The sequence below is a fragment of the Nocardioides sediminis genome, assembly GCF_003047295.1.
GTDB classification, from domain to species: Bacteria; Actinomycetota; Actinomycetes; order Propionibacteriales; family Nocardioidaceae; genus Nocardioides; species Nocardioides sediminis.
In genome coordinates this window covers 679,070-793,676 of sequence record NZ_PZYZ01000002.1, presented here as the reverse complement: position 1 = coordinate 793,676, position 114,607 = coordinate 679,070, and the positions used below count along the sequence as shown (strand labels likewise).

The window sequence follows — 114,607 nt, the reverse complement described above, 5'->3', positions numbered from 1 at the left end:
CCTGCCTCGACATGTTCGCGCCGGGCTCCAACATCACCTCGGCGTGGATCAGCAGCAACAGCTCCACCAACACCATCAGCGGCACGTCGATGGCCACCCCGCACGTCGCGGGCGCGGCGGCGCTCTACCTGCAGTCCAACCCGTCCGCCACCCCGTCCACGGTCAACAACGCGCTCATCTCGGCGGCCACGCCCAACAAGGTGACCAACCCCGGCACCGGCTCGCCCAACCGCCTGCTCTACATGGGCACCGGCACCACGCCCACGCCGGACCCGCAGCCCACCGGCTGCAGCTCCCTCCCGGAGACCGTGTCCGGCTCGCTCTCCTCGGGCGGCGTGACCTACCAGCCCGCCCCCAGCGGCTACTGGTACGCGCCGTCCGGCACGCACGTGGGCTGCCTGAGCGGCCCGACGGGCACCGACTTCGACCTCTACCTCGAGAAGTGGAACGGCTCGTCGTGGGTCGTCGTCGCCCAGAGCATCAGCGCGACGTCGTCCGAGCAGATCACCTACACCGGGACCGCGGGCAACTACTCCTGGCGGATCGAGTCCTACTCGGGCTCGGGCACCTACAGCTTCGGCTTCGACCGCCCGTGACGCTCCACCGCTGACAGACCCCCCGGCAACGCACCGGCCCCGTGGCACTCGCCACGGGGCCGGTGTCGCGCTTGCTTCGCAGGGGTTGGCGCGCACTCCAGTGGGTTCGCGCACACTGCAGCGCGCGCGAACCCGCGGATTCACCGGGCGCCCGGTGATTCCCCGTCCCTCGCGCGCTCGCGCGTCAGACGACGATGTTGACCAGCTTGGGCGCCCGCACGACCACCTTGCGGACCGTCCGCCCGTCGACCGCGCGCTGGACACCGGGGTCGGCCATCGCAGCCGCCTCCAGGTCGGCGTCGGAGATCTCGGGCGAGACCTCCAGCCGGGCCCGGACCTTGCCCTGGACCTGCACCACGGCAGTGACGGAGTCCTCGACCAGCAGCGCCTCGTCGACCACCGGCCAGCCGACGCGGGCCACGGTGGGGTGGTGGCCCAGCCGCTCCCACATCTCCTCGGCGGTGTACGGCGCGACCAACGACAGCAGGATCGCCACCGCCTCCACGGCCTCGCGGACGGCCGGGTCGGCGCCGCCCGGGCCGGAGTCGATCGCCTTGCGGGTGGCGTTGACCAGCTCCATGGTGCGGGCGACCATCACGTTGAAGCGGTGGCTCTCCACCAGCGCCTCGGCGTCGTGCAGGGTCTTGTGGGTGACCTTGCGCAGGGCGGTGTCGCCGGTGGCCGGGTCGGCCCCGGGCTCGCTGGTGACGTCGCCGCTCAGCCGCCAGGCCCGCTGCAGGAAGCGCGCCGAGCCACCGGGCGAGACGTCCGCCCAGTCGATGTTGTCCTCGGGCGGGCTGGCGAAGACCAGCGTCAGCCGGACCGCGTCGACCCCGAACTCCGCCAGCTGGTCCCCCAGGCTGACGCCGTTGCCCAGCGACTTGCTCATCTTGCGGCCGTTGTTGATGACCTTGCCCTGGGACAGGTACGCCGAGAAGGGCTCGTCCCAGCCCACCAGGCCCATGTCGCGCAGCGCCTTGGTGAAGAAGCGCGCGTACAGCAGGTGCAGCACGGCGTGCTCGTCGCCGCCGACGTACAGGTCGATCGGTCCCCAGGCGTCGGCCAGGGCCTTGTCGAACGCCTGGGTGTCGTCGTGCGGCGAGACGTAGCGGAAGAAGTACCAGGACGAGTCGACGAAGGTGTCCATGGTGTCGGTGTCGCGCGTGGCCGGACCGCCGCACGTGGGGCAGGACACGTTGACCCACTCGGTCGCGCCGCCCAGGGGCGAGGTGCCCTTGGGCTTCAGGTCGGAGCCCCGCAGCTCGGGCAGCTCGACGGGCAGCTGGTCCTCGGGGACGGGGACCTCGCCGTCGACCGGGCAGTGGATGATCGGGATCGGCGCGCCCCAGTAGCGCTGGCGCGACAGCAGCCAGTCGCGCAGCCGGAAGTTGACCGTGCCGCGCCCCAGGCCCTTGCCCTCCAGGTAGGCGATGGTCGTCGACTTGGCCTCGGCCACGCCCTTGCCGGACAGGTCGATCTCGTCGTTGGCCGAGTTGATGGCCGGGCCGTCGCCGGTGTAGGCCTCCCCCTCCCACCCGGCCGGCGGCTCGACGGTGCGCACGATCGGCAGGTCGAAGGCGGTGGCGAACTCCCAGTCGCGCTGGTCCTGGCCGGGCACCGCCATGATCGCGCCGGTGCCGTAGTCGGCCAGCACGTAGTCGGCGGCGTACACGGGGATCCGCGTCCCGGTCAGCGGGTTGGTGGCGTGCACGCCCAGGAAGACGCCGGTCTTGGGGCGGTCCGTCGACAGGCGGTTGATCTCGGTCTCCTTGCGGACCTCGACCAGGTAGTCGTCCAGCGCACCCCGCTGCTCGTCGGTCACCAGCTCGGAGGCCAGCGCCGCGTCGGCGGCCACCACCATGAACGTGGCGCCGAACAGCGTGTCGGGACGCGTCGTGTAGACGGTCAGCGGCTCCTCGCGCCCCTCGACGACGAAGTCGACGTGGGCACCCTCGGAGCGGCCGATCCAGTTGCGCTGGGAGTTGACGACCTTGTCCGACCAGGTCGGCTGCAGGTCGTCCAGGCAGTCCAGCAGCTCCTGGGCGTACGCCGTGGTGCGGAAGTACCACTGGGTCAGCTCGCGCTTGGTGACCTCGGCCCCGCAGCGCTCGCAGGCGCCGTCGACGACCTGCTCGTTGGCCAGCACGGTCTGGTCGTTGGGGCACCAGTTGACCGGCGAGTTCTTGCGGTAGGCCAGCCCCTTCTCGTGGAACTTCAGGAACAGCCACTGGGTCCACCGGTAGTACGACGGGTCCGAGGTGTTGAACCGGCGCGACCAGTCGAAGCTCACCCCGTACCGCTGGAAGGACTCCAGCTGGGTGGCGATGTTGCCGTAGGTGTAGTCGGCCGGGTGCGCGTCGTTGCGGATCGCGGCGTTCTCGGCGGGCAGGCCGAAGGAGTCCCAGCCCATCGGGTTCAGGACCTCGTAGCCCTTCTGCCACCAGTAGCGCGCGATGACGTCGTGCAGGGCCGTCACCTCGGCGTGGCCCATGTGCAGGTCACCGCTCGGGTAGGGAAACATCGTGAGCGCGTACTTCTTCTCGCGCGGGCTGTCGTCGTCCGCGCGGAAGGGCTGCAGGTCGTCCCACACCGCACGCCACTTGGTCTCGGTGGCCTCGATGTCGTAGGTCTCGCGCTCGTCGCTCATCGTGTGTTCCTTCGTCGGATCCGTCGGGCAGTCAGTCCGGGCATGAAAAAACCCCTCGCAGGGAGGGGTGGCCGCGCGACTCGTCGAGTCAGCGCGGCTGGCGAAGAAGCAGGGACTGCGTGCACATGTGGGACATGGTACCGCCGCCGGCCGACCGGCGGCGACCCGGTTGCGGGTCGCCGCCGGCGACGACGGTGGCGCCGGTGGCGGTGCAGATGGTGGTGACGGGCGTCAGCGGACGAAGCGGGGCGTCAACGGCGGGTTCCACCACTCTCCGTTGTTGGCCTTGATCGCGCCGAGCAGGTGCATCACGAACGCGTAGACCAGCGCGAGCGGGTAGGTGACGAAGCCGATCAGCACCAGCATCAGCGGGAACGAGACCAGCAGCACGATCCCGGTGATGATCTGCACGTTGAGGGAGTTGGCCGCGTGCTGGCGCACGAACGGGCCGCGGTCCCGGTACATGTAGTAGATGACCAGCGAGCCCACGAAGCCGAGCAGGCCGGCGGAGAGCACCATCGCGACCAGCGGGGCGCCGTGCGCGACCGCGCCCAGGGTCCGCTCCTGGGCGGGCGTGATCGCCTGCTGGGGCGCGCTGTAGTCGGGCTGCTGGTAGGCAGGCGGCTCGTAGGCGGGGCGGTCGCCGTACGGGTTGGACGGCTCCTGCGGTGTCTGGCTCATGGTGGACCTCCTTGGTCTCTGCTGACACCAACTCAACCACGCGATCGGGCGGAATCCACGCTGCTTCGGGGGTGGTTCGGGGTCGCCTCAGGGACGGACGCGGGTAGACCCTCCAAGAACCGTTTGACAGTCGTCGTCCGATCGGGTCACGATGACCCCCCAACGAGTGCTGGAGGGTCGCGTGGACGACAAGGACAAGGACGCCATCTCGGCGCTGCGCTCGGTGGCGCACCCGGTCCGGCTGCGTATCCTCTCGATGCTCACCGCCCAGCCGATGAGCGCGGCCGAGGTGGCCCGCGAGCTCGACCTGACGCACGCCAACGCGTCGTACCACCTGCGGGTGCTGCACGACGCCGGCGAGCTCGTCGTGGAGAGCGAGGAGAAGATCCGCGGCGGGACGGCCAAGCGCTACCGGTACGTCGTGGGAGGCGACGCCACGCGCCCGCCCCGGCCGCGTGGGGTCGAGGACGAGGTCGCCTGGCAGCAGGCCACGCACTCCGAGGTCGTCCGGCGCCTCGCCCGCCGGACGGCGGGGCCGAGCAGCTCCTCCGACATCGAGACCTGGGTGACCCCCGAGACCTGGCGCGAGGCCGTCGAGCTCGTCGCGCGTGCGATGGTGCTGCTACACGAGCAGGCGCAGCCTCCCCGGACCGAGGGCACGATCCACGTCAGCGCCTCGTCCCAGGCCTTCGTGATGGAGGACCCGTCGTGACCTGGGCCAACGCCCTCGCTCCCCTGCGACGGCGCAACTTCGCGTGGTACTTCGCCTCCCGCTTCGTCAACACGCTCGGCACCATGATGGCCACCATCGCGCTGACGTTCGCGGTGCTCGACATCACCGACTCGGCCGCGGCGCTCGGCCAGGTGCTGGCCGCGCACACGATCCCGATGATCGTGCTGCTCCTGTGGGGCGGGGTGATCTCCGACCGCTTCCCGCGCACCCTGGTTCTCCAGGTCTCCAACGTCGCCTCGGCGCTCACCCAGGGCCTCATCGCCCTCCTGGTGCTGACCGACCGCGCCGAGCTCTGGATGCTCATCTCGCTGTCGGTGGTCCACGGCGCCGTGTCCGCGATCTCGCTGCCGGCGATGGCGAGCGTGATGCCCCAGCTGGTGCCGCGGTCCCAGCTGCAGTCCGCCAACGCCCTGGTCGCCCTCACCCGCAACGGGCTCACCGTCGTCGGGCCGACGGTCGGCGCCCTGCTGGTCGTCACCGTCGGGTCCGGCTGGGCGCTCGCCGTCGACGCGGTCACCTGGCTGCTGTCGGCGCTGCTCCTGCTGCCGGTGAGGATCCCCGCGCCCGAGCGCACGGGCGAGCGCACCGGCACCCTCACCGAGCTGCGCGAGGGCTGGTCGTTCTTCCGCGCGACGACCTGGCTGTGGATCGTGGTGCTCGGCTTCGGGTTCCTCAACGCCATCCACCACGGCGCGATCTTCACCCTCGGTCCGGTCGTCGCGGAGGACACGATCGGCCGCCAGGGCTGGGGCTACGTGCTCTCCGCCGAGGCGCTCGGCCTGCTGGCCATGACCGTGGTGATGCTCCGCGTCCCACTCCAGCGCCCGCTGTTCTGGGGGATGATCGGGGTCTCCGCGATGTCGGTGCCGATGCTGGTGCTCGGCCTCGAGCCGCACCTGGTGGCGCTGGTGGTCGCCGCGTTCATCGGCGGCGCCGGGATCGAGGTCTTCGGCATCGGCTGGAACCTCGCCATGCAGGAGAACATCGACGAGCGCATGCTCTCCCGGGCGTTCTCCTACGACATGCTCGGCTCGTTCATCGCGATGCCGATCGGGCAGCTCACCTTCGGGCCGCTCGGCGAGGCGTTCGGCGTCTCCCGGGTGCTGGTCGTCTCCGGCCTCGCGTACGCCGCCATCTGCGCGCTCGTCCTCTGCTCCCGGTCCGTGCGGGACCTGCCCCGGCGTACGTCGGAGGTCGAGATCACCGCCTCCGTGACCCCCGCGGAGCGGTGAGCAGGCCACATTCCTGCGCGCCGGAAAGGTGGCTGGCGCACCTGTCTTCCGGCGAGCCCCGGGGACGCGCCGTACCGGAGGTGACGGAGCCACGTTCTCCCACCCGCGGAATGTGGGCTGCTCACCGCCGGACGGCACTCGAGCAGCGAGTCGGGGTCCCCACTAGGGTCGGCGCATGACGACTCCCGACATGTTCCGGCTCGACGACAAGGTCGCCATCGTGACCGGCGCCTCCAGCGGCCTGGGGGTCGCGTTCGCGAGGGGGCTGGCCGAGGCCGGCGCCGACGTGGTGCTCGGCGCCCGCCGCGCCGACCGCCTCGAGGAGACCGCCCGGCTGGTCCGCGACGCCGGGCGCCGAGTCCTCACGGTGCAGACCGATGTCGCCGACCCCGACCAGTGCCAGGCGCTGGTGGACGCCGCGATGGCCGAGTTCGGCCACGTCGACGTGCTCGTCAACAACGCCGGTGTCGGGACCGCCGTGCCGGCCACCCGCGAGACGCCCGAGGAGTTCCGCTCGGTCATCGACGTCAACCTCAACGGCTGCTACTGGATGGCCCAGGCCTGCGGCCGCGTGATGCAGCCGGGCTCGTCGATCATCAACGTGTCCTCGGTCCTCGGCCTCACCACCGGCGGCCTGCCGCAGGCGGCGTACTCCGCCTCCAAGGCCGGTCTCAACGGCCTCACCCGCGACCTCGCCCAGCAGTGGACCGAGCGCAAGGGCATCCGCGTCAACTCGATCGCACCGGGCTTCTTCACCTCCGAGATGACCGACACCTACCCCGACGGCTACCTCGACCGCGCGATGCAGCGGGTGCCCGCCCGGCGCAAGGGCGACCCCGCCGAGCTCGCCGCGACCGTGGTCTTCCTCGCCTCGCCTGCCGCCGGCTACATCACCGGCCAGACGCTCCCCGTCGACGGCGGGATGACGATCGCCTGACGGGGCCGTGGGCGGTCGCAGTCATCCTTGCCCCGCAACCGCCCACGGTCCTCATTCAGCGCCAGGGACGCCCGGCGACCCGGGCGAGCCGGCGCGCGCCGAGCCTAGGGATCGATCAGGCCGACCCGCACCGCATATCTGGTCAGCTCGGTGCGGTCGCGCATGCCGAGCTTCTGGAGCACGTTCTCCCGGTGCCGCTCGACCGTGCGGACGCTGATGGTCAGGGCACGAGCGATCTCGCGGCTGGAGTGCCCCTCGGCGATCAGCTTGACCACCTCGTCCTCGCGCGGCGTCAGCGGCGCCCGGGGCAGCCGCTCCCCCCGCCGCAGCCGCTCGAGGTAGTCGCGCACCAGCCGCCGCTCGGACCCCGGGTAGAGGAACGGCTCCCCGCGGAGCGCCGCCCGGCAGGCGTCGACGAGGTCGCGGTCGGCCACCGACTTGAGCACGTAGCCCGACGCCCCGACCTTGAGGCTCTCGAAGAAGTACTGCTCGTTGTCGTGCATCGTGAGCATCAGGATCCTCGGCGGCTCGCGCAGCCGTGAGATCTCGCGCGCCGCCTGGAGGCCGGTCAGCCGGGGCATCGCCACGTCGAGGATCGCCAGGTCGACCGCGAGGTCCGGGTCGCGCAGCAGCGCCACCGCCTCGGCCCCGTCCCCGGCCTCCGCGACCACCTCGAGGTCGGGCTCGGCGTCCAGGATGAGTCGTACGCCGCGGCGCACGAGTGCGTGGTCGTCGGCGAGGAGGATGCGCGCCGGGGTCGTCATCGCGGCACCACCGGGACGACCAGCGTCACGACGGTCCCGCCTCCCTCGCCGCGGGCGACGTCGACCGTGCCGCCCACCAGCCCGGCCCGCTCGCGCATCCCGCGGAGCCCGGTGCCGGCGGCGCCCCGCGGCACCCCGCGGCCGTCGTCGGCGACTTCCAGCACGACGTCCTCCCCGCGCGGGGTCAGCCGCAGCTCGACGGTCGACGCGCCCGCGTGCCGGGCGACGTTGGTCAGGGCCTCCTGCGCCACCCGGAAGACCACCAGCTCGACCGTCTCGTCCAGGTCGGGAAGGGCAGGGCTGACCGTCCGCCGGGCGTGGGTCCCGCTGTGCTCGAAGAGGTCGGTGGTCAGGGCCGACAGCGCGCTGCGCAGCCCGAGGTCCTCCAGGACGTGCGGCCGCAGCTGCCGGGCGACACGGCGTACCTCGTCGAGGCTGTCGCGCGCCACGTCCCGGATCCGGGCCACGTCGCCGGGCGCCACGTGCTCGGAGCCCGCGAGCCGGCCGGCCTCGAGGAGGATTGCGGTGAGCGACTGACCCACCCCGTCGTGGAGCTCCTGCGCGATCCGGGCGCGCTCCCCCTCCTGCCCGGCGAGGGCGGACGCCCCGGCCGCGCGCTGCTCGCGCTCGATGCGCCCGAGCAGGTCGTTGACCGCTCCGGCCACGCGGCCGGCGATCCCGTCGTCGTCCACGGGCAGGAGCTCGATCGGGTCGGCGGAGAGCTCGTGGTCGAGCCGGTGGACGAGCTGGTCGAAGGGCCGGACCATCGAGCGGACGACCAGCGCGTTGGCCACCGTCATCACCGAGAGCCCGAGGAGGAGGACCACCACCTCGGAGGCCAGCGGTCGCGCCGACACGGTGGCCGGCGAGAGCACGAGTGCCGCGGTGCCGACGGCGAAGATGACCAGGTTGACGGCCACGACCCGCCACCACAGCGGGCGCTGCACGGCGCGGAGCGAGGTCATCGCCCCAGTCTGGCAGTCGGGCGTCCCGCGACCGCCCGTCGCCGCGGGATGTGGGTGGCACTCCCCATGGGGTCCGGCCGCGGTCCGGACCACACTCGAGGTGCGGCGTCCCGGCCGTTCTCCCGAGGTGGCCGGGACGACCGCGCCAAGCCCCGGGAGACCCAGGAGATCCGATGGCCTACCTGCTGCTCGTCATCATCGTCCCGCTCGTCATCTACACCGTCTGGTCCGTACGACGCGTGAAGGAGCCGTGGTTCGACGACGCACCGCACCAGGCCTGGGCCAGCGCCCGGGCCAGCAGCGCGGACGGAGCCCTGGCACGGCTCCAGGCAGAGGTGACCTACCGGATCACCGAGGCCGGCGTGCGCTCGCCCGAGGACCAGGCGGCCCAGGTCGGCGAGGAGGCCCTGCGCCACGCCATCGTGACCGGCCGCGTGCTGTCGCTGCCGGGCATCGGGGACGAGGTGGCGATCGGCGATCCGCACCTGACCGGTGTGGTGGTGGACTCGGTGGTCGTCACCGCCGCCGACGTGGAGATCACCCGTGAGCTGCGACGGCTGGTCGGCGGGCCCTAGTGGACCTCGACCTCTTCATCCTCGGCGCGGCCCTGGTCCTGGTGACCGGGGTCGCCGCCGTGCGGGTGTCGCACCACGCGGGCCTGCCCAGCCTGCTGCTCTACCTCGCGATCGGCCTCGCGATCGGCGAGGCCGGCCTGGGACTGGAGTTCGAGGACACCGAGCTCACCGTGCTGCTCAGCACCCTGGCCCTGGCCGTCATCCTGAGCGAGGGCGGCTTCTCCACGCGCTGGTCGGTCATCCGCCCCGTGGTCGCGCTGTCCGGCGTGCTGGCCACCGTCGGCGTCCTGGTCAGCGTCTCGGTCACGGCCGGCATCGCCTACCTCGCGCTCGACGTCGACGTCCGTACGGCGCTCCTGCTCGGCGCCGTGGTCGGCTCCACGGACGCCGCGGCCACGTTCTCGGTCATGCGGCGGCTGCCCGTGCAACCGCGGCTGCGCGCCGCCCTGGAGGCCGAGTCGGGCTTCAACGACCCGCCCGTCATCATCCTGGTCACCGTCGTGGCCAGCGACGCCTGGCACACCGCGGACGGCTGGGAGATCGCCGGCGCGATCGTCTACCAGCTCGTGCTCGGCGTCGTCGTCGGGCTCGCGGTGGCGTGGCTCGGCCAGCAGGGGCTCTCCCGGACCGCGCTGCCCGCCGCGGGGCTCTACCCGTTGACGACGCTGGCGATCATGTTCGGCGCGTTCGCCGCCGCCGGCCTGCTCGGGGCCTCGGGGCTGATGGCCATCTACGTCGCGGGCCTGTGGCTCGGCAACGCCCGGCTCCCCCACCGGCAGGCCACCGCCGGGTTCGTCGAGGGTCTCGGGTGGCTGGCGCAGATCGGGCTGTTCGTCCTGCTCGGCCTGCTCGCCTCGCCCGGCCGCCTCGCGGACGCCGTCGTCCCCGCCCTCATCGTCGGGCTCGCCCTCACCCTGGTCGCGCGCCCGCTGTCCGTCCTGGTCTGCGCGTCCTGGTGGCGGATGCCGCTGCGCCACCAGGTGTTCGTGTCCTGGGCCGGGCTGCGCGGCGCGGTGCCCATCGTGCTGGCGACGATCCCGATCACCCAGGGTCTGCCCGCCGCCCACCGGATCTTCGACGTGGTCTTCCTCCTGGTCGTGGCCTTCACCCTGGTGCAGGCGCCCACGCTGCCGTGGCTCGCGCGGCGTACGGGCGTGGCCGTCGAGGCCGGGACGACCTCCGTCGACGTGGAGTCCGCGCCGCTGGAGGAGATCGGCGCGTCACTGCTGCAGGTGACCGTCCCGCCCGGCTCGCGGCTGGCCGGCGTCCACGTCATCGACCTGCGCCTTCCCGCCAACGCGGCACTGGCGCTCGTGCACCGGTCCGGGGAGATCTTCGTGCCGGACCGGCACACCTCCCTGCGTACCGGGGACCACCTGCTGCTGGCCGTCGGCGACTCGGTGCGCGAGGCGACCGAGGAGCGCCTGCGTGCGATCTCGCGCGACGGACGTCTGGCGATGTGGCGCGAGCAGGCGGGGGCGAAATGAGATCAGGCCGGATCCTGGTGGACCCGGCCTGTTCTTCGTCGGTGGAGGTGAGGGGACTCGAACCCCTGACCCTCTGCATGCCATGCAGATGCGCTACCAGCTGCGCCACACCCCCAACGGGTGCGTCCTCCGGAGCGGGCTCCGTCGGACAACTCGCAGAATATTAGCCAACCGACTGCCGCGGTGCGAAATCGGGGGTGCGGTTCCAGGCGACGAGCCGCATCGACTCCCCCGGACCGGCCTCGTCGAGCACCGCCACGCCGCAGTTGTCGAGCCCGCGCAGGCTCCGGCCGGCGTCCCGGTCGAAGCCGAGCAGCGCCACCGCGGCCATCTTGAGGGCGGCCCCGTGGCCGACGACGCAGGCGGTACCGCCCGGTGCGACCGAGGCGAGGGCCTCCCGCAGGGCGGGCAGGATCCGGCCCAGCACGTCGGCGGTGGACTCCGCGCCCGGTACGGCGTCCAGGTGCTCGAACGCGCCGCCCGCGGCGACCCACGCCGCGTGCTGCTCGGGGTGGGCCGCGGCGAACTCGGGGATCGTGAGCCCGGCGCGGTCCCCCACGTCGTACTCGCGCAGCCGTCGGTCGTGGCGCACGTCGAGCCCGCAGGCCCCGGCGACCACGGCGGCGGTCGACGCCGCCCGCGTGAGGTCCGAGCTCCACAGCACGTCCGGGCGGAGTGCCGCGACCGCGGGGGCGACGGCGGCCGCCTGTGCGTGCCCGACGTCGTCGAGGGCCACGTCGAGGTGGCCCTGGGCCCGCCCCTCGGCGTTCCAGGCGGTCTGCCCGTGCCGCAGGAGCACGAGGACGCGGGGCGCGCTCACTCCTCGTCGGCAGCGTCGGACGACTCGGGCGCCCGGGGCCCGTCGGGCGTCGCGGCCGGCGGGGTGGTGACGTCCACCGAGATGACCGGGCAGTCGCGCCACAGCCGCTCGAGGGCGTAGAACTGGCGCTCCTCCTCGTGCTGCACGTGGACGACGATCTCGCCGTAGTCCAGCAGCACCCAACGGCCCTCCCGGTGGCCCTCACGGCGGATCGGCTTGGCGCCGGCCTCGCGCAGCTTGTCCTCGACCTCGTCGACGATGGCCTTGACCTGGCGCTCGTTGCTGGCCGAGGCGAGCACGAAGGCGTCGGTGATCGCCAGCTGCTCGCTGACGTCGAAGGCGATGACCTGCTGGGCGAGCTTGTCGGCGGCCGCCGCGGCGGCGACCTGGACGAGCTCGATGGCGTGGTCGGTGGCAGTCATGCAGGCTCCTTGTCGGGAGTCTCTCCCGCGGTGGTGGTGTAGAGGTGGTGCTTGGCGATGTACTGCACGACGCCGTCGGGCACGAGGTACCAGACGGGCTCGCCGCGGCGCGTGCGCTGCCGGCAGTCGGTGGAGGAGATCGCCAGGGCCGGGATCTCGACCATGGTGACCTTGTCGGAGGGGATCTTGTCCAGCGTGGCGGCATCCATCTCGTAGCCCGGCCGGGTGCACCCGACGAACTGCGCCAGCGAGAACAGCTCGTCGGCGTCGCGCCAGGTGAAGATGTCGGCCAGCGCGTCGGCGCCGGTGATGAAGTAGAGCTCGGCGTCCGGCATCTCGGCGTGCAGGTCGCGCAGCGTGTCGATGGTGTACGTCGGTCCCTTGCGGTCGATGTCGACCCGCGAGACCCGGAAGCGGGGGTTGGAGGCCGTGGCGACCACGGTCATGAGGTAGCGGTCCTCGGCCGGCGACACGTCCCGGTCGGCCTTCTGCCACGGCGCACCGGTGGGCACGAACACGACCTCGTCGAGGTCGAACCAGGACTGCACCTCGGACGCCGCCACGAGGTGGCCGTGGTGGATGGGGTCGAAGGTACCGCCCATCACGCCCACGCGACGGGGCATCAGCTGTGCTCGCGCCCGCCGCCGAATGCGACCAGTGCCAGCAGCAGGCCGAGCAGGATCACCAGCGTGATGCCACCCACGAGGTAGGGGTGGACGGCGGGCGCCTCGTGGGACTCGGAGGCCAGGATCGTCAGGGCGTTCAGCGACATGCCGGGGATCCTATCGTCCGGAGGACGGGGGCCTCAGCGCACGTGCCCGTCTCCGGTGACGACGTACTTGGTGGACGTCATCTCGGGCAGCCCCATGGGTCCGCGGGCATGCAGCTTCTGGGTGCTGATGCCGATCTCGGCGCCGAAGCCGAACTCGCCACCGTCGGTGAACCGGGTCGACGCGTTGACCAGCACGGCCGCCGAGTCGACCGCGGCGACGAAGCGCCGGATGGTGCGCTGGTCCCGCGCCACGATGGCCTCGGAGTGCCCCGAGGAGTAGCGCCGGATGTGGGCCAGCGCGGCCTCGACGTCGGCCACCACGGCCGCCGAGATGTCGGAGGAGAGGTACTCGGCGGCGTGGTCCTCCTCGGTCGCCGGGACCACGTCGTCGTACTCGGCGAAGGCCTCGTCGCCGTGGATGGTGACGCCGTGGGCGTGCAGCGCGTCGATGACGGCGGGCAGGAAGTCGTCGGCGACGTCCTCGTGCACCAGCAGCGACTCGGCAGCGTTGCAGACGCTGGTGCGCTGGGTCTTGGCATTGACCACGATGGCGAGGGCCTGGTCGAGGTCGGCCGAGGCGTCGACGTAGACGTGGCAGTTGCCGACGCCGGTCTCGATGACCGGGACCGTCGACTCCTCGACGACGCTGCGGATCAGGCCGGCGCCCCCGCGCGGGATGAGCACGTCCACCAGCCCGCGGGCGCGCATCAGGGCCTTGACCGAGTCGTGGCTCTCCCCCGGCACCAGCTGGACGACGTCCTCGGGCAGCCCGGCGCGCGCGACCGCGCTGCGCAGCACGTCGACGATGGCCGCGTTGCTCGACCGGGCGCTCGAGGAGCCCCGCAGGAGCACGGCGTTCCCGGACTTGAGGCAGATGCCGGCGGCGTCGGCGGTCACGTTGGGCCGGGCCTCGTAGATCATCCCGACGACGCCGAAGGGCACCCGCACCTGACGCAGCTCGAGACCGTTGGCCAGTGTCGAGCCGCGCACCACCTCGCCCACCGGGTCGGCGAGGGCGGCGACCTCGCGCAGGCCCGCCGCCATCGCCGCGAGCCGCTCCTCGGTGAGGCGCAGCCGGTCGACGATGTGGGCCGGCGTGCCCCCCTGCTCGGCGCGCGCGACGTCCTCGGCGTTGGCGGCCAGGACCGTCGCCGATCCTTCGACGAGGGCGTCGGCCATCGCGTGCAGGGCGGCATCCTTGGTGGCGCGTGTGGCCAGGGCCAGGTCGTGGCTGGCGGTCCGCGCCCTGCTGGCGACCTCGCGGACCGCGGCCTCGTGGTCCGCCCGGTCCGCGGTGTGGTCCCCGGCAGCGGGGACAGTGGGGGCTCCGGTGCTCATGTGGCGAGCGTAGGTCGGCGGCGGCGTCCACGCACGGCCGTCTCACCGGGCACTTCGGGCGCGCTGGAACGTGCCGACCTCCCCCCTTCCGTCGCGCTGGAACGTGCCGACCGGGCGCTTCCTGACCGCGCGCCGTACGCCCATCACGTCGCGAGCGGTACGAGAGGGGGGAGGTCGGCGCCCGTGAGCGCGCACGAAGTGCCCGGTCCGTGGTCTTCAGCGGTACGAAAGGGGGGAGGTCGGCGCCCGTGAGCGCGCACGAAGTGCCCGGTCCGTGGTCTTCAGCGGTACGAAAGGGGGGAGGTCGGCGTTCGGGAACGCGCGAGCGCCCCCGACCGGGTCCGGTCGGGGGCGCTCGAGTGGTGCGGGGTACGGCGGGCGGGTCAGCCCTTGCGCTGCGTGACCTGCTCGGTCGCGGCGGGGAGGACGGTGTGGAGGTCGCCCACCACGCCGAAGTCCACGAGCTCGAAGATCGGGGCCTCCTCGTCCTTGTTGACCGCCACGATGGTCTTGGAGGTCTGCATGCCGGCGCGGTGCTGGATCGCGCCGGAGATGCCGTTGGCGACGTAGAGCTGCGGCGAGACGGTCTTGCCGGTCTGACCGACCTGGAACGCGTGCGGCATCCAGCCCGAGTCGACCGCGGCGCGCGAGGCGCCCACGGCCGCGCCGAGGGAGTCGGCGAACTTCTCGATGGGCTCGAAGTCACCGCCGGTGCCGCGGCCGCCCGAGACCACGATCGCGGCCTCGGTCAGCTCGGGACGGCCGGTGGACTGCCGCGGCTGGGAGGCGACGATCTGCGCGGTCTTCGCGCCGTCGGAGATGGTCGGCGCGAACGCCTCCACCGCGGCGGCACCCTCGGCCTCCTCCGGGGCGGCGGAGTTGGGCTTGACCGTGATGATCGGCGTGCCGTGGGTGACCTTGGCGGTCACGGTGTAGTTGCCCGCGAACACGCTCTGCGTGGTCACCGGGCCACCGTCGCCGGCCTGGACGTCGACGGCGTCGGTGATCAGGCCGGACTCCAGCTTGATCGCGAGCCGGGCGGCGACCTCCTTGCCCTCGAACGTGGAGGGCACCAGGATCGCCGCGGGACCGGTCTTCTCGGCGAGCTGCTGCAGGGCCTCGGCCTTGGGGGCCACCAGGTAGCCCTTCAGCTCGGCGTCGTCGATCACGTAGACCTTCTGCGCGCCGTACTTCTTGACCTTCTCGGCCACCGCATCGCCCTGCGAGGCGGCGCCGATGAACACCGCGGCCGGCTCGCCGAGGCGGGCGGCGATGGTGAGCAGCTCGTAGGTGGGCTTCTTGACCTCGCCGTCGGCGTGGTCGATCACAACCAGGACTTCAGACATCTCGCAGCGCTCCTCAGATGAACTTCTTGGAGGCGAGGAACTCGGTCAGCGCCACGGCGCCCGACCCGTCCTCGTCCTTGACGATCTCGCCGGCGGTACGCGGCGGGCGGGCGGTCGTGTCCTCGACCTGCGTCCACGCCACCGAGAGGCCGACCTGGCCGGCGTCGACGCCGATGTCGGCCAGCGACAGGGTCTCCAGCGGCTTCTTCTTGGCCGCCATGATCCCCTTGAACGACGGGTAGCGGGCCTCGCCGGACTGGTCGGTCACCGAAAGCACCAGCGGCATCGTCGCGCCGATCACCTCGGTCGAGCCCTCGTTGTCGCGCTTGATCCGGACCTGGTCGCCCTGGGTCTCGACCACCGAGGCCAGCGTGACCTGCGGCAGGCCCAGGCGCTCAGCCAGCATCGCCGGCACCACGCTGCCCGACGCGTCGGTCGAGGCCATGCCGCACATGACGAGGTCGGGCTTGCCGACCTTCTCGATCGCCTTGGCCAGCACCAGCGAGGTCGCGGCGTAGTCCGAGCCGGCGATCGCGTCGTCGACCACGTGGACACCGGAGTCGGCACCCATCTGCAGCGCCTTGCGCACCGCGTCCACGGCCTTCTCCGGACCCACGCACAGCGCGGTCACGGTGACCTCCTCGTCGGCGCGCTTCTCCTTGAGCTGCAGCGCCTGCTCCACGGCGTACTCGTCGAGCTCGGACAGCAGACCGTCGACGCCGACGCGGTCAACGGTGTTGTCCTCTTCGAAGTGCCGGTCGGCAGTCGCATCGGGCACGTACTTCACACAGACGACAATGTTCATGGTGTGTGGCCTTTGCGGCCCCTCCTGTGCTCTGGTCCCCGCGGGCCGGTGTGCCCTGCGGATCCGAGGATGTGTGCTGGCGAGGTTACAAGTCAGTAACCCCACCACGGAACCGGGTCCGCGGTGGGGTTACTCACAGTGGCGCTGTCAGGGTCAGGGACGGATGATCCGGTCGAGGACGCGGCCGATGACGAGCCACACCACGGCCGCCAGCCCCCAGTTGACGAGCGCGTTCTTGGTCGCGGCGTTCTCGCCCTCGAACACCAGGACGCCGTCGTTGCGGTCGAACACGCCCAGGTCGACCGTGTTGGCGGCGTCCTTGACGAAGACCACCAGGGCGTTGTCGGTGTTGGCCTTGAGGGCGACCATCAGGGCGCCGAGCGCCAGCGCCAGCGCGCACAGCACGCACGCGAGCCACACCAGCTGGGCGATGCGCGCTCGCAGTGCGGTCGCCGCGGAGGCGGCACTGCGCCTCCTCGACCTCGAGGTCGTGTCTTCCTTGGCCACGGGGGTCCTTCCGGTTCTCGGGTGGTGCGGTCTGGGTCGACGCGCGGGCTACCGTGCCACGAACGCGGCCTTGCCCGGCCCGTGCTCAACGAACGAACGCATGCCGATGGCACGGTCCTCGGTGGCGAAGAGTGCCGCGAACTGCTGGCGCTCGATCTCCAGGCCCGTCTCGAGGTCCACCTCGAGGCCCCGGTCGATGGACTCCTTGGCCGCGCGGACGGCGTACGAGGCGGCGGCGCTGAACTGGCTCGCCCACGCCACCGCGGCCTCGTGGACCTCCGCGGCCGGGACGACGCGGTCGACCAGTCCGATGGCCAGCGCCTCGTCGGCCTTGACGAAGCGCCCCGTGAAGATCAGGTCCTTGGCGCGGCTGGGACCGACGAGCCGGGTCAGCCGCTGCGTGCCGCCGGCGCCGGGGATGACGCCGAGCAGGATCTCGGGCTGGCCGAGCACGGCGTCGTCGGCGGCGATCCGCACGTCCGCGCACAGCGCGAGCTCGCAGCCGCCGCCCAGGGCGTAGCCGTTGACGGCCGCGACGACCGGCTTGGGGATGCGGGCGACGGCGGAGAACGCCGACTGGAGCCCGCCGGAGCGCTTGACCATGTCGGTGTAGGACATGTCGGCCATCTCCTTGACGTCCGCGCCGGCGGCGAAGACCCGCTCGCCGCCCCAGACGACCACTGCCTTCACGTCGTCCCGCTCGCTCGCCTCGTGCGCGGCGGCCCGGATCTCCTCCTGGACCTGCACGTTGAGGGCGTTCATCTTGGGGCGGTCGAGGCGCATCGTGGCCACGCCGTCGGCCACCTCGAGCCGGACGAACTCGGGCGCTGCGTCGGTCATGGGAGCTCCTTCGTGCTTGCTGGGCGGGTCGCCGTGCGGCGGTGTCCCCGCGTGGTCCCGCGTGCGGGCTTCGGGTCGGGGCATTCAATCAGGGACAATGCCGGGCGTGACACCGGGAATGTGGGAGCACCAGGGCGAGACGACCGAGGTGTGGCCCGGCCGCAACTGGCCGCTGGGCGCGTCGTGGACGCCCGAGTCGACCAACTTCGCGGTCTACGCCCCGCTCGCGCGCGCCGCCTGGCTGTGCCTGTACGACGACCGCGACGCCGAGCGACGCATCGAGCTCACCGAGAAGTCGCTGGGCATCTGGCACTGTGCGGTGCCCGACCTGCGCCCCGGCACCCGCTACGGCTACCGCGTCGACGGCGACTGGGACCCCGATCGCGGGCTGCGGTTCAACCCGGCCAAGCTCCTGCTCGACCCCTACGCCACGGCGATCTCCGGTGACCTGACGGTGCACCCGGCCCTCTACGGCTACGACGTCGACCACCCCGAGCTGCGCAGCGACCTCGACTCCGCGCCGTACACCGCCCGGAGCGTCGTGGTCGACCCGTCCTTCGACTGGGAGGGCGACGACACCCCGCAGCGGCGGCGCTGGCGCGACACGGTGATCTACGAGCTGCACGTCAAGGGGATGACGGCGCTGCACGACCGGGTCCCCGAGCACCTGCGGGGGACGTACGCCGGGCTGGCGACGCCGGCGGTCATCGACTACCTGCACGACCTCGGCGTCACCGCCGTCGAGCTGCTGCCGGTGCACCAGTTCTTCAGCGAGCCGAGCGTGGCCGCGCGCGGGATGGTGAACTACTGGGGCTACAACTCCCTCGGGTTCTTCGCCCCGCACAACGCCTACTCCGCCTCCGGCGACCGCGGCCAGCAGGTCCGGGAGTTCAAGGAGATGGTCAGGGCCTTCCACCGCGCGGGGATCGAGGTCATCCTCGACGTGGTCTACAACCACACCGCCGAGGCCGGTCCCGACGGGCCGACGCTGAGCTTCCGCGGCCTCGACGACCTCGGCTACTACCAGCGCGTCGTCGACCCCGACCCGATCGCCGACCCCTCCCCCGACACCTACTGGGACGTCACCGGCTGCGGCAACACCGTGGACGCCAGCCGCACCCAGAGCCTGCGGATGATCCTGGACTCGCTGCGCTACTGGGTGAGCGAGATGCACGTCGACGGCTTCCGCTTCGACCTGCTGAGCGCGCTGACCCGCACCGCCCAGGAGGTCGACCTCGGCAGCCACCTCATGACCGCGATCGGCCAGGACCCGCTCCTGCGGCACGTCAAGCTCATCGCCGAGCCGTGGGACGCCTCGATGGACGGCTACCGGGTCGGGGAGTTCCCGCCACCGTGGGTGGAGTGGAACGACCAGTACCGCGACACGGTCCGCGACTTCTGGCGACGCCACACCTCCGGGGTGCGGACCGTCGCGACCCGGCTCGCCGGGTCCAGCGACCTGTACGCCGACGACGGGCGCTCGCCCTACGCCTCGGTCAACTTCATCACCGCCCACGACGGTTTCACCCTGCGCGACCTCGTCTCCTACGAGCGCAAGCACAACGAGGCCAACGGCGAGGACAACCGCGACGGCACCGACAACAACCGGTCCTGGAACTGCGGGGTCGAGGGCGAGACCGACGACCCGGACGTCCTGGCGCTGCGGCGCCGGCAGGCCGCCAACCTGATGGTGACCCTGTGCCTGTCCAACGGGGTGCCGATGCTCACCGCGGGTGACGAGCGCGGTCGCACCCAGGGCGGCAACAACAACGCCTACGTCCAGGACAACGAGACGTCCTGGATCGACTGGCGTCCCGACGAGGCGTGGCTCGACGTCTACGAGGTCACCAAGACCGCCCTGCGGCTGCGCCGGGACCACCCCGCGCTGCGGCAGCGACACTGGTTCGAGGGACGGCCGGCGATCAAGGGCGGGCCCAAGGACCTGGCCTGGATGCACCCGGACGGGCGCGAGATGACCCCCGACGACTGGCACGACGACGGCCTCCACACCGTGGGGATGTTCGTCTCGGGCGACCCGCTGCGCTCCCCCGGCCCCCGGGGCGAGCAGCTGCGCGACTCCTCGTTCGTCATCTGGCTCAACGCGTCCGCCGACGACGTCGAGGTCCGGCTGCCGGAGAACGCGTGGGTCACCAAGGGCGAGGTCGTCCTCTCGACCTGCCTCAACAACCCGATCGGCACGCCGGTCGCCACGGGCGACACGCTGGTCCAGGAGGCCCGCTCGGTCGTGGTGCTCCGGGAGGTGAAGCCGTGAGGCTCCGCGACGTCCCGGTGCTCCGGCACCCCTGCGCCGACCTGCTCATCATCCAGCTCGTCGGGATCCTGCTCTACCCGTTCCTCAACGAGCAGCCGCTGGGCCGGGCGCTGTTCTCCATCTTCGCGCTGCTGGTCCTGGTGCTCGCCGTCTTCGCCGTCCGGATGACGCCCGCGCTGAGCTGGGTCTCGGGTGTCCTGGGCCTGCCCGTCGTCGTCCTCACCGTCTGGGAGGCGATCGAGCCGGGCGTGGAGTCCGTCGTGCTGTGGTCGGCGGTCTTCCACGCCGCGTTCTACTTCTACACGGCCTACGCGCTGCTCCGGTACATGTTCGACGACCGCGTCGTGACCACCGACGAGCTCTACGCCACCGGTGCGACCTTCACCGTGGTGGCGTGGGGCTTCGCCTACGTCTACCAGGCCGTCGACGTGGTGTGGCCGAACTCGTTCACCGCCGTCGGCAACCCCCTGGAGGCCCGGGCGTGGTTCGAGATGCTCTACCTGTCGGTGACCACGATGACCAGCCTGGGGCTCTCCGACATCGTGCCCGTCCGGCCGCACGCCAGGGCCTTCGTGATGATCGAGCAGATCGCCGGGATGCTCTACCTCGGCCTGGCCGTCGCGCGGATCATGGCGCTCACCGTCGCCCGCAGCACCGCGCGCGAGGAGCGCCGGCGCACGGCCGACTGACCGGCGGACGCGCCGTACGGGCGGTGCACGAGCCGTTGAACAAGGTGCCGCAGATGTGGCTCACCCACCGCCCGAGGAACGGACGGTGGGTGAGCGCGACGAGCGAGGATCAGGCCGGCGTGGACACCAGCCCGAGCTCGGCGACCGAGGCGAGCGACCGGTTGCGCGGCACGGCCCGCACCGTATAGCCGAACGGGCCCGAGCGGTCAAGCGGCACGTCGGCGTCGAAGCGGTGCCGGTTGCCCTCGTAGGACTCGACCACGTGCATGGTGGCGGTCCGCTGGTCGAGCAGGTCGTCGTCAGCGCCGGGGCGACCGTGCACGACCTGGACCTCGACGTCGTCCGCGGTCAGGTCGCCGAGCGCGACGTAGGCGTGGACGGCCAGCGTGGCGCCGACCTCGGCCGCGTCGCCGACGCCCTCGGACTCGACGTGCTCGACGCGCACCGAGTCCCAGGCGCCGCGGACGTGCTGCTTCCACTGCGCGAGCTCCCGCGCGCCGGTGTAGTCGGAGTTGAGCTCCCGCGAGGTGTGCGCGGCCGGGGCGTAGAGCTCGCGCACGTAGTCACGCACCTGGCGGGTCGCCAGCACCTTGGGCCCGAGCGACTTGAGCGTGTGGCGCACCATCTCCAGCCAGCGGGTCGGGACGCCCTGCTCGTCGACGTCGTAGAAGCGCGGGGCGACCTCGTTCTCGATCAGGTCGTAGAGCGCGGTGGCCTCGAGGTCGTCACGCCGGTCGGCGTCGTCCACGCCGTCGGCGGACGGGATCGCCCAGCCGTTGTTGCCGTCGTACCACTCGTCCCACCAGCCGTCGAGGATGGAGAGGTTGAGGCCGCCGTTGAGCGCGGCCTTCATGCCCGACGTGCCGCAGGCCTCGTAGGGGCGCAGCGGGTTGTTGAGCCACACGTCGCAGCCGGGGTAGAGCGGCTGCGCCATCGCGATGTCGTAGTTGGGCAGGAACACGATGCGGTGCCGGACCTCGGGGTCGTCGGCGAAGCGCACCATCTCCTGGATGAGCTTCTTGCCGCCGTCGTCGGCCGGGTGCGACTTGCCCGCGATGACCAGCTGCACCGGCCGCTCGGAATCGAGCAGCAGGCGCTTGAGGCGCGCAGGGTCGCGCAGCATGAGCGTGAGCCGCTTGTACGACGGCACGCGGCGCGCGAAGCCGATCGTCAGGACGTCGGGGTCCAGCGCCGTCTCGATCCAGCCGAGCTCGGCGGGCGCGAAGCCGCGCTTGGCCGACGACCTGGCCAGCCGCGCGCGGGCGTCGTCGACGAGGCGGCCGCGCAAGGTGCGCTTGAGGTCCCAGAGGCGTCGGCCGTCGATCTTGTCCACCAGCGGCCACAGCCCGTCGGTGTCGTCGGAGTCGACGTCGGCGCCGAGCTCGGCGGCGAGCTCGAAGACCTCCCGCGCGATCCAGGTCGGCCCGTGGACGCCGTTGGTGACCGAGCCGATCGGCACCTCGGCCTCGTCGAAGGCGGGCCAGAGGCCGTTGAACATGCCGCGCGAGACGTGGCCGTGGAGCTGGGAGACGCCGTTGGCGCGCTGGGCGAGCCGGAAGCCCATGACGGCCATGTTGAACACGGCGGCGTCGCCGCCGTCGTAGTCCTCGGCACCGAGGGCCAGCACGCGGTCGGCCGGCACGCCCGGGGTCGGGGACGCCTCGCCGCCGAAGTACTGGTGGACCAGCTCGCGCGGGAAGCGGTCGATGCCCGCGGGGACCGGGGTGTGCGTGGTGAACACCGTGCCGGCGCGGGACACCTCGAGCGCGGTGTCGAAGTCGAGCGCCGGGCCACCCTCGCCCACCGTGAGCTCGCGGATGCGCTCGATGCCGAGGAAGCCGGCGTGGCCCTCGTTGGTGTGGAACACCTCGGGCGCGGGGGCGCCGGTGATGCGGGAGTAGACGCGGAGCGCGCGCACGCCGCCGACGCCGAGGAGCAGCTCCTGGCGCAGCCGGTGCTCGGAGTTGCCGCCGTAGAGCCGGTCGGTGACGTCGCGGTAGTGCTGCGGGTTCTCCTCGATGTCGGAGTCGAGGAGCAGCAGCGGCACGCGCCCGACGTGGGCGACGAAGATCCGGGCCAGCAGCGGCTGGCCGTTGGGCAGGTCGATCGAGACCGTCGCCCGCGAGCCGTCGGCCTCGCGGAGCAGGGTCAGCGGCAGCTCGTCGGGGTCGAGGACCGGATAGGTCTCCTGCTGCCAGCCCTCGCGGGAGAGCGACTGCTTGAAGTAGCCGTGGCGGTAGAACAGGCCCACGCCGACCACCGGGATGCCGAGGTCGGAGGACGCCTTGAGGTGGTCGCCGGCCAGGATGCCGAGGCCACCGGAGTACTGCGGCAGCACCGCCGTGATGCCGTACTCGGGCGAGAAGTAGGCGATCGAGCGGGGCGCGTCCGGCCCGGCCTTGCGGGCGTACCAGCGCTCGCCGGTCAGGTACTGGTCGAGCGACTCGGTCGCGACCCGCAGCTGCTCGAGGAAGGCGTGGTCGCCGGCCAGCTCGTCGAGGCGCTCGCGGCCCACGGCGCCGAGGAGCCGCACCGGGTCGTGGTGGACGTCGGCCCACAGCCGCTCGTCGATGGCCCGGAAGACGTCCTGGGTCTCCGGGTGCCACGACCAGCGCAGGTTGCCGGCAAGGGTGGCCAGACCGGCCAGCGGCTCGGGCAGGACAGGACGGACGGTGAATCGTCGGATCGCTCGCACGGACCGACGGTAGGGCATTTCCTTTGATCGATCCAACAGTCGGGGTGGGCCGCGTCGTCGACGGTGGTGGACCAGTCCAGCCGTAACCCGGCCCCGACCTGCGCCGTTGAGGGCGCATGACCCGCACCCCCCTCGCGCGCCGCGTCACCGTCGCGGTCGCCGGCCTCCTCTCGGCCTCCTCCCTCACCGCCCTCGGCACCATCGCCGCCGAGGCCCAGCCCGGCAGCCGGCCCGGCGCGTCCGCCGGCTCCCGCGCCTCCGCCGACGACGTGCGCACCCTCGGCGACCCGGTCCACGGCCTCGTCGACGTCGACACGCGTGCCGCCGTCGCCCCCCTGGCCTCGCAGCGCGCGGCGGCGGAGGGCCTCGGCCCGGTCACGCTGCGCTGGAACGACCTCGGCTCCCCCGCCTCGGTCCTCCCCGCCGACGGCTCCCTCGGCGACGCCCCCGGCAGCCCGGCCGACGGTGCCCGCGCGTGGCTGGCGGAGCACGCCGCGGTGTTCGGCCTGACGGCGGCCGAGGTCGCCGACCTCGACCTGGTCGCGGCCCAGGAGCTCGCCGGCAGCGACGCCCGCGCCGTCCTGTTCCGCCAGCGGTACGGCGCGCTGGTGCCGGCCACCGGCGGCATGGTCACCGTCGGCGTCGCCGACGGACAGGTCGCCTACGCGTCCTCGTCGCTGACCCGCGCCGCCTCCGCTCCCCCCTCGGCGACCCTCACTCCGGTCGAGGGCTGGCTGGCCGCGGCCGCCGACGTCGGCCGTCCCGTCGACGCGGGCGTCGTGGACGTGGTCGAGGAGGCAGCGTCCCTCGGCGCCTGGACCCGGCTCGACGTACCGGGTCTGGCGCAGGAGCAGCAGGTCCGGCTCCGCGCCCTGGCCGTCGACGCGACCACCGTGCGGCCGGTCTTCGAGGCCAACGTCGTCGACGTCGCCGGCGGCGCCGCCCTGGCCCACACCGTCCTGGTCGACGCGATCTCCGGCGACGTGCTGGTGCGCCGCAACCAGGTCGACAACATGAACGACGCCCAGACGTTCCAGGGCGCGATCACCGCCGCGGGCTGCGGACCGCGGCACACCTTCGAGCTCACCGACGACCTGACCCGGTCGATCAACGTCGCTGCCCTGGCCCTGCCGGCCGACGACGTGACCTTCGACCTCTACGGCCCGGGCGGCGAGGTCCTGCTGTCCCAGGACCTGCTCACCAGCCCCGAGGTGGCGTCGTACTCCGCGGACAGCATCCTCGCGGGCACCTACGGCATCGAGGTCTGCCCGTTCGACGAGGCGTCGGTGGTGCTCGGCCAGTACGCCCTCACGGTGCTGGCCAGCGACCAGGCCGCCCCGTCCGCCGACACGCTCCAGACCAACCCGCGCTGGCGCTACTTCACCGCCAACCCGACGCTCGACGGCCCCGGCGAGATGCCGTCGAACTCCGTGGTCGGCTGCTGGAACCTCGAGGAGGGCTGCGACCTCTCCCTGGCCAACATCGCGGCCCCCGGTCCGTGGGACACCCTCGGCGGCGGCTCCCTGCCCACGTCGACCACCCTCGGCAACAACGCGTCCACCCGCGAGGCGTGGGCGAGCCCGCTGACGCCCGGCGGCCTCCTCCAGGCGCCGGTCTCGCCGACGCGCGAGTACACCGCGGAGTTCACGGACGCCTGGAACAACAGCAGGTGCGATCCCGCCCAGCTCGTCCCCGGCGGGAACGACATCGACGCATCCGTGGGCAACCTCTTCGCCGCCCACAACCGCATGCACGACTACAGCTACTACCTCGGCTTCACCGAGAAGAACTACAACATGCAGGTCGAGAACGGCGGTCGGGGCGGCGTCGGCGGCGACCCCGAGGTCGGCAACGCCCAGGCGGGCGCGCTCACCGGCGGCAACCCGTCGTACCTCGGCCGGGACAACGCCAACCAGATCACGCTGCAGGACGGCACGCCCGGCATCACCAACCAGTACCTCTTCCAGCCGATCGCCGGCGCCTTCTACGCGCCGTGCACCGACGGCGGCCTCGACATGGGGATCGTCGGCCACGAGTACACCCACGCCATCACCAACCGCATGGTCGGCGGCCCCGACGACGGCCTGACCTCCGAGCAGGGCGGCGCGATGGGTGAGTCGTGGGGCGACCTGGTCGCCGGGGAGTACCAGTTCAGCCACGGCTACAGCAACGGCGGCAACGTGTGGGCCGTCGGCGCCTACGCGACCGGCAACACCGAGACCGCGATCCGCGACTACGCCATCGACGACAACCCGCTCAACTTCTCCGACTACGGCTTCGACTCCACCGGACCCGAGGTGCACGCCGACGGCGAGATCTGGAACGGCACGATGTGGGAGGTCCGCCAGGCGCTCGTCGAGGAGTACGACGCGCAGTTCCCCGCCGACGACGCCGCCCTGCAGCTGCGGTGCGCGCAGGCCACGGCGGAGCGGACGCCCCACCCGGTCGAGCTGTGCCCGGGCAACCGCCGCTGGGTCCAGCTGATGTTCGACTCCTTCCTGCTCCAGCAGGGTGCCACCTCGATGCTCGACGCCCGGGACGCGATGATCGCGGCCGACCGGATGCGGTTCGGCGGCGCCCACCGCGACCTGCTCTGGCAGGCCTTCGCGCGTCGCGGCATGGGCGGTGGTGCGTCGGTGAGCGGCCCCGACGACCACGAGCCGGTCCCCAGCTTCGCCTCGCCCGTCTCCGGCAACGCCGAGGTCACCTTCGCCACCGGCAGCCCGTCACAGATCTACGTGGGCGACTACGAGGCCCGCGCCACGCCGGTCGCCGACACCGTCGGCAGCTCGCCCGTGGGCGCGACTGCGTCGTTCACACCGGGCACCTACGAGATGGTGGCCGTCTCCTCGGACCGCGGCTTCACCCGCTTCACCATGACCGTCGAGGGCACGGACGCCCGCACGGTCACCGTCGCCGACGAGCCCAACCTCGCCAGTGCCGCCGCCGGCGCGAGCGTCCTCGGCGCCACCGAGGGGTCGCTCAACGCCGAGCACCTCATCGACGGGACCGAGGCGACCAACTGGGGCGGCGTCACCGAGGGCAACGTCGACGAGACCACCCCCTCGGTCGCCGTGGACCTGGCCGGCGACGTGCAGACGGTCCGCCGGGTGCAGGTGAGCGCCATGCTCACCCCGGCACCGGCCGACCCGAACGCGCTCCCCCTGGCCCAGGAGGACCCGGACTCGGGCTCGCGCTTCACCGCGCTGCGCCAGTTCGCCCTCGAGGCGTGCACGGCCGACTGCGCCTCGGCGGACGCCTCCTGGTCGCGGTTCTACACCTCCCCGGCCGACGCGTTCCCGTCGGGCCTCCCGCGGCCGGTGGCGCCCGACCTGACCCTGCGCTCCTTCGACGTCCCGGACACCGAGGCGGCCGCCGTGCGGCTCGTCGCCCTGCACAACCAGTGCACGGGCCAGGAGCTGTACGCCGGGGAGCAGGACGCCGACCCGCTCAACGACACCGACTGCAAGACCGCCTCGGACCGCGGCACCATCGTCCACGCCGCCGAGCTGCAGGTCTTCGGCGGAGCGGACGCCGGCACGGGCGACACGGGCGACACGGGCGACACGGGCGACACGGGCGACACGGGCAGCCCGGACACCAGCGGCGCGACCGGCTCGACGGACGCCGGGACGACGACCGGGACCGCGACCGGGGCTGCGACCGGGACCGCGAGCGCCGCCGGCCGGACGGCCACGTCGGTGCGGCTCCGGGTCCGCCGCGCGGTGCAGACGCCGGCCAACGCGGCACCCCGCCTGCGGGCCCGCCTCGTCGTGGACGGCCCGCGCCCGGACCGACTCGGCCGGTGGGTGGTCGTCCTCGACGGCCGCCGGCTGGCCACGGCGCGGGCCGACCGCACGGTCCTGCGGATGCGGGTCGCCCGCCGGCTGGCCCCGGGCACCCACCGTCTGCGGGTGGCCTTCCGGCCGGCCGACCGACGGGCCCTCGCGCCGTCGCGCTCGGACGTGGTGCGGATCGTCGTACGACGCTGAGCACCGGCACGTGGTGGCGCGTCCCGCCCGACCCCAGGGGTGGGACGCGCGTCACCCGCCCGTCCGGCGGCTTGCGTGAGTCCCCGCGTTTCGCAAGTGTGGGCGCATGGTTGGACGAATCCCTGTCATGGACGTCTCCCCCGTCGTCGACCTCGGCCGTCAGTCGGCCAAGGCCACCGTCGGCGAGCCGCTGCCCGTCCGCGCCTCGGTCTTCCGCGAGGGGCACGACCAGCTCAGCGCCGAGGTCGTGCTGACCGACCCGACCGGCGCTCGCCGGGCGCCGGTGCGGATGGTCAAGCACGGCGAGGTGCCCGACCGGTACGACGCCTGGGTCACCCCGGACAGCGAGGGCGCCTGGACGTTCGAGGTCGTGGCGTGGTCCGACCCCCTCGCCACCTGGGAGCACGACGCCGGGATCAAGATCCCCGCCGGCGTCGACGTCGAGCTGATGTTCACCGAGGGCCGGCTGCTGCTCGAGCGCGTGATCGCCGCCGGCGACCTCGACGGCCACGAGTCCTCGATCGTCAGGGGCGCGGCCCAGGCCGCCGCCGACACCGACCGGCCGGTCCAGGCGCGTCTCGCGGCCATGCAGAGCCCCGAGCTGTGGTCCGTGCTGCGCGACCACCCCCTGCGGGAGCTCGTCTCCACCGAGGGCCCCTACCCGGTGTACGCCGACCGCACCCGCGCGCTCTACGGCAGCTGGTACGAGTTCTTCCCCCGCTCCGAGGGCGCGACGAAGGACGAGAGGACCGGCCGGGTCACGAGCGGCACCTTCCGCACCGCGGCGAAGCGGCTCGACGCCGTCGCGGCGATGGGCTTCGACGTGATCTACCTGCCGCCGATCCACCCGATCGGCGAGGTCAACCGCAAGGGCCCCAACAACACCCTCACGCCGGGCCCCGAGGACACCGGCTCGCCGTGGGCGATCGGCAGCAAGGACGGCGGCCACGACGCCATCCACCCGGACCTGGGCGACTTCGACGACTTCGACGCGTTCGTCGCACGGGCCGGCGAGCTGGGCCTCGAGGTCGCGCTCGACCTCGCGCTGCAGGCCGCGCCCGACCACCCGTGGGTGACCAGCCACCCGCAGTTCTTCACCACCCGTGCCGACGGGTCGATCGCCTACGCGGAGAACCCGCCGAAGAAGTACCAGGACATCTACCCGGTCAACTTCGACAACGACCCGACCGGCATCTGCCGCGAGGTGCTGCGCATCGTGCGCCTGTGGATGTCCCACGGCGTGCGCATCTTCCGCGTCGACAACCCGCACACCAAGCCGCTGGCGTTCTGGGAGTGGCTGCTCAAGGAGGTGCGGCGCACCGACCCCGACGTCATCTTCCTCTCCGAGGCCTTCACCCGGCCGGCGATGATGCACGGCCTCGGCGCGGTCGGCTACCACCAGAGCTACACCTACTTCACGTGGCGCACCGGCAAGCGCGAGCTCGAGGACTACCTCACCGAGGTGGCCACCGAGTCCGACCACCTCATGCGACCCAACTTCTTCGTCAACACCCCCGACATCCTGCACGCCTACCTGCAGTACGGCGGGCCGGCGGCGTTCAAGGTGCGCGCGGCGATCGCGGCCACCGGGTCGCCGAGCTGGGGGGTCTACGCGGGCTACGAGCTCTACGAGCACGTGGCGGTCAAGCCGGGCAGCGAGGAGTACCTCGACTCCGAGAAGTACCAGATCCGCATCCGCGACTGGGACCGCGCGGACGCGGAGGGCCGCACCCTCGCGCCGTACCTCACCCGGCTCAACGAGATCCGGCGGCACCACCCCGCCCTCCAGCTGCTGCGCAACCTCACGGTCCACCACAGCGACGACGACCACGTGCTCGTCTACTCCAAGAGGCACGGCGACGACGTCGTGCTCGTCGTGGTCAACCTCGACCCGCACGGCACCCGCGAGACGATGGTGCACCTCGACATGCCGGCCCTCGGCATGGACTGGCACGACTCGTTCGTGGCGCACGACGAGATCACCGGCGAGGACTGGAGCTGGAGCCAGCACAGCTACGTCCGCCTCGACCCCGGCCACGAGCCCGCCCACATCATCTCCGTCAGGAGGCCCCGTTGACCGCGATCCCCGTCCCCCCCACCGGAGCGCAGCCCCACCCCCACAGCGGCAACGAGGAGTTCGAGGACACCTCGACCACCGCGGCCACACCCGACTGGTTCAAGACGGCCGTCTTCTACGAGGTCATGGTCCGGTCCTTCCGCGACTCCAACGGCGACGGGGTCGGCGACTTCAAGGGCCTGATCGAGAAGCTCGACTACCTCCAGTGGCTCGGCGTCGACTGCCTGTGGGTCCCGCCGTTCTTCTCCTCGCCGCTGCGCGACGGCGGCTACGACGTCTCGGACTACACCAACATCCTCCCCGAGTGCGGGACCGTCGAGGACTTCCACGAGTTCCTCGACGAGTGCCACAAGCGCGACATCCGGGTGATCATCGACTTCGTCATGAACCACACGAGTGACGCCCACCCGTGGTTCCAGGCGAGCCGTGAGGACCCGGAGGGACCGTACGGCGACTTCTACGTCTGGTCGGACACCGACGAGCTCTACGAGGACGCGCGCGTCATCTTCGTCGACACCGAGCCGTCCAACTGGACGTGGGACCCGGTGCGCCAGCAGTACTTCTGGCACCGGTTCTTCCATCACCAGCCCGACCTCAACTTCGACAACCCCCGCGTCCACGACGCGATGCTCGAGGCGATGGCGTTCTGGCTCGACATGGGCCTCGACGGGTTCCGGCTCGACGCCGTCCCCTACCTCTACGAGCGTCCCGGCACCAACGGGGAGAACCTCCCCGAGACCCACGACTTCCTCAAGAAGTGCCGCAAGTTCGTCGACGACAACTACCCCGGCCGGGTCCTGCTCTGCGAGGCCAACCAGTGGCCGGCAGACGTCGTGGAGTACTTCGGCGACCCGGCCGTGGGTGGCGACGAGTGCCACATGGCCTTCCACTTCCCGGTGATGCCGCGCATCTTCATGGCCGTGCGGCGCGAGTCGCGCTTCCCGATCTCGGAGATCCTCGAGCAGACCCCGAAGATCCCGGACAACTGCCAGTGGGGCATCTTCCTGCGCAACCACGACGAGCTCACGCTCGAGATGGTCAGCGACGAGGACCGCGACTACATGTGGGAGGAGTACGCCAAGGACCCCCGCATGAAGGCCAACATCGGCATCCGCCGCCGGCTGGCCCCGCTGCTGGACAACGACATCAACCGGATGGAGCTGTTCACCGCCCTGCTCCTGTCGCTCCCGGGCTCCCCGGTGCTCTACTACGGCGACGAGATCGGGATGGGCGACAACATCTGGCTCGGTGACCGCGACGGCGTCCGCACGCCGATGCAGTGGACACCCGACCGCAACGCCGGCTTCTCCGCCGCGACCCCCGGACGGCTGCACCTGCCGGCCATCCAGGACCCGGTCTACGGCTACCAGTCGGTCAACGTCGAGGCCCAGCTGGAGAACTCCTCCTCGCTGCTGCACTGGACCCGGCGGCTCGTCCACGCGCGTCGCCGCCACCCGGCGTTCGGCCTCGGGGACTTCCACGACCTCGGCGGCTCCAACCCCTGCGTGCTGTCCTACGTGCGCGAGCACGTCGACGAGGACGGCAACCGCGACGTCATCCTCTGCATCAACAACCTGTCCCGCTTCCCGCAGCCGGTCGAGCTCGACCTGCGCCACTGGGAGGGGATGGTGCCGATCGAGCTGCTCGGCGGCGTGCCGTTCCCGCGCATCGGCGAGCTGCCCTACCTCCTGACCCTGGGCGGCTACGGCTTCTACTGGATGCGGCTCATCGAGGAGGGCGCGTGACCGACACCCTGCGAGACTTCATCGCCGAGGCCCGCTGGTTCGGCGGCAAGGGCCGGGAGTGGGCGCTGACCGGCGTACGCCGCGTCGGCGAGCTCCCGAACCCGCCGCCCGGCCTGCACGTGACCATCGAGCTGGCCGAGCTGACGTACACGAACCCAGACGGGACGGAAGGTGAGACCGAGCTCTACCAGCTTCCCCTGGCCTACTACGCCGAGCACCAGGAACGGCTCGAGCACGCGTCGGTCGGCGACTGGGACGACGAGGCCTTCGGGCACGCCTTCGTCTACGACGCGGTCCACGACCGGCAGTCGATGGCGCTCTGGCTGCGCGCGTTCGCCGACGTCACCGACGGCCGCGTCACCCGCGACCGCCTGGCCTTCCACCGCGTGGCCGGCCACGAGCTCGACCTCGACGCGCACTCCACGCTCTTCAGCGGCGAGCAGTCCAACTCCTCGGTCGCCTTCGGCGAGGACTCGCTGATGAAGGTCTTCCGCAAGGTCACCCCGGGGGTCAACCCGGACATCTCGATCCACGAGGTGCTGACCCGCGCCGGCTCCGACCACGTCGCCGCGCTCTACGGCTGGCTCGACGTCGTCGACGAGGAGGCCGACACCACGATCCAGCTGGCGATGCTGCAGCAGTTCCTGCGCACCGCCTCCGACGGCTGGGAGCTCGCCCTGTCCAGCGTGCGCAACCTCTTCGCCGAGGCCGACCTGCACGCCGAGGAGGTCGGCGGCGACTTCGCCGGCGAGGCGTCCCGGCTCGGGACGGCGCTGGCCGAGACGCACGCGACCCTGGCCGAGCACTTCCCCGTCTCCACCCGCTCGTCGGCCGAGGTCGCCGAGCTCGCCGACGCCATGCACCGCCGGCTGACCGAGGCGCTGCAGGTCGTGCCGGGGCTCGCCGCGCACGAGGCCTCCCTGCGGGCGACGTACGACGCGCTGGCCGCGCTCGGGGAGATCACCGTCCAGCAGGTGCACGGCGACCTGCACCTCGGGCAGACCCTGCGGACGGTCAGGGGCTGGAAGATCGTCGACTTCGAGGGCGAGCCGGCCAAGCCGCTCGCGGAGCGGATGCTCCCCGACTCCCCGTGGCGCGACGTCGCCGGGATGCTCCGGTCCTTCGACTACGCGCCACGCGTGGTGATGATGACCGGCTTCGCCGCCGACCCCACCAGCGGCAGCGAGGAACAGCTGGCCTACCGGGCCACCGAGTGGTCCACCCGCAACTCCACCGCGTTCCTGGCGGCCTACGCCGGGCGCGACCTGACGGCCGACGAGCAGACCCTGCTCGCGGCGTACGTGGCCGACAAGACCGTCTACGAGGCGGTCTACGAGGCCCGCAACCGGCCGACGTGGGTGGGCATCCCGCTCGACGCACTGGCCAGGACGGAGCAGTCATGACCACATCCAGCACCCCCGCCGCCGGCGGGGCCGCCCCCGACCCGAGCCTCCCCGGCGAGCTCGACGTCCACCTGATCGGCGAGGGCCGCCACGAGCAGCTGTGGACGGTCCTGGGGGCGCACCCCGGTCCGGACGGCACCACGTTCCGGGTGTGGGCACCCAACGCGTTGGAGGTGCAGGTCGCCGGCGAGTGGGCCGGCTGGGACGGGTCCCGGCACCCGATGGCCCGCGTCGGCGACTCCGGCGTCTGGCACGTCCTGGTGCCCGAGGCGGGCGTCGGGTCCCAGTACAAGTACCGCCTGCGCGGGGCCGACGGCGCCTGGACCGACCGGGCCGACCCGATGGCCTTCTACGCCGAGAAGCCGCCCAGCTCGGCCTCGATCGTGTGGGCCTCGGACCACGAGTGGGGCGACGCGGCCTGGATGCAGGACCGGGTCACCAAGCAGCCGGTCGACGAGCCGATGGCGATCTACGAGATGCACCTCGCCTCGTGGCGGCGCCACTACGGCGGCGACCTCTACTCCTGGGACGACATCGCCGACGCGCTGGTGCCCTACCTCCAGGACCTCGGCTTCACCCACGTCGAGATGATGCCGGTGATGCAGCACCCGTTCGGCGGCTCGTGGGGCTACCACGTGACGTCGTACTTCGCGCCCGACGCGCGCTTCGGCGACCCCGACGGGCTCAAGCGGCTCATCGACCGGCTCCACCAGGCCGGCATCGGCGTCATCCTGGACTGGGTGCCGGGCCACTTCGCCACCGACGAGTGGGCGCTGGCGCGCTTCGACGGCACCCCGCTCTACGAGGACCCCAACCCGCAGCGCGGCTGGCACAAGGAGTGGGGCTCCCACATCTTCAACTTCGGTCGCCACGAGGTGCGCAACTTCCTCTACGCCAACGCGCTCTACTGGCTCGAGGAGTTCCACGCCGACGGGCTGCGCGTGGACGGCGTGGCCTCCATGCTCTACCTCGACTACGGCCGCGAGCACGGCGAGTGGAGCCCCAACAAGCACGGCGGCCGGGAGAACCTCGAGGCCGTGCAGTTCCTCCAGGAGATGAACGCCACCGTCTACAAGCGCGTCCCCGGCGTGGTGACGATCGCCGAGGAGTCGACCGCCTGGCCGGGCGTGACCGGACCGACGTCCGAGGGGGGCCTGGGCTTCGGCTTCAAGTGGAACATGGGGTGGATGCACGACTCGCTGGGCTACGTCTCCAAGGACCCCATCTACCGCAGCCACCACCACGGCCAGATGACGTTCTCCCTGGTCTACGCCTTCACCGAGAACTACGTCCTGCCCATCAGCCACGACGAGGTCGTGCACGGCAAGGGCTCGCTGCTGCGCAAGATGCCGGGCGACCGGTGGCAGCAGCTGGCCAACCTGCGCGCCTACCTCGCCTTCATGTGGGCGCACCCTGGCAAGCAGCTGCTCTTCATGGGCGCCGAGATCGGCCAGGAGTCGGAGTGGGCGGAGTCCCGCGAGCTCGACTGGTGGCTGCTCGACCACCCCGAGCACTCCGGCGTGCACGCCATGGTGCGCGACATGAACGCGGCGTACGTCGCCTCGGGCGCCCTGTGGGGACGCGACAACTCTCCCGAGGGCTTCGAGTGGCTCGACGCCAACGACGCCAACCGCAACGTCTTCTCGTTCGTGCGCCGCTCCCCCGGCGAGCCCGACGTGGTGTGCGTCGCCAACTTCGCCGCCCTGCCGCACGAGGGCTACCGGCTCCCTCTCACGGCCACCGGGCGCTGGAACGAGGTGCTCAACACCGACGCGTCGGCCTACACCGGCTCCGGCGTCGGCAACCTGGGCGCGGTCGAGGCGGTCGAGGGCGGACACGGCCACCACCCGGCGTACGCCGACATCGTCGTGCCGCCGCTGGCGACGGTGTGGCTGCGCCACGAGCCCGGCTGATGCCGGCAGGTCACGAGCCCCGCTGACGCCGGCTGGGTCGATCCGCGAGCCCGGCCCCTGCGGCCGGGCTCGCGGCGCGACGTGGTGGTCAGCCCACCGTCACCATCTCGATCATGCCCATGAAGGCGTGCGGCATCCCCTGCATGTTCGGGTCGGGGAAGAAGCACACCAGCACGTACTGCCCCGGTGGCAGCTTGTAGTCCACCGTCATCGAGCGACCGGGGCTCAGCGACCCGGTCTCGAGGTTGCCGGGCAGGAACCACTCGGGCGGCGGCCCCTGCGCCTCGCTCATGAAGAACTCGAGGACCTGGTCGGTCGTGGTGCCCTCGGCCACCTGCTGCATCAGGACGAAGTGCGGGACCGTCTTGTCGGCGTTCTTGAAGAGCAGCGTGCCCTTCTTCGGCAGCGAGCTGGAGCCGCCCCACGTGGGACCCGTGCGGCCGACGATCTTGGCGTCGTGCTTGGGGGCCGGGGAGCTCTTGCCCGCGGCAGCGCTGAACCGGCCGAGCCCGCGGGACCCGAAGGAGAACACGGTGTAGTCGCCGGCCTTGGGCAGCACGATCGTGCCGGTGCTGCCGGGCTGGACACCACCGAGGATCTCGGTGTTCTTGAGGAACCGCTTCAGCGCCTTGATGTCGTTCTTCTGCTCGAACTTGCCGAGGTCCTTCCTGAAGTCCTGCTCGTCGTAGCCACGGTCGAACAGCATGATCTCGGCGACGCCTCGGCCCGTGACCGAGACCTCGATCCGGCCGGCGTCGAGGCCCTTGGCGCCACGGACGGTGATCGCCTTCTTGGCGACCTTGATGGAGATGGACTGGAGCGGGGCCGCCTCGGCACCCGCTGACGACGACGAGGCCGTCGACGCTATGGGCGCGAGCGTGGCCGCGGCCAGCGTGGAAGCGCACGCGACGGCGATCCCGGCGCGTGCGGACCTGAGCAATCGCATGAGCGACTCCTTGATGTGGGGGTGGTGTCGTCGTCCACAGTGCTCCCGGTCCGCGGCCGTCGTCGCTGACCGTGCAGGGATCTACCCAGTGCTGAGGATGACCGTGCGTCGAAAGCGTGGGTCACTGACGCGATGTGGAGCAGAGTGCGACGTCGCCGTCGCGGAGCCGGCTGGCTGGCATCGTTCCTGGTCCTGGCCGTGGTCGTCGGCGGTGCCCTGGGGGCGGCACCGCCGGCGCCCGGCCCCGCGGCTGCCACGGCGCCCGCCTCGGTCGTCGTCGAGGTCCGTCCTGGCGCACCGACGTACTCACCGGACGTCGTGGTGCTGGCGGGTGGGGGCACGCTCACCCTGGTCAACCGCGACACCTTCGACCACACGGTCACGTCCGTGGCGACCGACGCACAGGGCGCCCCGCTGTTCGACGTGCGTGTGCCCGCCGGCACCGTCGCCACCATCACCGGGGTCTCGGGCCTGGCCGCGGGCTCCTACCCCTTCTTCTGCCGGTTCCACCCCCGCATGCGCGGTGAGCTCGTGGTGGAGGGCGGCGCCGGACCGGTGACCCCCGAGCCGGTCTCGTTCGACCAGCCGCTGGTCGTGCCCGACCGCGTGCGCGGGGCCCGGGTCACGCTGGCGATGCGGCAGGCGCGGGTGCGCATGCTGCCGACCGGCCCCCGGACGCGGATGTGGACCTACGGCGGCAGCTACCCCGGTCCCACCATCGTCCGGCCCGGTGGGCGGGAGACCAGCGTCCGGTTCGTGCACCGGCTGCCCCGCAAGGCCGGGGCCATGACCGTCCACCTGCACGGCGACCACCACGCACCGGAGCACGACGGACAGCCGACGACCCAGCTGGTGCGCCCGGGACAGTCCCGCACCTACGAGTACCCGCTCACCTACGGCGGCCTGCCGGAGCCGAGCTCGTTCTTCTTCTACCACGACCACCGGATGGACCGGACCGCGCGCAACAACTGGCGCGGCCTCCAAGGCATGTTCGTCGTCGAGGACGAGGACGAGCGCCGGCTGCGGCTGCCCAGCGGCCGGCGCGACGTGCCGCTGATGGTCTCCGACCGGTCGTTCCGCGCCGACAACTCGCTCACCGACCCGTTCGCCGGCGGGGTGCGCATGGTCGGCCACGACGGGGCGATGTCGTGGGTGGGACCCAAGGCCCCGCCCGACGACGCCACCGTCGGCACGCACGTGCTCGTCAACGGCCGCTACGCGCCGTACCTGCCGGTGAGCGCCACGCGCTACCGGCTGCGACTCCTCAACGCCTCCCACTTCTCCGCCTACTCCTTCGGCCTCTCCGACGGGCGCCCGCTGGTGCAGATCGGCACGGGCAACGGGCTGCTGCCGCGGCCCGTGGTCCGCGACCGGGTGCTCCTGGGACCGGCCCAGCGCGCCGACGTGGTCGTCGACTTCCACGGCGCCACGGGCCAGGACCTGGTGCTCGACTCGGTGCCGGCCCCGCTCGGCGAGAGCGGGGACGACGCCCGGCAGGCCGTGGTCATGCAGTTCCGGGTGGGCGCCGAGGAACGGGACACCTCCCGGGTCCCGGCCCAGCTGCCGTCCCCCGACCTCGTCCGGGCACCGGCCCGGGTGTCGAAGCGCTGGACGTTCGACCTCGGGGGCGCGCACCCGGATGCCGGCCACGGTGGCGGTCAGGCCGGTCACGGGGCCGGCCACGGCGGCGGGGCGGACCGTCCGCGTGGGACGTTCTGGTCGGTCAACGGGCACGCGTTCGACCCCACGCGCATCGACCACCGGCCCAGGCTGGGGACCACCGAGAGGTGGCGGCTGCGCAACACCAGCGACATGACGCACTACGTCCACATCCACGCCGAGCAGTGGCGCACGGTGCGCCGGAACGGGAAGCCTCCCCCGCCCTGGGAGCGCGGGCTCGAGGACACCTGGCGGCTGGAGCCCGGCGAGGTCGTGGACGTCGCCGCGCGGTTCGAGGACTACACGGGACCCTTCATGATCCACTGCCACATGCTCGACCACGAGGACCACGGCATGATGGCGAGGTTCGACGTCGTGCGCTGACCTTCTCCCCCGCTGGCTAGGGTGACTGACGTGAGCCAGCCGATCAGCGTGAGGACCGTCGCGGACGGGGTGGCCCGACTCGCCTGGAGCGTCGAGCACACCGTCGACGAGGTACGCCGCGAGGTCGCCCGGGCCCTCGTCGACCACCCCCGGGTGGAGACCCTCGTCGACCCCGACGACCAGGCGGCGCAACGCGTCGCGACGTGGTCCGGCATGCACCGGGAGGGCGTCATGCGGGGCGTGACCGTCGGGGACGGGCCGGTGGACCGGATCGTCTACGCCCGGCTGGCGACCGACGCCCCGGTCAACGAGCCCGGCGGCTTCCGCGCCCTGCTCAACTCCTTCCTCCCCCGCAAGCGGGCGATCAGCCAGATGCTGGTGCGCGACCCCGACGGCCGCGTGCTGCTCTGTCGGCTCACCTACAAGCAGGACTGGGACCTGCCCGGCGGGGTGGTCGAGGTCGGCGAGTCGCCGCGGATCGCGGTGGCGCGCGAGGTCGAGGAGGAGCTGGGCCTGACCATCGACGCCGGTGACCTGCTGCTCACCGACTGGTTGCCGCCGTGGGGCGGGTGGGACGACGCCATCTGCCTGGTCTTCGACGGCGGGGTCCACCACGGCTCGGTCCTCGACGAGGTCGTCAAGCAGGAGCGCGAGATCCGCGAGGTCCGCTTCTGCACGATCGAGGAGGTGCGCGAGCTGGCCGCCGACTTCACGGCCCGCCGCGTCGAGGCGGCCGTGCGTGGTCGCGCCGACTACACCGAGTCCGGCCGGACGTAGTCGCCCGTCACCCGCGGTCGGGCCCGGCACTCCCGCGGGCTCGGCGCAGCCATCCCCGCCGCTCGGACGGCGGCCGGGTGGCGTGCGCGTCCGCCGGCGACCCGGCCGGGTCGCGGAGGCGGCGTACGGCCTCGGCGGCCAGCGCCTCCACCGAGTGGCGCTCCGCGATCGTCGCTGCGGCTGCCGTACCGAGACGCTCGCGCAGCTCGGGGTCCTCGTGGATGCGACGCATGACGCGGACGGCGTGGGCCCGGCGGGGTTCCGCCCACGACGACCCCTCGGGGTAGGGATCGGCGTCGGGCGGCACCGCGACCATCGAGTACTTCAGCGGCCGGCTGTTGGCCGGTGTCATGAACTCCATGTTGCCCGAGTAGCCGGTGGCGATGACCGGCTTGCCGATCGCCATCTCCTCGGCCATCGTGAACCCGAAGCCCTCGGACCGGTGGAGGCTGACGTAGCAGTCCGCCCGCCACATCAGCGCGTCCAGCTCGGCGCGGGACAGGTAGCGGTCGATCACCACGACGTCCGGCCGGTCGGCGATCACGTGGGCCAGGTGCTCCGCGTGCTCGGGACGCATGGCCCGGTTGATGGTCTTGATGACCAGGCGCGCTTCCCCGGGCTCCGGGAACGCCTCGACGAAGGCGGACACCAGCCCCAGCGGGTTCTTGCGCTGGAAGACGCTGAGGTAGTCGAAGACGAAGAGGAACGTGAAGACCTCGCTGTCCCCGAGCTCGGGAACCTGTACGCCGCTCGGCTCGGGCGAGTGCACCGGGAGCGGCAGCACGTGGACGGGCTTGTCGGTGGCGGCGCGGAGGACGTCCGCCGTGAAGCCGCTGGTCACCCAGATCTCGTCGAGGGGCTCCAGCGCCGGACGCAGGCCGGGCGGGAAGTCGTCGAGCTCCCAGAACCAGAACCCGATGACGCGGCGTCCCTCGCAGAACCCGGGACCGGCGTCCTCGTCGAGGAAGGTCGGCAGCATGTCGGCGTTGATGCAGAGCACCACCGTGTCGTGGCGGGTGCCCGGCTGGGGCGCACGGTCCTCCCACGGCACCCCGAGCCGGCTCGAGGTCCTGGTCCAGGTGCGGGTGGAGACGGGCACGCCGGCATGCTCCAGCCCGGACACCAGCATCCGGGCGGCCTGCCCGATGCCCAGGTCGGCACTCAGGAAGCCGACGACCTCGACCCCGGGAACCAGCGTCACGGGGGACGGCGGCGCCGGCGCCGGGCCCTCACCACGACCGATGAAGCGGTTGCCCGCCTCGACCACCCAGCGCGGGATCCCGTCGCTCTCGATACCGACGAGCTCGGCCCAGTCCAGGAAGCCGGTCACGTCGCCGGCCCGGACGCCGGGATAGACGAAGTGGAGGTCGGGACGCCGCCGGTAGAACTCGGCGAGGTAGCGGCCCAGGTGGGCGACACCTCCGGAACCCGTCTCGGGCTCGACCAGCCACTCGCGCAGCGGCGTGCCGCCGTCACCCAGGTCCAGCCCGCTCCCCCGCCCCTGCGCCGCCGCCCGCACCTCGTCGGCGGCGAGGTCCTGCACGATGGAGTCCACCACCACCTCGTCCACGACCGAGCACGCGCCGGCCACCGCGGCCGCCTCGCCCGCGGCAGCCAGCTCACCGGCGTACCCCAGCAGCACCTCCCGGAGAACGGGGTCACGACTGACCAGGGTGCGCAGGTCCCGCGTGCGGCGGGCGTCCAGCAGCCACGGCCGGGCGGCGTCGAAGCCGGTCAGGTCGACCAGCGCCACCGGCTCCCCGGCCAGCTGCAACCCGGCGTCGCTGCGCTCCAGGCGGCGATCACGGATCCGCGCGTCGGACACGTCCCATCCCGGCGGCGTGAGCAGGGCGACGGTCTCCGGGAAGAGGCCCGGGGTCAGGTCGGGCCATGGGACGGCGGCGTCGGTGGCGATCCGCGAGGCCCACCAGTCGAGGCCCTCGCGTGCAGCCGGACCGGCGAGGACGACACCCGTGTGCACCACGCCCGCTCGGACGAGCGTCGCCTCGGACGGCTCGAGCCCGTCGAGCGGCACGGCCTCGGAGAGGCGCGGCACGAGGCCCAGGCCGTGGACGCCGGGCGTCTCCACGCGGCCCACCGGCACCCGGGAGGGGTCCAGGAGGACCAGTGGACCGCCGGCGTCGACCAGGTGCAGGAGCAGTCGCGGCTTGAGGGTCTCGACGAAGCCGCGCAGGTCCCGGGTCAGCCGCCACCGACGCAGCTCGGACGAGTCGATCCCGAGGGCCGAGAGGCCGAGGACCTCGGCACCCTCCACCTCGGGCAGGTCCGCGTCCTCGGTCTCGGCGTGGAGCACCGTCACCGGGGAGCCGGGCGCGTGCACGGCGAGCCGGCGCACCAGCACCCGCACCCGGGCCAGCTCGGCCGCCGTGGCGATGCTGCAGAAGCGCATCGCCGGCTCAGTCCTCGCCGACGAGGACGGCCCACGTCTCGCGGGCGTAGTCGTCCCATGTCCTGGAAGGGCGGCTGCGGGCCTGCGCCTCCAGCTCGGCGAGGAGATCGTCGTCGGTCAGCAGGCGCCGCATGGCGTCAGCGATGGCGTGGTCGTCGCGCGGATCGACGGTCAGGGCGCCACCGTCGGCCCCGATCTCGGCCATGCTGCCGTAGTTCGCCGTGACGACCGGGGTGCCCAAGGCCAACGATTCCCCGACCGGCAGCCCGAACCCCTCGTTGAACGACGGGAACACCGTGAACCTCGCCTGCTCGTACGCCGCGGCGAGGAAGTCGTCCCCGACGCCGCTGAAGACGTCGATCGGCCGCTTGGCGGCGGAAAGCTCCGACACCCGACGCCCGAAGTCGTCGCTGCCCCAAGCACGACCCCCCACGAAGACCAATCGGAAGCCGAGCCCCTCGCGCCACAGCAGCTCGGCGGCATGCAGGATCGCAAGGTGGTTCTTGCGAGGCTCGTGGCTGCCGACCACGAGCACGACCGGCAGCCGGGTGCCCAGCGTTCGCGCGACTTCGTCGCGAGTTCCAGGATCCGCGCGGTCGATGGCGACCGGGAGCGGGACCGTCGCCAGCTCCGGCCCGGTGCGGCCGATGCTTCCGAGCGCGGTCGCCCAGCCGCCGAACTCGGCCGCCGAGGCCCCCGAGATCGGTGTCACGGCGTCGAAGCCCTGCAGCGCGGACAGGTAGCTGTAGTAGGTCTCGGTGCGGTGGTCGATGCGGGTCTCCCCCGACGTCACCACCACTACGTCGTAGCCGATCGCGGCGGTCCGTGAGCGCGAGTGCCGCGCGAGCGCCTGCATCCGCGCCGAGCGGACGACGTTGGCCGGCAGCTCGGGCACCAGGAACGTGCAGCGCCACGGCACCATGACGGTCACGTCACGCTCGGCCACGGGAAGGCGCGGCGCACCCGTCGCGGCCGCCAGGTGCTCGCGCTCGACCTTGTCGAGCCTGCGCGGCGCGGTCTCGTCAGTGGTCCACACGAAGGTGCGCGCCTCCGGGTGCCAGTCGAGCCAGCGGGCGACGCTCTCGCGCACCACCCGCTGAATGCCCGTCATGTAGGGCGAGGCAAGAGTGGTGGTGACGTCGAGGAGGACGGCGTGCTCGTCGGGAAGCTCCACGTCGCGTCGGAGCGACTCGCGGTCGGTGGCCGCGACCACAGCCTTGCCGAGCGCCTCGCCGTCGTCGAACTCCGAGGCCATGGCGACGGCCTCGACCTCGACCTCGAGCGGCAGCTTTGCGGTCATGACCGAGAGTGCGAGCCACACCTCGGCCTGGTCGCGCGGGTCGACGAGCTCGTGGACGCGCTTCCCTACGTCGGCGGCACGGACCTCGCCGGCGAGCCCGGCATCGCGGCCGAGCGCGCGAGCCAGCAGCCCGAGCCTCGTTCGCCAGACCGGGCCGGCCTGTGTCTCGAGCGCCCGCTTCACCGCGGACCACCCGCCGGCTCGACCAGGCACTCCCACAGCTCGACTGCGTAGTCGTCCCACGACTTGACCGGTCGCTGCGGGATCTCGGCGGCGAGCTGAGCACGCAGCTCAGGAGAGCACACGAGCAGGCGCATCGCGTCGGCGACGGCCGTCAGGTTGCGAGGATCGGTCGTCACGCAACCTCCGCCCCGGGCAATCTCGGCCTGGGCTCCGAAGTCGCTGGTCAGGACCGGTGTGCCGCACGACAATGCCTCGACGATCGGTAAGCCGTATCCCTCGTGCAGGGAGACGAACACCGCGAAGGCAGCATCGGTGAGTGCCTGCCACATCACGTCGTCGTCGACCCAGCCGAGCGCACGGATCGGGTGTCCCTCGGCCTCGATCTCGCGGATGGCATCCAGCACCAGCTCTTGGCCGCGGCCGGGTCCACCCAGCAGGACGAGCTCGAAGTCGAGACCGTCGCGCCAGAGCCGGTGGGCAGCCTGGACGGCCATCAGGACGTTCTTGTGCGCCTCCAGACGAGACGGGACGACGACGAGCGGAGGCGCATCGGCCGGACGGCTCGCCGGCGGCGCCACGTGCCGGTCGATCTCGGACGCGAGGACAACGGTGTGCACGCCGGGACCGGGGAGACCTTGGGCGACGAGCATGTCCACGAAGCCTTGGAACTCGGCACTGGCCGACGCGCTGATGGCCGCGATCCGGCTCAGGTGCTTGACCACGCTGAGGTACCGCGTGAAGACCCCGGGGTCCTCAGGCGGCCGCAGGCTCGACGACAGGATCGGGATCGTGTCGTAGCCGATGGCGCAGGTGGTGTTGCCGGAGTAGTGGGCCAGGGCCAGGTTGGTGGGCGCGGTGTCCTCGTGCATGACCTCGGCAAACACCACGGTGGTGCGGTAGGGCACCACGAGCCGCGCCCGGTAGGAACGCTCGTGCGACGGATCGACGTCGACGTCGCGTCCGTAGTGGTAGACCCGAGCCTCCTCGCGAGGCGCGAGGTTGCGGTACGCGGTCCGCTCGTCGATGTCGGCCACCGCGACGACGTCGTGAGCGGTCCGCCATCGCTCGGCCACCGCACGTGCCACCCTCTGGACACCGGTGTGGTTGTCCTCCCTCGCGCAGTAGTCGGCGCATACGACCACCCGGTCGGTGACGACCTCCATCTCGAGGTCGACGCGCAGTCCAGACGGCTGGCGCAGGGCGAGCTCGAGGACGTGGGTGGTCAACGCGGCGCCTCCGTCGAGATCGAGCACCCGTGCCGACGACTCCACCTCGGTGGCAGTGGGCATGCGACCGAGCGTGGCCACCAGGAAAAGCCACACCTCCGGCCCGGGACGCGGAGGGAGCACCCCGGAGACGCCGCCGAGAAGCGCGACAGCTCGTGCCGCTGGAGGGTCGGGGAGCTCGCCGGACCAGCCGAGGTGCTCCGCAGCGACCTCCAGACGCTGTGCGAGGGCCTCGAGCACGGTCTCCGGCAGGACGCCGGGGATCACCGGCCGCGCCTCGAGATCGTCCGCGCCACCTTGGCTCCGAGGCCGGCGCTCGAACCCGGCTCCGACACCACAGGGGTCTGCCGCAGGCGCTGCCGCAGCTCCCTTATCTGGGTGGCCTGGCGAGCGTTCCTCTTCTCAGCCTTGGCCAGCTGGGCAGTCAGGAAGTCGACCTGGCCGGACCTGGCAGCGAGGTCGGTGCTCGAGACGATCCCCGAGGCCCAGGTCACCAGGGCCTTGGTGCGCCACTCCTGGGTCTGGGCCTCGCTGTCGGCCAAGTCGACCAGCGCCTGCTGCAGGCGCTCGGACAGGTCGGCGACGGTCCGCTCATGCCGAGCGTCCACGTAGTGATCGGTCACGGCCGCGGCGTACGACAGGCGAGCGGCCAGCGTCGCGGCGTGCTCGTCAGCGACGTAGAAGCAGGACACCCCGTCGAAGAGGCAGAACTGGTAGCCGGCCGCCAGCACACCGGCCTCCCACTGGTCCCTCGTGGACCTCGTGGAGTTGGGCTCGGTCGCCTCGATCACCAGCACCCAGGGCCGCCACGCGCGGAGGTCTACGGTCGAGAGCACGTCCGCCTCGGCGCCCTCGACGTCGATCACGCAGAAGTGGACGTCGCCGCGATCGAAGCCGGTCTCGGCCAGCAGGGCGTCGAGCCGAGCACCACGCACGGTCAGGTCCTCGGTACTGAAGCCGCTCTCCTCGTGGCCGGCGCTGATCCCGTCGACCGTCGTCGACAGGCCTGTGCCGGCAATGCGGTGCAGCACGATGCTGTCACCGTGCGGCGTGACGGCTGCCTCGACGACGACGTCGCGAGGGCGCGATTCACGGAAGCGACGGGCGAAGTCCGGTTCCGGCTCGACTTCCAGGCCAGACCATCCGTGGTCGTAGAACGCGCGGGTGATCGAGTCGTCGACCGGGTCGTTGGCTCCCACCTCGACATACCGGCCATCGGCGACGGAGCTCAGGGCCCGCCACAAGACGACGTCCTCGCGGTTCTGGGCGTTGGAGATGAACATGTCCGAGGGCACCCGCCGGACTATATCGACAGCCCACCCGGACAGGGGGATGGCCCAAGCAGCCCAGGTTGGGACAAGATGCCTGGGGTGAACACTTGGGTCTACGACTTCGCGGACGGCGACAAGGACAAGAAGGACCTGCTCGGGGGCAAGGGTGCCAACCTCGCCGAGATGAGCAACCTCGGGCTCCCCGTCCCGCCGGGCTTCACCATCACCACCGAGGCCTGCCGCGCCTACCTGCAGCACGGATCCGAACCCGACGGCCTGGCGGAGGAGGTGGGCAAGCACCTCGCCTCCCTCGAGGAGGCGATGGGACGCCGGCTCGGCGACCCGGACGACCCGCTGCTGGTCAGTGTCCGCTCGGGGGCCAAGTTCTCGATGCCCGGGATGATGGAGACGGTCCTCAACATCGGCCTCAACGACGCCTCCGTCGCCGGCCTGGCGCGCCAGAGCGAGGACGAGCGGTTCGCGATGGACTCCTACCGCCGCCTCCTCCAGATGTTCGGCGGCACCGTGCTGGGCATCCACGGCGAGCACTTCTCCGACGCGCTCGACGCGGCCAAGGACACCAAGGGCGTCAGCAACGACCTCGACCTCGACGTCGAGGACCTGCGACGGCTGGTCGAGACCTTCAAGGGCATCGTCCGCGAGCACGCGGGCATCGACTTCCCGCAGGACCCGCGCCAGCAGATGGACCGCGCCGTGCGCGCCGTGTTCGAGTCCTGGAACACCGACCGCGCCGTCCTCTACCGCCGCCAGGAACAGATCCCCGAGGACCTCGGCACGGCGGTCAACATCCAGGCCATGGTCTTCGGCAACCGCGGCATGACCTCGGGCTCGGGGGTCTGCTTCACCCGCGACCCCGCCTCCGGCGACCAGGGCGTCTACGGCGACTACCTCCAGAACGCGCAGGGCGAGGACGTCGTGGCGGGCATCCGCAACACCGTGTCGCTGGCCGACATGGAGACCGTCGACAAGGCGTCGTACGACGAGCTGCTCGAGATCATGTCGACCCTCGAGCACCACTACCGCGACATGTGCGACATCGAGTTCACCGTCGAGCAGGGCAAGCTGTGGATGCTCCAGACCCGGGTCGGCAAGCGCACCCCCGAGGCGGCGTACCGGATCGCGGTGCACATGGTCGACGAGGGGCTCATCGACATGGACGAGGCGCTGCGCCGGGTGACCGGCGACCAGCTGGCCAACCTGATGTTCCCGCGGTTCGACACCGAGGCCGACAAGGACCTGCTGGCCGTCGGGATGAACGCCTCCCCCGGCGCCGCCGTCGGCAAGGCCGTCTTCGACTGGGCGACCGCCGTCGAGTGGGCCGAGCAGGGCGAGGACGTCATCCTCGTCCGCAAGGAGACCACTCCCGAGGACCTGCACGGGATGATGGTGGCCCGCGGCGTCCTGACCAGCCGGGGCGGCAAGACCTCCCACGCTGCCGTCGTGGCGCGCGGCATGGGCCGCACCTGTGTCTGCGGCGCCGAGGCACTCGACGTCGACACCCGTGAGGGCCAGTTCACCGTGCGTGGCGGCAAGACCATCACCGAGGGCGACGTCATCTCGATCGACGGGTCCACCGGCGAGGTCTTCGACGGCGCGGTGCCGGTCGTGGACTCGCACGTCGTGCGGCACTTCGAGGGCGAGGAGACCGACCACCCCGTGGTCGAGGCCGTGTCCCGGCTGATGGCCCACGCGGACGAGACCCGGAGGCTGCGGGTGCGCACCAACGCCGACACCGCCAAGGACGCGGCCCGCGCCCGCCGCTTCGGCGCGCAGGGCATCGGCCTGTGCCGGACCGAGCACATGTTCCTCGGCGACCGCCGCCAGCTCGTCGAGAACCTCATCGTCGCCGAGGACGAGGCCGGCCAGGAGGCGGCGCTGGCCGAGCTGCTGCCCCTCCAGCGCCGGGACTTCCTGGAGATCTTCGAGGCCATGGACGGCCTGCCGGTCACCATCCGCCTCATCGACCCGCCGCTGCACGAGTTCCTGCCCGACCTCACCGAGCTCTCGGTGGCAATGGCGGTGGCCGACGTGCGCGGGCACCGCAAGAAGCGCCAGCGCAAGCTGCTGGCCGCGGTGCAGCGGCTGCACGAGGCCAACCCGATGCTCGGGCTGCGCGGCGTACGCCTCGGCATCGTCATCCCGGGCCTGTTCACCATGCAGGCCCGTGCCATCCTCGAGGCCGCCGCCGAGCGCATCCGCAACGGAGGTCGCGCCGAGCCCGAGATCATGATCCCGCTGGTCGCCAGCGTGCGGGAGCTCGACCTGGTCAAGCGCCGCATCGCGGCGATCGCCCACGAGGTCGAGTCCGAGCTGCACGTCACGATCCCGCACAAGGTCGGCACCATGATCGAGCTGCCGCGGGCCGCGATGACCGCGGGCGAGATCGCCCGGTCGGCGCAGTTCTTCTCCTTCGGCACCAACGACCTGACCCAGATGACCTGGGGCTTCTCCCGCGACGACGTCGAGGCGTCGTTCTTCGGCACCTACCTCGAGCAGGGCGTCTTCCCCGTCTCGCCGTTCGAGTCGCTCGACATCGACGGCGTCGGCGCGCTGGTCAGGCGCGCGGCCACCGACGGCCGCGCGGCCAACCCGGAGCTGCACCTCGGCGTCTGCGGCGAGCACGGCGGCGACCCCGCGTCCATCCACTTCTTCGAGGAGGTCGGGCTCGACTACGTGTCCTGCTCGCCATTCCGGGTGCCGATCGCCCGGCTCGAGGCCGGCCGCGCGGCGCTGGACACGCAGTAGCCCACGCGCCACGAGGTTGTGTGTGGCTTCGGTGTCACCTGGTGGCACCGAAGCCACACACAACGACGCATGGACTCAGAAGAGCGCCGAGGCCAGGTTGCGACGCCCGGCGAGCACCCGCTCGTCGTCGTTGCCGACGGCCGCGAAGAGGCCGAGAAGGTGCTCCCGCGCCCGGCTCCGGTCGGCGTCCGACGTACGGGCGACGAGCGCGACGAGGCGGTTGAACGCGTCCTCGACATGTCCACCGAGCAGGTCGAGGTCGGCGACCAGGGTCTGCGCGTCCACGTCGTCCGGGGCGTCCGCCGCGGCGGCGCGGGCCGCCTGCAGGTCGGCCCCCTGGGTGCGCTGGAGGACCTTGGCCATCGCCAGCCCGGCCGCGGCCTCGGAGTCCGCGGGGTTGGCGTCGACGAGCTTCTGGTACTCCGCCACCGCCCGGTCGATGTCACCCTCGCCCAGCGCGTCCTGCGCGGCGGCGTAGCGCGGGTCGACCGGCGGCTCCTCGTCCTGACCCGCGGCGGGGGCGGCCGAGCGCGGCTGGTGACGACCGGAGATCCCCTGCGCCGTGAGCTGCTGGCCGAGCTGCCCGAACAGCGTCGTCAGCTCCTCGCGGGTGAGCGCGCCGGGGATCGGCTGCGTCACGGGGCGGCCGTCGAGGACGACCAGCATCAGCGGCACCTGCGGGATCTGCATGGCCTGGGCGATCTCGGGCGACGCGTCGATGTCGACGAGACCGGCGAGCAGGCGCCCCTCCTGGCCCTCGACGACGGCAGCGACGTCAGCGGCGTACGCCTCGCTGCCGGGCGCCTGCGACGCCGAGTGGAAGACCAGCACGACCGGCGCGGTCATCGACTCCTGCAGCAGCTGCTGAAAGTTGTCCTGGGTCACGGTGAGCGAGTACGACGACCCGCCGCCGGGCGTCGCCGCGGGGGTCCCGCCACCGGCGGGGGCGGACGCCGGCCGCTGCAGGCCGGACAGGTCGATGGCACCGGGACGGGAGAAGGGCTGCTGCGTCATGGCGACATTCTCCCCACAGACCCTCGGGTCGGTCGAATGGGCCACCCCGGCCCGCTAGCCTCCTCGGGTGAGCGCTCTCGACCGGATCGTCGCGCGCCACGGGCACAACGTCGTGCTGCTCGGGCGCTTCGGCCTCGTCGGCGCCAGCGGGGTGGTCGTCAACCTGCTCGTGCTGGTGGTCGTCAGGCGCCTCGGACCGCCGTTCGAGGACGCCGTGATCGGCATCCCGGCCAGCGAGTTCAACGTGCGCTGGTACCACCTGTACTCCACGGTGGCGTTCCTGGTCGCCAACCTCTGGAACTTCCAGCTCAACCGGACCTGGACCTTCCGCAGCGCCGGCCGCTCTCCCTGGTGGCGGGAGTACTGGCCCTTCCTGGCGGTCGGCCTCGTCGGGCAGGCCATCGGGCTGGTCCTGCTCACCGTGCTGCTCCACCCCGACTCGCCGCTCGCGCTGCCGACCAGCGTCCTCGACGACTCGACCGGGCTGCGCAGCCGCCTCTACTGGGGACAGCTCATCGTCATCGCCGTGGTCACGCCGCTCGGGTTCGTGCTCAACAAGGTCTGGACCTTCTCCGGCGTGCGCGCCCACCACCGCGAGCACGGCGACCCCGAGCGGCTCCGCCGCCGCTAGAAGCGTGCCGGCTCGCGGTGCTGGACTGCTCGCCGGCTAGAAACGTGCCGGCTCGCGGTACTCCCCCCACTCGGCACGCAGCGCGTCGCAGATCTCGCCCAGCGTCGCCTCCGCGCGGCACGCCTCGAGCATCGCCGGGATCATGTTCTCCTCGGTCCGCCCGACCTCGACCATCCGCTGCACGGCGGCGGCCGCGGCCGCGTCGTCGCGGTCGGCCCGGCGCTCGGCGAGCAGGCGCACCTGCTCCACCTCCACCTCGTGGCTGACCCGCAGGATCTCCAGGTCGTGGGTCACCGACTCCTCGTGGCAGTTGACGCCCACGATCCGCTTGTCCTTCTTCTCCAGCGCGACCTGGTACTGGAACGCCGCCTCGGCGATCTCCGACATGAACCACCCGCTCTCGATCCCCTGGAGGAGGCCCTTGGTGACCGGGTTGTCGCCGGAGCGGGCGGCGGACGCCAGCCCCTCCACGTCGTCGTGGGTCAGCGTGGAGCCGCCCATGGCCAGGATCTTGTCGAAGATCGCGTTGGCCTCGGCCTCGATCCGGTCGGTGAGCGCCTCGACGTACCAGCTGCCGCCGAGGGGGTCGGCGACGTTGACGACGCCCGTCTCCTCCATGATCACCTGCTGGGTGCGCAGCGCGATCTCGGCCGCCTGCTCGCTCGGCAGGGCGAGCGTCTCGTCCAGTGCGTTGGTGTGCAGCGAGTTGGTGCCGCCGAGCACCGCCGAGAGGGCCTCGATGCCGGTGCGGACGACGTTGTTGTAGGGCTGCTGGGCGGTCAGCGAGACCCCGGCGGTCTGGGTGTGGAACCGCAGCCACTGGGCCTTCTCGGTCTTCGCGCCGTAGACGTCGCGCAGCCAGCGCGCCCAGATGCGGCGCGCCGCACGGAACTTGGCGATCTCCTCGAAGAAGTCGACGTGGGCGTCGAAGAAGAACGAGAGTCCGGGAGCGAAGACGTCGACGTCCAGGCCCCGCGACAGCCCCAGCTCGACGTACCCGAAGCCGTCGGCGAGGGTGAACGCGAGCTCCTGCGCGGCCGTCGAGCCGGCCTCGCGGATGTGGTAGCCGGAGACCGAGAGCGGCTTGTAGGCCGGGATGTGCTCGGCGCAGTGCTCCATGAGGTCGCCGATGAGGCGCAGGTGCGGCTCGGGACCGAAGAGCCACTCCTTCTGGGCGATGTACTCCTTGAAGATGTCGGTCTGGAGGGTGCCGTTGAGGGTGCCGGTGTCGACGCCGGCCCGCTCGGCGGCGACCAGCATCATGCAGAAGACCGGGACGGCGGGACCGCTGATCGTCATCGACGTGGTGACCTCGCCGAGGTCGATGCCGTCGAAGAGGACCTCCATGTCGGCGGCGCTGTCGATCGCGACACCGCAGTGCCCGACCTCGCCCAGCGACATCGGGTCGTCGGAGTCGCGCCCCATGAGGGTCGGCATGTCGAAGGCCACGCTGAGGCCGCCGCCGCCACGACCCAGGATCATCTTGTAGCGCTCGTTGGTCTGCTGGGCGTTGCCGAAGCCGGCGAACTGCCGGATCGTCCAGGTGCGCCCGCGGTAGCCGGTCGGGTAGAGGCCCCGGGTGAAGGGGAACTCGCCGGGCCACTCCGAGTCGTCGGTGCCGTACGCCGGGTCGACGTCCAGGCCGCTCAGCGTCGTGAAGTCGGCCTCGCGGGTCCGCGACGCGTCGTAACGGGCCTGCCAGCGGGCGCGTGCCGAGCCGGGGTCGGGGCTGCCTGTGTCCTGGGTCATACGGGCAATAGTAGGACGTCCTACTATCCCCGGCGAAACTAGAAGTCCCCGGCCTCCCGGCGCACCGGACGGAGCAGCTCGGACAGCTGCCCCAGCGCCGCGTCGTCCAGCGCCCCGAGCCCGAAGTCGGCGGACGTCAGGTCGGCGGTCGCCCGCTCGACGACGGCCCTGCCCTCCTCGGTGATCTCCGCCAGCACGGCCCGCCCGTCGGACGGCGAGGGACGTCGTACGACGAACCCCGAGGCCTCGAGGCGGCGCACGATCGAGGTCACCGAGGTGGGGTGCACCTGCAGCCGCTCACCGATCTTGCCGAGCGGCAGCGAGCCGCGAGAGGAAAAGGTCAGCAGGACCAGGGCCTCGTACCGGGCGAAAGTCAGGCCGTGCGGCTTGAGGATCGCGTCCAGCCGCCCGATCACCAGCTGCTGCACCCGCATGAGCGACGTGACCGCGTGCATCGCGGGGACACCGTCCCAGCGCTTGCCCCACTGGCGCGCGGCCTCGTCGATGAAGTCGAGGTGGCCGCCGGACATGGTGAGCAGGCTAGACGAGTGCGTCCGCGCGCTCGTCGTCCTCGACGCGGCGCGGCGTCCGCTGGCGGTCCACCAGCGCCGAGCCCTCGACGTCGAGGTGCGGCAGCAGGCGGTCCAGCCACACCGGCATCCACCAGACCCGGTCCCCCAGCATCGACATGACCGCCGGGGTGAGCGTCATGCGGATCAGGAACGCGTCGAGGAGCACCCCGACCGCGAGGCCGAGCCCGATCGGCCGCGCCATGGTCATGTGCGACCAGACGAACCCCGCGAAGACCGACACCATGATCAGCGCCGCGGCCGCGACGACCCGAGCGCCGGACGCGAACCCGCTGCGCACTGCCTGCCGGGCGTCCTGACCGTGCACGTAGGACTCGCGCATGCCCGACACGAGGAACATCTGGTAGTCCATGGCCAGGCCGAAGAGGATCCCGATCAGCAGCGTCGGCATGAAGCTCAGCACGGCGCCCGGGCTGTGCACGTCGAAGATCGCTCCGAGCCAGCCCCACTGGTAGACGGCGACGATCACGCCGAAGCTGGCCACCACCGAGAGCAGGAAGCCCGCGGTCGCGATGATCGGCACGACCACCGAGCGGAACACGATCGTCAGCAGCAGCAGGGACAGGCCGATGACGAGCACGAGGTAGAGCGGGAGCGCGTCGGCGAGCTTCTGCGAGACCTCGATGTTGGCCACGGTCTGGCCGGTGACGCCGAGGTCGACCCCCTCGACGGGCTCGACGACCTCGTCGCTGTCGGGGATGACCCCGCTCAGCCACCGGCCGTCGTCGTCGGCGGTGATCGTCTCGCCGTCGGCCAGCCGGCGCAGGTCGCGCACGAGGTCCACGGTGACCTCCGCGGAGGGCCCCTCGCTCGACACGACCTGGAAGGCGAGCGTCCGCCGGTCCTCGCTGACGCCGATGGGCAGGACGTCGCTGACGCCGTCCACCCGCGCGAGCGTGCTGCCGATGCGGGCCTGGGTGGCGACCACGTCACCCGCGGCGACCGGCTGGTCGAGGTCGGCGGAGACGACGATGGGGCCGTTGGCGCCCGCGCCGAAGGCCTCGCCGACCCGCTCGTAGGCCTGGTAGGCCGTCGAGTCCGGGGCCTCCGACCCGCCGTCGGGCAGCCCGAGGCGCAGCGAGAGCGCCGGGATCGCGAGCACGCCCATCAGCAGCACGACGGCGACGACCGCCGAGGGGGCGCGACGCGTGACGGCGTCGACCCACTTCTCGGGCCATCCCTCGGTGCGGGGCTTCGCGGACGTCGTACGCCGCGGCACCGCACGCCGTCCGGCCAGCGCGAGCAGTGCGGGGGTCAGGGTGAGGGCGACCAGCACCGTGACCAGCACGGTCGCTGCGGCCAGGACACCCATCTGCACCAGGACCGGGATCCCGGACACGAGCAGCGCGGCCAGCGCGATCACCACGGTGGCGCCGGCGACCACGACGGCGGTGCCGGCGGTGCCGGTCGCCAGGCCGATGCTGTGCCTAACCTCGTCGCGGGACACCTCGCTCCCGGCGTGCGCCAGGTCGGCCAGCTGGCGCCGGTGGCGGTTGACGATGAACAGGGCGTAGTCGATGCCCACGGCGAGGCCCAGCATCGCGCCGAGCACCGGCGCCATCTGCTGGAGATCGAGCCAGTGGGTGAGGGCGAGGGCGCCGAGCAGGCTGACCCCGACACCGGTGAACGCGACCGCGAGCGGCATCCCGGCCATCACCAGCGAGCCGAGCATGACGAGGAGGACGACGGCCGCGACGCCGACGCCGATGGCCTCGCCGATGCCGCCGACCTCGGTGGAGAAGACGAGCTCCTGCCCGTAGTCGACCTCGACGCCGCTGTCGGCGAGCTGCTCGCCGGTCTCGGGCACGAGCGCGAGGTCGTCGGGCGAGATCTCCTGCATGCTGGCGTCGAAGCGGACCTGCACGAGCGCGGTCGTGCCGTCCTCACTGACCAGCCGCACCCCGTCGCCGAGGCCGCGCAGCGTGGCACCGTCGGTGTACTGCTGCTCGCCCTCCCGCAGCTGCTCGCGGGCGTCGGCCAGCTGGGCGCGGCCGTCGGCCAGGGTGGCCTCGAGCTCGGCCTGGCCGTCGGTGCGGGCCGGCAGGGTCGGGTCGTCCGGGCTCGTGCGCTCGAGCCGGGCGATGTCCCGCTCGCCCCGGTCGACGAGCCACTCGAGCTGCTGGAGCTGCCGGGCGCCCTTCTCGTACTCCTCGCGGCCCTCGTCGAGCTGCCGGCGCCCCTGGCGCAGCTCGGCGTCGCTGCTGTCGAGCTCGGCCTGCGTGGCGAACGGGTCGACGGTGCCGGTGACGTGGGGCAGCTCCTCCCAGTCGGCGAGCGTCGCCTCGATGGCGCGGCGCTGCTCGGGGGTGAAGCCGTCCTCGGAGTGCAGGACGACCGTGCCGGTGCCGCCGGCCACCTCGGGGATCTGCTCGCCGAGGTCCTCCAGCACCTGGGCGAACTCGCTGTCGGGCAGCTCGAACTCGTTGGTCAGCGGCTTCTGGAGCGACACCATCGCGCCGACGACGCCGCCGAGCACGAGCACCCAGGCGAGGACGACGGCCAGCGGGCGCCGGGCCACGCCGGTGCCGAGGCGGTAGAGGAGGGAGGCCACGGTCAGTTCTCCTTGCCGGCGGTGCCGGTGGTGCGGTCGGGGGTGCGGCTGGTCGGGCGGCCGGTCGTGCGGAGCGCGCCGGACTCGTCGAAGCCGGCGAAGAGCAGGTCGAAGGCCCGGCGGATGTAGGCGTGGTGCCGGCGGGCGACCGCCGGGTCACCCGGGTCCGCCTCCGGCCGGTCGGCCACGAGGAGCCGGGTCATCCGGTTGAGGATGGCGCCGGTCGAGGCGGCCAGCGCGGCGACGTACACCGGGTCGGCCCCGGGTCCGATCCGGTCCCACAGCCCGCGCTCGAGGGCGTCGATCTGGCCGTCGGAGAACTCGCGGAGGAACCGCCGGGTGGCCGGTGACGCGTCGGCGGCCCGCTCCAGCACGCACGCCTGGGCGAAGACGGGGTCGTCCAGGATCGACTCCAGCACGGCCATGATCGACTGCCGCAGCGGCTCGTCGGCCGGGCGGGCGACGAACGCCGCGACCGTGTCCCGGGTGAGCTCCTCGATGGAGGCGGTCAGCACGTCCTCGACCCGGGCGTAGTAGTTGAACAGGGTCCGCCGTGACACGCCGGCCTCGGCGGCGATGCGGTCGGCGGTGAGGGCGTCGATGCCCTCGGCCGAGACGATCTCGATGGCCGCCCGGCTCAGGGCGTCGCGGGTGCGCTGCTTGTTGGCGGCACGCCGCCCCCGGCCCAGCTGGTCACACGAGATCGACATAACTGCACTGTAGGGCAAACTTGCACTACTATGCACATCGAGTCAGGTGAGCCCCCTCACTCCCCCGGCTCCGGCCCCTCCTCGAGGAGGTCGGCGGCGGCCAGCCTCCAGCGTCGTTCGAGCGCGGCCAGGTCGGCCCGGTGCTCGGCGATGCGGCAGCCGCGGCCCGACTGCTTGAGGCCGATCCCCTCCTCCAGCCAGTGCGGCCGGGCCTCGTCGAGCAGGTCCGGCGGGAGGTCGCCGGCGGCGTTGGTGACCCGCCACCACGTCACGCCGGCGCCGTCGCGGCTCATCACGGCGCCCACGCGGCGGGGACCGATGCCGATCATGTGGGCGAGGTCGCCGTAGGACACGACGCGGCCCCACGGCACCTGCTCGACCGCGCGCAGGACCAGCTCGGCGACCCGCTCGTCCATCGAGCGGCGACCTAGGTGCTCGTACGGCAGGTCACGTCAGTGCGCCCACGAAGTCGACGATCGCGGTGAGGAGCTGCTGCGCCAGCTGCCAGGCCTTGCCCGCCGCAGCGCCGGCCGCCCTGGCCAGGCCGTCGGGGTCGGTGAACATCCAGAAGGCGAGGAGCACGACCACCAGGACGAGGACCGCCTTCTTGGCGTTCATCTCAGAGCTCCTCGTAGGGGGTGACGGGGACCGGCCTTTCCTACCAGCCCTGCCGCACGCAGCGTCGGAGGCGCGCAGGCGTCAGGACTCGCAGGCGGTGAGGGCGCTCGACCCGAGCTTCGGCCCGGAGACCACCTGCCGGCCCCGGTCGAAGGCGAACCCGCGCTGCCAGTCCGACACGACGCCCGTCTGGTTGTGCTCGGCCAGCTGGTCGCCGACCATGCTGAACCGCAGCGTCATCGGTACGTCGGACACGGCCGCCCTGCCCTTGACCGTGCCGATCGGCCTGCCGTCCCAGAACCACGTGATGTGGCCCTTGGCCACCTCGACCGCGACGGCCGGCGAGGTGTGGACCAGGCTCGGGATGCGACGCGTGCCGGTCCACTGGCGGGTGTCGGCCCGAGCCCCGAAGGTCATCGTGCTGCTGTGCGCGGCGACCTCGGCCAGGACGATGTTGCGCCGCCCGCAGGCGTAGTCCTCGGGACGGTCGGGCACCAGCTCCACGAGGACCCGGAAGTCCTTGGCCGTCGCCTCGGCGGTCTTGAGCCGGAGCCGCACCTCCCACCGGCCGTAGGGGCGGGCGGCGTCGCGCAGGGTGGCGCGCGTGGTGCCGAAGTCGCCGGGCCCGCCCGCGTTGTTGCGCTGGCTGTCGAGGTAGAGGCCGCCGTTCTGCCGGCTCACCCGCCCCGCGCCGTCGGCGTAGTCCTGCCACCAGCCGGTGCGCACCGAGCCGACGTCGGGCGGGCTGGTGAGCGACTGGCCCGCCTCCCACGTGTAGTCCCACAGCGTCGGGTACCAGCCGTGGCGGCTGCTCGCCGTCGCGCTGGCGGCGCCGGAGCCCCGGCGAGCCGTGACGGGGGCGGCCGCGGGCACGGCGGGCCGGGACGGCTGAGCGAGGGCCTGCGGGGAGGTCCGGCCCAGCACGGAGGCGGGGTCGAGCACGGTGGTGGGGTCCAGCACCGTGACGTACATCGGGAAGCTCTGCATCCAGCCGATCCGGTTGCCGCCAGTGACGATGTCCTCCTGTCGCACCCGGTAGACGGCCGTCCCGGCCGCGGAGACCACCCCCGGGAACACGCCCGTCCCGTCGGGCAGCACCGTCGAGGTGCCGACGGTCTCCCAGGTGGCGCCGTCGATCCTCCGCTGCAGGGTGAGGGGCCTGCCGGTGAAGACGGGCAGGCCGATGGTCTCGGGCCGGCGGACGAGCTGCGGGGTGGTGTCCACGCCGATCGTGAACGGGACTCCGGCGACCGCGACCGGCTGCCCGCCGGTGAGGCGGGGGTCCAGCCCGGCCACCCACACGGTCAGGTCCTGCCCCTTGGCGTTCAGGGCCACCGGCGGCGACGCGATCCCGCCCTTGCCGACCACGCGGAAGCGGATCCCGAACATGGCCGGGGCGGGGAAGGTGAAGGCGAAGCTGCCGTCGGCGGCCGTGGTGGCGGAGAAGCCCCGGACCGGGAACCAGCGGTCGCCGGGCCGGTTCATGTGCTGCTGGAGGGTGATCCGGCGCTTGCCGGCCACCCCCAGATCGCCCGTGAACGTGAGCGCCTGCCCGCCGACGTAGGCCTGCGGCGAGTAGGCCAGGGTGCCGCCGCGCACCGCGAGCCGGCGCTCGGAGGCAGGGTGGGCGGTCTCGTCGGCGGTGGCCGCGGTCGGGGTCAGGGCCAGCACGAGACCGCCCAGGGCGAGCGCGAGCGCGGCGTGGAGCTGCTTCATGGTCGCGAAGATAGGAGCCCGCGAGCAGCCGTGTGACCGGAACGGCCGAACCGTGACGCGGTCTACACCGAGCGCTACATGCCCTCGAGCAGGGTGTCGGCGGCGGCGTACGGGTCGGACGTGCCCGCCACCACGGCGGCGGCCAGGTCGTCGAGCTCGGAGCGGCCGTGCACGTCGCCCCAGCGCGCGCGCAGCGCGGTGACCGCGATCGCCTCGATCTCGTCGCGGGCCCGACGCGTACGCCGCCGCTCGAGCTCGCCGCTGGACTCCAGCCAGGCGTGGTGGCGGTCGATCTCGGCCACGACCTGGTCGAGCCCCTCGCCCTTGGCCGCGACCGTGCTCACGATCGGCGGCTTCCACGCCCCCTCGGGGCGGTCGGCGAGCGCCAGCATGGAGCGCAGGTCGCGCTTGACCTGGTCGGCGCCGTCGCGGTCGGCCTTGTTGACGACGTAGAGGTCGCCGATCTCCAGGATGCCCGCCTTGGCGGCTTGGATGCCGTCGCCCATGCCCGGCGCGAGGAGCACCAGGGTGGTGTCGGCGAGCCCGGCGATCTCCACCTCGCTCTGCCCGACCCCGACGGTCTCGACCAGGATGACGTCGCAGCCGGCGGCGTCGAGCACGCGCAGCGCCTGGGGGGTCGTCCAGGCGAGGCCGCCGAGGTGGCCCCGGGAGGCCATCGAGCGGATGTAGACCTCGCGGTCGGTGGCGTGGTCCTGCATGCGGACGCGGTCGCCGAGCAGGGCTCCGCCGGAGAACGGCGACGACGGGTCGACCGCCAGCACGCCGACCCGCTTGCCCGCCCGCCGGAGCTCGCCGACCAGGGCGTTGGTCGAGGTCGACTTGCCGACGCCGGGCGAGCCGGTGATGCCGACGACCTGCGCGTGGCCCGCGTGCGGGGTCAGCCCCGCCATCACCTCGCGCAGCAGGGGCGACTCGTCCTCGACCAGCGAGATCAGGCGCGCCACCGCGCGGGCGTCGCCCTCGCGGGCCCGGGAGACGAGGTCGGGCACCGACGCCGTCGTACGACGCCGTGCCCGGGCTGCGGGCGCGGGCGCGTCGGGGGCGCCCGGCCCGGCAGGCCCGGGGGTCACGCCTGCGGGACGCGGATGATCAGGGCATCGCCCTGGCCGCCACCGCCGCACAGCGCGGCGGCACCGGTGCCGCCGCCGCGACGCTTGAGCTCGTGGGCGAGGTGCAGCACGATGCGGGCCCCCGACATGCCGACCGGGTGGCCCAGCGCGATGGCGCCGCCGTTGACGTTGACCTTGTCCTCGCTGACGCCGAGCTGGCGCGCGGACTCGATGCCGACCGCCGCGAAGGCCTCGTTGAGCTCGAAGAGGTCGATGTCGGAGACCGCGATCCCCTCCTTGGCGACGGCCTTCTCGATGGCGCGGGCCGGCTGCAGCTGGAGGGTCGAGTCGGGGCCGGCGACCTGGCCCGAGGCGCCGATCTCGGCCAGCCAGGTGAGCCCCAGCTCCTCGGCCTTGGCCTTGCTCATCACGACCACGGCGCAGGCGCCGTCGGAGATCTGGGAGGCGGAGCCGGCGGTGATGGTGCCGTCCTTGGAGACCGGACGCAGGCCGGAGAGGGACTCGACCGTGGTGTCGCCGCGCACGCCCTCGTCCTGGCTGACAGTGACGTCGCCCTTGCGGGAGGGAATGGTGACCGGGACGACCTCGTCGTCGAAGACGCCGTTCTTCCACGCCTCGGCGGCACGCTGGTGGGACTGCGCGGCGAAGGCGTCCTGCTCCTCGCGGGTGAGGTTGGCGCCGGCGACGTTGCAGCCCTCGGTGAGGCTGATCATCGCCTGGTCGGTGAACTGGTCGTGCAGGGCGTCGTAGGCCATCGAGTCGACGAGCGCGGTGTCGCCGTACTTGAAGCCCGAGCGCGAGCCCGGGAGCAGGTGCGGGGCCTGGGTCATCGACTCCATGCCGCCCGCCACGACGACCTCGTGCTCGCCGGCGCGGATGAGCTGGTCGGCCATCGCGATGGCATTGATGCCCGACAGGCAGACCTTGTTGATCGTGATCGCCGGGACGTCCATGGGGATGCCGCCCTTGACGGCGGCCTGGCGGGCGGTGATCTGGCCGGTGCCGGCCTGGATGACCTGGCCCATGATCACGTACTCGACCTGGTCGCCCGAGATGCCGGCCTTGTCCAGCGCGCCCTTGATGGCGACCCCGCCGAGGTCGGCGGCGGACTGGTCCTTGAGCCCTCCCAGGAGACGACCGATGGGGGTGCGGGCGCCGGCGACGATGACAGACGTGGACATGAGCGGGGCCTCCTGGCGAACGTGGACGAATCCGTGGGACGAGATCTCTGGTGACGATACCGCCGGGGTCCGGCGTCGTCGTCCGGGGTGGCGCGGATCACGTCGCGTCACCCGTCCCACCTGCCACCATGTGCGCCATGACCGCACCCCTGGACGTCCCCGAGCACCTCTTCACGGCCATCGACCACGTCGGCATCGCCGTCCCCGACCTCGACGAGGCGATCGCCTACTACCGCGACACCTTCGGGATGCACGTCGCGCACGAGGAGACCAACGAGGAGCAGGGGGTGCGCGAGGCCATGGTCGCCGTCGGCGACTCGGGCTCCTGCATCCAGCTCCTCGCCCCGCTCTCGCCGGAGTCGACGATCGCCAAGTTCCTCGACCGCTCCGGCCCCGGCATGCAGCAGCTGGCCTATCGCGTGACCGACGTCGAGGCCGTCTCGGCGGTGCTCCGCGAGCGCGGCGTGCGCCTGCTGTACGACGCCCCGCGCCGCGGCACGTCCGACAGCCGGATCAACTTCATCCACCCCAAGGACGCCGGCGGCGTGCTCGTCGAGCTCGTCGAGCCCGCGGCCGCGTCCTCGACCGGGCACTGACCGGTCCCGTGGGAGCCCTCGTCACCGGCGCCGGCCGGGGCCTCGGAGCCCGGATCGCCGCCCTGCTGGCCGACCGCGGCCACGCCGTGCACGTCACCGACGTGGACCTGGACGCCGCCACGGAGGTGGCCGCCCGCATCGGCGGCGGCGCCTTCGCGTCCGCGCTCGACGTGCGGGACGCCGCGGCCTGCGACGCGGCGGCCGCGGAGACCATCGCCCGCACCGGGTCGCTCGACGTGTGGGTCAACAACGCCGGGCTGCTCGTCACCGGGCCGGTGTGGGAGCAGACGCCCGACCAGCGCCGGCTGATGGTCGAGGTCAACACGCTGGGCGTCATGAACGGCACGATCAGTGCCCTCGGCCCGATGCGGGAGGCGGGCCGGGGCCACGTCGTCAACGTCGTGTCGCTGGCGGGCCTGGTCGCCGTGCCGGGCGAGGGGGTCTACGCGGGCTCCAAGCACGCCGCGCTGGGCTTCAGCCTCAGTGCCGCCGCCGACCTGCGGCTGGCCGGCGTCCGGGGCGTCGACATCAGCTGCGTGTGCCCCGACGGCATCTGGACGCCGATGCTGCACGACAAGCTCGACGACGCTGGAGCGGCGCTGTCCTTCTCCGGCGTCCTCCTCTCCGTCGACCAGGTCACCGCGGCCGTCGGCCAGGTGCTCGACCGGCCGCGGCCGGTCACCGCCGTGCCCCGGTGGCGGGGCGCCCAGGTGCGCGTGGTCGACGCGTTCCCGAGGCTCGGGCAGCACGGCCTCGCGCTCGGCGTACGGGTCGGGCGCCGGGCCCAGCGGCGCCTGCGTCGCCAGGGCGTCCCCACCTCCGCGTGGTAAGCGTCACACAGCACCCCACCGCCGGTTACCGACCGGTACGTTCCAGCCAGTTCGCGACACCGATGACTCACCAGGAGACCCACGTGCACACCATCCTCGAAGCCATCTCGTCGGACGAGGCCACCTCGGACGACTTCGCCTCCCTCGAGCTCCCCGAGTCCTACCGCGCGGCCTTCGTGAAGAAGGACGAGGTGGACATGTTCGAGGGCCTGACCGCGAAGGAGAAGGACCCCCGCAAGTCGCTCCACGTCGACGAGGTCCCGCTCCCCGAGCTCGGTCCCGGCGAGGCGCTGGTGGCCGTGATGGCCTCCGCGATCAACTACAACACCGTGTGGACCTCGATCTTCGAGCCCGTCTCCACCTTCGGCTTCCTCGAGCGCTACGGCCGCCTCTCCGACCTCACCAAGCGCCACGACCTGCCCTACCACGTGGTCGGCTCCGACCTGTCCGGTGTCGTGCTGGCCACCGGGCCCGGCGTGACGAAGTGGAAGGCCGGCGACCGCGTCGTGGCCCACTGCCTCTCGGTGGAGCTGGAGTCCCCCGACGGCCACAACGACACGATGCTCGACAACGAGCAGCGGATCTGGGGCTTCGAGACCAACTTCGGCGGTCTCGCCGACGTCGCGATGGTCAAGGCCAACCAGCTCATGCCCAAGCCCGAGCACCTCACCTGGGAGGAGGCCGCCTCCCCCGGCCTCGTCAACTGCACCGCCTACCGCCAGCTGGTCTCCAAGAACGGCGGCGACATGAAGCAGGGCGACAACGTCCTCATCTGGGGCGCCTCCGGCGGCCTCGGCGGCTTCGCCACGCAGTACGCCCTCAACGGCGGCGCCACCCCGGTCTGCGTGGTCTCCAACGAGGAGAAGGCCGCCATCGCCCGCAGCATGGGCGCGGAGCTGATCATCAACCGGTCCGAGGAGGGCTACCGGTTCTGGAACGACGAGGGCACCAAGCAGGACCCCAAGGAGTGGAAGCGCTTCGGGGCCAAGATCCGCGAGCTCACCGGCGGCGAGGACATCGACATCGTCTTCGAGCACCCCGGCCGCGAGACCTTCGGCGCCTCCGTCTACGTCACGCGCAAGGGCGGCACCATCACCACCTGCGCCTCCACCAGCGGCTACATGCACGAGTACGACAACCGCTACCTGTGGATGAACCTCAAGCGGATCATCTCCTCCCACTTCGCCAACTACCGCGAGTCCTGGGAGGCCAACCGCCTCATCGCCAAGGGCAAGATCCACCCCACCCTGTCGAAGACCTACACCCTCGACCAGGTCGGCCAGGCCGCCCTCGACGTCCACCAGAACGCCCACCAGGGCAAGGTCGGCGTCCTGTGCCTGGCACCCGAGGAGGGCCTCGGGGTCCGCGACCCGGAGATGCGCGCCGAGCACGAGACCGCCATCAACCGCTTCCGCGGCGTCTGACCCGACTTCTCCCACCACCCCGGTTCGCGGACCTGTTTCCGCGAGCCGGGGTGTGTTTGTCCCCGGGCATCGGCAAGACTGGGCCGACCGCAGACTTCGCCACAGATCGACGCAGAGAGGTGCTCCACCATGAGCCGCGACCAGGGACTGTCCATCTTCGACGAGGAGCCGGAGAACGACGCGGACCTCACTGGGGACAAGGCCGGCGAGGCCGCGACCGACGCCCCCGCCGGTGCGGACGCCTCGACCGCCGAGTCCACCCAGGTCATGCCGGCGGTGCCCCCGGCCAAGCGCGCGCCGGCCGTCGACGAGACCCCCACCGCCGCCGTCCCCGCGACCAAGCCCCCGTCGCGGGCCGCGGCCCCCTCCACCCCGTCCGGTCGCGCCCCGTCCACGCCCTCGAGCGCGACGCCCGCGGCCACGTCGTCCGTCGCGGCCGCCCTGCCGCTCGTGCGGCGCGGTGGCTACGACAAGGCCGCGGTCGACCAGCGGATCAACCAGCTGACCGCCGAGAAGTCCGGCCTCAGCTCCAGCCTGACCGCCTCGGAGCAGCGCGTCATCGAGCTCGAGGCCGAGGCCGAGCGCCTGCGCGCCGAGCTCGAGGAGAACAAGAACCCGACGTACGCCGGCCTCGGTGGACGCGCCACCTCGATGCTCAAGCTCGCCGAGGAGGAGGCCGCCGACGTGCGTGCCGCCGCCATGCGCGACGCCGCCGAGATCCGCGAGCAGGCCAACCGTGACGCCAAGGCGATCCGGGCCGACGCGTCCCGCGAGGCCGACGACATGCGCATGGTCCAGCTCAAGGAGCTCGACGAGATGCGCACCCGGCTGACCACGGACGCCGAGCAGGAGCGCACCCTGGCCCAGGCCGAGGCCGAGGACCTGCTCGCGTCCGCCCGCCGCGAGGCCGACCAGGTGCGCCTGGCGGCCCAGCAGGAGACCAACGAGCTGCGCACCACCGCCCGTCGTGAGGCCGAGCAGGCCCGGGCCGCCGCCGACCGCGAGGTGCAGGAGGCCCGGCGCACGCTGGCCGTGGAGAAGGAGCGCCTCGCCCGCGAGGCCTCCGAGCACCACTCCAGCGCCACCGCGGAGACCCAGCGCCTGGTCCAGGAGGCGGAGGACCGCGCCGCCGCGGCGGAGCAGCGTGCCCGCGAGGCGTCGGCCCAGGCCAACGCCCACCGTCAGCAGGCGCAGAGCGAGGCCGAGGGCCTGCTGAGCCGGGCCCGCCGCGAGGCGGAGCAGATCGTCGCCTCGGCCACCACGCAGGCCGACTCGATCGCCGCCAGCGGCACGGCGGACGCCGAGCGCGAGCTGGCCGCCGTCCAGGCCGAGGTGGACCGCCTGACCAAGCGCCGGGACGCGGTCGCCGCCCAGCTCGGCGCCCTGCGTGACGTGGTCGCCGGCTTCACCGAGGACGAGTCCTGAGCTGGATCGACCGCCTGCGCGGTCGCCTCCAGCAGTCGGCCACCGCGCAGCACCCGACGTCGCAGCCAGCGGCCGCAGGCGTCACCACCCCCGACCGGTCCGCCTTCGACACCGTCGAGGACTACGTCGAGGAGGCCGTCGACCACGTCAACGACCGGGCCGAGCACGCCAGCCGGCAGGCGGAGGCGGCGCAGTCGGCCGCGGCGCGGGCCGGCGACGCCGCGCAGGCCGCCGACGACGCGGCGGCCTCCTCGGTGGCCGTGGCGCAGCAGATCGACGACGCCACCGACCTGGTGGTCGACACCGCGCCGTACGTCCCCCCGAGGTCCCCGGAGACCCCGCAGCCCTCGCTGCTGCGCCACTCCCCCTTCAACATCGGGTTCTTCGGCGCGTTCGGCGCGCTCGTGGCCGTCTTCCTCAGCCAGCAGCTCCTCAGCATCTCGTCGGTCCTGATCCTGCTCGTGCTGGCCATGTTCCTGGCGATCGGGCTCAACCCGACCGTCGAGTGGTTCATGAGGCACGGCCTGCGGCGGGGCCTGTCGGTGCTGCTCGTGCTGTTCGTGGTCATCACCATGCTGGTCCTCTTCGTCGTCGCGGTCGCCCCGGTGATCAGCGAGCAGATCGCCCAGATCACCGAGAACGCCCCCGGCTGGCTGGACGACCTGCAGCGCAACCGCCAGGTCCAGGCGCTCGACGACCGTTTCGACGTCATCCACAAGGTGCAGGAGTACGTCACCCAGGGCGACTTCGGGCAGCGGGTCTTCGGCGGCGCCCTCGGCGTCGGCCTCGCCGTGCTGTCGGCGCTGGCCAACACGCTGATCGTGATCGTGCTGATGGTCTACTTCCTGGCCTCGATGCCCAGCATCAAGCACGCGGCGTACAGCCTGGCGCCGGCCTCGAAGCGCCCGCGCGTCAGCGAGCTCGGCGACCGGATCATCCGTTCGACCGGCGCCTACGTCGCGGGAGCGTTCCTGGTCGCGGTGTGCGCGGGCCTGAGCACCCTGGTCTTCACGTTCTTCGTGGGCCTGGGCGACTACTCCTTCGCGCTGGCCTTCATCGTGGGCCTGCTCTCGCTCATCCCGGTGGTGGGCGCGATCGTGTCGGGCGTCATCATCACCGCGCTGGGCCTGACCGTGTCACCCACGGTCGCGCTGGTCGCGGCGGTCTACTACATCGCCTACCAGCAGATCGAGTCCTACCTGATCTACCCGCGGATCATGAAGCGCTCGGTCGACATCCCCGGCTCGGTGACGGTCATCGCGGCCCTGCTCGGCGGCAGCCTGATGGGCATCATCGGCGCGCTCCTGGCGGTGCCGGTCGCCGCGGCCCTGCTCCTGCTGCACCGCGAGGTCTTCCTCAAGCGGCAGGACGCTCGCTGACCGGGTCGGGCAACGGCTCCACGACGGGCGAGGGCGCACCCTCGCCCAGCTTGACCACCACGACGCCGGCCAGGACCAGCACGCCCCCGGCGAGCTGGACCGGGCGCGGCAGCTCACCGAGGAACAGCCAGGCGAACACCACCGCCATCAGCACCTCGGTGAGGGCGACGAAGGACGCCAGGCGCGACCCCAGCCGCCGACCCGCCTCGATGCCGGTGACGTAGGCGACCGCGGCGGTCACCAGGCCCAGCGCCAGGACCGGTAGCCACCAGGCGACCTCGACGTCCCGGTAGGAGACCGGAGCGGTGCTGACCCGCATCGGCAGCAGGCCGAGCAGGCCGGCGACCCCGAGGACTGCGCCGCCGACGACGAGACCGCCGGCCGCCAGGCTGATGCCGGGCAGGCCGTTGTCCTCGTCGGCGGAGATGACGAAGTACGTCGCGGCGCCCACCATCGCGCCGAGCCCCCAGGCGACCCCGACCACGTCGAGGTCGGCGCCGGAGACGACGTCGAGCACCAGCGCCAGCCCGACGGCGGCGATCGCGGCCCCCAGGACCGTCAGCCGGTGCGGGCGGTGCCCGTGGCGGAGCCACAGCCAGACGACGACGGCCACCGGTGCGGTGTACTCGATGAGCAGCGCGACGCTGACCTGCAGGTAGGTGACCGCGTAGAAGTAGCAGAGCTGTGCGCCGGCGACCGCGGCGATGCCGTACGCCGCGACCAGGCCGGCGTTGCGGCCCACCAGGTGCCAGCGGCCGCGCAGGGCCAGCGCCCCCGGGACGATGAGCACGAGCGCAGCGATGCCGATCCGGGCCGTGACCGCGGCGGGGGCGCTCCAGCCGGCGTCCAGGAGCCCCCGCGCGAGGGAGCCCGACATGCCGAAGGTGGTCGCCGACACCAGGGCGAAGGCCAGGCCGGCACCGAGCCGGGACCGGGCGGCACCGCGCGTCCCGTCATGAGTCACGCTGGTCATGACACATGACGCTAGCCGCGCGCATGTAAGGTGTCAACATGGTCTTCGCTCCTGACACCGCCGATGCGCTCGAGGCCGCCGTCGTGCTGGCCAACAGTGCGCTGGAGCCCGACACCCTGACCACCGTCGAGGCGCTCACCGGGTTCTACGAGGGCCAGGGCTACTCCGGGGGCCACCGTCGCGACCGGGCCGAGCTCGACGCCGTCCGCGCGATCCGTGCGCGGCTGCGCGTGCTGCTCACCGCCGAGCGGGACCCGGCGGTGGCGCTGGTCAACGAGATCCTCGCCGACGCGCGAGCGGTCCCCCGCCTGGTGCGCCACGACCGGCTCGACTGGCACATCCACGCCATCGACGACGAGGCCCCCCTGGCGGACCGCATCCTGGTCGAGACGGCGATGGCCATGATCGACGTCATCCGCGCGGACGAGATGGGCCGGCTGGGCGTCTGCGCCGCCGACGACTGCGACGGGGTGGTGCTCGACCTCTCCCGCAACAGGTCGCGGCGCTACTGCTCCACGACCTGCGGCAACCGCGAGGCCGTCGCGGCCTACCGCGCCCGGCAGAAGGCCTGACTCCCGGACCTCAGGCCAGGAAGCGTCGCAGCACCTCGGTCATCACCGCGGGCTGCTGGGAGTGCACCCAGTGACCGGCGTCCTTGATCATCACCCGCCGGTTGCGCGGGAACCGGCGGTCCATCTCCGGGGCGTGCTCGTCGGAGACGTAGTCCGACAGCGCGCCGCCGATCCACAGGACCGGCCCGTCGTACGACGCCTCCCCCAGGTCCTCGGCCGGCCAACCGACGAGCGCGTCCATCTCGTCGCCCAGCAGGTCGAGGTTGACCTGCCAGTGCCAGCCGTCGTCGCCGCGGCGCAGGTTCTGGAGCAGGAAGCTGCGCACGGTCGTGTTGGGCACCGCTTCGCGCAGCGCCTCGTCGGCCTCGTCCCGGCGCTCGATCGCCGACAGGTCCATGGCCCGCATGGTCTCGATGTAGCCGACGAACTCGCGCCCCGACTCGTACGCCGTCGGCGAGACGTCCACGACCACCAGCCGGTCGACGAGCTCGGGGTGCCGCAGGGCCACGACCATCGCGATCTTGCCGCCCATCGAGTGGCCGACCAGGGCGACCGGACCGTCCTCGCCCCGCAGCGTCTCGGCCACGCGGTCTGCGAGGTCGAGGTAGTCGAACTCCTCCGTCCACGGCGAACGGCCGTGGTTGGGCATGTCCAGCAGCAGCACCCGGTGGTCGGTCGCCAGGTCCTTGGCGATCTGCGTCCAGTTCTTGCCCTGGCCGAAGAGCCCGTGGCAGAAGGCGACGACCGGGCCCCGGTCACCGAGCCGGGTCGCGTGCAGGGCGGGCTGTGCGGGAGCGCTCACGGCGCCAGTCTGTCAGCATCACGCCATGACCCGACGCACGCCTCCGACCGCGCAGCAGTGGTACGACGAGACCCGGGCCCGCATCGCGGCCACCGGATACCGCCCGGCGCCGTGGACCGGCTGGCCGACGTGGCCGTTCGAGGGCGAGGTCACGCAGCGGGGCCTCCAGCCGCCCGTCGCCGAGCGGCCGCGGGGCGGCGAGGGCGGGGGCGACTGCTTCATCTGCGCGGCCGCCGCCGATCCCGGCAGCGACTACGTCGTCTGGCGCGACGACGTCGCCATGCTCGGGCAGCCGCAGGAGGACGTCGCACTGCCGTTCGTGGCGTTCCTGATGCCCCGACGGCACGCCGACCTCTCGGGCCTCCAGCCCGGCGAGGCGGCCCGCATGGGCGAGCTGATGCCGCTGGTCGAGCGTGCGGTCACGGACACGCTCGACGTTCCGCGGGTCCAGGTGCTCCGCTACGGCGACGGCGAGGAGCACCTGCACTGGTGGGTGCTGGCCCGGCCGACGGGAGTCGCCCAGCTGCGCGGGTCGTTCCTGCCGATGTGGGACGACCTGCTGCCCGCGCGGCCGCGCGAGGGCTCGCGCGCCGACCTCTTGGCCGTCGCGCGTCGGCTGGCCGAGCTCGCCGGGGGCGAGGTGCACGAGGAGGCCCGGATCGAGCAGGCCTAGAAGTCGAAGCCGTCGAACCCGTCGAACAGGTTGCCGATGCCGTCGCCGAGGCCGCCGAACATGTCTCCGAGGCCCTCACCGAGGGCACCGATCCCCTCGCCGATGCCCTCGAAGCCGCCGCTGAAGAGCATGCCCATGAACATCCACTCCATCGGACCGAAGCCTCCGAAGTAGCCCTGGGCGTAGGGCTGGTAGGCCCGTCCGCCCTGCCAGTAGGGCACCCGCCGGGAGCCGACCATGACCTTGCGGATGTCGGGCTCCGCGCCGGCGCGCACCCGCTCGACGTCGAGCTGGCAGGCGGGCACGTCGCGTCGGGTGCCGCCCGGCGGGGTCCAGGGAACATCGGCCACCGACATGCCGTGGCGCGGGTCGAAGAAGCACGGCGGACGACGCGTCGGCAGCGGCCGGCCCTCGACCCGGGCCCGGACGCACGCCATGGCGTAGCGGCCGTCCTCGAGGATCTCGGTGACGTGCCGGACGTCGTCGGGCTCGGTCATGGTGGCCGCGGCGATCTTGGCGGACTCGTAGGCGTCCAGCGCCCGCTGGTAGTCGGCGTTCTCGCCCGCGCCCAGCTGCGCGCCGGCCATCTCGACGTCGAGGTCCTGGAGCTCCACGCCCAGCGCCGTGACGTCCTCCTCGGCGAGCCGCTTGACCGGCGCCAGCTCCGCCTCGCGCCTCTCGGCCTCCCGGCGCTTGCCGGCCTGGCCGGCGACCAGGGCGACGGCCACCAACCCGCCGAGGACCACGAGGAGGAGGACCATGCCCGTCATGGCGCCAGCGTACGGCCCGGTTCCACGTCGACGTCCGGCCGGCTTCCCGGCGGCAACCCTGTCGGGTCAACCCTGTCCGATCAGCCGGGGGCGGCGGCACGGCGCAGCCGGTCGGACAGGCCGGCCGCGGTCGCCCGCAGCTCCGCCGGCTCGAGGATCTCGCACTCGAAACCGAGCCAGACGACGTGGAAGGCCAGCCACTCGAGGGCGTCGGCGCTCGACTCGAGCAGCGTCGTGGACTCGTCGAGGGAGGTGAGCGTGACCCAGCGCGGATCGGTGCGGGCCGCGACCTCCTCCAGGGGCGCGTGCACGCGGACGCGGGCGTGGTGGCTGAACGGCGCGTGGCTCACCGAGCGGCGCACGTACTCCGCCGGGTCGGGGTGGTCGCGCTGCTTGAAGCGCCAGGTCGACGGTGCGACCGAGCGCATCCGGTCCAGCCGGAAGGTGCGCCAGTCCTCGCGGTCGACGTCCCACGCCATGAGGTACCACCGCCTGCCGGTCGCGACGAGCCGGCACGGCTCCACCCACCGCTCGGAGGCGGCGCCGTCGCGGGCGTCGTACCCGAAACGGACGCGGACCAGGTCCCGGCACGCACGCGCCAGGGTGAGCAGCACGTCGCCGTCGACGAGGTCCTGGGCCGCGGAGAGCGTCACGGTGGAGTCGTGGATGGCCTTGACCTCCGAGCGCAGTCGCGGCGGCATGACCTGGTCGAGCTTGGCGAGGGTGCTCAGCGCGGCCTCGCTCGCACCGGTCACCGTGCCGCCCGCGGCCAGGCGCAGGGAGACCGCGATCGCGACGGCCTCCTGGTCGTCGAGCAGGAGCGGCGGGAGCTCGCGACCCCGGCCGAGCTGGTAGCCGCCCCCGACCCCCTGGGCCGCGTGCACCGGGTAGCCCAGCCCGCGCAGCCGCTCGACGTCGCGACGAATGCTGCGCGTGGTCACCCCGAGGCGCTCGGCCAGCTCGGGCCCCGTCCACACCGGACGCTGCTGGAGGAGGCTGAGGAGGCGCAGCACGCGCTCGGTCGTGTCACCCATGACGACATGCTGGCAGAGGAAGCGGACAGAAGCTGTCCGCGGCTCGGCGCACACTGGCTCCATGAGCCGGACGATCCAGCTGACGTACGACGCCCACGACCCGAGGCGGCTCGGGATGTTCTGGCGCGAGGCCCTGCACTACGCCGTCGACCCGCCGCCCGGCCACGAGATCGGCGACCCGGAGGAGACCGTGGCGGCCTGGCTGGACCTCCTGACGTCGATGGGCGTCCCGGAGGAGCAGCACAACGCGGCGTTCGCACTGGTGGACCCCGACGGCATCGGCCCCCGGGTCTTCTTCCAGCAGGTCCCCGAGCCCAAGACGGCCAAGAACCGGCTCCACCTCGACCTCCGCGCCGCGCCCGGCCTGGCCGGCGAGGAGCGGATGGAGGCGCTGGAGCGGGAGGGCGACCGGCTGGTCGCCCTCGGCGCCGTCCGGGTGCGCCGGGTCGAGCCGGACGGGGCGATGGACGCGGGCCACATCGTGATGAACGACCCCGAGGGCAACGAGTTCTGCCTGGACTGAGGACCTGCCGCAGCGGGCCACGACCTCCCCCGAGGTTTCCGTGACCCGCTGCCGGGACGGGCGGGTGGGCTGTCCCCTGTGCAGTCCACACGCCGTCTGCCGTGCCACAGCCTCTCGCGGCGGGTACGCGCCCGACATCCGTAGTCCTACGTAATCCGCGTCCCATCCCCGCTAGATTTCGGGGCGTGCTCACCCCATGTCTCGGTCGCGAGCAGACGCAGGAACGACTGGCGTCCGCGCTCGCCTCGTCGCGCTGGGTGAGCATCGTCGGACCTCCCGGCAGCGGCAAGACGCTGCTCGCCCGGCACGCGGCCGAGCAGGAGCAGAGCACCTGGGTCAACGCCCGCGGCCTCCGGCGTCCCGAGGACGTGCTCTCGGCCTGCCTCGACGCCCTGCGCGTGCAGCCGACGCCGGGCGACTCCCCCCAGGGCGCCCTGTGCCGGGCGGTGGACGGCGTCGACAGCCTGCTGGTGGTCGACGGGCTCGACGCCGACCCGGCAGCGCTCGGCCCGACGTTCCAGCACGTCGTCTCCTCCACGTCCGACGCCCGTCTCGCGATCACCTCGGTGACCATGGCGGGGCAGCCCGCCGAGCGGGTGGTGCGGGTGGGGCCCTTCTCCGTCCCCCGTCCCCACGAGCAGCTCACCGGCCCCGCGGTCGAGCTCTTCCTGCACCGGGTGGAGGCCGCCGGAGGCCATCCCGTCGACCTCGAGGCGCACGGCGACGACGTACGACGCCTCCTGCACGCCACCGGAGGCCTGCCGCTCCTCATCGAGCAGATCGCCGTGCAGATCGCGCTGGTCGGGGTGACCAACGTGGTCCCGACCGCCTCGCTGTCCGAGGCCGTGCACGGGTCCTACGAGCTGCTCGACGAGGAGCAGCAGCGCTGCTTCCGCCGCCTGGCGCACATGGGCTCACCCGTCTCCCTGGACGTCCTGGCCGAGATCGCCGGGGTCGACCGCGACCGGGCTGCCGCCCTCGCCTCCGGCCTCGTGCGGCGCAGCCTCGTCGAGGTGCTGCCCGACGGACGCTTCGACATGCTGACCCCCATCCGACGGCACGGCACGTTCCTGACCGCGTCGACCGACGACCGCGAGCAGGTGCAGCGCGCGCTGCTGCGGTGGGCTGACCGGGTGACGCCCGACGACCTCAACTCAGGTGCCGGCGACGCAACCTGGCTGGGTGACCTGCCGGTGATGCGGAGCACGATCACCGCCGCGTGCGACGACCCCGGCACCCGCCCGCTGGGCTACGCGATCGCCAACCGCGTCTTCTCCTCGCTCTACACCTCGATGAAGGCGCGCGAGGCCGTCGAGATCCTGGAGGCCGCCCTCGTCAGCGGGGACGGCCCGGCGGAGATCGGCGCGCAGGTCGCGCGCCGGGCCGGGATCGCCGCCTCGGAGGTGCGGGGCACCTACGAGGGGATGTGGCTCCTCGAGCGGGCCGACGAGCACGCGCACAGCGCCCCGGACCCGGAGGGAGAGCTGGCCAAGAACGCCTCGATCCGCGCCGAGATGCACCTCGACGCCGGCGCCCTCGTCCGGGCCCAGGCCGAGGCCGAGCGCGCCCTCGACCTCGGCGCCGCCGGTGGCGACGTACGCCGTCAGGTGCTGCGGACCCTCGCCGACGTGCACGTCTCCCGCGGGGACTTCCGCGCCGCGACGGCCGTCGCCGGCGACATCATCGCGGGCCGGGTCTCCGCCGAGGAGCGCTGGACCGTGCTCTCGGCCCGCACCCTGCTGGCCCGGGTCGCCCTCGAGGAGGGACGCCCCATCGAGGCGGCCTCGGCCGCCCGCGCGGTGGTGCACGACGCGCGCGAGGTCGCCGAGGACCGGGTGGCCCTGCTCGCCGAGATCCTGCTGCGCCACCTCGACGCCGACTACCGGCAGCAGGTCGTGGTGGACCGCGACACCCTGCCGTGGGCGGTGCGGATCCCGGTGCTCGCCCAGGACGCCCGCGACCTGCTGCGTTCGGGCGACCTCCCGCGGGCCGCCGGGCTGGCGGCCGACGTCGTGGTGCTGGCCGACAGCGCGGGACTGGGGCGCGACGCGGTGGAGGCCCGCCTGCTGCTGGGCCGCGCCCTGCTGGCCGCGGGCGACGAGGGGCAGGCCGCCTCGACGTTCCTGGCCGCCCTGGACCGCGCCGCGGCCATGCCGATGCCCCTGCGGGCCGCCGACGCCCTGGACGCGCTGGCCCACCTCGGCCACCGCCGTGGCCTGCGCGACGCACGGGACCTCGCGGCCGCCGCCGCGTCGCTGCGGGCGCCGCGGCACGCCGCCGCCTGGGGGTACGCCGCCGACACCCCCGTCCCGCCCGGGCGAGGCGTGCCGACGGGCTGGATCGCCGACGACGAGCTGACCCCGGACGGGGTCGAGGCCGCCGTGGCGCTCTTCACCGGCGCCGCCACCCACGGGACCGGGGGCGTGCTCGACCAGCTCACCACCGCCGAGCGGCAGGTCGCCGACCGGGTGGCGGCGGGGCTGACGAGCCGTCAGATCGCCGAGGAGCTGTTCGTCTCCCCGCGCACCGTCGACGCCCACCTGACGCACATCTACCGCAAGCTCGACATCAACACCCGGGCCCGGCTCGCCGCCCTGGTGGTCGACCACCGCTGACGGAGCGGCCACAGAGTCGGGGGGCGACGCCCGGAGGCTCAGCGCGCGCTGTAGTCGCGGAACCCGCGCTGCGTCTTGCGACCCAGGTAGCCGGCGGTGACGAGGTGCTCGAGCAGCGGCGCCGGCGCGAAGCCGGGCTCCCGGAACTCGAGGTAGAGCTCGCGCTGGATGGCCAGCGACACGTCGTTGCCGACCACGTCGAGCAGCTCGAAGGGACCCATCGGCAGCGCGCAGCCCTGCTTCATCGCGGTGTCGATGTCGTCGGCGGTGGCGTAGTGCGCCTCCAGCATCTTGACCGCGTCGTTGAGGTAGGGGAACAGCAGCGCGTTGACGATGAAGCCCGCGCGGTCGCCGCACGACACCGCCACCTTGCCGACCTTGTCGCACAGCGCGCGGACCGTCTCGGCCACCGCGTCGTCGGTGGCGACCGTCGAGACCACCTCGACCAGCTTCATCACCGGCGCGGGGTTGAAGAAGTGCATGCCGATGACGTCCTGCGGCCGCGAGGTCGCGCGGGCCAGCGAGATGATCGGCAGGCTGGAGGTGGTGGTGGCCAGGATGGTGCCGGGCTTGCAGATCTCGTCGAGGTTCTCGAAGAGCGTGGTCTTGATGGCGAGGTCCTCGGCGATGGCCTCGACCACGATCTCGACACGCGACAGGTCGTCGAGCGAGGTGGTGCCGGTCAGCCGGCCGAGCACCTCGGCCTTCTGCTCCTCGGTGGCCCGGCCACGCTGGATCTGCTTGTCGAAGCTGCGGGTGATGGTCGCCAGCACCCCGTCGACCTTGTCCTGCGAGCGGCCGACGTAGAGGACGTCGTACCCGCTCTTGGCGAACACCTCGACGATGCCGGCGGCCATCGTGCCGGTGCCCACGACGCCGACGGTGCGGATGTCGTGCCGCAGCTCGGGGCGGTCGTCGGCGGACGGGGTCTTGTCGTCGGGCACGACGACCGGGCTGTCCTCGCGCTCGTAGGTGTAGAAGCCGCGGCCGGTCTTGCGACCGAGCAGCCCCGCGGTGACCATCTGCTTGAGGATCGGGGCGGGCGCGTGCAGCCGGTCGCGGCCCTGGCGGTACATCGTCTCGAGGATCTCGTACGCCGTGTCGAGGCCGATCAGATCGAGCAGGGCCAGCGGACCCATCGGGTAGCCGCAGCCGAAGCGCATCGCGGCGTCGATGTCCTCGCGGGTGGCGTACTTGCCCTCGTACATCGAGACCGCGTGGTTGAGGTAGCCGAAGAGCAGCGTGTTGGCGATGAAGCCCGCCTTGTCGCCGCAGACGACCGGGTTCTTGCCGAGCCGGGCGACCAGCGCCTGGACGTCGGCGAGGACTGCCGGCTCGGTCACCACCGTGCGCACGATCTCGACGAGGTTCTGGACGGGCGCGGGGTTGAAGAAGTGCAGCCCGACGACCCGGCCCGGACGGCTGTTGGCCGTGGAGATCTCGGTGACCGGCAGCGAGGAGGTGTTGGTGGCCAGGATCGCGTCCGGGGCGACGATGTCGTCGAGCCGGCGGAAGAGGTCCTTCTTGACCTCCAGCGACTCCACGACCGCCTCGACCACGAAGTCGGCGTCGGCCAGCGCGGAGAGGTCGGTGGCGAAGCTGATCCGGCCGAGGATCTCGGCCTGCTGCTCCTCGCTCATCTTGCCGCGCGAGACCGCGCGCCCGGTCGAGTGCGCGAGGTGCCCGCGGCCGCGGTCCACCGCCTCGTCGGTGAGCTCGATGCCGATCACCGTGAAGCCGTTGCGGGCGAACACCTCGGCGATGCCCGCGCCCATCGTGCCGAGGCCGATGACCCCGATCGTCTCGAAGGTGCGGGGGGTGCGCTCGGTCACTGCTGTCGTCATGCCCCGCATGATGACACGGGCACCCCTCCTGTGAACTCGTCGGTAACCGACGGCTCACCACTCGGTCTGAGACCTACGTCACTCCCCCGCGACGTCGCGCAGCCCGGCCAGCAGCCGGTCGACCTCGTCGCCCGTCGTGTAGGCCCCCAGCCCGATCCGCACGCCGCCCCCGTCGCCCAGCCCGGCGTGCCGGGACGCCTCGAGCGCGTAGAAGCTGCCCGCCGGCGCCACGACGCCCCGGTCGGCGAGCCGTCGGCTCACCTCGACCGGGTCCAGGCCGTCCACGGTCACCAGGACCGTCGGCGTACGACGCTGCGGCCGGCCGTGGACGACGACCCGGTCGATGCCCGCCAGGCCCTCGAGCAGCCGCGCCAGGAGCTCCGCCTCGTGCCGCTCCACGGCAGCCATCCCCCACGACTCCGTGAACTCCACCGCGGCGGTCACCCCGGCCAGCAGCTCGTAGGGCAGCGTGCCGAGCTCGAACCGCTCGGGCACCGCGTCGCTGGAGGGCAGCAGCTTGTCGGGGCGCAGCCGCTCCAGCAGCGCGGGATCAGCGACCAGGGCGCCGAGGTGCGGGCCGAAGAACTTGTACGGCGAGCAGACCAGCAGGTCAGCGCCCAGGGCACCCAGGTCGACCGGGGCGTGGGCCGCGAGGTGCACGGCGTCGACGTGCACGAGGGCGCCGACCTCGTGGGCCGCGGCCGCGAGCGCCGCCACGTCCGGTCGGGTGCCGAGGAGGTTGGAGGCGGCCGTCACCGCCACCAGCCGGGTCCGATCGGTCAGGAGGGGCTCCACGTCGTCGAGCTCCGCGGTGACCGGGTCGAAGCCGAGCCGGCGGACGGTCGCCCCCGCCCGCTCGGCGGCGACCACCCAGGGCCGGATGTTGGCGTCGTGGTCGAGGCGGGAGACGACCACCTCGTCGCCCGGTCCCCAGTCCTGCGCGAGCGTGCGCGCCGTGTCGAAGGTGAGCGCGGTCATCGAGCGTCCGAAGACCACCCCGCGCGCGTCGGGGAGGCCGACGAGCCGGGCGATCGCCGCCCGGGCGTCGAGCGTGGTCCGGTCCGCGAGCGCACCCTGGGCGGTCGGGCCCCCGCGCTGGCACAGGCCTGCGCGCAGCGTGTCCGCCACGGCGTCGGTCACTACCGCCGGCACCAGCGAGCCGCCCGGCCCGTCGAAGCGGGCCAGGCCCGGGTCGAGACCGGGGAAGGCCCGTCGCAGGTCGTCCACGTCGTACGCGGTCGTGCTCTCCACCATGTCGTCCACATCGGTCACGGACGGCATGCTCGCACGCGCCCCGGCGTCACGTGGTGGCGCGCTCCTCCACCGGCACCTCCTCGATCGACCCGTCGGCGAGACCGGCGCGGAAGCTGCGCAGCTCCTCGCGCACCTTCGGCAGCAGGATGTAGCAGGCCAGCAGGTTGACGATCGCGCACACGAACAGCATCGCGTCGGCGAACCCGAGCACCGAGTCGAAGGTCAGCACGGTGCCGATGACGGTGAACACGCAGAAGAAGACCTTGAACGCCAGCTCGCTGCGCTCGGACCGCCCGAACATCGTCGTCCACGCCTTCATCGAGTAGTAGGCCCACGTGATGAGCGTGGAGAACGCGAACAGGGCGACCGCGATGGCCAGGATCACCGGGAACTGCGGCAGGAACGTCTCGAACGCGCGAGAGGTGACGACGACCCCGTCCGGCGCAGCCCCACCGCCCTGCACGGTCTCCTGCGCGTCGTTCCAGTAGGCGGTGTCGGCGATCACGATGGTCAGGGCCGTCGCCGTGCACACCACGACCGTGTCGATGAAGGGCTCCAGGAGCGCGACGAACCCCTCGCTGACGGGGTGCTTGGTCTTCACCGCCGCGTGGGCCGTGGGCGCGGACCCGACACCGGCCTCGTTGGAGAACGCGGCGCGCTGGAAGCCGATGATCAGCACGCCGATGACCCCGCCCGCGACGCCCTCGGGGTTGAACGCGCCGCTGATGATCGTGGCCACCGCCGCGGGGACGTTCACGATGTTGCCGGCGATGACGAGGAAGCACGCGAACAGGTAGAGGAGCGCCATCGCTGGCACGAGGCGCGAGGTGACCCTGGCGATCGAGGTGATCCCGCCGAGGATGACGAGGCCGACGCCGAGGGCGAGCACGATGCCGAAGACCAGCGCGGACCCCGACGAACCGAGGTAGCCGTCCTCGCCGCCCGTGACCTCGCGCGCCTGGGCGAACGTCTGGTTGGCCTGGAACATGTTGCCGCCCACCGCCCCGAAGAGGAACAGGGCTGCGGCGAAGACCAGGGTCAACGCCCTGGAGATCCCCGAGCCGAAGCGTTCGAAGGCGACCGGCAGGTAGCGGAAGGCGCCGCCCGTGACGCTGCCGTCCTCGTGCACCTCCCGGTACTTCACACCCAGCGTGCACTCGACGAACTTGGTGCACATGCCGAGCAGGCCCGCCACGATCATCCAGAACGTGGCGCCTGCGCCGCCGATGGTGACCGCGACGCCGACGCCCGCGATGTTGCCCAGCCCGACCGTGCCGGACACGGCCGACGACAACGCCTGGAAGTGGGTGACCTCGCCGGGGTCGCTCGCGCGGGAGTACTTGCCGCGCACGAGGTGCAGGGAGGTCCGGAAGCCGGTGAACTGGATGCCGCGGAAGTAGACCGTGAAGACTGCCGCGGCGAGGACCAGCCAGAAGACGATGAGCGGCACCTCCACGCCGAAGAGGTTCGGCGAGTAGAAGATGACGTTCTGGACGGCGGTGGATATCGGCTCGAAGGCACCGTTGATGGCTGCCTCGACGTCGGACAACCACCCCCAGGTCTCGGCTTGCTCGGCGGTCTGGACGGCGGCGTTGGGGGGGCGCATCGTCCTACTCAACTGGACTAGTCCAGCAGATGTCCACCCCTCCGGGTGAAAGTAGCCGGACGGCTGACGTGGAGCGCGCACCGGGCTGGAGGTAGGTTGCCTGCCCGTGAGGATCGTCGTTGCGCGCTGCCAGGTCGACTACGCCGGGCGGCTGACCGCCCACCTGCCGATGGCCACCAGGGTGCTGATGATCAAGGCCGACGGGTCCGTGCTCGTCCACTCCGACGGCGGCTCCTACAAGCCGCTCAACTGGATGTCGCCCCCGTGCACCTTCCGCGAGGGCACCACCGAGGACGGCCAGCCGGAGTGGACGGTGACCGCGGCCAAGACCGACGACACCCTGCGCATCCTCATCGAGGAGGTGCACTCCGACTCCCACCACGAGCTCGGCGTCGACCCCGGTCTGCAGAAGGACGGCGTCGAGAAGCACCTCCAGGAGCTGCTCGCCGAGCACCCCGCCTCCCTCGACGAGGGCCTCACGCTGGTCCGGCGCGAGTTCATGACCGCCATCGGGCCGGTCGACCTGATGTGCCGGGACGCCGAGGGGCTCAGCGTCGCCGTGGAGATCAAGCGGCGCGGCGAGATCGACGGCGTCGAGCAGCTGACGCGCTACCTCGACCTGCTCAACCGCGACCCCGCGCTCACCCGCAAGGGAGCGGTGCGGGGCATCTTCGCCGCCCAGGAGATCAAGCCGCAGGCGCGCGTGCTGGCCACCGACCGGGGCATCGCCTGCGCGCTCGTCGACTACGACGCGCTGCGTGGCATGGACGACTCCGAGCACCGGCTGTTCTGAGGCCGGCCCTGCGATGACGGAGCAGATCTTCCACGTGGCCACCGCGGCCGACTGGGAGGCAGCGGTCCGCCACGGCGCCTACGCCACCTCCACCCGGGGGCGGACGCTCGCCGAGGAGGGCTTCATCCACGCCTCCCGGCGCGAGCAGGTGCAGCCCGTCCTCGAGCGCTGGTACGCCGACCTCGACGAGCCGCTGGTGCTCCTCGTCATCGACCCGGACCGACTCGCCGCCGAGGTGCGAGTGGAGGCGGTGGGGGACGACACCTACCCGCACGTCTACGGACCGATCGAGCCCACGGCCGTCGTCGACGTGCAGCCGATCAGGCGGCCAGCTCCTTGCCGGCCTTCTTCTTCACCTTGACCAGCTTGCGCTTCTTGACGGTGTAGCCGTCGGGGAGGGTGCCCTCCTGGAGCATCCGGATCGGGCAGCGGCCGCACCGCGACTTGGAGACGCAGCACTCCTTCTTGGGCAGCTTGGCGACCTTGCCGGCCTTGGCTGCCTTCTTGCCCTTGTCCTTGGACTTCGACTTGCCCATGCGGAGCACCCTACAGGGAGATGAGGGCAGCCTTACCTATCCTCATTGACTTCTCAGCCAGTGGTCATCTTCCCCACAGCCCGCCAGCCGTCCGCGTCGCCCTCCAGCGCGACGTACCCGCCGCCGAGCAGCGCGAGGTCGTACGCCGTCGCGCGCGGCGTCCCGAGCAGGGTCGGCACCGTGGCCATCGTCGTCCCCCCGTGGCCCACCACCAGCACGGCCTCGCCGCGGTGGGTGTCGCGGACCTCCTCGAGCACCTCGACGACCCGGGCGACGGTCGCCGCCACGGCCTCGCCGCCGGGGACGGTGGCGCCGTCGTCACCCTCCACCCACCGCTGGAACACCGGGCCCACGACCGCAGCCTCGTCGGCGTCCGTGCCCGCCAGCGCCCCGACGGCGTACTCGCGCAGGCCCTCGCGCACGACCACGTCGACACCCAGGACGCCCGCCGCGATCTCGGCGGTCTGCACCGCGCGGGACATCGGGCTGCACCACACCCGGGCGATGCGCTCGCCGCGCAACCGCTCCCCCAGCTCCCGCGACTGCGCCCGGCCGGCGGCGCTCAGCCAGCCGCCGTGGTCGGTGACGAGGGACGTCTCGTAGGCGGCGTCGCCGTGCCGGGCCAGGAAGAGACGGGTGGGGCACTGCAGGTCGCTCATCCGCACACGCTAGACCGCGACCGGGCCGCCCGTAGGTTGGCGGCATGCGCCGACCCACCCCGGAGGTCCCCGGCCCGGGCCAGGAGTCCGTCTGGGACTACCCGCGCCCGCCGCGCGTCGAGCCGACCCCGGAGACCGTGGAGGTCCACCTCGGCGGCACGGTCGTCGCACGCACCACCGCCGCGCTGCGGGTCCTCGAGACGAGCCACCCGCCGGCCTACTACCTCCCCCGGGACGCCTTCGCGCCTGGCGTGCTGCGCCCGGTCGACGGCACGACGTACTGCGAGTGGAAGGGCGTGGCGACCTACTTCGACCTCGTCACGCCGGACGCGACCGCCCATCGGGCGGCCTGGACGTACCCCGACCCGACGCACGGGTTCGAAGCCATCCGCGAGCACCTGTCGGTGATGCCCGCCCTCGTCGACGCCTGCCTGGTGGACGGCGAGGTCGTCCGCGCGCAGGAGGGCGGGTTCTACGGTGGCTGGATCACCGACCGGGTGGTGGGCCCGTTCAAGGGCGGTCCCGGCAGCCACGGCTGGTGAGCGCTCGCCTCAGTCGAGGTCGTGGGCGCGCCGGATGACGTCGACGATGCCGCCCATGATCGCCGTCAGCCCGAAGTCCTTGGGCGTGTAGACCGCCGCGACGCCCATCTCGACGAGCCTGCGGCCGTCGGACTCGGGGATGATCCCGCCGACGATCACCGGCACGTCCTCGAGGCCGGCCTCGCGCAGCCCGTCCAGCACGTCGGGCACGAGCTCCATGTGCGAGCCGGACAGGATCGAGAGCCCGACGCAGTGCACGTCCTCGGCGACCGCGGCCGCCACGATCTGCTCCGGGGTCAGCCGGATGCCCTGGTAGACCACCTCGAAGCCCGCGTCCCGCGCCCGTACGGCGACCTGCTCGGCGCCGTTGGAGTGCCCGTCGAGGCCGGGCTTGCCCACGAGCAGCCGCAGTCGGCCTCCGAGCTCCTCGCCCGTCGTACGGACCCGCTCGCGCACCGCGGCGAGCTCGGCGCCCGCCTCGGCCACGCCGACGACCCCGTTGACGCCCGTCGGGGCGCGGAACTCCCCGAACACCTCGCGCAGGGTGCCGGCCCACTCCCCCGTCGTCGCGCCGGCCCGGGCGGCGGCCAGGGTCGCGTGCATCAGGTTGGTGTCGCTCTTGGCGTCGGCGGCCAGCCGGGCGAGCGCCTCGGCCACCGCGGCCTCGTCACGCTGCGCCTTCCACGCCGCGACCGAGTCGAGCGCCGACTGCTCGGCCGCGGGGTCGGCGGCCATGATCGCCTCGTCGAGGTTGGCCGTCAGCGGCGAGGGCTCGGTGGTGTCGAACTTGTTGACGCCGACGATGATCTCGTCGCCGGCCTCGATGCGGGCGCGGCGGGCGGCGTGGGCGCTGACCAGCGCCTGCTTCATGTAGCCCGACTCGACCGCGGCGATCGCGCCTCCGATCGCCTGGACCCGGTCGATCTCGGCCTTGGCGCCGGCGACGAGCTCGGCGACCTTGGCCTCGATCACGTGGGAGCCGTCGAAGATGTCGTCGTACTCCAGGAGGTCGGACTCGAAGGCCAGCACCTGCTGCAGCCGCAGCGACCACTGCTGGTCCCAGGGCCGCGGGAGGCCGAGGGCCTCGTTCCACGCCGGGAGCTGCACGGCGCGCGCCCGGGCGTTCTTGGAGAGCGTCACCCCCAGCATCTCCAGCACGATGCGCTGGACGTTGTTCTCCGGCTGGGCCTCGGTCAGGCCGAGGGAGTTGACCTGCACGCCGTAGCGGAAGCGCCGCATCTTCTCGTCCTGCACGTGGTAGCGCTCGCGGGTGATCTCGTCCCACAGCTGGACGAAGGCCCGCATCTTGCAGGTCTCCTCGATGAAGCGCACGCCCGCGTTGACGAAGAAGGAGATGCGGCCCACGACCTTCTCGAAGTCGGCCTCGTCGACCTGCCCGGAGGCCTTGACCTGGTCGAGGACCGCGATCGCGGTGCACAGCGCATAGGCGAGCTCCTGGGTCGGCGTGGCGCCGGCCTCCTGCAAGTGGTAGCTGCAGATGTTGATCGGGTTCCACTTGGGGATCTCGTGGACCGTGTAGGCGATCATGTCGCTGATCAGGCGCAGGGAGTGCTCGGGCGGGAAGACGTAGGTCCCGCGCGACAGGTACTCCTTGATGATGTCGTTCTGCGTCGTGCCGGCGAGCTGGTGCGCGACGGCGCTGCGCTCCTCCGGGCTGGACTCGGCCGTCAGGCCGTTCTGCTCCTCCGCGGTGACCTGGTAGAGCGCCAGCAGCCACATCGCGGTGGCGTTGATGGTCATCGAGGTGTTCATCCCGGTCAGCGGGATCTCGTCGAAGAGCTTGCGCATCTCGCCCAGGTGCGGCACCGGGACGCCGACCTTGCCGACCTCGCCGCGCGACAGCGGGCTGTCGGGGTCGTAGCCGGTCTGCGTCGGCAGGTCGAAGGCGACGCTCAGGCCGGTCTGGCCCTTGGCCAGGTTGGTCCGGTAGAGCGCGTTGGACGCCGCGGCGGTGGAGTGGCCGGCGTACGTCCGCATCACCCACGGCCGGTCCTTGGTGGGACGTGCGTCCTGCGGAGCGGCCGACGGGACCTGGGCCTGCGTCTCGTTCATGGGGTCAATGTAGGCCCGCGGTTACCGGCGAGTCACCGGCTGGAGATGTGAGCAACCCCACCCGGGTTCAAGCGGTGGCGGCGGTCCGCTCGACCTCGATGGCCCGGGCCAACCGGCTCAGGTGCATCATGCGGCGGACCGTGGGACCACAGTTGCGGACGGTCAGGTGGTGCCCGGTCAGCCATGCCTGGCGGGTGGCGACGGCGAGCACCCGCAGGGCGGTGACGTCGACGTTGTCGACGTCGCCCAGGTCGATGACGATGTCCTCCTCGACCCCCTCGAGGAGCTCGTAGATCGCTGCCCGGACCTCCCACGTGCTGCGCACGTCGAAGTCACCGTGCAACATCAGGACCGGTCCGTCCGTGGTGATGTCCATCGGTGCCTCCCCCTCTGTCAGTGCCCCCCGGCACTCCCAGACTGTGACGTGCCACTCACTATGACGCAGTTGTACCCCATGAGGTTGCAGACATGCCCTCTCTTTTCATCTGGCGGGATCCACCCGGGCGGGATGTCGTGGGTGGGATGCCGCGGGCGGGACACACCCGGCGAGGCCGCGGGACGGCTCGCTAGGGTCGGCGCATGGTCAACCTCACCCGGATCTACACCCGCACCGGCGACGCCGGCACCACCCGCCTCGGCGACATGAGCGAGACCTCCAAGACCGACACCCGGCTGCAGGCGTACGCCGACGTCGACGAGGCCGGCGCACACCTCGGGCTCGCCCTGTCCCTCGGCGACCTCGACGCCGACGTCGTCGCGGTCCTGACCCACGTGCAGAACGACCTCTTCGACGTGGGCGCCGACTTCTGCACCCCGGTCGTCCCCGACCCGGAGTTCCCGCCGCTGCGGGTCGAGCAGGACTACGTCGATCGGCTCGAGGCCTGGTGCGACCACTACAACGAGCAGCTGCCCAACCTGCGCTCCTTCATCCTCAACGGCGGGACCCCCGGTGCCGCGCACCTGCACGTCGCGCGCACCGTCGTACGGCGTGCGGAGCGGTCTGCCTGGACGGCATGGGGTGAGCACGCGGAGTCGATGAACCGGCTCGCGATCACCTACCTCAACCGGCTCTCGGACCTGCTGTTCATCCTGGCCCGGCACGCCAACCGGGAGCAGGGCGACGTGCTGTGGGTGCCGGGTGGCGAGCGCGGCACCGGTCGAACGGGCTCCGACGAGGGCGACGCCTGACCGCTGTGGACGACCGCTGGGCGATGTCGGCGGTCGGTGCCACGATGACCGGGACATGGAGATCCGTGACGCGCTGACCGACGACTACCTGGCCCGGTTCTACGACCGCGGCACCTTGTCGCGCGCCCGCGACTACGTCGACGACGTCTCCGCGCTGGAGGCGCTCCACGAGACCTCCAGCAGCCTGACCGCGACCGCCGAGGTCCGGGGCGGCGCCCCCGTGCCCTACGACGTGCAGTTCCACGCGGAGGTCAACGAGGCCTCCGACTGGGTCTTCAGCGCCTGCTCGTGTCCCGTCGCGCGCATGTGCAAGCACGGCGCCGCCGTCGCGTTGCGCCTGCGCGGGGCGGGTCCTGCCCCTCCCGACGACCAGTGGCGACAGCGGCTGGCCCGCCTCAGCGGCGAGCTCGACAGGCGGGCCCGGTCCACCCTGACCGGGACCCCCCTCGCCCTCGAGGTCTCGCGCCGCCCGGCCAACCGCTGGTCGCGCGGGACGCCGGGCGACTTCGCGCTCCGTCCCCTCCGTCCGGGCGCCCGGCGCGGGTGGGTGCGCAGCGGGGCCGAGTGGACCGACCTGACCGGGCCGGTGGCGTCGAGCCGGTTCGTCCCCGCGCAGGCCGAGGCGCTCCAGGCGCTGCGTCGCGGACTCAGCGCCCAGCACGCCTACCTGGTGTCCGGGGCGGCGCCGATGCTCGAGGACTACGGCGAGCGGCTCGTGCCCGCGGTGCGGGCGGCGGTGGCCGCCGGCGTCGTGCTGCTGCCCGGCACGGGCGTCACGTCCGTCGCGGTGAGCACCGGTCCGGCGCGGGTCGCGGCCGACCTGCGGCGGGGTGACGACGGCTCCACGTTCGAGGTCTTCGCCGAGGTCGACGGCCGGCGGTGGCGGGGCGACCGGGTCACGCCCGTGGGCCGGCCGGTCACGTCCCTCGTGCTGGTCGAGGGCGACGACGTGCTGCTCGCCGAGCTGACCGAGCCGCTGGGCGACGGGATGGTCGAGCTGCTGCTCGGGCCACCGGTGGTCGCGGCCGCGGACGACGTCGACTCCTTCCTCGAGGCCCTGGCGCCGCTGGCGCGGCACGTGGAGATCGTCTCGTCCGACGAATCCCTGGACGTTCCCGCTCCCCCGCGACCCCGGCTGCTGGTGACCGTCACGTGGCACTCCTCGACGCTCGCCGGACTGCGGTGGGAGTGGTCCTACGACGAGGTCCGGTGCGACGTCTCGGCGCCCGACCCGCTGGGCGGCGTGCGTGACCTCGGCGCCGAGGACGCCATCCTCGCCACGGTCCCCGACCACCTGAGACGAGTCCCCACCCTCGGCGGCGGCGATGCGCTGTCGCTCGCGCTGCACGACCTCCCGCACCTGCGCGGCCTCCCTGACGTCACCGTGCTGGAGGAGGAGCCGCCCGACTTCCGGGAGGCGACCGGCGCCCCGGAGATCGCGTTCACGCTGGCCGACGAGCAGCCCGACCACACCGACTGGCTAGACCTCGAGGTCCTCGTCACCATCGACGGCGAGCAGGTCCCGCTGCCCGACGTGCTCGCGGCCCTGACCCGCGGCGACGAGTTCCTCGTCCTCCCCAGCGGCCTCTACGTCGCGCTCGACCGTCCCGAGCTCGCCCGGCTGCACGAGGTGGTGGCCGCGGCCGCCCAGCTGCGCGAGCGCGACGGCGACCGGATCAGCGTCGGCACCTCCGACCTGGGTGTGTGGGCCGAGCTCACCGAGCTCGGGATCGTGGACGCCCAGGCGGCCACCTGGACCGATCGCGCCGTCGCCCTCCGCGACCTCACCGAGGTCCCCCAACCGCAGCCGGTCGGCCTGGCCACCCCGCTGCGGCCCTACCAGCTCGAGGGCTTCTGGTGGTTGGCCTTCCTCCACCAGCACGGCCTCGGCGGGGTCCTGGCCGACGACATGGGCCTGGGCAAGACGCTCCAGGTGCTGGCGCTCGTGCAGCACGCGATCCTCCGCACCGGCGCCGAGGACCCCTTCCTGGTGGTCGCCCCGACCAGCGTGGTGACCGCGTGGCGCCAGCAGGCCGCCACGCACGCTCCCGGCCTGAGGGTCGGCGTGGTGGCGCGGCGCACCGACGACGTCGCCGCCGTCGCGCGGGACAACGACGTCGTGGTGACGACCTATGCGCTGCTCCGGCTCGAGCGCGGCCAGTTCACCGCCCGGCGCTGGAGCGGGCTGGTGCTCGACGAGGCCCAGCAGGTCAAGAACCACCAGGGCAAGACCTACGCCGCCGCCCGGGCCGTCGACGCCGACTTCCGCCTGGCCGTGACCGGCACTCCGTTCGAGAACCGGCTGATGGAGCTGTGGTCGCTGCTCTCGATCACGGCTCCCGGCCTCTACCCCACGCCGCGGCGCTTCCGCGACGTCGTGGTCGGGCCGGTGGAGAAGGTCGGCGACCAGGCCGCGCTGGACCGCTTCCGCCGGCGCATCCGGCCGTTCCTGCTGCGGCGCACCAAGGAGCTCGTCGCCGCCGAGCTGCCGCCCAAGCAGGAGCAGGTGCTCGAGGTCGAGCTCGCCCCCCGCCACCGCAAGATCTACGACACCCACCTGGCCCGCGAGCGCCAGAAGATCCTCGGGCTGCTCGAGGAGGACTTCGACCGCAACCGCGTCGCGATCTTCAGCGCGCTGACCCGGCTCCGCCAGCTCGCGCTGGACCCGGCGCTCGTCGACCCCGACCACGACCACGTCGGCTCGGCCAAGGTCGACCTGCTCGCCGAGCACCTCGCTGAGGTCACCGCGGAGGGGCACCAGGCGCTCGTGTTCAGCACCTTCACCTCGTTCCTCGGACGCGTGCGGGACCGCCTCACGGCCGACGGCATCCCCACCGTCCAGCTCGACGGCAGCACCCGTGACCGCGAGGCCGTCATAGCGGCGTTCCGCGCGGCCGAGGCGCCCGTCTTCCTGATCAGCCTCAAGGCCGGCGGGGTCGGGCTGACGCTCACCGAGGCCGACTACGTCTACGTGCTCGACCCGTGGTGGAACCCCGCCGCGGAGGCCCAGGCGGTCGACCGGGCCCACCGCATCGGCCAGGACAAGCACGTGCACGTCTACCGGCTCGTGGCCGCCGACACCATCGAGGAGAAGGTGATGGCCCTCAAGGCCCGCAAGGCCGAGCTGTTCGCGCGGGTGGTCGACGGCGGTGGCGCCTCGACCCGGGGCATCACCGCCGAGGACGTCCGGGGGTTGTTCGACGATGACTGACACCGCCACGTGGGCCACCCACCCGGTCACGGCCGACCGCTTCGAAGACTTCGCCGACGTGATCAACCCCCATCGCCGCAGCACCCACTGCTGGTGCCTGTCCCACCGGTTGCGCGTCCGGGAGATCGAGGAGCTCGGCCACGGGTCGCGGGAGGACGCCGCCCGGGCGTTGGCGGCGGGCTCGACGTCCTTCGGAGTGGTGACCTACCGCGATGACGTGCCCGTCGGTTGGTGCCACGTCGCACCGCGGGCCGACATCCCGCGGCTCGTGGCGTCCCGGCTCATCCGGCCGGTCGACGACGTGGCCGTCTGGAGCATCATCTGCGTCGTGGTCCGGGGCGGACACCGCAAGCAGGGCGTGACCCGTCACCTCCTCGAGGGCGCCGTCGCGTACGCCGCCTCGCAGGGCGCCCCGGCCGTCGAGGCCTACCCGGTGGACCCGGACGGCCGGATGGACACCACGATGGCGTTCGTCGGCACCCGGGCGATGTTCGCGCGGTGCGGCTTCGAGGTGGTCGGGCAGACCGACGCCGTGGCCAGCAGGATGCCGCGGCTCGTCATGCGCCGGACGCTGGGCTGACCCCATCGTCGCCGAGCCGGGACGAGCCGGGACGCGCTGCGTGTTTGACCCCTTCGAGGGATGTCCGGGGCGAAGCGCCCGCCCTACCGTCGGGACATGGCGACGACGTCCCCACGGGCCGAGGGATCGCTGCGACTCGCGGCGCTGGCGCTCTGGCTGTTGCCTCTCTACGCGCTGCTCCTGGCACTGAGCACCCTGACCCACGAGCCCGACCACGCCGAGGACTTCGAAGCATGGTCCCGCTACGTGACCACCGACATCTTCGTGGTCAGCCACCTGGGCGCCAGCATCCTCGGCGCCGGCCTGGGTCTCGTCGGGACCGTCGGCGCCCTGGTGCTCATGCTGCGAGGCCCCGCGGGTGGGCAGGCGCTCGTCGCGACCGCCCTCACGATCATCGGCAACACCATGTTCGTGAGCATGTTCGCCGCCGCGGCCTACGCGCAGCCCGCGATCGGTCGCGCGTTCCTCAACGGCGTCCCTGCCGCCGAGGGCATGTACGACGACGTCTACGGCGCGCCGTTCCTGACCGCGTTCGCAGTCGGGGCGCTCACCTACGCAGCCGGGGCGCTGCTCGTCGGCCGGGCCCTCGCGCGCACGTCCCCGTCGTTGCGGTGGGCCGGCTGGACATACGGCGCGGCGCTGGTCGTGTTCCTGGTGGCCGGGTTCACCGTGTCGTTCCTGCAGCCGGTCGCGGGTGCCGTCGCGAGCGCCGCCGCGGTGGTGGTCGCGCGTCGCCTCCCCGCCGCGACCGCGTGAGCCCCGTCCTCAGACGAACGCCGGCTTGCGCGCCGCAGGGACGGCGAGCGCTGCGGGCACGAGCAGCACGGCCACCACGAGCAACGCGTCGAGGGTGCCGGCCTGGTCCCCGACGAAGCCGAGCAGCGGCGGCCCGGCGAGGAAGGCGGCATACCCGATCGTCGAGACCACGCTGACCCGCGCCGCGGCCCGGTTCGGGTCGTCCGCGGCGGCGCTCATGCCGACCGGGAAGCCGAGCGAGGCCCCCGCGCCCCAGAGCACGATGCCGAGCACGACCAGTGCCGGGTGGCCGCCGAGCACGATGAGCAGCACGCCGACCGCCGCCGCGGCCATGGTCGACCAGAGGACCGCGGAGCGTCCCCACCGGTCGAGGAGGTGCGTGCCGGCGAACCGGCAGGCGGTCATCGCGGCGACGAAGATCCCGAAGCCCGCCACACCGACGGCGTGGGAGACGTCGTACCCGTCCACGAGCGCGACGGCGAGCCAGTCGTTGGCCGTCCCCTCGGTCATGGCGAGCGCCAGCACCATCACCCCGATGAGCAGCGTGCGGGGTTCGAGCCAGGCGCGGGCGGCCGACGTGCGCTCCTCCCCCTCGACGTGCGGGACGGGGAGGAAGGACCGCGCGCCCCGCCAGACGAGCACGCCCGAGAGCACCACCACCGACCCCAGGTGGGCCGAGGCCGGTACGTCGAGCGCGACCAGGCCCGCCCCGGCCAGGGCGCCGACGACCGTGCCGAGGCTGAAGCCGGCGTGGAACCGGGGCATGACGGTGCGCCCCAGGTGGCGCTCCACCTCGGCGCCCTCCACGTTCATCGCCACGTCCCAGACGCCGATGCCGACGCCGTAGACGAGCAGGGCGGCGCCGGTGAGGGGCAGGGAGTCACCGAGGGCGACCCCGGCCGTCCCGAGCCCCACCACGGCCGCGACCGCCCCAGCCCGCAGCACCCGCACCGTGCCCCAGCGGCCGATCGCTGCCCCGGTCGTCGGCAGGGCGACCAGCGAGCCGACCGCGATGGTGAGCAGGAGCAGGCCCAGCGCGCCGTTGCTCAGGTCGAAGCCCTCGCGGGCACCGGGGATCCGCGAGACCCAGCTGGCGAAGCAGAGACCGTTGAGGACGAAGGCCAGCCCGACGGCGTTGCGGGCGGCGGTCAGCTGGGGCACGGCGCACTCCTGGCAGGGACAGGTCAGGGGACGACCTGGGACGACGAGGTGGACGACGGCGTGAGGTCAGCCGCGGTTGCGGTCCCAGTCGGCGCCGGGCGGGCCGGCCTCGATCCATGCCTGGAAGCCGGTCAACGAGCCCTCGCTCATGGCGATCTCGAACGGGCCGTCGGGAGTCGAGCAGCACACCACGACGTGGCCGGCGTACAGCGACATCTCCTCCGCCCCGACGAGGTCCCGCCGGCCGGAGTAGGTCATGTGCTGGCGCGACCAGCTCATCCTCGGCCGAGGCGACAGGGAGAAGATGCGGAACCACTCCAGGGTGTCGCCGCTGTACCGCCCCAGCCCCAGCAGCCACCCGCGTCCGGGATGGGCGGTGCGCATGCGGTAGCTGAGCTCGAAGGTGCCTCCGTTGCGGGCGATCCACCGGCGCCGGACGATGAGCGCGACGCCGTACAGCAGCGGCAGGACCAGCAGGACGCCCGCGAGCTCGAGCAGCCACTGCCACAACGGCATCCAAAGCCTCCCTGGTGCTGCAGACAGGGCACCCGCCGACGCCGAGGAGCTGCGCCGGGTGCCACCACGAAATGCAGTGAGCGCACGGACCGGTCGGTCCGTGCGCTCACCCTAGCGCCAGCCTCTCGGCTGCTCTGCGTCAGTGGCGTCAGGACGCCCGCTCCACGGCCCGGACACGGGCCTCGGCGCGGCGGACCGCTTCCTGGGCGGCGTCGTCGTCCTCGCCGCTGGACTTGGCGCGCTCGAGCTCCTGGCGTGCCTTCTCCAGGTCGATCTCGTGCGACATCTCCGCGTGCTCGGACAGGATCGAGACCCGGTTGTTGGCCACGGACAGGAAGCCGGCGTCCACGGCCGCGACCCACGTCTCGCCGTCCGGGGTCTGCACGTCGACGACACCCTCGATGATCACCGAGAGCATCGGGGCGTGCCCGGGCAGGATGCCCACGTCGCCCTCGGTCGTGCGCGCGATGACCATGCTGGCCTCGCCCGACCAGACCAACCTGTCCGCAGCGACGAGCTCCACCTGGAGGGGCTGGGTCGTGTGCTCGGCCATCAGAGGGACTTCTGGATCTCAGCCCACTTGGCCTCGACGTCGTCGAGTCCACCGCACATGAAGAACGCCTGCTCGGCGACGTGGTCGTACTCGCCGTCCGCGATCTTGTTGAACGCCTCGATGGTGTCGGCCACGGGCACCGTCGAGCCCTCGATGCCGGTGAACTGCTTGGCCACGTAGGTGTTCTGCGAGAGGAAGCGCTGGATGCGGCGCGCCCGGGACACGATGATCTTGTCCTCCTCGGAGAGCTCGTCGACACCGAGGATCGCGATGATGTCCTGGAGCTCCTTGTTGCGCTGCAGGATCTGCTTGATCCGGACCGCACACCGGTAGTGGTCCTCGCCGATGTACTGCGGGTCGAGGATCCGGGAGGTCGACGTCAGCGGGTCCACCGCAGGGTAGATGCCGAGCGAGGCGATCTCGCGGGAGAGCTCCGTGGTGGCGTCGAGGTGGGCGAACGTGGTCGCCGGAGCCGGGTCGGTGTAGTCGTCGGCCGGCACGTAGATCGCCTGCAGCGAGGTGATCGAGTGACCACGCGTCGAGGTGATGCGCTCCTGGAGCTGGCCCATCTCGTCGGCGAGGTTGGGCTGGTATCCCACGGCCGAGGGCATGCGGCCCAGCAGCGTGGAGACCTCGGAGCCCGCCTGGGTGAAGCGGAAGATGTTGTCGATGAAGAGCAGCACGTCCTGCTTCTGCACGTCGCGGAAGTACTCCGCCATCGTCAGGGCCGACAGCGCGACGCGCAGGCGGGTGCCCGGCGGCTCGTCCATCTGGCCGAAGACGAGGGCCGTCTGGCCGATGACGCCGGCCTCCTCCATCTCGACGATGAGGTCGTTGCCCTCGCGGGTGCGCTCGCCGACACCGGCGAACACCGACACACCACCGTGGTCCTTGGCGACACGGGCGATCATCTCCTGGATGAGCACCGTCTTGCCGACACCCGCACCGCCGAACAGGCCGATCTTGCCGCCCTGCACGTAGGGGGTCAGCAGGTCGATGACCTTGATGCCCGTCTCGAACATCTGGGTCTTGGACTCCAGCTGGTCGAACGCCGGCGCCTTGCGGTGGATGCCCCACCGCTCCTTGACGTCCAGCGTCTCGCCCTCGGCGAGGTTGAGGCAGTCACCGGTCGTGTTGAACACCTTGCCGAGCGTCACGTCGCCGACGGGGACGGTGATGGATGACCCGGTGTCGGTCACCTGGCCACCACGGACGAGGCCGTCGGTGGGCTTCATGGAGATGGCGCGGACCATGCCGTCACCGATGTGCTGCGCGACCTCGAGGATGATCGAGTTCTTCTCGCCACCCAGCTCGAACTCGCAGGTCAGCGCGTTGTAGATGGGCGGCATCTGGTCGGACGGGAACTCGATGTCCACGACCGGGCCGATGACGCGGGCGATGCGACCGACCGAGCCGCCGGCCTGGTGGGTCGTCTCTTCAACAGTGGCAGTCATGTTCACTCACTCCCGGCTTGTGCGTCGGCAAGGGCGTTGACGCCACCGACGATCTCGCTGATTTCCTGGGTAATGCCAGCCTGGCGGGCCTGGTTGGCGATGCGCTTGTACTTCTTGATGAGCTCGTCGGCGTTGTCCGTCGCGGACTTCATCGCCTTCTGGCGGGCGGCCAGCTCGGAGGCGGCCGCCTGCAGCAGGGCGAAGAAGATCCGGCTCTGGACGTAGCGCGGGAGCAGGGAGTCGAGGACCTCGGACGGCGAGGGCTCGAACTCGTAGAGCGGCAGCAGGTCCTCCTCGGAGGGCTTCTCCTCGCCCTCGACGACCTCCAGCGGCAGCAGGCGCACGGCCTGGGGCTCCTGGCTCAGCATCGAGCGGAACCGCGTGTAGACCACGTGGACCTCGTCGACGCCCGGGGCGGTGCCCTGCTCGGGCTCCTCCCCGGTCTCGTTGAGGAACGCCGAGATCAGCGTGGCGCCGATGTCGCTGGCGACGTCGTACGTCGGCTGGTCGGAGAAGCCGGTCCACGACTGCACCACGGGGCGCTGCCGGAACTTGAAGTAGGCCTCGCCCTTGCGGCCGGAGATGTAGACGTCGACCTCCTTGCCCTCCTCCTTGAGCTTCTCGATGAGCCGCTCCGCCTCCTTGATGACGTTGGAGGAGTAGGCACCCGCGAGACCCCGGTCGGAGGTGACGATCAGGACCGCCGCCTTCTTGGGGTCCTCGGGCTCCACCGTCAGCGCGTGGTCGACGTTGGAGAAGGTCGCGACGGCCGAGACCGCACGGGTGAGCTCGCGGGCGTACGGCGCGGCCGACTGGGCCCGCTGCTGCGCCTTGATGATGCGGGACGCGGCAATGAGCTCCATGGCGCGCGTGATCTTCTTCATCGACTCCGTCGACCTGATCCGCGCGCGGTACTCACGTACCGAGAGAGCCATCGTCAGCTCCGCTTCTGCTTGACGATCTGCTCCTGCTCGACGTCCTCGTCCTCCAGGGCGACGTGCTCCTCGTGACCAGCCTTGATGCTCTGGCCGTCGGAGGTCTCGAACTGGTCGAGGAAGGAGTCGTAGGCCTTCTCTAGCTCGGACTCGGTGGAGTCCTCGAACTTCAGCGACTCGCGGATGCCGGCGAGGATGCCCTCGTGGCTGCGACGCAGGTAGTCCAGGAACTCGTTCTCGAAGCGCAGCACGTCGTCGGTCGGGACCTTGTCCAGGCGACCGGTGGTGCCCGTCCACAGGGACACGGTCATCTCCTCGACCGGGTACGGCGAGTACTGCGGCTGCTTGAGCAGGGCCATCAGGCGCTGGCCGCGGTCGAGCTGCTGGCGCGATGCCGCGTCGAGGTCCGAGGCGAACATCGCGAAGGCCTCCATGGCGCGGAACTGCGCCAGGTCGACCTTGAGCGAGCCGGTGACGGCCTTCATCGCCTTCGTCATCGCCGAGCCACCCACTCGCGAGACCGAGACACCCACGTCGATGGCGGGGCGCTGGTTGGCCGCGAACAGGTCGGACTGCAGGAAGATCTGGCCGTCGGTGATGGAGATGACGTTGGTCGGGATGAACGCCGAGACGTCGTTGGCCTTGGTCTCGATGATCGGCAGGCCGGTCATCGAGCCCTTGCCCATCTCGTCGGACAGCTTCGCGCAGCGCTCCAGCAGGCGGGAGTGCAGGTAGAAGACGTCACCCGGGTAGGCCTCACGACCCGGCGGGCGGCGCAGCAGCAGCGACACGGCGCGGTAGGCCTCGGCCTGCTTGGTCAGGTCGTCGAAGACGATCAGGACGTGCTTGCCGTCGTACATCCAGTGCTGGCCGATGGCCGAGCCGGTGTAGGGGGCGAGGTACTTGAAGCCGGCCGAGTCCGACGCCGGGGACGCCACGATGGTGGTGTACTCCAGCGCGCCGGCCTCCTCGAGGGCGCCACGCACCGAGGCGATGGTCGAGCCCTTCTGACCGATCGCGACGTAGATGCAGCGGACCTGCTTGTCCGGGTCGCCGGACTCCCAGTTGGCCTTCTGGTTGATGATCGTGTCGATGGCGATCGTGGTCTTGCCGGTCGCACGGTCACCGATGATCAGCTGGCGCTGGCCGCGGCCGATCGGGGTCAGGGCGTCGATGGCCTTGATGCCGGTGGCGAGCGGCTCGTGCACCGACTTGCGCACCATCACGCCCGGCGCCTGGAGCTCCAGGGCGCGACGCTCGTCCGACGCGATCTCGCCGAGGCCGTCGATCGGGGTGCCGAGCGGGTCGACCACGCGGCCGAGGTAACCCTCGCCCACGGGGACCGAGAGGATCTCGCCCGTACGACGCACGGACTGGCCCTCCTCGATCTTGTCGAAGTCACCGAGGACCACGACGCCGATCTCGCGGGTGTCGAGGTTGAGCGCGATGCCCAGCGTGCCGTCCTCGAACTCGAGCAGCTCGTTGGCCATCACCGAGGGCAGGCCGCTGACGCGGGCGATGCCGTCCGCCGCCTCGGCGACGGTGCCGACCTCTTCCTTGCTGGCCGACTCAGGCTTGTAGTCGGACACGAAGCGCTGCAGCGCGTCCCGGATCTCGTCCGGACGGATCGAAAGCTCCGTCATCTGTCTTCCTTACTCTCGTCTGCTCGAAAAGTTCTTGAGGGAGGTGGTGCTCGTCAGCCGGCGAGCTTGCGCCGGGCCTCGTCGAGGCGGCTGGCGACGGTGCCGTCGATGACGTCATCGCCGACCTCGACCTTGATGCCACCGAGGACATCGGGGTCCACCACCACGTTGAGGTGGATCTGGCGGTCGTACTGCCGCGACAGCGCCTCGGTCAGGCGCTGCCGGTCGGCGTCGGAGAGCGGGTGCGCCACCCGGACGGTGGCGACGCGCTGGCCGTGCACGGTGGCAGCCACGTGCTGGTAGGCCGCCAGGGCGGCCCCCACGGTGCGGTAGGTGCCACTGAGCGCCTGGCGCGCCAGGGTCACCGTGGCCGGGAGGGCCTTGCCGTCGAGCAGGGATCCCACGAGGGCTGCCTTGTCGCTCTTCGACCGCGCCGGGTCGGAGAGGGCGTCGCGCAGCCCGGGGTTGTCGTTGACCGCCTGGCCGAACGCGAACAGCTCGTCGGCCAGCCGGCCCGATTCGTTGCCGGCCGAGCGGACGACCGAGATCTCGCCGAGGTGCTCCAGCGCGTCCGCGAGGTCGCGGGAGACGGTCCAGCGACGACCCACGGCCGAGGTCAGCAGGTCGAGGGAGACCTGGTCGACCTTGCCGGCGAAGATCTCGGTCACCAGACCGGCCTTGGCCGAGGCGTCGACGGACACGTCCGTCGCGACACGGCGCAGTGCCGGCTCCGAGCGCAGCACCGACGAGACCGTGAACAGGTCGTCACCGATGCGGCTCGCGTCCGCGCCGCCCTGCAGCCTGCTCTCCAGCTCGCTGGTGAGGGCTGCGAGGGCGTCCGCGGAGGCTCCACGCATGGTGCTGGTCATCAGTTGACCCCGCTCCCCGTGCCGGTCGAGCTCAGCCGGGTCGAGCCGTCCGACTCGAGGTCGGCGAGGAACCGCTCGACGACGCGGCTCTGGCGAGCCTCGTCGTCCAGGCTCTCACCGACGATGCGACCGGCCAGGGTCGTCGCCAGGGCGCCGACCTCGGCTCGCAGCGAGGTGACCGCCTGCTGGCGCTCGGCCTCGATCTGGGTCTTGCCGTGCTCGACGATGCGCGACGACTCGGCCTGGGCCTGCTCGCGCATCTCGGCCACGATCTGGGCACCCTGCTCGCGAGCCTCCTCGCGGATCCGGGCGGCCTCGTGACGGGCGTCGGCGAGCTGCTTCTCGAGCTCGGCGAGCTTGGCGTCGGCCTCGGCCTGCTTGGTCTCGGCCGCGCTGAGTCCACCCTCGATCGCCGCGGTGCGCTCGGCGAAGGTCTGCTCGAAGCGAGGAACGACGAACTTCCGGATCGCGAAGAGGAGGATTCCGAAGACGACAAGCGACAGGGCGAACTCGACGGGCACGAAGCCGAGCGGGTTCTCCGGGGCGTGGCCGCCCTCCTCAGCGGCGCGGATGATCACATTCTGCATGGCAGTCCTTCGTCAGTCGTGCTTGCGGGTCGTTGTCAGAGGACGAACGCGAGCGCGATACCGATGATGGCGAGCGCCTCGGCGAGCGCGAAGCCCAGGATGGCGATCGACTGCAGACGACCCTGAGCCTCGGGCTGGCGAGCGACGCCGGAGATGTAGGCCGCGAAGATCAGGCCGATACCGACGCCCGGGCCGATGGCCGCGAGTCCGTAGCCGATCATGTTGAGGTTGCCGTCCACGGCAGTTTCCTTTCGGTTGTTTCTATCTGGAGAGGTGAAGTCGTGCTACCCGGGGCTCAGTGCTCGTCGGCGAGAGGACCCGAGATGTACATGGCGTTGAGCAGCGTGAAGACGTAGGCCTGCAGGAACTGCACCAGGAGCTCGAGGAACGAGATCGCGATCGCCAGGACCCACGCCAGGGGGCCGGCGATGTAGCCGATGCCGCCGTACTCGATGAGGAAGAGGCCGCCGGTCGAGAACAGGATGAGCAGCAGGTGCCCCGCGAACATGTTGGCGAACAGACGCAGGGCCAGCGTGACCGGGCGGACCAGGATGTTGGAGAAGAACTCCAGGGGCACCAGCAGCGGGTACATCAGCGGCGTGACGCCCGAGGGGACGCTCTGGAGCTTGAGGTAGCCGACGAAGCCGTGCTTCCTGATGCCCACCGCGTTGTAGACGACCCAGCTCAGCGCAGCGAGCGCGTAGGCCATGGAGGCCCGCGAGAACGTCGGGAACTGGATGAGCGGGATGGAGGCGAAGGCGTTGTTGACCAGGAGGAAGAAGAAGAGCGTGACCAGGTAGGGCACGAACTTGCGGTAGTCGTGGCTGCCGATGATGTCGCGGGCGATCGAGTTGCGAACCATCCCGTAGGCGGCCTCGCCCGCGAACTGCATGCGACCGGGCACCATCGACGCACGCCGGGTGGCCGCGTAGAAGAAGACGAAGACCACCAGCGCGCCGAGCAGCAGCTGCACCACCGGCTTGGTCACGGCGTACTCGCCGACGGTGAAGAGCGGCACGGCTCCGAAGTCGAAGCTGTTGGGGCCCGGCGGGCTGAACTCGCCCCCGGACTCCGCCATGGTGATGCCGAACATCGTGGTCACCCAATCTCCTACTGATCTGCCTTGTTGAACCGTGCGTACGTCATGTAGATCCCGAACCCGGCACCGACGAGGATGCCGATCGCGACGAGGAACGTCGTCCCGAGCCACTCGTCGAGCGCCCAGCCGAGCAGACCGTAGAGGACCACCCCCGCGACGATGTAGCCGACGGCGTTCCAGGGATCGCCTCGGGGGGAGTCGTCGTCGGGTCCGGCTGGCGGGGGAAGGTCTCGGGCCATCGCGCCCCGCAGACTAGCAGCGGCGGACATCACCGCTCACCCCCGGGTGCCTCGCCGGGGACGGCCGCTTCGTAGGCCGGGATGCGCTGCCGCACGGCGGCCAGGACCTGCCCGGCCAGCCAGAGCACGGTCACGGCGATCACACCTGCGGCGAACCAGCCCCGGGAGATCCCGTCCCCCGCGGTCCCTGACCTCTCGAGGGCTGCGACGACCAGCGCCAGCACCAGCAGCTGGAGCGTGTAGGTCAGCAGGGCGACGAGGAGTGACGCCGACGGCAGCACCCGGGCCACCAGGCTGACCAGCCCGACTCCCAGGGCGAAGACGGCCAGGGTCACCAGCCCCCCGACGAGGGCTCCCGCAACCTCGGACGAGCCCCCGGTCAGGGCCGCGATCGCGGCCAGCACACCCACCGCGACCGCCCCGGCGAGCAAGGCGCCGAGGAGCGGGACGACACCACGTCGGGTGTCCTGCTTCGACTCGGTCGTCATGGCGGCGGCCGTCCTGTGGGGGGCGTTCAGGGGGCGGTCCGGATGGTGCTGCGACCGCTCGTGAAAACTATCACAAAGTCCCCTGGGGCTCCGAACCGGCGGCGTCCACCTCGAGCTGGCCGGGCTTCTTCAGTACCGGGACCAGGAAGGTGAGGGCGACCGTCACGGCGAAGAGGACGCCGAGCCCGGTCCACGTCCACGGGCCGCTGTAGAGGCTCGTGAGCACGGCGCTGGAGGACACCAGCCCGGCCCACAGCCACATGATCAGCACGGCTCGTCGCTGGGAGTGGCCGATCTCCAGCAGGCGGTGGTGCAGGTGCTGCTTGTCGGGTGCGAACGGCGAACGACCGGCCCGCGTGCGGCGTACGACGGCCAGCACCAGGTCGGCGACCGGCACCATGAGCAGGGAGACAGGCAGGAGCACCGGCAGCACCGCCACGAAGATGCTGTTGCCGTCCGAGGAGATGTCGGTGCCGGCGAACTGGCCGGTCAGGGTCAACGCGCTGGCGGAGAGCACCAGGCCGATCAGCATTGAGCCCGAGTCGCCCATGAAGAGCCGGGCCGGGTGGAAGTTGTGCGGCAGGAAGCCCGCGCAGGCGCCGGCCAGGGCGGCACTCAGCAGCGCCCCGGTCGTGGCCAGGGTGAGCTCCTTCTGCGCGGTCAGGACGTAGCAGAAGACGAAGAAGGCCAGCGCCCCGATGCAGACCACGCCGGCGGCCAGTCCGTCGAGCCCGTCGACGAAGTTGACCGCGTTGATCGTGGCGACCACGACGAGCACCGTCAGCAGGGCCCCCTGGTTGGGGTCGAGCAGGAACTGCGAGCCGTCGCTGCCGGGCAGGTAGTAGAAGCGCACGTTGAAGGCGACCAGCAGGCCGGCGGCCAGCACCTGTCCCCCGAGCTTGGTGAGGGCATCGATCTCGAAGATGTCGTCGACGACGCCCACCGCACAGATCAGCGCACCCGCCACCAGCACCACGCCGGCGTCGCGGAAGACGAAGTCGTCGCTGCGCGAAAGGAAGGGCAGCTCGCGGGCGACGAGGTAGGCCGCCACCAGGCCCCCGAGCATCGCCAGGCCGCCGAGGTAGGGAATGGGCGCGTCGTGGACGTCGCGGTCGCGCACGGCAGCGACGGCGCCGCTGCGCAGCGCGATCTCACGCGCGATCACGGTGAGCAGGTAGGTGGCGGTGCCGGCCACCAGGAAGACGAGGAGGTACTCGCGCATCAGGGCTCGTCGGTGATGGCGACGCCCAGCGGCTCGAGGACCTCGTTGAGCTCGTCGAGCGAGAGGGCGCCCCGGCGCAGGACGCGGCCCTGCGGGCCCGTGCAGTCGATGATCGTGGACGCCTCGCCGCCGGAGACCGGACCGCCGTCGACGACGACCTCGACGGCCGCGCCCAGCATCTCCTCGGCCTCGTCCGCGTCGAGGGCGGCGGGACGGCCGGTGATGTTGGCCGAGCTCACGGCCAGTGGACCCGTCCGCTCGAGCACCGCCAGGGCGACCTCGTGGTCGGGCATCCGCACCGCGACGGTGCCCCGGGTCTCCCCCAGGTCCCACTGGAGCGACGACTGCTGTCGGCACACAACGGTGAGCGGGCCCGGCCAGAACCGCTCGACGAGGGCGCGGGCGTAGGCCGGCACCCCCACCGCGAGGGCGTCCAGGGTGGTCGGCGCGCTGACGAGCACCGGGGGTGGCATCTCCCGGCCCCGGCCCTTGGCGTCGAGCAGCGCCTGCACGGCGTCCGGGGAGAACGCGTCGGCCGCGACGCCGTACACCGTGTCGGTCGGCAGCACGACGAGCTGTCCGCGTCGTACGGCGCTCGTCGCCGCCTCGATGGCCGCCTCGCGCTCGTCCTCGGTCGTCACCCCAAGCCGTCTCACGCGCTCATCGTGCCAGTCGCGCCGTGGTGAAGCGCGGACGGCCCGCCAGATCCCGGTGGTCGACCACGTCCACCCACCGGCCGGCGGCGTGCAGCACGCCGGGAGCAGCCTCCCCCTGGACGTCGGCGTGCTCGAAGCCCAGCACTCCCCCGGGCCGCAGCAGCCGGGCGGCCCGCACGGCCAGCACCCGGATCGCGTCGAGCCCGTCGTCACCGGAGAACAGCGCCAGGTGCGGGTCGTGGTCCCTCGCCTCGGCGGCCACCGACTCCCAGGCCTCGAGCGGGATGTAGGGCGGGTTGCACACCACCACGTCGACCCGGCCGAGCAGGTCGTCGAAGGCGGTGGCGAAGTCGCCGTGGCGCAGGTCGACGCCGGTGCCGGCCAGGTTGCGCTCGGCCCACGCATAGGCGCCCTCGTCCAGCTCGACCGCGTGGACGTCGGCGGCAGGCAGCTCGTCGGCGACGGCGCGGGCGATGGCACCCGAGCCCGTGCACAGGTCGACCACGACCGGCGACTCCATGCCCGCAGCGGCCTCGATCGCCCAGCCGGCGAGGAGCTCGGTCTCGGGCCGCGGCACGAAGACGCCCGGGCCCACCAGCAGCTCGACGTGCCGGAACGCGGCGGTGCCGGTGAGGTGCTGGAGCGGCTCGCGGGTGGCACGGCGGGCGACCAGCGCGTCGTACTGCTCCCTCTGCTCGGGCGAGACCTGCTCGACCAGGACGAGGTTGCCGAGGGGCACGTCGAGCACGTGCGCGAGCAGCAACTCGGCGTCGCGCTCCGGGGACTCGACGCCCGCGGCCCGCAGGACGTCGGCGGCCTCGCGGCGCAGCGCCCGCGTCACTGCTCGAGCGCCTCGAGCCGGGCGGCGAGGTCGGCGTCGACGCAGGACTGGAGGACCGGCGCCAGGTCCCCGTCGAGCACCTGGTCGAGGTTGTAGGACTTGTAGCCCGTGCGGTGGTCGGAGATCCGGTTCTCCGGGAAGTTGTAGGTGCGGATGCGCTCGGACCGGTCGACGGTGCGCACCTGGCTGCGCCGGGCCTCGCTGGCCTCCGCGTCCGCGGCCTCCTGGGCGGCGGCGAGCAGCCGGGCCCGCAGGATGCGCAGCGCGGACTCCTTGTTCTGCAGCTGGCTCTTCTCGTTCTGGCAGCTGACCACGATGCCGGTGGGGACGTGGGTGATGCGGACGGCCGAGTCGGTGGTGTTGACGCTCTGCCCGCCCGGTCCGCTGCTGCGGAAGACGTCGATGCGCAGGTCGTTGTCGTCGATCTCGACGTCGACGGTCTCGGCCTCGGGCATCACCAGCACCCCGGCGGCGCTGGTGTGGACGCGTCCCTGCGACTCGGTGACCGGCACGCGCTGCACGCGGTGGACGCCGCCCTCGAACTTCAGCAGCCCGTACGGCGCCTGGCCGGGCTCGGGGGTGCCCTTGGCCTTGACCGCCACGGTGACCGACTTGTAGCCGCCGAGGTCGGACTCGGTGGCGTCGAGGACCTCGGTGCGCCACCCCCGCGCCTCGGCAAACCGCGAGTACATCCGCAGGAGGTCCCCGGCGAACAGCGCGGACTCCTCGCCGCCCTCCCCCGACTTGACCTCGAGGAGGGCGTCCTTGGCGTCGGCGGGGTCGCGGGGCACCAGGAGGTGGCGCAGCCGCTCCTCGGCCTGCTCCCGGCGCGCCTCCAGCGCCGCGGCCTCCTCGGCGAAGGTCGGGTCGTCGGCAGCCAGCTCGCGGGCCGCCTCGATGTCCTCGCCCAGCCCCAGCCACTCCCGCCACGTGCCCACCACGGCGCTCAGCTCGGCGTACCGCTGGTTGAGGCGCTTGGCCAGGCGCTGGTCGGCGTGCGTCTCCGGCGCCGCGAGCTGCTGCTCGAGCTCGGCGTGCTCGGCGACGAGTCCCTCGACGGCCTCGAACATCGGTGCGCTCCTGGCGGGATCGGTTGGACTGGGACGGGGGGTGGACGTGCGGGAAATGCACGACGCCGACCTCCCGCGGTGCGGGAGGCCGGCGCCGGAGGAGAGCTACTTGCTCTCGGACCCCTGGGGGGCCTTCTTGGCGTAGCGGGCCTCGAAGCGGGCGACGCGGCCGCCGGTGTCGAGGATCTTCTGCTTGCCGGTGTAGAACGGGTGGCACTGCGAGCAGACGTCGGCCTTGAGGGTGCCGGAGGTCGCGGTGCTGCGGGTGGTGAACGACGCGCCACAGGTGCAGGTCACCTGGGTCTCGACGTACGCCGGGTGGATGTCCTTCTTCATGGGTGGTCCTCTCGAGACGGATGCCGCCGGGTCGTCCACACGCGGATGCGTGGACGTGAACCGCCAGCCAGCAGGCAAGTGTGCCACCGTTGACAACACCCCGCCCAATCGGGGCATTCCCCCGGCGACCGGGTCGGGCTACCTGCTGCGGGTCAGCAGGGCCTCCACGCGCGTCGCCAGCTCGCGGGGGCTGAACGGCTTGGTGATGTAGTCGTCCGCGCCCGACCCGAAGCCGGTCTCGACGTCCGACTCCTGGGCCCGGGCCGTGAGCAGGATGACCGGGAGGTCGGCCAGCGTCTCGTCCGCCCGGATCAGGCGCACGGCGTCCAGCCCCGAGAGCCCGGGCATCATCACGTCGAGCACGGCGAGGTCGGGACGGTGCGCCTGGCAGGCGTCCACGGCGGCCTGGCCGTCGGAGACCGCGACGATGTCGTGGCCGAGGGTGGAGAGCTTGAACTCCACCAGCTCACGGATGTCGACGTCGTCGTCGGCGACCACGATGCGTGCCACTGTCCTACCTCTCGCCCGAGACTCCCCTGCAGACCCTAGACCGTCAGCGCCGCTTGGCCGAGCCGGCGGCGGGCGCCCGCTGCACCTGGGTCAGGAGCTCGATGTTGGACTGCGTCGCGCGCACGCGGCCGAGCACGTCCTCCTGCGCCTCGAGCGGGGTGCGGTCGAGCAGGGAGCGACGCAGCTTCTCCACGATCTCGAGCTCCTCGCGGGTCAGCAGCAGGTCCTCGCGGCGGGTGCCGGAGGCCAGGACGTCGATCGCGGGGTGGGTACGCCGCGCGGCGATGTCGCCGCTCAGCCGCAGCACGCTGTTGGCCGTGCCGGTGAACTCCTCGAGGATCACCTCGTCGGTGGTCGAGCCGGTGTCGACCAGCGCCGTGGCCAGGATGGTCAGCGAGCCGCCCTGCTCGATGTTGCGGGCGGCGCCGAAGAACCGCTTGGGCGGGTGGAGCGCGGTCGCGTCGACGCTGCCGGCGAGGACGCGGCCGTTGGCCGGTGCGGCCAGGTTGTAGGCGCGACCCAGACGGGTGAGCGAGTCCAGGAGCACGACCACGTCGTGGCCGAGCTCGACGAGCCGCTTGGCCCGCTCGATGGCGAGCTCGGCGACCGCGGTGTGGTCGGTGGCCGGCCGGTCGAAGGTCGAGGCGATGACCTCGCCCTTGACCGAGCGCTGGAAGTCGGTGACCTCCTCGGGGCGCACGTCGACCAGCACGATCATCAAGTGGCAGTCGGGGTTGTTGCGCGTGATGGACCCGGCGATCGACTGCAGCACGGTGGTGGTGCCGGCGTCGGGCGGCGCGAGGAGCAGGCCGCGCTGGCCCTTGCCGATCGGGGCGGCGAGGTCGATCATCCGGCCCACGAGGTTGCCCGGGTCGGTCTCGAGCCGCAGCCGGTCGTCGGGGTGCACAGGCGTGAAGGCGTCGAACTCGGCCCGGTCGCGGGCCGCCTCGGGGTCCGCCCCGTTGACGCTGTCGATGCGCACCATCGGGTTGAACTTCTCCTTGCGCTCGCCCTCGCGGGGCTGGCGCACCTGGCCGACGATGGCGTCGCCGCGGCGCAGGCCGAACTTCCGCACCATCGACAGGGACAGGTAGACGTCGTCGGTCCCGGGCAGGTAGCCGGACGTGCGGACGAACGCGTAGTTGTCGAGCACGTCGAGGATGCCCGCCGCGGGCACGAGCACGTCGTCCTCGAGGACGGTGGTGTCGGGCTCGTTGCGGCTGCCCGGTCGGCTGGCTGCGCGGTCCCGGTCCCGGTCGCGACCGCGGCGGCGCCGGTTGCGGCGGCTGCCGCCCTCGCCGTCGTCGTCCTGGTGGTCGGCGTGGTCCTGGCCGCCCTGCTGGCCGCCCTGCTGTGCGCCCTGCTTGCCCTGCTGCTGGCGGTCCTGCTGCTGGCGGTCCTGGCGCTGGCCCTTCTCGTCCTGCTGCTGGTCGCGGCCCTTCTGCTCCTGCTGCTGGCCCTTGTCCTGCCGGCCGTCCTGCCGGTTGTCCTGCCGCCTGTCCTGGCCGCGGTCGCGGTTCTCGTCCTGACGCTCCTGGCGGTTGTCCTGGCGGCCTTCCTGGCGGCCCTGCGCCGGCTGGTCGTCGCGACGCTGGTCCTGCTGGCGGTCGTCGGGACGGCGCTGGCCGTCCTGGCCCGATTCCTGGCCCGCGTCGTCCTGCTGCCGGCCCTGGCTGCGGGTGCGCTGGCGCGAGGAGCGCGGCTCGCGGTCGGCGCCGCCGTCGGTGCCGGAGTCGCCCGTGGTCTGCGGCGCGGGCTGGTCGCCCTGGGTGCTCTCCGGCTGCCCAGCCGGCTGCCCTGCCGGCTGCTCAGCCTGCTGAGCGCCCTGCTGCTGGGGCGCCGCCGACCGGCGCGCGGGGCGCTGGGTCCGGGTGACGCGCGGGGCGGTGGACTCGCCGGCGGGCTGTGCGGCCGGCGAGGCTGCCGACTGGGCGCCGGACGGGGCTGTGCTCTGGGCGCCGGACTGGGCCGCCTTGATCGCCTCGACGAGCTGGGCCTTCTTCATCGAGCCGGCGCCCGGGATGCCCATCCCGGCCGCCATCGACTTGAGGTCGGCCAGCAGCATCGAGCTGAGCCCGCCACCACGCTTCTTGGCGCCGGTGGATGCAGCGGGAGGCGTTGCAGAGTCGGTCACGTGAGCCCTTCCCACGTTCGGAGCCCGGCTCCTGAGGCGGAGCGGGCTGGTTGCTGACATCGGTCCCGGGACGCCGCCGGGCGAGGGAGTCTCGCCCGAGCGCCCACCGGGGGCAGAGGGGGTGCTCCCGGACCAGCGGCAGGACCGCGGCGGTGGGAGCTCACGCCGAACGGCGCGCCCACAGGCTAGCAGGGGGCGACCGGGCTCACTCGACGACGACGCCGCGGCTCTCGACGTCGAGCACGTGGTGGGTCCAGCCGTCGGGCGCTCGGTCCACGAGGCTCGACCGCCCGGCGCCGACGAAGGCGAGCACCGTCGGTCCCGCACCGCTGATGACGGCGGGGACTCCGTCCTCGCGCAGTCGCCGGACGAGGGCCAGCGACTCCGGCATGGCTGGCTCGCGCTGCGCCTGGTGGAGGTAGTCGCGCGTCGCCGGCAGCAGGTGCTCGGGGCGGCCGGCCAGCGCGGCGACCAGGAGCGCCGCCCGCCCGCTGTTGGCGGCGGCGTCCGCGTGCGGCACGACGTCGGGGAGCAGTCCGCGGGCGACCGCGGTCTGCACCGGCGTGGGCGGCACGAACACCTCGGCCCGCACCCGCGGGTCCACGGCCGACGGGACGGCGTACCACTCCCCCTCCTCCCGCCCGCAGATGACGAAGCCGCCCAGCAGGGCCGGGGCCACGTTGTCGGGGTGGCCCTCGATGTCGGCGGCCAGCCGCAGCAGCGACGCGTCGTCGAGCAGCAGCTGTCCGCCCGCGACGAGCGCCCGCGCCAGGGCGACGCCCGCGACGATCGCCGCCGACGAGGAGCCCAGGCCGCGGCTGTGCGGGATCACGTTGCGGCAGGTCAGGCGCAGGCCCGGGGGCCTGGCGTCCATGGCGTCGAAGGCGGCGTGCATCGCGCGGACCACGAGGTGCGAGGCGTCGCGGGGGACGTCCGCGGCCCCTTCGCCGCTCACCTCCACCTCGGTGCCCGCGGCGACCACCTCGGCCTCGAGCTCGTCGCGCAGGGACAGCGCCAGGCCGAGCGAGTCGAACCCCGGCCCGAGGTTGGCGGACGTGGCGGGCACGGTGACCCGCACGGGCCCCTCGACGTAGGTCGCCATCGCCTCAGGCGAGCCCGGCGGCCGCGGCCGCGGCGTCCACGTCGGCGTCCACGACCGTGTCGACGATGTCGCCGCACGACTCCAGCGCGGTGGCGGTGTCCTTGAGCCCGTGGCCGGTGACCGTGATCGCGACGGTCGCGCCAGCATAGCTCTCCCCGGCGGCGACCTCGGCCAGCAGGCCGGCGATCCCGGCGGCCGACGCGGGCTCGACGAACACGCCGTCGTGGCGGGCCAGCTCGACCTGCGCGGCCAGGATCTGGGCGTCGGAGAGCGCGGCGAACCGACCGCCGGACTCCTGCGCGGCGGCCTCGGCGAGCTTCCACGAGGCGGGGTTGCCGATCCGGATCGCCGTCGCCTTGGTCTCCGGGTCCGGGAACGGCTCCCCGGTGACCAGCGGCGCCGCGCCCTCGGCCTGGAAACCGCGCATGACGGGCCGCTTGCTCGCGCGACCGAGGTCGGCGTACTGCTCGTAGCCCATCCAGTACGCCGAGATGTTGCCCGCGTTGCCGACGGGCAGGAGGTGGAAGTCGGGGGCGTCGCCGAGGAAGTCGCAGATCTCGAAGGCGGCGGTCTTCTGGCCCTGGAGGCGGACCGGGTTGACCGAGTTGACCAGCGCCACCGGGTAGTCCCAGGCCAGCCCCTTGGCCATCTGCAGGCAGTGGTCGAAGTTGCCGCGGACCATGATGATCTGCGCGCCGTGCACGACCGCCTGGGCCATCTTGCCCGCGGCGATCTTGCCCTCGGGGACGAGGACGAGCGGCTTGAGGCCGGCCTTCGCGGCGTACGCCGCCATCGACGCCGACGTGTTGCCGGTGGACGCGCAGACGACCGCCTGGGCGCCCTCGTGCCTGGCCACCGAGATCGCCGTCGTCATGCCGCGGTCCTTGAAGGACCCGGTCGGGTTGTCGCCCTCCACCTTGAGCCACACCTGGCCGCCGGTGAGCGACGAGAGCCACTGCGAGTGCACGAGCGGGGTGCCGCCCTCGCGCAGCGTGACGGCCTCGAGGTCGTCGGGGAGCAGGTCGATGAGGTCGCGGTACTCCTCGATGAGGCCCCGCCACTGGTGGCGCGCCCAGGGCGCGTCGGTGGTCCCGGCGCTCACTCGTCGCCCCCCTCGACCCGCATCACCGAGGTGACCTCGCGGACGATGTCCATGGCGCGGAGGTGCTCGACGGTGGCGCTGAGCGCCGCGTCGGTGGCGGCGTGCGAGACCACGACGAGCTGGGCGTCGGCGCCACGCCCCTCCTGCCGGACGGTCTGGATGGACACGTCCTGCTCGGCGAAGGCAGTGGCCACCGCCGCGAGCACGCCGGAGCGGTCGTCGACGTCGAGGGCCACGTGGTAGCGGGTGCGCGTCTCGCCCATGGGGAGCACGGCCCGGTCGGCGTACGCCGACTCGCCGGCGCCGCGGGTGTCGGCGAGGCGGTTGCGGGCCACGGTCACCAGGTCGCCCAGCACCGCGCTGGCCGTCGGGGAGCCGCCCGCGCCGGGACCGTAGAACATCAGCTGCCCAGCGGCCTCGGACTCCACGAAGACCGCGTTGTAGGCCTCGCGCACGCTGGCCAGCGGGTGCGAGCGCGGGATCATCGCCGGGTGCACGCGCGCGGCCACCCGCTCGTCCCGCAGCTCGCAGATGGCCAGCAGCTTGACGACCGAGTCCATCTCGCGGGCCGAGGCCACGTCGGCCGCGGTGACCTCGGAGATGCCCTCCCGGTAGACGTCGGCCGCGGTCACGCGGGAGTGGAAGGCGAGGCTGGCCAGGATCGCGGCCTTGGCGGCGGCGTCGAAGCCCTCCACGTCGGCGGTCGGGTCGGCCTCCGCGTAGCCCAGCTCCTGGGCCTCCTCGAGCGCCTCGGAGAACCCGGCCCCCGAGCTGTCCATCTTGTCCAGGATGAAGTTGGTGGTGCCGTTGACGATGCCGAGCACCCGGGTGACCTTGTCGCCGGCGAGCGACTCGCGCAGCGGCCGCAGGATCGGGATGGCACCCGCCACGGCGGCCTCGTAGTAGAGGTCGCGATCGGCCTTCTCGGCCGCCTCGAACAGGGTCGGGCCGTCCTCGGCGAGCAGCGCCTTGTTGGCGGTGACGACGCTGGCGCCGTGGTCGAGGGCGGAGAGGATCAGGCTGCGCGCGGGCTCGATGCCGCCGATCACCTCGACGACGACGTCGACGTCGTCGCGGGACACCAGCCCGGCCGCGTCGGTGGTGAGCAGCTCGGCGGGCACGTCGACGTCCCGGGCGGCGTCCAGGCGGCGTACGGCGACGCCCACCAGCTCCACCGGGGCACCGACGCGGGCCTCGAGGTCGCCGGCCTGCTCGGTCAGCAGCCGCACCACCTGCGACCCGACGGACCCGCAGCCGAGCACCGCGACCCGGAGCCGGTCCGGTCGCTTGTCTCCCTCACCCATCACGCACCCACGTCCATACCCACCTCGACACCCACGTCCACAGACAGCAAATCGTCCTCAGTCTCCCGCCTGAGCACCACGGAGGTCTTCCCGTCCCGCACAGCGATCACCGGAGGACGCAGCACGTGGTTGTAGTTGGAGGCCATCGAGCGGCAGTAGGCGCCCGTCCCGGGAACGGCCAGCAGGTCACCGGGACGCACGTCGGCGGGCAGGAACTCGTCCTTGACCACGATGTCGCCCGCCTCGCAGTGCTTGCCGACGACGCGGGACAGCAGGGGCGGTGCTCCGGAGGCCCGGGAGGCGAGCGTGCAGGAGTAGTCGGCGTCGTACAGCGCGGTGCGGATGTTGTCGCTCATGCCGCCGTCGACCGAGACGTAGGTGCGCCGGGCGCCGCCGTCGAGGGCGACCTCCTTGACGGTGCCGACCTCGTAGACGGTGCACATCGCCGGGCCCACGATGGCCCGGCCGGGCTCGATCGACAGGCGGGGCACGTCGACGGCGAGCGCACGGCACTCGTGCTCGACGATCTTGGTCAGCTCGGTGGCGAGCTGCGCGGGGTCGCTGGGGTCGTCCTGGGTGGTGTAGGCGATGCCGAAGCCTCCGCCGAGGTCCATCTCGGGCATCTGGACGCCGAGCTCCTCGCTGACCCGGGCGTGCAGGGCGAGCACGCGGCGGGCGGCGACCTCGAAGCCCGAGGAGTCGAAGATCTGGCTGCCGATGTGGCTGTGCAGGCCGAGAAGCCGCAGCCCGGGCGCGGCCTCGACGCGTCGTACGGCGTCGAAGGCGTCGCCGGAGGCGATCGAGAAGCCGAACTTCTGGTCCTCGTGGGCGGTGGCGATGTACTCGTGGGTGTGCGCCTCGACCCCGGCGGTCACCCGGACCATGACGCCGACGGTCCGCCCGAGCTCCTCGGTCACCGCCGCCAGGCGCTCGACCTCGTCGAAGGAGTCGACGATGACCCGGCCGACGCCGAGCGCGACGGCCCGCTCGAGCTCGCGCACCGACTTGTTGTTGCCGTGGAAGCCGACGCGCGCCATCGGGAACCCCGCCCGCTCGGCGACGGTGAGCTCGCCGCCGGAGCAGACGTCGAGGTGGAGCCCCTCCTCGGCCAGCCAGCGCACCGTGGTGGTCGAGAGGAACGCCTTGCCGGCGAAGTACACGTCGTAGTCGGCGAACGCGTCCGCGAAGGCCCGCGCACGCTCACGGAAGTCGCGCTCGTCCAGGACGTACGCCGGGCTGCCGTGCTCGGCGACGAGGTCCGGCACCGACACTCCCCCGACGCTCAGCACGCCGTCGTCCTTGGTGGCCGTCGACGACCACAGGATCGGGACGAGCGAGTTGGCGTCGGTCGGCTCACGCAGCCACGACGGCCCGCGCAGCGCGCCGTCGGCGTGGGCCCATCCGGACGGGTGGGAGGTGGGCACGTCCGGTCACATCCTCTCGGGCGCGGAGACGCCGAGCAGGTCGAGACCGTTGGCGATGACCGTGCGGGTGGCGGCGACGACCACCAGGCGGGCCTCGTTGACGGGGGCGACGGGCTCGTCGCCCTGCGGCAGCATCCGGCACTCCTTGGTGTCGTACCACTTGTTGAACACGGCGGCGGTGTCCTCGAGGTAGCGCGCGACGCGGTGCGGCTCGCGGAGCTCCGCGGCGCTGGCCACGACTCGCGGGAATTCCGCGAGGGCGCGCAGGAGGCGGCCGTCGAGCTCGTGGTCGAGGAGGGCCGGGTCGAACGCGTCACCGGGCAGTCGCATCCCGAGGTCGGCGGCGTTCTCCATCATCCGGCAGGTCCGCGCGTGGGCGTACTGCACGTAGTAGACCGGGTTGTCGCTGGACGCCTTGGTGATCTCGGCGACGTCGAGCGTCAGCGGGCTGTCGGCCGGGTAGCGGGCGAGCGAGTAGCGCAGCGCGTCGACGCCGATCTCGTCGACGAGCTCGTTGAGCGTGACGATCGTGCCGGCGCGCTTGGACAGCCGCAGCTCCTCGCCGTCGCGCATGATCTTGACGAGCTGGCCGATCATCACGTCGAGGGTCTGCGCCGGGTCGTCACCGACGCAGGCGGCCATCGCGCGGAGGCGCCCGACGTAGCCGTGGTGGTCGGCGCCGAGCAGGTAGATGCAGTGGTCGAAGCCGCGGGCCCGCTTGTTGAGGTAGTAGGCGGTGTCGGAGGCGAAGTAGGTCAGCTCACCGTTGGACCGGATCAGCACGCGGTCCTTGTCGTCGCCGAAGTCGGTGGTGCGCATCCACAGGGCGCCGTCGGCCTCGAACAGGTGGCCCTTCTCCCGGAGGCCCTTGAGCGTGTCGGCGACCGAGCCGTGGGAGTCGTCCGCGTGCAGCTCGCGCTCGGAGAACCACACGTCGAAGTGGGTGTTGAAGCCGTCGAGCTGGTCCTGCTGCTGCTTGAGCTGCAGCGCGTAGCCCGCCTCCCGGAAGGCGACCGTCCGCTCCCCCTCCGGCAGGTCGACGATGTCCGGCCGGCCGGCCACGACCAGCGCCGCCAGGTCGGCGATGTAGTCGCCCCGGTAGCCGTCCTCGGGCACCGGGCGCCCCAGCGCCGCCGCCTCGAGGGAGGCCCCGAACAGGTCCATCTGGTTGCCGCGGTCGTTGATGTAGAACTCGCGCGCCACCTCGGCGCCGGCCGCCTGCAGCACCCGGCCGATGGCGTCGCCGAGGACGGCCCAGCGGGTGTGGCCCAGGTGGAGCGGGCCGGTCGGGTTGGCCGAGATGAACTCGATGTTGACGCGCTGGCCCGCCAGCGTCTCCGAGCGCCCGTACGACGCCCCCGCCGCCACGACGTCGGCGGCGACGCGGCCCTGGGCCCCGGCGTCGACGGTGATGTTGAGGAAGCCCGGTCCCGCCACCTCGACCCCGGCCACGCCGGCGGCCCGGCCGAGGCCGGCGCCGATCAGCTCGGCGAGCGCGCGCGGGTTGGTGCCCGCCTGCTTGGCCAGCTGGAGGGCCACGTTGGTGGCGTAGTCGCCGTGCCCCTGCTGGCGTGGACGCTCCACCGTCACCCTCGCCGGGACACCCGCGGGAAGGGTCAGCGACCCGTCGGCCACGAGGGCCTCGAGCACGTCGACGATGGTCTGGGAGAGCTGGTCCGGGGTCACCGGCCCAGCCTATCGACGCCCGGGGCGACGACCCGAACCGGTTTCACGGCAGCGATGTCACGCTGCGGCGAGCGGGGTTGTAGGGTCTTCCTCGCCCCGGCCTCCGTAGCTCAGGGGATAGAGCACTGGTTTCCGGTACCAGGTGCCGCAGGTTCGAATCCTGCCGGAGGCGCAGCGCCGTGACGGCGTCGCACGAGCCCGGCCCCGACTCCTCGGGTCCGGGCTCGACACATTTCTCTCCAGATGTGGGTTTGGACACCCTCCGGTTGGTGTAACACTGCGTTACGCCACGGAGGCCTCGCTCCGTGGGGACCACCACGACGCCCCCTGGAGCCACCCCGTGAGCACGCTGACCCGAGCCCTCGCCCTCTCCACCGCCCTGGCCGCCGCGACCGCCACCGCGCTGGCCGGCACCCTCGTCGCCACCCCCGCCGCGAACGGCGCCCGTGCCGAGCGGGCGCCCGCGCTGACCGACTTCGGGTTCCGCGCCGACGCCTACGGCGTCAAGCTGGTCGCCGACAACGTCGAGGCGTTCAACGTCAAGGACGCCCACGCCCAGCTGCGCTGCACACGCGCGGTCGGCCAGTCCGTGCAGAGGTCCTCGGCCGTCAGCGTGCCCGACAACCCGCTCGTCCACGTGGCTGCCAGCACCAGCCGCACCGACACCTACCGCGAGGGTGACCGCCACGGCGTGCGGGGCGTCAACACCATCGGCGACATCCGCATCGGCGGCACCGTGGGCGGCGTCGCCACCCCGAGCCTGGTCATCGAGGGGCTGACCACCACGGCCGACGCCTTCCACACACCACAGGGCTTCGGGCACGCCGAGTCCTTCGACTTCGCCCGCATCCGGCTCGAGCTCCTGCAGGGCACGCCCCTCCAGGGCACTCCCCTCGAGCAGCTGCTGGCCCCGCTGGACCAGGTCACCGACACCGTCTTCGAGGGTGCCGGCGACGCGGCCGACGAGGTCTTCGAGGTGCTCCGCTCCGCCACCGCCCCCATCCAGGTCCCGGGCCTGGGCTCAATCGCCCTCGGCAAGGTCCGCGGCAAGGCCTCGGGCAAGCGGGCGACCTCCGAGGCGATGGCCCTCGAGATCGTCGTCGACGCCGGCGGCCGCCGTCAGCTCGTCGAGGTCGGCTCGGCCAACGCCCGCATCGGCGGTCCCACCCCGGCCGGCGTCTTCCGCGCAGGCGGCACGGCCCTGGACTTCCAGGCGCTGCAGGGCGCGCTGCGCTTCGGCGGCGTGCAGCACAAGTCCCTGCCCTGCGAGGGCACCCTGGGCCGTACCCAGACGTTCCGGGTGCCGTCGGCGTCCGTGCTCTTCGGCCTCGTCGCCCGGCTGGACGACGTGACCTACACCCACCGCGGCAGCCAGCACCGCAAGCGTGACCTCGCCAAGGGCCGGACCGGCACCCGCATCGAGACCGTCTCCGTGCCGGGAGTGGGCCTGGAGATCGCGGGCGTCGAGAGCTCGGTCCGGATGCGCGGCAAGGAGCGCCGGCCGGTCAAGGCCCGGGTCGCCACCACCATCACGTCCATCACCTTGAACGGCCAGCCGGTCTCGGTCCCGGCCCCCGGCCGCACGACCGAGCTCCCCGGTGGCGCCGGGCTGGTGCAGCGCCAGCTCGTCAAGCGCAGCCGGTACGGCGCCCGCGTGATCGCGCTGCGGGTGACCCTCTTCGAGCAGGCCGTGGTGATGGACCTCGGCCTGTCCGACGGGCACATCTACCCGCGCTGAGCCCGGCTGGGTGCCGCCGCCACCCTCAGCAGCCGCGCAGGGTGGCGTCGCGACGCGCAGCGTCGCCCAGCCGGCGGGCCTGGGCCACGTCGGGGAAGACCACGCTCTGCCCGGCCGCGGAGCCGATCCGGCCCCGGATGACGCACGTGGTGATCCGCCCGGGCTCGACCTGGGCCACGGCCTGGGCCAGCTCGTAGACCTCCGCCGGCCCGAGGTCGGTCGACAGGTGCTTCATCACCGTCATCACGCCGCGCTCGATGAAGCCCGGCCGGTCCGCCTGCGAGCGGATGCGGGCGTGGATGCCGCGCAGCGTGCGCTGCTGGTTGGCCGACCGGTCGAAGTCGCCGCCCGGGAGGTTGTAGCGGATCCGCGAGAACGCCATCGCGTCGTACCCGCCGAGACGGATGCGGCCCCGGGCGAACCCCTCCTTCTTGAGGTTGGGGTCGGTGAAGCGACGCGGGTTGGCGACGGTGATGCCGCCGATGTCGTCGATCATGTCCTCGAAGAACGGGAACCGGCTCACCATCACGTAGTCGGGGGTGATGCCGACCAGGTTGCGCATCGCCCCGGCCATCCCGCGGGGCCCGCCGAAGTAGAGCGCGGCGTTGATCTTGTTCATGCCGTGCCCGGGGATGGAGACCCACGAGTCGCGCGGCACCCCGATGGCGGTCGCGGAGTCGGTCCGGGTGTTGATGCCGATGAGCTGCAGGGCGTCGCCGCGGGCCCGCAGCATGTCCTGGCCGGGCCGGGCGTCGGAGCCCACGGCCAGGATCCACACGACGTCGGGGCCGACCGAGACGCCGCCGGCACGCTTGACGCGCACCAGCTCGATCCCCGTGGACTCGACGGCCGAGTCGGGCACGACGAGCGCGGAGACCGTCAGCACCGCGGCCAGGGTGGCGGCGCGCAGGGTGCGGGAGAGGCGCGTCATGACAGCCAGCCCTTCGAGACGTCGTAGCCGAAGACCCGCCACCCGGCGGGCTGGCGGGTGAGGAAGAGGCGGCCGCGCACCTGCAGCCGGCGGGTGCGGGCGGCCTCCCCAGACCCGGTGCCGGCGAGGGCGACGCGCATCCGCAGGTCGAAGCGGGTGGTGACCGACCGGACCCGCCGGTCGACGGCGAGGAGGTCGAGCCGGGCCTTGCGCATCAGCGGGGTCACCGAGGTCACGCGCTCACCGATGTCGGCGTTGGACATCAGGTCGCGGTCGTACGTCGCCCTGCGTGCCGCGCCCGGCGTGAAGCCCGGGAAGCGGCGGAAGTCCGTGCGCGGGTAGGCGCCCCCGACGTACGCCGCCTCCCACCACCGGTCGAGCACGTCGGTCACCTGGAGGCGGACGGCCTTGCGACGGGGGCCGGGCAGCCGGCCGATCACGGTGCCGACCTCGGTGCGGGTGGTCACCGGCGCGGGCCCGGCCACCGAGGTCGTGACGGCGGTCTCCGTGCCGCCGGTGGTGGGGCGGGAGGTCGGGTCGTCACTGCTGCAGCCTGCGGCCACCAGCGCGAGGACCACCACGAGGGCGGGGCCGCGGACGAGTGCCGCGAGCCCCCGGAAGGGGGTGTTCATCGAGTCTCCAGGGGTGTTTCGTGTGGTGCTCGTGACACCTTGCATCAAGGGGTGGTCGCGCCCCTGCATTTGGGGGCGTGTACGACTAGCCTTGCCAGAAGGAATTTCCCATCACGTGCCCAAGTGGAAGAGGCGAAGCAACTCGTGGCGCAGTCACAGGCCGACCAGTCCGGATCTACCCCCGCACCGTCCGCGGATCTCGGAGCCAACGAATGGCTCGTCGAGGAGATGCGCGAGCAGTACGACAAGGATCCCGGCAGTGTCGGGCCGGAGTGGGCCTCCTACTTCGGCGGCTCCAGCAAGGGCTCGGCCAACGGGTCGGCCAACGGTGCCGTCGCGACCAAGGCACCCGCCGAGAAGGCTCCTGAGAAGCCCGCCGAGAAGCCCGCCGCCAAGGCACCCGAGAAGGCTCCTGAGAAGCCCGCCGAGAAGCCTGCTGCCAAGACCTCCGCCGCCCCCACCTCGAAGCCCCGTCCCGCGAGCGAGGCCGCCGAGCCCGCCAAGGGCACCAGCACGCCGGTCGCCAAGGACGCCAAGCCGGCCGCCCCGGCGGCGGCGGGCGACGAGCCGACGTACACCACGCTGCGCGGCATCCCGGCCGCGACGGCCAAGAACATGGACCTCTCGCTGACCGTCCCCACGGCGACCTCGGTGCGCACGCTGCCGGTCAAGCTGCTGTGGGACAACCGCA

101 protein-coding genes and 2 tRNA genes (2 of these 103 cut by a window edge) are annotated in these 114,607 nt (G+C 72.2%); 36 read left to right on the top strand and 67 right to left on the bottom strand.

Translation table 11 applies throughout. The annotated features are described in order from the left end of the window. A protein-coding gene (locus DAI17_RS08520) for a S8 family peptidase (RefSeq protein WP_107772428.1) crosses the window boundary here: on the top strand, window positions 1-596 show its final stretch. Its footprint begins 979 nt before the window's first position; only the last 596 of its 1,575 coding nucleotides appear in the window; the start codon falls outside the window, past its left edge; the stop codon is at window positions 594-596. 184 nt (window positions 597-780) lie between these two features. Here the strand turns inward: DAI17_RS08520 and leuS are convergent, their stop codons facing one another. Next, a complete protein-coding gene (gene leuS, locus DAI17_RS08515; RefSeq protein ID WP_107772427.1) occupies window positions 781-3,243 on the bottom strand; it encodes a leucine--tRNA ligase in 2,463 nt (820 codons plus the stop codon). A 231-nt stretch (window positions 3,244-3,474) separates the two neighbouring features. Further along, entirely contained in the window at window positions 3,475-3,924 is a 450-nt protein-coding gene (locus DAI17_RS08510; protein WP_107772426.1) for a DUF4870 domain-containing protein, read from the bottom strand. Between the two features lie 151 nt (window positions 3,925-4,075). Here DAI17_RS08510 and DAI17_RS08505 point away from each other — a divergent pair, with 151 nt between their 5' ends. From DAI17_RS08505 to DAI17_RS08495, 3 genes are all read left to right on the top strand, one after another. Continuing rightward, window positions 4,076-4,636, top strand: coding sequence for an ArsR/SmtB family transcription factor (locus DAI17_RS08505; RefSeq protein ID WP_107772425.1), 561 nt, complete (start codon window positions 4,076-4,078; stop codon window positions 4,634-4,636). Then, window positions 4,633-5,889, top strand: coding sequence for an MFS transporter (locus DAI17_RS08500; RefSeq protein WP_107772424.1), 1,257 nt, complete (start codon window positions 4,633-4,635; stop codon window positions 5,887-5,889). Before DAI17_RS08505 ends, DAI17_RS08500 begins: the two co-directional genes overlap by 4 nt. A 175-nt stretch (window positions 5,890-6,064) precedes the next feature. Then, window positions 6,065-6,826 carry an SDR family NAD(P)-dependent oxidoreductase gene (locus tag DAI17_RS08495; RefSeq protein WP_107772423.1) on the top strand — a complete coding sequence of 254 codons (762 nt, stop codon included), beginning with the start codon at window positions 6,065-6,067 and terminating at the stop codon, window positions 6,824-6,826. Window positions 6,827-6,930: 104 nt separating this feature from the next. Here DAI17_RS08495 and DAI17_RS08490 read toward each other — a convergent pair whose 3' ends face one another. Both DAI17_RS08490 and DAI17_RS08485 read right to left on the bottom strand, forming a co-directional pair. Beyond that, window positions 6,931-7,590 carry a response regulator gene (locus DAI17_RS08490; RefSeq protein WP_107772422.1) on the bottom strand — a complete coding sequence of 220 codons (660 nt, stop codon included), beginning with the start codon at window positions 7,588-7,590 and terminating at the stop codon, window positions 6,931-6,933. Next, a complete protein-coding gene (locus DAI17_RS08485; RefSeq protein WP_107772421.1) occupies window positions 7,587-8,555 on the bottom strand; it encodes a sensor histidine kinase in 969 nt (322 codons plus the stop codon). Before DAI17_RS08485 ends, DAI17_RS08490 begins: the two co-directional genes overlap by 4 nt. 173 nt (window positions 8,556-8,728) lie before the next feature. Here DAI17_RS08485 and DAI17_RS08480 point away from each other — a divergent pair, with 173 nt between their 5' ends. After that, complete coding sequence (locus DAI17_RS08480; protein WP_107772420.1) at window positions 8,729-9,130, top strand: hypothetical protein; 402 nt, start codon at window positions 8,729-8,731, stop codon at window positions 9,128-9,130. After that, on the top strand, window positions 9,130-10,617 hold the full coding sequence (locus DAI17_RS08475; protein ID WP_107772419.1) for a potassium/proton antiporter: 1,488 nt from the start codon (window positions 9,130-9,132) through the stop codon (window positions 10,615-10,617). The genes DAI17_RS08480 and DAI17_RS08475 overlap by 1 nt, the downstream gene beginning before the upstream one ends. A gap of 42 nt (window positions 10,618-10,659) precedes the next feature. Here the strand turns inward: DAI17_RS08475 and DAI17_RS08470 are convergent. The 10 genes from DAI17_RS08470 to DAI17_RS08430 form a co-directional block, all read right to left on the bottom strand. Beyond that, a tRNA-Ala gene (locus tag DAI17_RS08470) sits at window positions 10,660-10,732 on the bottom strand. A gap of 48 nt (window positions 10,733-10,780) precedes the next feature. After that, a complete protein-coding gene (locus tag DAI17_RS08465) occupies window positions 10,781-11,437 on the bottom strand; it encodes a histidine phosphatase family protein (RefSeq protein WP_159081424.1) in 657 nt (218 codons plus the stop codon). Beyond that, window positions 11,434-11,859, bottom strand: a complete 426-nt coding sequence (rsfS, locus tag DAI17_RS08460) for a ribosome silencing factor (RefSeq protein ID WP_107772417.1) — start codon at window positions 11,857-11,859, stop codon at window positions 11,434-11,436. Before rsfS ends, DAI17_RS08465 begins: the two co-directional genes overlap by 4 nt. Continuing rightward, complete coding sequence (gene nadD / locus DAI17_RS08455) at window positions 11,856-12,482, bottom strand: nicotinate-nucleotide adenylyltransferase (protein ID WP_107772416.1); 627 nt, start codon at window positions 12,480-12,482, stop codon at window positions 11,856-11,858. Before nadD ends, rsfS begins: the two co-directional genes overlap by 4 nt. Further along, complete coding sequence (locus DAI17_RS21240) at window positions 12,482-12,631, bottom strand: hypothetical protein (protein WP_199905002.1); 150 nt, start codon at window positions 12,629-12,631, stop codon at window positions 12,482-12,484. Before DAI17_RS21240 ends, nadD begins: the two co-directional genes overlap by 1 nt. 33 nt (window positions 12,632-12,664) lie before the next feature. Continuing rightward, entirely contained in the window at window positions 12,665-13,969 is a 1,305-nt protein-coding gene (locus tag DAI17_RS08450) for a glutamate-5-semialdehyde dehydrogenase (protein WP_107772415.1), read from the bottom strand. 383 nt (window positions 13,970-14,352) lie between these two features. Then, window positions 14,353-15,315, bottom strand: a complete 963-nt coding sequence (locus tag DAI17_RS08445; RefSeq protein WP_107772414.1) for an electron transfer flavoprotein subunit alpha/FixB family protein — start codon at window positions 15,313-15,315, stop codon at window positions 14,353-14,355. 13 nt (window positions 15,316-15,328) lie between these two features. Continuing rightward, complete coding sequence (locus DAI17_RS08440) at window positions 15,329-16,120, bottom strand: electron transfer flavoprotein subunit beta/FixA family protein (protein WP_107772413.1); 792 nt, start codon at window positions 16,118-16,120, stop codon at window positions 15,329-15,331. Between the two features lie 153 nt (window positions 16,121-16,273). After that, window positions 16,274-16,627, bottom strand: coding sequence for a hypothetical protein (locus tag DAI17_RS08435; RefSeq protein ID WP_234412368.1), 354 nt, complete (start codon window positions 16,625-16,627; stop codon window positions 16,274-16,276). A 48-nt stretch (window positions 16,628-16,675) separates the two neighbouring features. Continuing rightward, window positions 16,676-17,467, bottom strand: coding sequence for an enoyl-CoA hydratase/isomerase family protein (locus DAI17_RS08430; RefSeq protein WP_107772412.1), 792 nt, complete (start codon window positions 17,465-17,467; stop codon window positions 16,676-16,678). 106 nt (window positions 17,468-17,573) lie between these two features. Between DAI17_RS08430 and glgX the strand changes: the two genes are divergently transcribed. Further along, window positions 17,574-19,739 (top strand): glycogen debranching protein GlgX, encoded by a 2,166-nt coding sequence (glgX, locus tag DAI17_RS08425; protein WP_199905001.1) that lies wholly within the window; start codon window positions 17,574-17,576, stop codon window positions 19,737-19,739. Beyond that, a complete protein-coding gene (locus DAI17_RS08420) occupies window positions 19,736-20,428 on the top strand; it encodes a potassium channel family protein (RefSeq protein WP_107772410.1) in 693 nt (230 codons plus the stop codon). Before glgX ends, DAI17_RS08420 begins: the two co-directional genes overlap by 4 nt. 109 nt (window positions 20,429-20,537) lie before the next feature. Here the strand turns inward: DAI17_RS08420 and glgP are convergent, their stop codons facing one another. Further along, the gene (gene glgP, locus DAI17_RS08415; protein WP_107772574.1) at window positions 20,538-23,123 is read right to left on the bottom strand and encodes an alpha-glucan family phosphorylase; all 2,586 of its coding nucleotides are present in this window, start codon (window positions 23,121-23,123) and stop codon (window positions 20,538-20,540) included. Window positions 23,124-23,239: 116 nt separating this feature from the next. Here glgP and DAI17_RS08410 point away from each other — a divergent pair, with 116 nt between their 5' ends. The 5 genes from DAI17_RS08410 to glgB all read left to right on the top strand — a co-directional run bounded on the left by DAI17_RS08410 (window position 23,240) and on the right by glgB (window position 34,253). Beyond that, on the top strand, window positions 23,240-27,115 hold the full coding sequence (locus DAI17_RS08410; protein WP_199905000.1) for a M36 family metallopeptidase: 3,876 nt from the start codon (window positions 23,240-23,242) through the stop codon (window positions 27,113-27,115). A gap of 106 nt (window positions 27,116-27,221) precedes the next feature. After that, on the top strand, window positions 27,222-29,192 hold the full coding sequence (locus DAI17_RS08405) for an alpha-1,4-glucan--maltose-1-phosphate maltosyltransferase (RefSeq protein ID WP_107772409.1): 1,971 nt from the start codon (window positions 27,222-27,224) through the stop codon (window positions 29,190-29,192). A gap of 5 nt (window positions 29,193-29,197) precedes the next feature. Beyond that, complete coding sequence (gene treS / locus DAI17_RS08400) at window positions 29,198-30,937, top strand: maltose alpha-D-glucosyltransferase (RefSeq protein ID WP_407669706.1); 1,740 nt, start codon at window positions 29,198-29,200, stop codon at window positions 30,935-30,937. Further along, the gene (locus DAI17_RS08395; RefSeq protein WP_107772407.1) at window positions 30,934-32,340 is read left to right on the top strand and encodes a maltokinase N-terminal cap-like domain-containing protein; all 1,407 of its coding nucleotides are present in this window, start codon (window positions 30,934-30,936) and stop codon (window positions 32,338-32,340) included. Before treS ends, DAI17_RS08395 begins: the two co-directional genes overlap by 4 nt. Further along, on the top strand, window positions 32,337-34,253 hold the full coding sequence (gene glgB, locus DAI17_RS08390; protein WP_107772406.1) for a 1,4-alpha-glucan branching protein GlgB: 1,917 nt from the start codon (window positions 32,337-32,339) through the stop codon (window positions 34,251-34,253). The genes DAI17_RS08395 and glgB overlap by 4 nt, the downstream gene beginning before the upstream one ends. Before the next feature lie 88 nt (window positions 34,254-34,341). Here glgB and DAI17_RS08385 read toward each other — a convergent pair whose 3' ends face one another. Beyond that, window positions 34,342-35,199: a cupredoxin domain-containing protein gene (locus tag DAI17_RS08385; RefSeq protein ID WP_107772405.1), complete on the bottom strand. Its 858-nt coding sequence runs from the start codon at window positions 35,197-35,199 to the stop codon at window positions 34,342-34,344. A 132-nt stretch (window positions 35,200-35,331) separates the two neighbouring features. Between DAI17_RS08385 and DAI17_RS08380 the strand changes: the two genes are divergently transcribed. Together DAI17_RS08380 and DAI17_RS08375 are read left to right on the top strand one after the other, a co-directional pair. Next, on the top strand, window positions 35,332-37,242 hold the full coding sequence (locus tag DAI17_RS08380) for a multicopper oxidase domain-containing protein (RefSeq protein ID WP_107772404.1): 1,911 nt from the start codon (window positions 35,332-35,334) through the stop codon (window positions 37,240-37,242). A 30-nt stretch (window positions 37,243-37,272) separates the two neighbouring features. Further along, on the top strand, window positions 37,273-38,019 hold the full coding sequence (locus DAI17_RS08375) for an NUDIX hydrolase (protein ID WP_107772403.1): 747 nt from the start codon (window positions 37,273-37,275) through the stop codon (window positions 38,017-38,019). A 7-nt stretch (window positions 38,020-38,026) separates the two neighbouring features. Here the strand turns inward: DAI17_RS08375 and DAI17_RS08370 are convergent, their stop codons facing one another. The 4 genes from DAI17_RS08370 to DAI17_RS08355 are packed head-to-tail and all read right to left on the bottom strand — an operon-like array spanning window position 38,027 to window position 44,433. After that, complete coding sequence (locus tag DAI17_RS08370; protein WP_107772402.1) at window positions 38,027-40,429, bottom strand: glycosyltransferase; 2,403 nt, start codon at window positions 40,427-40,429, stop codon at window positions 38,027-38,029. Between the two features lie 7 nt (window positions 40,430-40,436). Next, window positions 40,437-41,912 (bottom strand): glycosyltransferase family 4 protein, encoded by a 1,476-nt coding sequence (locus DAI17_RS08365; protein ID WP_159081423.1) that lies wholly within the window; start codon window positions 41,910-41,912, stop codon window positions 40,437-40,439. After that, window positions 41,909-43,405 (bottom strand): glycosyltransferase, encoded by a 1,497-nt coding sequence (locus DAI17_RS08360; protein ID WP_107772400.1) that lies wholly within the window; start codon window positions 43,403-43,405, stop codon window positions 41,909-41,911. Before DAI17_RS08360 ends, DAI17_RS08365 begins: the two co-directional genes overlap by 4 nt. Next, window positions 43,402-44,433, bottom strand: a complete 1,032-nt coding sequence (locus tag DAI17_RS08355; RefSeq protein WP_159081422.1) for an FkbM family methyltransferase — start codon at window positions 44,431-44,433, stop codon at window positions 43,402-43,404. The genes DAI17_RS08360 and DAI17_RS08355 overlap by 4 nt, the downstream gene beginning before the upstream one ends. A 66-nt stretch (window positions 44,434-44,499) precedes the next feature. Between DAI17_RS08355 and ppdK the strand changes: the two genes are divergently transcribed. Next, window positions 44,500-47,175, top strand: a complete 2,676-nt coding sequence (ppdK, locus tag DAI17_RS08350) for a pyruvate, phosphate dikinase (RefSeq protein ID WP_199904999.1) — start codon at window positions 44,500-44,502, stop codon at window positions 47,173-47,175. A 75-nt stretch (window positions 47,176-47,250) separates the two neighbouring features. On the opposite strand, the gene DAI17_RS08345 is transcribed toward ppdK, so the two are convergent. Beyond that, window positions 47,251-48,189 (bottom strand): co-chaperone YbbN, encoded by a 939-nt coding sequence (locus tag DAI17_RS08345; RefSeq protein ID WP_107772397.1) that lies wholly within the window; start codon window positions 48,187-48,189, stop codon window positions 47,251-47,253. Window positions 48,190-48,256: 67 nt separating this feature from the next. Between DAI17_RS08345 and DAI17_RS08340 the strand changes: the two genes are divergently transcribed. Next, window positions 48,257-48,820: a GtrA family protein gene (locus DAI17_RS08340; protein WP_107772396.1), complete on the top strand. Its 564-nt coding sequence runs from the start codon at window positions 48,257-48,259 to the stop codon at window positions 48,818-48,820. 36 nt (window positions 48,821-48,856) lie between these two features. Here DAI17_RS08340 and DAI17_RS08335 read toward each other — a convergent pair whose 3' ends face one another. From DAI17_RS08335 to DAI17_RS08300, 9 genes are all read right to left on the bottom strand, one after another. Further along, a complete protein-coding gene (locus DAI17_RS08335) occupies window positions 48,857-50,569 on the bottom strand; it encodes an acyl-CoA mutase large subunit family protein (protein WP_107772395.1) in 1,713 nt (570 codons plus the stop codon). Between the two features lie 38 nt (window positions 50,570-50,607). Then, on the bottom strand, window positions 50,608-51,099 hold the full coding sequence (locus DAI17_RS08330; RefSeq protein WP_107772394.1) for a MarR family winged helix-turn-helix transcriptional regulator: 492 nt from the start codon (window positions 51,097-51,099) through the stop codon (window positions 50,608-50,610). Window positions 51,100-51,109: 10 nt separating this feature from the next. Continuing rightward, window positions 51,110-53,710, bottom strand: a complete 2,601-nt coding sequence (locus DAI17_RS08325; RefSeq protein ID WP_107772393.1) for an MMPL family transporter — start codon at window positions 53,708-53,710, stop codon at window positions 51,110-51,112. A gap of 2 nt (window positions 53,711-53,712) precedes the next feature. After that, window positions 53,713-54,420, bottom strand: a complete 708-nt coding sequence (locus tag DAI17_RS08320; protein WP_107772392.1) for a TetR/AcrR family transcriptional regulator — start codon at window positions 54,418-54,420, stop codon at window positions 53,713-53,715. Window positions 54,421-54,476: 56 nt separating this feature from the next. Then, window positions 54,477-54,836 (bottom strand): MGMT family protein, encoded by a 360-nt coding sequence (locus DAI17_RS08315; RefSeq protein ID WP_107772391.1) that lies wholly within the window; start codon window positions 54,834-54,836, stop codon window positions 54,477-54,479. Window positions 54,837-54,867: 31 nt separating this feature from the next. After that, a complete protein-coding gene (locus DAI17_RS20925; protein WP_159081421.1) occupies window positions 54,868-55,038 on the bottom strand; it encodes a hypothetical protein in 171 nt (56 codons plus the stop codon). 81 nt (window positions 55,039-55,119) lie between these two features. Next, on the bottom strand, window positions 55,120-56,754 hold the full coding sequence (locus DAI17_RS08310; protein WP_107772390.1) for a LamG domain-containing protein: 1,635 nt from the start codon (window positions 56,752-56,754) through the stop codon (window positions 55,120-55,122). A gap of 74 nt (window positions 56,755-56,828) precedes the next feature. Next, window positions 56,829-57,764: a methylmalonyl Co-A mutase-associated GTPase MeaB gene (gene meaB, locus DAI17_RS08305; protein WP_107772389.1), complete on the bottom strand. Its 936-nt coding sequence runs from the start codon at window positions 57,762-57,764 to the stop codon at window positions 56,829-56,831. Window positions 57,765-57,841: 77 nt separating this feature from the next. After that, the gene (locus tag DAI17_RS08300) at window positions 57,842-59,026 is read right to left on the bottom strand and encodes an acetyl-CoA C-acetyltransferase (RefSeq protein WP_107772388.1); all 1,185 of its coding nucleotides are present in this window, start codon (window positions 59,024-59,026) and stop codon (window positions 57,842-57,844) included. A 137-nt stretch (window positions 59,027-59,163) separates the two neighbouring features. Here DAI17_RS08300 and mce point away from each other — a divergent pair, with 137 nt between their 5' ends. The 5 genes from mce (at window position 59,164) to DAI17_RS08270 (ending at window position 64,680) form a co-directional block, all read left to right on the top strand. Then, a complete protein-coding gene (mce, locus tag DAI17_RS08295; protein WP_107772387.1) occupies window positions 59,164-59,622 on the top strand; it encodes a methylmalonyl-CoA epimerase in 459 nt (152 codons plus the stop codon). An 8-nt stretch (window positions 59,623-59,630) separates the two neighbouring features. Continuing rightward, the gene (locus DAI17_RS08290; RefSeq protein ID WP_234412364.1) at window positions 59,631-60,452 is read left to right on the top strand and encodes an SDR family oxidoreductase; all 822 of its coding nucleotides are present in this window, start codon (window positions 59,631-59,633) and stop codon (window positions 60,450-60,452) included. An 83-nt stretch (window positions 60,453-60,535) separates the two neighbouring features. Beyond that, window positions 60,536-61,876, top strand: a complete 1,341-nt coding sequence (gene ccrA, locus DAI17_RS08285; protein ID WP_107772572.1) for a crotonyl-CoA carboxylase/reductase — start codon at window positions 60,536-60,538, stop codon at window positions 61,874-61,876. A gap of 129 nt (window positions 61,877-62,005) precedes the next feature. Further along, a complete protein-coding gene (locus DAI17_RS08280) occupies window positions 62,006-63,301 on the top strand; it encodes a hypothetical protein (protein ID WP_199904998.1) in 1,296 nt (431 codons plus the stop codon). A 260-nt stretch (window positions 63,302-63,561) separates the two neighbouring features. Further along, the gene (locus DAI17_RS08270) at window positions 63,562-64,680 is read left to right on the top strand and encodes an AI-2E family transporter (protein WP_159081420.1); all 1,119 of its coding nucleotides are present in this window, start codon (window positions 63,562-63,564) and stop codon (window positions 64,678-64,680) included. Here the strand turns inward: DAI17_RS08270 and DAI17_RS08265 are convergent. Further along, complete coding sequence (locus tag DAI17_RS08265) at window positions 64,658-65,653, bottom strand: EamA family transporter (RefSeq protein WP_107772385.1); 996 nt, start codon at window positions 65,651-65,653, stop codon at window positions 64,658-64,660. The genes DAI17_RS08270 and DAI17_RS08265 overlap by 23 nt on opposite strands. A 38-nt stretch (window positions 65,654-65,691) precedes the next feature. Between DAI17_RS08265 and DAI17_RS08260 the strand changes: the two genes are divergently transcribed. Beyond that, window positions 65,692-66,225, top strand: coding sequence for a CGNR zinc finger domain-containing protein (locus tag DAI17_RS08260; protein ID WP_107772384.1), 534 nt, complete (start codon window positions 65,692-65,694; stop codon window positions 66,223-66,225). A gap of 10 nt (window positions 66,226-66,235) precedes the next feature. Here the strand turns inward: DAI17_RS08260 and DAI17_RS08255 are convergent, their stop codons facing one another. Further along, on the bottom strand, window positions 66,236-67,027 hold the full coding sequence (locus DAI17_RS08255) for an alpha/beta fold hydrolase (RefSeq protein WP_107772383.1): 792 nt from the start codon (window positions 67,025-67,027) through the stop codon (window positions 66,236-66,238). Between the two features lie 25 nt (window positions 67,028-67,052). Between DAI17_RS08255 and DAI17_RS08250 the strand changes: the two genes are divergently transcribed. After that, window positions 67,053-67,700 carry an HIT family protein gene (locus DAI17_RS08250; protein WP_107772382.1) on the top strand — a complete coding sequence of 216 codons (648 nt, stop codon included), beginning with the start codon at window positions 67,053-67,055 and terminating at the stop codon, window positions 67,698-67,700. On the opposite strand, the gene DAI17_RS08245 is transcribed toward DAI17_RS08250, so the two are convergent. Both DAI17_RS08245 and DAI17_RS08240 read right to left on the bottom strand, forming a co-directional pair. After that, complete coding sequence (locus DAI17_RS08245) at window positions 67,697-68,470, bottom strand: hypothetical protein (protein ID WP_107772381.1); 774 nt, start codon at window positions 68,468-68,470, stop codon at window positions 67,697-67,699. The two genes, DAI17_RS08250 and DAI17_RS08245, sit on opposite strands and share 4 nt — an antisense overlap. Before the next feature lie 80 nt (window positions 68,471-68,550). Further along, complete coding sequence (locus DAI17_RS08240) at window positions 68,551-69,504, bottom strand: helix-turn-helix transcriptional regulator (RefSeq protein WP_107772380.1); 954 nt, start codon at window positions 69,502-69,504, stop codon at window positions 68,551-68,553. A gap of 61 nt (window positions 69,505-69,565) precedes the next feature. Here DAI17_RS08240 and DAI17_RS08235 point away from each other — a divergent pair, with 61 nt between their 5' ends. Both DAI17_RS08235 and DAI17_RS08230 read left to right on the top strand, forming a co-directional pair. After that, window positions 69,566-70,027 carry a VOC family protein gene (locus DAI17_RS08235; protein WP_107772379.1) on the top strand — a complete coding sequence of 154 codons (462 nt, stop codon included), beginning with the start codon at window positions 69,566-69,568 and terminating at the stop codon, window positions 70,025-70,027. 185 nt (window positions 70,028-70,212) lie between these two features. Continuing rightward, complete coding sequence (locus DAI17_RS08230; protein WP_159081419.1) at window positions 70,213-72,642, top strand: helix-turn-helix transcriptional regulator; 2,430 nt, start codon at window positions 70,213-70,215, stop codon at window positions 72,640-72,642. Window positions 72,643-72,680: 38 nt separating this feature from the next. Here DAI17_RS08230 and DAI17_RS08225 read toward each other — a convergent pair whose 3' ends face one another. From DAI17_RS08225 to DAI17_RS08215, 3 genes are all read right to left on the bottom strand, one after another. Beyond that, on the bottom strand, window positions 72,681-74,486 hold the full coding sequence (locus DAI17_RS08225) for a 3-hydroxyacyl-CoA dehydrogenase family protein (RefSeq protein ID WP_107772377.1): 1,806 nt from the start codon (window positions 74,484-74,486) through the stop codon (window positions 72,681-72,683). Between the two features lie 78 nt (window positions 74,487-74,564). Next, a complete protein-coding gene (locus DAI17_RS08220) occupies window positions 74,565-75,758 on the bottom strand; it encodes a cysteine desulfurase-like protein (RefSeq protein WP_234412362.1) in 1,194 nt (397 codons plus the stop codon). A 28-nt stretch (window positions 75,759-75,786) separates the two neighbouring features. Continuing rightward, the gene (locus tag DAI17_RS08215) at window positions 75,787-77,346 is read right to left on the bottom strand and encodes an alanine/glycine:cation symporter family protein (RefSeq protein WP_107772376.1); all 1,560 of its coding nucleotides are present in this window, start codon (window positions 77,344-77,346) and stop codon (window positions 75,787-75,789) included. Window positions 77,347-77,452: 106 nt separating this feature from the next. Here DAI17_RS08215 and nucS point away from each other — a divergent pair, with 106 nt between their 5' ends. Together nucS and DAI17_RS08205 are read left to right on the top strand one after the other, a co-directional pair. Beyond that, on the top strand, window positions 77,453-78,139 hold the full coding sequence (gene nucS / locus DAI17_RS08210) for an endonuclease NucS (RefSeq protein ID WP_107772375.1): 687 nt from the start codon (window positions 77,453-77,455) through the stop codon (window positions 78,137-78,139). A gap of 13 nt (window positions 78,140-78,152) precedes the next feature. Next, a complete protein-coding gene (locus DAI17_RS08205; protein ID WP_107772374.1) occupies window positions 78,153-78,500 on the top strand; it encodes a DUF952 domain-containing protein in 348 nt (115 codons plus the stop codon). Here DAI17_RS08205 and DAI17_RS08200 read toward each other — a convergent pair. Further along, window positions 78,460-78,675, bottom strand: coding sequence for a hypothetical protein (locus DAI17_RS08200; protein ID WP_107772570.1), 216 nt, complete (start codon window positions 78,673-78,675; stop codon window positions 78,460-78,462). The genes DAI17_RS08205 and DAI17_RS08200 overlap by 41 nt on opposite strands. A gap of 53 nt (window positions 78,676-78,728) precedes the next feature. Further along, window positions 78,729-79,334 carry a histidine phosphatase family protein gene (locus DAI17_RS08195; RefSeq protein ID WP_107772373.1) on the bottom strand — a complete coding sequence of 202 codons (606 nt, stop codon included), beginning with the start codon at window positions 79,332-79,334 and terminating at the stop codon, window positions 78,729-78,731. 44 nt (window positions 79,335-79,378) lie between these two features. On the opposite strand from DAI17_RS08195, the gene DAI17_RS08190 reads away from it, so the two are divergent. Next, entirely contained in the window at window positions 79,379-79,876 is a 498-nt protein-coding gene (locus DAI17_RS08190) for a DUF427 domain-containing protein (protein ID WP_107772372.1), read from the top strand. 9 nt (window positions 79,877-79,885) lie between these two features. Here DAI17_RS08190 and DAI17_RS08185 read toward each other — a convergent pair whose 3' ends face one another. Both DAI17_RS08185 and DAI17_RS08180 read right to left on the bottom strand, forming a co-directional pair. Further along, complete coding sequence (locus DAI17_RS08185; RefSeq protein WP_107772371.1) at window positions 79,886-81,949, bottom strand: protein meaA; 2,064 nt, start codon at window positions 81,947-81,949, stop codon at window positions 79,886-79,888. Between the two features lie 67 nt (window positions 81,950-82,016). Next, complete coding sequence (locus DAI17_RS08180) at window positions 82,017-82,325, bottom strand: STAS domain-containing protein (protein WP_107772370.1); 309 nt, start codon at window positions 82,323-82,325, stop codon at window positions 82,017-82,019. 203 nt (window positions 82,326-82,528) lie between these two features. On the opposite strand from DAI17_RS08180, the gene DAI17_RS08175 reads away from it, so the two are divergent. The 4 genes from DAI17_RS08175 (at window position 82,529) to DAI17_RS08160 (ending at window position 87,684) form a co-directional block, all read left to right on the top strand. Continuing rightward, complete coding sequence (locus DAI17_RS08175) at window positions 82,529-83,137, top strand: cob(I)yrinic acid a,c-diamide adenosyltransferase (RefSeq protein WP_107772369.1); 609 nt, start codon at window positions 82,529-82,531, stop codon at window positions 83,135-83,137. 55 nt (window positions 83,138-83,192) lie between these two features. Beyond that, window positions 83,193-86,348, top strand: coding sequence for a DEAD/DEAH box helicase (locus DAI17_RS08170; RefSeq protein WP_107772368.1), 3,156 nt, complete (start codon window positions 83,193-83,195; stop codon window positions 86,346-86,348). Next, complete coding sequence (locus DAI17_RS08165; RefSeq protein ID WP_107772367.1) at window positions 86,341-86,928, top strand: GNAT family N-acetyltransferase; 588 nt, start codon at window positions 86,341-86,343, stop codon at window positions 86,926-86,928. Before DAI17_RS08170 ends, DAI17_RS08165 begins: the two co-directional genes overlap by 8 nt. A gap of 96 nt (window positions 86,929-87,024) precedes the next feature. Then, window positions 87,025-87,684 carry a hypothetical protein gene (locus DAI17_RS08160; RefSeq protein WP_159081418.1) on the top strand — a complete coding sequence of 220 codons (660 nt, stop codon included), beginning with the start codon at window positions 87,025-87,027 and terminating at the stop codon, window positions 87,682-87,684. A 9-nt stretch (window positions 87,685-87,693) separates the two neighbouring features. Here DAI17_RS08160 and DAI17_RS08155 read toward each other — a convergent pair whose 3' ends face one another. The 24 genes from DAI17_RS08155 to argS all read right to left on the bottom strand — a co-directional run bounded on the left by DAI17_RS08155 (window position 87,694) and on the right by argS (window position 110,615). After that, window positions 87,694-88,845 (bottom strand): MFS transporter, encoded by a 1,152-nt coding sequence (locus DAI17_RS08155; RefSeq protein WP_107772365.1) that lies wholly within the window; start codon window positions 88,843-88,845, stop codon window positions 87,694-87,696. Between the two features lie 66 nt (window positions 88,846-88,911). Further along, window positions 88,912-89,361, bottom strand: coding sequence for a DUF2550 domain-containing protein (locus tag DAI17_RS08150; RefSeq protein WP_107772364.1), 450 nt, complete (start codon window positions 89,359-89,361; stop codon window positions 88,912-88,914). A gap of 148 nt (window positions 89,362-89,509) precedes the next feature. Continuing rightward, window positions 89,510-89,914 carry a F0F1 ATP synthase subunit epsilon gene (locus tag DAI17_RS08145; protein WP_107772363.1) on the bottom strand — a complete coding sequence of 135 codons (405 nt, stop codon included), beginning with the start codon at window positions 89,912-89,914 and terminating at the stop codon, window positions 89,510-89,512. Next, window positions 89,914-91,368: a F0F1 ATP synthase subunit beta gene (gene atpD / locus DAI17_RS08140; protein WP_107772362.1), complete on the bottom strand. Its 1,455-nt coding sequence runs from the start codon at window positions 91,366-91,368 to the stop codon at window positions 89,914-89,916. The genes DAI17_RS08145 and atpD overlap by 1 nt, the downstream gene beginning before the upstream one ends. A gap of 2 nt (window positions 91,369-91,370) precedes the next feature. After that, entirely contained in the window at window positions 91,371-92,303 is a 933-nt protein-coding gene (locus DAI17_RS08135) for a F0F1 ATP synthase subunit gamma (RefSeq protein WP_107772361.1), read from the bottom strand. A 2-nt stretch (window positions 92,304-92,305) separates the two neighbouring features. Continuing rightward, window positions 92,306-93,946 (bottom strand): F0F1 ATP synthase subunit alpha, encoded by a 1,641-nt coding sequence (atpA, locus tag DAI17_RS08130; protein ID WP_107772360.1) that lies wholly within the window; start codon window positions 93,944-93,946, stop codon window positions 92,306-92,308. Window positions 93,947-93,999: 53 nt separating this feature from the next. Next, complete coding sequence (locus tag DAI17_RS08125) at window positions 94,000-94,815, bottom strand: F0F1 ATP synthase subunit delta (protein ID WP_107772359.1); 816 nt, start codon at window positions 94,813-94,815, stop codon at window positions 94,000-94,002. Continuing rightward, window positions 94,815-95,402 (bottom strand): F0F1 ATP synthase subunit B, encoded by a 588-nt coding sequence (locus DAI17_RS08120; RefSeq protein WP_107772358.1) that lies wholly within the window; start codon window positions 95,400-95,402, stop codon window positions 94,815-94,817. Before DAI17_RS08120 ends, DAI17_RS08125 begins: the two co-directional genes overlap by 1 nt. A 35-nt stretch (window positions 95,403-95,437) precedes the next feature. Continuing rightward, window positions 95,438-95,641: an ATP synthase F0 subunit C gene (gene atpE, locus DAI17_RS08115; protein WP_269800883.1), complete on the bottom strand. Its 204-nt coding sequence runs from the start codon at window positions 95,639-95,641 to the stop codon at window positions 95,438-95,440. Between the two features lie 56 nt (window positions 95,642-95,697). Continuing rightward, on the bottom strand, window positions 95,698-96,495 hold the full coding sequence (atpB, locus tag DAI17_RS08110) for a F0F1 ATP synthase subunit A (RefSeq protein WP_107772569.1): 798 nt from the start codon (window positions 96,493-96,495) through the stop codon (window positions 95,698-95,700). Window positions 96,496-96,512: 17 nt separating this feature from the next. After that, the gene (locus DAI17_RS08105; protein WP_107772357.1) at window positions 96,513-96,740 is read right to left on the bottom strand and encodes an AtpZ/AtpI family protein; all 228 of its coding nucleotides are present in this window, start codon (window positions 96,738-96,740) and stop codon (window positions 96,513-96,515) included. A 29-nt stretch (window positions 96,741-96,769) separates the two neighbouring features. Further along, window positions 96,770-97,228 carry a hypothetical protein gene (locus tag DAI17_RS08100; RefSeq protein WP_107772356.1) on the bottom strand — a complete coding sequence of 153 codons (459 nt, stop codon included), beginning with the start codon at window positions 97,226-97,228 and terminating at the stop codon, window positions 96,770-96,772. A 70-nt stretch (window positions 97,229-97,298) separates the two neighbouring features. Then, on the bottom strand, window positions 97,299-98,450 hold the full coding sequence (locus DAI17_RS08095; protein WP_107772355.1) for an MraY family glycosyltransferase: 1,152 nt from the start codon (window positions 98,448-98,450) through the stop codon (window positions 97,299-97,301). Further along, entirely contained in the window at window positions 98,450-99,091 is a 642-nt protein-coding gene (locus tag DAI17_RS08090; protein ID WP_234412360.1) for an L-threonylcarbamoyladenylate synthase, read from the bottom strand. Before DAI17_RS08090 ends, DAI17_RS08095 begins: the two co-directional genes overlap by 1 nt. A 19-nt stretch (window positions 99,092-99,110) precedes the next feature. Beyond that, a complete protein-coding gene (prmC, locus tag DAI17_RS08085; protein WP_107772353.1) occupies window positions 99,111-99,947 on the bottom strand; it encodes a peptide chain release factor N(5)-glutamine methyltransferase in 837 nt (278 codons plus the stop codon). After that, window positions 99,944-101,017: a peptide chain release factor 1 gene (gene prfA, locus DAI17_RS08080; protein ID WP_107772352.1), complete on the bottom strand. Its 1,074-nt coding sequence runs from the start codon at window positions 101,015-101,017 to the stop codon at window positions 99,944-99,946. Before prfA ends, prmC begins: the two co-directional genes overlap by 4 nt. Before the next feature lie 105 nt (window positions 101,018-101,122). Next, window positions 101,123-101,353 carry a 50S ribosomal protein L31 gene (rpmE, locus tag DAI17_RS08075; protein WP_107772351.1) on the bottom strand — a complete coding sequence of 77 codons (231 nt, stop codon included), beginning with the start codon at window positions 101,351-101,353 and terminating at the stop codon, window positions 101,123-101,125. Window positions 101,354-101,491: 138 nt separating this feature from the next. Then, window positions 101,492-101,863 (bottom strand): response regulator transcription factor, encoded by a 372-nt coding sequence (locus DAI17_RS08070; protein ID WP_107772350.1) that lies wholly within the window; start codon window positions 101,861-101,863, stop codon window positions 101,492-101,494. 43 nt (window positions 101,864-101,906) lie between these two features. After that, complete coding sequence (gene rho / locus DAI17_RS08065) at window positions 101,907-103,997, bottom strand: transcription termination factor Rho (protein ID WP_325049857.1); 2,091 nt, start codon at window positions 103,995-103,997, stop codon at window positions 101,907-101,909. Window positions 103,998-104,202: 205 nt separating this feature from the next. After that, window positions 104,203-105,099, bottom strand: a complete 897-nt coding sequence (thrB, locus tag DAI17_RS08060) for a homoserine kinase (RefSeq protein WP_107772348.1) — start codon at window positions 105,097-105,099, stop codon at window positions 104,203-104,205. 4 nt (window positions 105,100-105,103) lie between these two features. After that, complete coding sequence (gene thrC / locus DAI17_RS08055; RefSeq protein WP_107772347.1) at window positions 105,104-106,201, bottom strand: threonine synthase; 1,098 nt, start codon at window positions 106,199-106,201, stop codon at window positions 105,104-105,106. Beyond that, window positions 106,198-107,505 carry a homoserine dehydrogenase gene (locus DAI17_RS08050; protein ID WP_107772346.1) on the bottom strand — a complete coding sequence of 436 codons (1,308 nt, stop codon included), beginning with the start codon at window positions 107,503-107,505 and terminating at the stop codon, window positions 106,198-106,200. The genes thrC and DAI17_RS08050 overlap by 4 nt, the downstream gene beginning before the upstream one ends. Then, window positions 107,505-108,929 (bottom strand): diaminopimelate decarboxylase, encoded by a 1,425-nt coding sequence (lysA, locus tag DAI17_RS08045; RefSeq protein ID WP_107772345.1) that lies wholly within the window; start codon window positions 108,927-108,929, stop codon window positions 107,505-107,507. The genes DAI17_RS08050 and lysA overlap by 1 nt, the downstream gene beginning before the upstream one ends. A gap of 6 nt (window positions 108,930-108,935) precedes the next feature. After that, window positions 108,936-110,615, bottom strand: coding sequence for an arginine--tRNA ligase (gene argS / locus DAI17_RS08040; protein WP_107772344.1), 1,680 nt, complete (start codon window positions 110,613-110,615; stop codon window positions 108,936-108,938). 99 nt (window positions 110,616-110,714) lie between these two features. Here argS and DAI17_RS08035 point away from each other — a divergent pair. Both DAI17_RS08035 and DAI17_RS08030 read left to right on the top strand, forming a co-directional pair. Further along, a tRNA-Arg gene (locus tag DAI17_RS08035) sits at window positions 110,715-110,787 on the top strand. A gap of 168 nt (window positions 110,788-110,955) precedes the next feature. Then, window positions 110,956-112,353 carry a choice-of-anchor P family protein gene (locus tag DAI17_RS08030; protein ID WP_107772343.1) on the top strand — a complete coding sequence of 466 codons (1,398 nt, stop codon included), beginning with the start codon at window positions 110,956-110,958 and terminating at the stop codon, window positions 112,351-112,353. Between the two features lie 25 nt (window positions 112,354-112,378). Here the strand turns inward: DAI17_RS08030 and DAI17_RS08025 are convergent, their stop codons facing one another. Together DAI17_RS08025 and DAI17_RS08020 are read right to left on the bottom strand one after the other, a co-directional pair. Beyond that, window positions 112,379-113,284, bottom strand: a complete 906-nt coding sequence (locus tag DAI17_RS08025) for an LCP family protein (RefSeq protein ID WP_107772342.1) — start codon at window positions 113,282-113,284, stop codon at window positions 112,379-112,381. Next, window positions 113,281-113,916 (bottom strand): hypothetical protein, encoded by a 636-nt coding sequence (locus DAI17_RS08020; RefSeq protein WP_107772341.1) that lies wholly within the window; start codon window positions 113,914-113,916, stop codon window positions 113,281-113,283. Before DAI17_RS08020 ends, DAI17_RS08025 begins: the two co-directional genes overlap by 4 nt. Before the next feature lie 228 nt (window positions 113,917-114,144). Here DAI17_RS08020 and DAI17_RS08015 point away from each other — a divergent pair, with 228 nt between their 5' ends. Beyond that, window positions 114,145-114,607, top strand: the 5' end (the start) of a protein-coding gene (locus tag DAI17_RS08015; RefSeq protein WP_199904997.1) for a multifunctional oxoglutarate decarboxylase/oxoglutarate dehydrogenase thiamine pyrophosphate-binding subunit/dihydrolipoyllysine-residue succinyltransferase subunit. Its footprint extends 3,248 nt past the window's final position; the window shows 463 of its 3,711 coding nt (coding positions 1-463); the start codon lies at window positions 114,145-114,147; the stop codon falls past the right edge of the window.

Bases quoted from the DNA above. Each gene is read 5' to 3' on its own strand.
- leuS (WP_107772427.1), bottom strand. From the start codon at position 3,243: ATGAGCGACGAGCGCGAGACCTACGACATCGAGGCCACCGAGACCAAG.
- DAI17_RS08510 (WP_107772426.1), bottom strand. From the start codon at position 3,924: ATGAGCCAGACACCGCAGGAGCCGTCCAACCCGTACGGCGACCGCCCC.
- DAI17_RS08505 (WP_107772425.1), top strand. From the start codon at position 4,076: ATGACCCCCCAACGAGTGCTGGAGGGTCGCGTGGACGACAAGGACAAG.
- DAI17_RS08495 (WP_107772423.1), top strand. From the start codon at position 6,065: ATGACGACTCCCGACATGTTCCGGCTCGACGACAAGGTCGCCATCGTG.
- DAI17_RS08490 (WP_107772422.1), bottom strand. From the start codon at position 7,590: ATGACGACCCCGGCGCGCATCCTCCTCGCCGACGACCACGCACTCGTG.
- DAI17_RS08485 (WP_107772421.1), bottom strand. From the start codon at position 8,555: ATGACCTCGCTCCGCGCCGTGCAGCGCCCGCTGTGGTGGCGGGTCGTG.
- DAI17_RS08480 (WP_107772420.1), top strand. From the start codon at position 8,729: ATGGCCTACCTGCTGCTCGTCATCATCGTCCCGCTCGTCATCTACACC.
- rsfS (WP_107772417.1), bottom strand. From the start codon at position 11,859: ATGACTGCCACCGACCACGCCATCGAGCTCGTCCAGGTCGCCGCCGCG.
- nadD (WP_107772416.1), bottom strand. From the start codon at position 12,482: ATGCCCCGTCGCGTGGGCGTGATGGGCGGTACCTTCGACCCCATCCAC.
- DAI17_RS21240 (WP_199905002.1), bottom strand. From the start codon at position 12,631: ATGTCGCTGAACGCCCTGACGATCCTGGCCTCCGAGTCCCACGAGGCG.
- DAI17_RS08450 (WP_107772415.1), bottom strand. From the start codon at position 13,969: ATGAGCACCGGAGCCCCCACTGTCCCCGCTGCCGGGGACCACACCGCG.
- DAI17_RS08445 (WP_107772414.1), bottom strand. From the start codon at position 15,315: ATGTCTGAAGTCCTGGTTGTGATCGACCACGCCGACGGCGAGGTCAAG.
- DAI17_RS08440 (WP_107772413.1), bottom strand. From the start codon at position 16,120: ATGAACATTGTCGTCTGTGTGAAGTACGTGCCCGATGCGACTGCCGAC.
- DAI17_RS08430 (WP_107772412.1), bottom strand. From the start codon at position 17,467: ATGACCGACGCAGCGCCCGAGTTCGTCCGGCTCGAGGTGGCCGACGGC.
- DAI17_RS08410 (WP_199905000.1), top strand. From the start codon at position 23,240: ATGACCCGCACCCCCCTCGCGCGCCGCGTCACCGTCGCGGTCGCCGGC.
- DAI17_RS08405 (WP_107772409.1), top strand. From the start codon at position 27,222: ATGGTTGGACGAATCCCTGTCATGGACGTCTCCCCCGTCGTCGACCTC.
- glgB (WP_107772406.1), top strand. From the start codon at position 32,337: ATGACCACATCCAGCACCCCCGCCGCCGGCGGGGCCGCCCCCGACCCG.
- DAI17_RS08385 (WP_107772405.1), bottom strand. From the start codon at position 35,199: ATGCGATTGCTCAGGTCCGCACGCGCCGGGATCGCCGTCGCGTGCGCT.
- DAI17_RS08380 (WP_107772404.1), top strand. From the start codon at position 35,332: ATGTGGAGCAGAGTGCGACGTCGCCGTCGCGGAGCCGGCTGGCTGGCA.
- DAI17_RS08370 (WP_107772402.1), bottom strand. From the start codon at position 40,429: ATGCGCTTCTGCAGCATCGCCACGGCGGCCGAGCTGGCCCGGGTGCGG.
- ppdK (WP_199904999.1), top strand. From the start codon at position 44,500: ATGCCTGGGGTGAACACTTGGGTCTACGACTTCGCGGACGGCGACAAG.
- DAI17_RS08345 (WP_107772397.1), bottom strand. From the start codon at position 48,189: ATGACGCAGCAGCCCTTCTCCCGTCCCGGTGCCATCGACCTGTCCGGC.
- DAI17_RS08335 (WP_107772395.1), bottom strand. From the start codon at position 50,569: ATGACCCAGGACACAGGCAGCCCCGACCCCGGCTCGGCACGCGCCCGC.
- DAI17_RS08330 (WP_107772394.1), bottom strand. From the start codon at position 51,099: ATGTCCGGCGGCCACCTCGACTTCATCGACGAGGCCGCGCGCCAGTGG.
- DAI17_RS08320 (WP_107772392.1), bottom strand. From the start codon at position 54,420: ATGTCGATCTCGTGTGACCAGCTGGGCCGGGGGCGGCGTGCCGCCAAC.
- DAI17_RS08315 (WP_107772391.1), bottom strand. From the start codon at position 54,836: ATGGACGAGCGGGTCGCCGAGCTGGTCCTGCGCGCGGTCGAGCAGGTG.
- DAI17_RS20925 (WP_159081421.1), bottom strand. From the start codon at position 55,038: ATGAACGCCAAGAAGGCGGTCCTCGTCCTGGTGGTCGTGCTCCTCGCC.
- DAI17_RS08310 (WP_107772390.1), bottom strand. From the start codon at position 56,754: ATGAAGCAGCTCCACGCCGCGCTCGCGCTCGCCCTGGGCGGTCTCGTG.
- DAI17_RS08300 (WP_107772388.1), bottom strand. From the start codon at position 59,026: ATGTCCACGTCTGTCATCGTCGCCGGCGCCCGCACCCCCATCGGTCGT.
- mce (WP_107772387.1), top strand. From the start codon at position 59,164: ATGACCGCACCCCTGGACGTCCCCGAGCACCTCTTCACGGCCATCGAC.
- DAI17_RS08280 (WP_199904998.1), top strand. From the start codon at position 62,006: ATGAGCCGCGACCAGGGACTGTCCATCTTCGACGAGGAGCCGGAGAAC.
- DAI17_RS08265 (WP_107772385.1), bottom strand. From the start codon at position 65,653: ATGACCAGCGTGACTCATGACGGGACGCGCGGTGCCGCCCGGTCCCGG.
- DAI17_RS08260 (WP_107772384.1), top strand. From the start codon at position 65,692: ATGGTCTTCGCTCCTGACACCGCCGATGCGCTCGAGGCCGCCGTCGTG.
- DAI17_RS08250 (WP_107772382.1), top strand. From the start codon at position 67,053: ATGACCCGACGCACGCCTCCGACCGCGCAGCAGTGGTACGACGAGACC.
- DAI17_RS08245 (WP_107772381.1), bottom strand. From the start codon at position 68,470: ATGACGGGCATGGTCCTCCTCCTCGTGGTCCTCGGCGGGTTGGTGGCC.
- DAI17_RS08240 (WP_107772380.1), bottom strand. From the start codon at position 69,504: ATGGGTGACACGACCGAGCGCGTGCTGCGCCTCCTCAGCCTCCTCCAG.
- DAI17_RS08235 (WP_107772379.1), top strand. From the start codon at position 69,566: ATGAGCCGGACGATCCAGCTGACGTACGACGCCCACGACCCGAGGCGG.
- DAI17_RS08225 (WP_107772377.1), bottom strand. From the start codon at position 74,486: ATGACGACAGCAGTGACCGAGCGCACCCCCCGCACCTTCGAGACGATC.
- DAI17_RS08215 (WP_107772376.1), bottom strand. From the start codon at position 77,346: ATGCGCCCCCCCAACGCCGCCGTCCAGACCGCCGAGCAAGCCGAGACC.
- DAI17_RS08205 (WP_107772374.1), top strand. From the start codon at position 78,153: ATGACGGAGCAGATCTTCCACGTGGCCACCGCGGCCGACTGGGAGGCA.
- DAI17_RS08200 (WP_107772570.1), bottom strand. From the start codon at position 78,675: ATGGGCAAGTCGAAGTCCAAGGACAAGGGCAAGAAGGCAGCCAAGGCC.
- DAI17_RS08195 (WP_107772373.1), bottom strand. From the start codon at position 79,334: ATGAGCGACCTGCAGTGCCCCACCCGTCTCTTCCTGGCCCGGCACGGC.
- DAI17_RS08190 (WP_107772372.1), top strand. From the start codon at position 79,379: ATGCGCCGACCCACCCCGGAGGTCCCCGGCCCGGGCCAGGAGTCCGTC.
- DAI17_RS08185 (WP_107772371.1), bottom strand. From the start codon at position 81,949: ATGAACGAGACGCAGGCCCAGGTCCCGTCGGCCGCTCCGCAGGACGCA.
- DAI17_RS08180 (WP_107772370.1), bottom strand. From the start codon at position 82,325: ATGGACATCACCACGGACGGACCGGTCCTGATGTTGCACGGTGACTTC.
- DAI17_RS08175 (WP_107772369.1), top strand. From the start codon at position 82,529: ATGGTCAACCTCACCCGGATCTACACCCGCACCGGCGACGCCGGCACC.
- DAI17_RS08170 (WP_107772368.1), top strand. From the start codon at position 83,193: ATGGAGATCCGTGACGCGCTGACCGACGACTACCTGGCCCGGTTCTAC.
- DAI17_RS08165 (WP_107772367.1), top strand. From the start codon at position 86,341: ATGACTGACACCGCCACGTGGGCCACCCACCCGGTCACGGCCGACCGC.
- DAI17_RS08160 (WP_159081418.1), top strand. From the start codon at position 87,025: ATGGCGACGACGTCCCCACGGGCCGAGGGATCGCTGCGACTCGCGGCG.
- DAI17_RS08150 (WP_107772364.1), bottom strand. From the start codon at position 89,361: ATGCCGTTGTGGCAGTGGCTGCTCGAGCTCGCGGGCGTCCTGCTGGTC.
- DAI17_RS08145 (WP_107772363.1), bottom strand. From the start codon at position 89,914: ATGGCCGAGCACACGACCCAGCCCCTCCAGGTGGAGCTCGTCGCTGCG.
- atpD (WP_107772362.1), bottom strand. From the start codon at position 91,368: ATGACTGCCACTGTTGAAGAGACGACCCACCAGGCCGGCGGCTCGGTC.
- DAI17_RS08135 (WP_107772361.1), bottom strand. From the start codon at position 92,303: ATGGCTCTCTCGGTACGTGAGTACCGCGCGCGGATCAGGTCGACGGAG.
- atpA (WP_107772360.1), bottom strand. From the start codon at position 93,946: ATGACGGAGCTTTCGATCCGTCCGGACGAGATCCGGGACGCGCTGCAG.
- DAI17_RS08125 (WP_107772359.1), bottom strand. From the start codon at position 94,815: ATGACCAGCACCATGCGTGGAGCCTCCGCGGACGCCCTCGCAGCCCTC.
- DAI17_RS08120 (WP_107772358.1), bottom strand. From the start codon at position 95,402: ATGCAGAATGTGATCATCCGCGCCGCTGAGGAGGGCGGCCACGCCCCG.
- atpB (WP_107772569.1), bottom strand. From the start codon at position 96,495: ATGTTCGGCATCACCATGGCGGAGTCCGGGGGCGAGTTCAGCCCGCCG.
- DAI17_RS08105 (WP_107772357.1), bottom strand. From the start codon at position 96,740: ATGGCCCGAGACCTTCCCCCGCCAGCCGGACCCGACGACGACTCCCCC.
- DAI17_RS08100 (WP_107772356.1), bottom strand. From the start codon at position 97,228: ATGACGACCGAGTCGAAGCAGGACACCCGACGTGGTGTCGTCCCGCTC.
- DAI17_RS08095 (WP_107772355.1), bottom strand. From the start codon at position 98,450: ATGCGCGAGTACCTCCTCGTCTTCCTGGTGGCCGGCACCGCCACCTAC.
- prfA (WP_107772352.1), bottom strand. From the start codon at position 101,017: ATGTTCGAGGCCGTCGAGGGACTCGTCGCCGAGCACGCCGAGCTCGAG.
- rpmE (WP_107772351.1), bottom strand. From the start codon at position 101,353: ATGAAGAAGGACATCCACCCGGCGTACGTCGAGACCCAGGTGACCTGC.
- thrB (WP_107772348.1), bottom strand. From the start codon at position 105,099: ATGGCGACCTACGTCGAGGGGCCCGTGCGGGTCACCGTGCCCGCCACG.
- DAI17_RS08050 (WP_107772346.1), bottom strand. From the start codon at position 107,505: ATGGGTGAGGGAGACAAGCGACCGGACCGGCTCCGGGTCGCGGTGCTC.
- DAI17_RS08025 (WP_107772342.1), bottom strand. From the start codon at position 113,284: ATGACGCGCCTCTCCCGCACCCTGCGCGCCGCCACCCTGGCCGCGGTG.
- DAI17_RS08020 (WP_107772341.1), bottom strand. From the start codon at position 113,916: ATGAACACCCCCTTCCGGGGGCTCGCGGCACTCGTCCGCGGCCCCGCC.